This window comes from Yersinia sp. 2540 StPb PI (genome assembly GCF_052217165.1).
GTDB lineage: Bacteria > Pseudomonadota > Gammaproteobacteria > Enterobacterales > Enterobacteriaceae > Yersinia > Yersinia enterocolitica_E.
Window position 1 is genome coordinate 4612651 of sequence record NZ_JAZGQC010000001.1, and the last position, 115343, is coordinate 4727993.

The window sequence follows — 115343 nt, forward strand, 5'->3', positions numbered from 1 at the left end:
TTCGTGCCCATTCACGGTTAAGCACCTGAGTGCAAAACTCTGCAAATGTAACAATGAGCTAATGTCATCCTCTGCCATCTTCATCATTGCATATCAAATAAGCTGCGCGCGCAGTTTATACCTATAACGCGAGCAAAATGCAAAATGAAAATAGCGCGTAACTGTATCAAGCGGTAAATAAATCAAGTGACAACCAAAGCGAGAAATATCTTGATGCAAAAAGGGCTGGCATTAAGAGTAAAAGCTGACCTAAAATAGACGTCCAGATGTTAATACATCCAAACATTTTAATTGCTACAATGCTAAGTATGTGACAAATCATGCAAGGCTTCTAAATTTATATGCCCAAAAAACTTGGCGTTACGGGTCGGCAGCAGACGAATCAGCCCGATGAGCTTACTCAAATGAGTGGTTCGGGAGACTGCGTGCAGCTAACAACCTGGCAGCTTCAAGTACAAATGGGATCGACTGCTAAAGGCTTTGCCTAAAGAAGCGTTGCAAAACATCAATGCATCAGCATACCTAACTAAACGTAGGTTTCTGTTGTCTGGCACCCAACGCTATGCAGTGACTTTTCACTTGTATTCAAGGTAAAGAAAATAATGGCTAAACACTTATTTACGTCGGAATCTGTCTCTGAAGGGCATCCAGACAAAATCGCTGATCAGATTTCAGATGCGGTACTGGACGCAATTCTTGAGCAAGACCCAAAAGCGCGTGTTGCCTGCGAGACCTATGTCAAAACGGGTATGGTATTAGTTGGCGGTGAAGTTACCACTAACGCATGGGTAGATATCGAAGAGATCACCCGTAAAACCGTGCGCGAAATCGGTTATGTTAATTCTGAGATGGGGTTTGATGCTAACTCTTGCGCCGTTTTAAGTGCGATTGGGAAGCAATCACCTGATATTAATCAGGGGGTTGACCGTTCAGACCCCTTAGAACAAGGCGCGGGTGACCAGGGTCTGATGTTCGGCTATGCCACTAACGAAACCGACGTTTTAATGCCTGCACCTATTACCTATGCACACCGTTTGGTAAAGCGTCAGGCTGAAGTGCGTAAAAATGGCACCTTGCCATGGCTGCGCCCGGATGCAAAAAGCCAGATTACCTTCCAGTATGATAACGGCAAGATTGTCGGTATTGATGCGGTTGTTCTGTCGACGCAGCATTCAGAAGATATCAGTCTGAAAGATTTACAAGAAGCGGTGATGGAAGAGATTATCAAGCCGGTTCTACCTGTTGAGTGGCTCACCGCAGCCACCAAATATCATATCAACCCAACAGGCCGTTTCGTTATCGGTGGCCCAATGGGCGACTGTGGTCTGACGGGACGTAAAATCATTGTTGATACCTACGGCGGCATGGCTCGTCATGGTGGCGGTGCATTCTCCGGTAAAGATCCATCCAAGGTTGACCGCTCAGCAGCATATGCTGCCCGTTATGTAGCGAAAAATATTGTTGCGGCTGGCCTGGCTGACCGTTGCGAGATTCAGGTTTCATACGCCATTGGTGTGGCAGAGCCTACTTCCATCATGGTGGAAACATTCGGCACGGGTAAGGTCTCTGAGGATCAATTGATTACCTTGGTACGTGAATTCTTCGAACTGCGCCCTTATGGCCTGATTCAGATGCTGGATCTGCTGCATCCGATCTATCAAGCAACCGCAGCTTATGGTCACTTTGGTCGTGAAGAATTCCCTTGGGAAAAAACCGACAAAGCCGCTTTGTTGCGTGATGCTGCAGGCTTGAAATAAGCTTCAACCGTTAAGCGCTGAACAGCAAAAACCCCGCCTGGCGGGGTTTTTTATATCTAACGAACACGCTCTAGTAGGCTAAATATTGCCATTCCCGCCACCATCGCGGCGACAAAAACACCCCCTTTGAACATCCCTGCGCCCAGCAATACCAGTGCCGGCCCAGGGCATATCCCCGCTAATCCCCAACCGACGCCAAACAACAGGCTACCGCCAATTAACCGCCGATCAATACGATTAGAGACTGGCAATTGCAAGGGTTGCCCCAGCAAACTGACTTTACGTTTTTTGGCCCAGGTAAAACCGAGTAGCGCGATAGCCACTGCGGCTGCCATCACCAATGCCAATGACGGGTCCCATAAGCCGCTAATGTCGAGAAAACCTAAGACCTTGGCAGGGTTGGCCATACCTGCAACTATCAGGCCCAAACCAAATATCAGCCCGGCCAACAGCGAGAAAAATAGATTCATATTCTGTTCCTAAGCAAATAGATGGCGAACCAGCCCCACAGTGATAAAGCCGGTAAACATAAAGCTCAATGTCGCCACCAGTGAACGTGGCGAGAAACGAGCTAGCCCACAGACGCCATGCCCACTGGTACATCCGGCACCATAGCGTGTCCCAATTCCTACCAACAATCCGGCTAAAATCAGAGTGGGCAAACCTGCATCAATTTGGATAGCCGGTAACGCGGTAAACAGCGAATAAACCAAAGGTGAAATAACCAAACCAATGATGAATGCCATACGCCAGCCGCGATCCCCTGTTTTTGGCGAAAGTAAGCCCCCCAAAATGCCACTAATACCAGCAATCCGGCCAGTGGCTAACAATAGAAGCGTTACAGCAACGCCCAATACTGCCCCTCCGGCCAGTGCACTGTAAGGGGTAAAGTTAATCCAATCGATAGTCATATTGCCCCCTGCTCTTGTGGGCAATAAAGCTGATAGAGCAGCTCCAGCAGTGCCAAAACTTTACTATCGGCGATTGAGTAAAATATCCGCTTACCGTCGCGGCGAGTGTTCACTAGCCCATCACTACGCAGCACACCAAGCTGTTGTGATAACGTTGGTTGATGAATCCCCAATGCGGCTTCTAATTCACCTACTGCTTTTTCTCCCTGGCTCAATTGACACAGTAAGAGCAAACGATCCTCATTTGACAGCACCCGTAATACATCACCAGCCGCTGCTGCCGCTTGCCTCATAAGATCCATGTTGATCGTTTGATGGTTATTCATAAGCCCTTCGGATAACTAGATTTCATTATGCATTTTTATATTATATGTTTTTATATAATAATATACTCAAAATAGTCCTGCCTACTGGCTTGCATCTGCTTATCGACCGTTTTATTCTTCGGCGATATGAGTACACAACGAATCCCAATCGCGTTACAGCAAGCCGTTATGCGCTGCCTGCGCCACAAATTGCAGTTAGCGAATCTACATCTTGGCACCGCCTACTCGGAGCCGAAAATCAATTATCATCAACGCGGCACTAGCGCGGGTAGTGCCTATCTGCAATCCTTCGAAATTCGTCTTAACCCTGTATTGTTACTGGAAAATCAGCAGGACTTTATCGAGGAAGTGGTGCCGCACGAACTGGCTCACTTGCTGGTTTATCGCCAATTTGGCCGGGTTGCTCCCCATGGTAAAGAGTGGCGCTGGATGATGGAGCAGGTATTGCAAGTCCCCGCCAGCCGCACTCACCAGTTTGAGGTCGCCTCGGTGCGCAGTAAGACCTTCAATTATCAGTGCAAATGCCAGCAACATGCTTTAACCATTCGCCGCCACAATAAAGTACAGCGCGGCGAGAGCGAATATCGCTGCCGCCACTGTGGTGAAAAGCTGCAATTTAGCGCGCTAAAAAGCTGTTAGGAATTGGTGTTACTTGTTATAAAACAGCATGTTAATTTGCTATCCATCAGTATTATCTATAACCTGCCTGCTTTTCATCATCGGGCTGTTTTGAGATATGTTACGCAATATTCTATTCTTGCTGGTTTTATCCTCCTCGTTGCTTCCTCTGGTCAGTCACAGCCAAAGCATTAATAACTTTTCTCAGGCCAAAGCGGTCGCTGTAAAAATTAATCAGGGTGCACCCGGCAGTTTTTACTGCGGATGCAAAATTGATTGGCAAGGTAAGAAAGGTATTCCTGACCTGAAAAGTTGCGGCTATCAACCAAGAAAAAACGCCCAGCGAGCAGCAAGGATTGAGTGGGAGCATGTAGTTCCGGCTTGGCAATTTGGCCACCAGCGCCAATGCTGGCAACAAGGTGGCCGCAAAAACTGCACTAAAGATCCCATCTATCGCCAAATAGAAACTGATCTGCATAATCTGTAACCGGCTATTGGCGAAGTGAATGGTGACCGCAATAACTTCATGTATTCCCAATGGAATGGCAGCCAGGGCCAATACGGTCAATGTGATATGAAAATTGATTTTAAAAATAAACTGGCAGAGCCGCCAGTGCGTGCTCGCGGAGCAATTGCCCGCACCTATTTTTATATGCGCGATCAATATCAACTGCGGCTTTCCAGCCAACAAAACAAGCTGTTTGAGGTCTGGAACCGCCAGTACCCTGTCACCAACTGGGAATGCCAGCGTGATGAGCGGATAGCGAAAGCTCAGGGTAATCATAACCCTTATGTACAACGGGCTTGCCAGCAGCAAAAAGGCTAATCTAGTATATGGGCTGATACTTCCCTGCCTCTGGTCTCCTTAGGCACTTATTTATTTCGCGTGGCACCACTCGCTGCGCGGTATGTTTTCGTTTCAGGACTTAGAGCAACCCATGCGCATACCCCGCATTTATCATCCACAGCCTTTGCAGGCGAATACCGAACTGGCGTTGAGCGATGAGGCAGCCAATCATGTAGGCCGCGTGCTCCGTATGGTTGAGGGGCAAAGCCTGCAACTATTTGATGGTAGCAATCAGGTCTTCGCTGCCGAAATTGTCCGCTCAGATAAAAAGAATCTGCGGGTTCGGCTTGGTGAAGGGCAATTGGAAGACCGTGAATCACCACTGAGCTTACATTTGGGTCAGGTGATCTCCCGGGGCGAGAAAATGGAATTTACCGTGCAGAAATCGATTGAGCTGGGTGTCAATGTGATTACCCCGCTGTTTTCTGAACGTTGTGGGGTTAAGCTCGATGGCGAGCGTTTAGTGAAGAAACTCCAGCAGTGGCAGAAAATTGCTATCGCTGCCTGCGAGCAGTGTGGCCGCAATAGGATCCCGGAAATCCGCAACGCCATGCAACTATCAGACTGGTGTGCTGAGCAGGATGATAGCCTGAAACTGAATCTACATCCGCGCGCCAGTAATAGCATCAATACCCTTCCCCCGACGCTCAATAAAGTGCGTTTGTTGATTGGCCCGGAGGGCGGCCTCTCTGCCGATGAAATTGCCATGACCTCGCGCCTTGGATTTACTGATATCCTGCTAGGTCCACGAGTTCTACGTACCGAAACTACAGCTCTTACCGCAATCACTGCTTTACAGGTGCGGTTTGGTGATCTGGGATAAAATTCGTTCCCATTAGGAGAGAAGAATGATCAAGCTCGGCATCGTAATGGACCCAATCTCGTCCATTAATATCAAGAAAGACTCCAGCTTTGCCATGCTATTGGAAGCACAGCGCCGTGGTTGGGAACTGCATTACATGGAGATGGGCGACCTGTACTTACAGGGTGGTGAAGGCCGAGCCAGTACCCGTCTACTCAGCGTAAAACAGGATAAAGAGAGTTGGTTCAGTTTCGGCGCTGAACAGGATATCCCCCTGCACGACCTTGATGTCATCCTGATGCGCAAAGATCCGCCGTTTGATACTGAATTCATCTACGCCACCTATATTCTGGAGCGCGCAGAAGATAAGGGCACACTGGTAGTGAACAAGCCGCAGAGCCTGCGTGACTGTAATGAGAAGCTGTTTACCGCCTGGTTCCCTGAATTAACGCCGGATACTCTGGTCAGCCGCAATAAAGACCGCATTCGTAAATTCCATCAAAAACACGGTGATATCATTCTGAAACCGCTGGATGGTATGGGGGGGACCTCAATCTTCCGTGTGAAACAAGATGATCCTAACTTGTCGGTGATTATTGAAACTCTGACCGAATTGGGCAGCCGATTCTGCATGGCACAGAACTTCCTGCCAGCCATCAAAGAAGGCGATAAACGGGTCTTGGTGGTTGACGGCGAGCCGGTGCCTTACTGCCTGGCACGTATCCCGGCGCAAGGTGAAACCCGGGGTAATCTGGCAGCCGGCGGCCGAGGCGAAGCCCGTCCACTCAGTGAGAGCGACTGGGCGATTGCCCGCGCTGTCGCACCGGTACTGAAGCAGAAAGGCTTAATTTTCGTCGGGTTAGATATTATCGGCGATCGTCTGACTGAAATTAATGTCACCAGTCCGACCTGCATCCGTGAAATTGAAGCTGCCTTCCCGGATGTGTCCATTACCAAAATGCTGATGGATGCAATTGAAGCGCGGTTAGCTAATAAATAAACTCGATACCCTCCCCAAAGTCATTGGAGTTGCAGGTAGGCGATAAGAGAGTAACAAATCGGTCGGGAACCGATTTGAACAGCATTTATGCAAGCCCGCAGGGTGAGCCTCAAGGATGAGGCTCATTAATCCCGATGAGCTTACGCAGTCAAGTGATTCGGGTGCATGAACGTAGCCAACACCCCTGCGGCTTCAAGGACTAAGGGTCCCCCCAAAGTCATTGGAGTTGCAGGTAGGCGGCAAGAGAGTAACAAATCGGTCGGGAACCGATTTGAACAGCATTTATGCAAGCCCGCAGGGTGAGCCTCAAGGATGAGGCTCATTAATCCCGATGAGCTTACTCAAGTAAGTGATTCGGGTGCATGAACGTAGCCAACACCCCTGCGGCTTCAAGGACGAAGGGTCCCCCCAAAGTCATTGGAGTTGCAGGTAGGCGGCAAGAGAGTAACAAATCGGTCGGGAACCGATTTGAACAGCATTTATGCAAGCCCGCAGGGTGAGCCTCAAGGATGAGGCTCATTAATCCCGATGAGCTTACGCAGTCAAGTGATTCGGGTGCATGAACGTAGCCAACACCCCTGCGGCTTCAAGGACGAAGGGGATCCGTGACTTTATTGGCATTTATCCGCATACTGACAAAAGTTCACCCCTTAACTCAGCGAATCCCCTATATAACATAATGAATTTACAGCATCATTTTCTTATCGCTATGCCTTCACTTCAGGACCCCCTATTTATGCGCTCGGTTATTTACATCTGCGAGCATAACCAAGAGGGCGCAATGGGCTTAGTGATAAACAAACCTATGGAACAGTTCACGGTAGAAACTGTGCTGGAAAAACTGAAAATCAGCCCTTCACCACGGGATCCGGCGATACGTCTGGATAAACCGGTATTAACCGGTGGGCCACTGGCAGAGGATCGGGGATTTATCCTACATTCACCACGGGAAGGATTCGGCTCCAGTATTCCTATCTCAGCCGATACGATGATAACCACCTCCAAAGATGTACTGGAGACCCTAGGGACGCCAGAACAACCTAAAAATCTACTGGTGGCATTGGGTTATGCAGGCTGGCAAAAAGGGCAACTAGAGCAGGAATTGCTGGATAACACCTGGTTGACGATTGAGGCTGATACTAACATTCTGTTCCACACGCCAATTGCAGAACGTTGGCAAGCTGCGGCCAACAAGTTGGGTATCAATATCTTTAATATTGCTCCGCAAGCAGGACACGCCTAATGGCTAATCGCACGATTGTTGCCTTTGATTTTGGGACTAAAAGTATCGGCGTAGCTATTGGCCAAGAAGTGACCGGCACTGCCCGCGCGCTAACGTCATTTAAAGCGCAGGATGGCACGCCAGACTGGCAGAAAGTCGAAAAACTGCTGAAAGAGTGGCAACCTGATTTAGTGGTTGTCGGGCTGCCGCTGAATATGGATGGCACCGAGCAACCCCTAACTACCCGCGCGCGCAGGTTTGCCAACCGCTTACATGGCCGCTTTGGTGTACAAATAGCCTTACAGGATGAACGCCTCAGCACCGTAGAAGCCCGCGCCAACTTATTTGACAGTGGCGGCTACCGTGCTTTGGATAAAGGCAGTGTCGATGCGGCATCTGCGGTCATTATTCTGGAAAGTTGGTTTGATGAACAGGCTGGCTGAATAGGTTTTTATTCAGCTTCAGATACGGTTACCCAGATTATGTTTCCACCGTCTGGTTTGGCAATCCCCCGCATATCGTGACACCTGTACCCACAGGATTGTATACTGAACCTATGCCAATCAGCGGCTCAAATATTGCACACCCCATGCGGGTGTTTTTTACATTTATTGAGGTTTTCTCATGACTAAAGTGACTGTTGCTGCGACTCAAATGGCTTGCTCTTGGGACCTGCCTAAGAACATTGAAAATGCCGAGAAACTGGTACGTCAAGCGCATGCCAAAGGTGCACAGATTATCCTGATTCAGGAGCTGTTTGCCGCACCTTATTTCTGTATTGATCAAAGCCCGGAACACTATGCACTGGCCCAAGAGCTGGATAGTAGCCCGTTAATTAAGCACTTCGCCAAGCTGGCAGCCGAGCTGGAAGTGGTGTTACCGCTGAGCTTCTTTGAGAAAGCCAACAATGCTTATTATAACTCGCTGGTTATGATTGATGCTGATGGCTCGGTGTTAGATGTATACCGTAAGACCCATATTCCTAACGGCCCGGCTTATCAGGAAAAACAATTCTTTATTCCAGGCGATACCGGTTTTAAAGTCTGGCAAACCCGTTATGCCAAAGTAGGCGTTGGCATCTGTTGGGATCAGTGGTTCCCGGAAACGGCCCGTAGTCTGGCACTGCTTGGTGCGGAAATCATCTTCTACCCGACCGCGATTGGTTCTGAACCGGCCTATCCTGAAATCGATAGCCAACCACACTGGACCCGCGTACAGCAGGGCCACGCCGCTGCAAACCTGGTGCCCGTAATTGCATCTAACCGTATCGGTACCGAGAAAAGTAAATTTATAGCGGGCCTGGAAATGACCTTCTACGGATCCTCGTTCATTGCTGACCAGACTGGCGCTCTGCTGGCTCAGGCCAACAAAACGGATGAGGCTGTTTTGGTACATGAATTTGATTTACAAGAAATCGCTGCCCAGCGCGCTTCATGGGGCTTGTTCCGCGATCGCCGCCCAGAAATGTATCAAGCTTTAGCCACTTCTGACGGCAAGACCCGGAGATAATTTATGTCTGCACAAGATGAGATTTTACAAGCTTCAGCTTCACAAGCCCTGCCCGGCACACCGCAGCAGGATGGCTTCTTTATGCCTGCCGAGTGGGCAAAGCAGGATGCGGTCTGGATGCTGTGGCCATATCGTCAGGATAACTGGCGTGGCAAGGGGACTCCCGCTCAGCAGACGTTTGCCAAAGTCGCTGAGGCCATCAGCGGTACAACCCCCGTATTTATGGGCGTGCCAGCTGAATTTATGGCTCAGGCTAAAGCAACCCTACCTGCTAACGTAACATTGGTCGAAATGGCCAGTGATGATGCCTGGATGCGTGACACCGGCCCGACGATGGTGATTAACGGTAGCGGTGAACGCCGCGCTGTGGATTGGCAGTTCAACGCATGGGGCGGCCTTAACGGTGGCCTGTATGCCAACTGGCAACAAGATGAGAAAGTTGCCGTTCAAGTGAGTGACTTCCTGCATAACGCCCATTACAGCGCCCCACTGGTATTAGAAGGTGGTTCGATTCATACCGATGGTGAAGGCACTCTGCTAACCACCGCTGAATGTTTGCTGAATCCAAACCGCAATCCGCATCTGAATCAAGTGCAGATTGAACAGTTATTGCGTGAATACCTGGGTGTTACACACTTCATCTGGTTGCAAGATGGCGTCTATAACGATGAAACTGATGGTCATATCGACAATATGTGCTGTTTTGTTCGCCCGGGTGAAGTTGCCCTACATTGGACCGACGATCAACAGGATCCACAGTACGCACGATCAGTTGCTGCTTTTGATGTGTTATCCAATGCGGTTGATGCCAAAGGCCGCAAGCTAAAAATCTGGAAACTACCAGCTCCCGGCCCGCTGTATAACACCGAAGAAGAGACTTTCGATGTGCTATCCACCGATGCGGTTCCCCGTACCGCTGGTGAACGACTGGCTGGCTCTTACGTCAACTTTTTGATCAGTAACCAACAAATTATTTACCCGTTGTTAGATGATCGTACCGATGGCGTGGCGCAAGATCTGTTGCAGCAGATGTTCCCAGACTTTGTTATTACCGGTGTTCCCGCCCGCGAGATCCTGCTCGGTGGGGGGAATATTCACTGTATTACTCAGCAGATCCCGTCAGCATAATTACCCTTCTTACTTGGAGCCGTGGCAGTGTTAGCGGCTCTCATTCACCCGAATAACTTACTGTTGGTTAGCGGCGCTATGTTAATTGACTAACATTATGCTCTGCCAATATCCCCTGCTTCTCCCGCTGTACCATCCCTTGCTCAAAGGTTTGCATCCCCGATTGCGCACCAGCTTGTATCACATTCGGGAGCTGATAGGATTTACCTTCACGAATCAAATGGCTGACGGCAGTGGTTTGTATCAGAATTTCAAAAACGGCAATGCGCCCACCGGCTGTTTTATTACATAACTTTTGTGCGATAACCGCACGTAAGCTCGCTGCCAATTGTGCCTGAATAGTGGCTTTCTCTGCCGCAGGGAAAACATCAACCAGCCGATCAATTGCCTGTGTGGCTGTACGAGTATGTAGCGTAGCCAGCACCAAATGCCCCGTTTCAGCGGCAGTCAGAGCTAAACGAATCGTATCCAGATCACGTAACTCACCCAACAAAATGATATCGGGATCCTGACGCAATGCTCCAGTTAAGGCATGACTAAAAGATTGGGTATGGCTCCCCAGCTCCCGTTGCTGGATCAAACATGAAAGACTGCTATGAACAAACTCAATCGGATCTTCAAGCGTAATGATATGACGAGCCTGATGCTGATTGATGGCACTGATCATCGCGCTTAATGTCGTGGACTTACCACTGCCTGTCGCACCGGTAACCAGAATCAACCCATTATCTTGCTCAACGAGTTGGTGAATAATCGGTGGGACATTCAACTCCTCTAGTGATGGGCATGCCGCAGAGATAATACGAAAAGCTACCGATTGCCCCTGCTGTTGCTGAAAAATATTAGCCCGTAGCCGTTGTCCACTAATTGTCGTATAAGCACAATCCACCTGCCCCATTTCCCGCAATCGGCGATGCTGCGCCTCGCTTAATAAGTGCCGACTGAGCTTATTGAGCCAGTTGACACTCACCCGTGGCCAGTGAGTGAAGGTTTTCAGTACGCCATCAATACGTAATACCGGGTGATAACCGGTACAAAGGTGCAGATCCGATGCGTTATGATTTACACTAGCCGCCACCTTATTTGCGAAGTCCTGTTCATCAAAGCCATCATCGGTATGTTCGGGGCTTTCTAAGTCAATGCATTTAGCTGTGCCATCGCTAAATACAGGGTTATCCTGGTCTGTGTTTTTATCATCCAGACTGGTGAAATCCATATCAAACTCCTGGGTCCATATGAGCACAATTGAGCAGAATCTACAGGATGTCAGAGCGCGGATCGCAACAGTTGCACACAATTGCGCACGCTCTCCAGAAGAAGTGACATTGCTTGCAGTTAGTAAAACCAAACCTGTGAGCGCTATCGAAGAAGCCATCGTGGCAGGGCAATATGCTTTTGGTGAAAACTATGTGCAGGAAGGGGTAGATAAAATCCACTACTTTGCCAATAGCGCCGATCTTGAATGGCACTTTATTGGCCCGCTGCAATCCAATAAAAGCCGGTTAGTGGCAGAAAATTTTGCCTGGTGTCATACCGTTGATCGGCTGAAGATAGCGCAGCGCCTAAGCACTCAGCGCCCAGCTGCAATGCCCGCACTGAACGTACTGATTCAGGTCAATATCAGTGATGAACAAAGTAAATCCGGGATTGCCTTAACAGAGCTACCCGCATTAGCAGCCAGTATTAGTGAGCTGCCTAACCTGAATTTACGCGGATTGATGGCTATTCCGGCACCGGAAAGCGATTATCCGCGACAACTGGCGGTATTTGAGCAAATGCATCAGGCTTTCTTGACTTTAAAAGCCAGCTACCCTCAGATGGATACGCTTTCTATGGGCATGACAGATGATATGGCAGCCGCTATTAGTGCCGGAAGTACATTAGTGCGTATTGGTACCGCCATTTTTGGTACCCGCGCTTAACCCCCAGAGTCATTAGCGTCAGAGCCGCTAATGTTAATTAACACCTTCGGGCTGCGGCTTTAAGTACCAAGGGCATAGGAGAAATTGATGCAACATCGCAACATAACATTCATTGGCGCTGGCAATATGGCTCGCGCAATTATTGCAGGGTTGGTTGCCGGTGGTTATCCCGCTAAAATGATCAGCGTTTGCGCACCTTCAGCTAAAAATCGTGATGCTCTGGCCGCTGAATTTGGTGTCATCAGTAGTGATGATAATAACGCTCAAGCACAAAAGGCTGGGGTGATCGTCTTAGCGGTTAAACCTCAATTAATGGCCGATGTATGTCAGGCATTGCGAGATAATGTCGATTTCACCGGCAAACTGGTACTTTCCATTGCTGCGGGTATTCAGGTTGCACGTTTCTATGCGCTATTGGGGGATAAACTCAATTTGGTGCGTATTATGCCTAATACCCCATCTCTGGTGGGTAAAGGGATGAGCGGCCTATATGCACCAGAGCAGGTTTCACAGGACGATCGTAACTTTACCGCCTCGCTGATGAGCTCAGTAGGAAAAGTCTGTTGGGTGAATGATGAAAACGGCATCAACAACGTTATTGCCGCAGCAGGCAGTGCACCGGCCTATTTCTTCCTGTTTATGGAAGCAATGCAACAGGAAGCCGAACGGTTAGGTTTTGATAGTGAAACCGCACGCCTACTGGTGCAACAAGCCGCCTCTGGAGCGACTGCACTCGTGGAAGCTAATCCGCAATTGCCACTTTCGACACTACGTGAACAGGTGACCTCGAAAGGAGGGACGACGGCCGAGGCAATTAGGGTATTTAACGAGCAGCATTTACCAGAAACTGTTGCCAGCGCCATGCAAGCCGCTATCAAACGGGCGAAAGAAATGGAAAAGCTGTTCTAACTACGACAAAATTTACAAAATCCGACACTACCCTTATTGCTTTCTCGTTAAGATAGGGGCTTATAAAGTACGCTGATAGATTCTCTATTTGTGTATATCCAATATTAAGGATAAGGACTAAAGCAACTCATGCTAACGCTGACTTTTTTGGCCAAAACGGTCATTGACCTGTATGTGATGGTACTGCTGTTGCGTATCTGGATGCAGTGGGTTCACAGCGATTTCTACAACCCATTTTCACAATTTGTGGTGAAAATTACCCAGCCGATTATTGGTCCATTGCGTCGGATCATTCCTTCCATGGGGCCAATCGACAGCGCATCACTGCTGCTGGCATACCTGCTGATGACCATTAAGTTCCCACTGTTGCTGCTGATTGGTAGCGGTGCTATCTCACTCAACCCTTATAATCTGCTGTTTGGTGTTATTGCACTGTTTAAAGCTGCCGGTTACCTGATTTTCTGGGTAATGATTATCCGTGCATTGATGAGTTGGGTGAGTCAGGGCCGTAGTCCAATGGACTATCTGCTGTATCAGTTGACTGAGCCTTTAATGGCTCCGATTCGCCGCATCTTGCCTGCCATGGGCGGTATCGATTTTTCGGCGATGATCGTTATTCTTATCCTGTATCTGATCAACTTCTTAGGTATGGATATGTTAGGCGAGCTTTGGGTTATGCTGTGAGTGCAGTAACACCCTTGCTGGACGGGCTGGTTCTGAGGCTATATATTCAGCCCAAAGCCAGCCGTGATCAGATAGTCGGTTTACATGGCGATGAACTGAAAATCGCCATTACCGCCCCACCGGTAGATGGCCAAGCTAATACCCACTTGATCAAGTTTATCGCTAAACAATTTCGGGTAGCGAAAAGCCAGGTAGTTATCGAAAAAGGTGAACAGGGGCGGCACAAACAGATCAAAATTGTTAATCCGCAACAGATACCGCCAGAAGTTGCGGCACTGCTCGAGTGATAGAGACTTCCGCAAGAATAACTGTCAGCTCTAATAAAATTCAGGATCCCTCCATGCAAAAAATAGTATTAGCCACCGGTAACCCCGGCAAAGTGCGTGAGTTGGCAAATTTGCTGGCCGATTTTGGTTTGGATGTGGTCGCACAAACCGAACTAGGCGTAGAATCCGCCGATGAAACTGGCTTAACTTTTATCGAAAATGCCATATTAAAAGCGCGCCATGCCGCACAAATTACCGGTTTGCCTGCTATCGCCGATGACTCGGGCCTTGCTGTTGATGCGCTAGGTGGCGCACCAGGGATTTACTCCGCACGCTTCGCGGGTACTGATGCCAGTGATCAAGATAACCTCGAAAAACTGCTAGTGGCGTTGAAAGATACCCCTGATGCACAACGTGGTGCCCAATTCCACTGCGTGCTGGTCTATATGCGCCATGCTGAAGACCCAACACCTTTAGTGTTTCACGGCCAATGGCCGGGAGTGATTGCTCACCACCCCGTAGGGGAGGCAGGATTTGGCTATGACCCCATTTTTTATGTAAAAGAGTTGGGTAAAACCGCTGCAGAATTAACTCGTGAAGAAAAACACGCAGTATCACACCGTGGTCAGGCGCTGAAACTGATGCTGGATGCGCTGCGTAATGCTTAAGTTACCTCCGCTCAGTCTCTATATTCATATTCCCTGGTGTGTGCAGAAGTGCCCTTACTGTGACTTTAACTCTCATGCACTGAAAGGTGATGTTCCTCATCAGGAATATGTAGAGCACTTATTAGCGGATCTTGATGCCGACGTACCACTGGCCAGTGGTCGTGAAATTAGCACTATTTTTATTGGTGGTGGCACCCCGAGTTTACTCAGTGCCGCAGCGATGCAACAACTGCTTGATGGTGTGCGTGCCAGATTACCCCTTGCAGCCGGTGCTGAAATCACCATGGAAGCAAACCCAGGCGCTGTCGAAGCTGACCGCTTCAGCGGCTATCAACGCGCCGGTATTAACCGTATCTCCATCGGCGTACAAAGCTTTAGCGCACAGAAATTAACGCGTCTTGGGCGGATTCATGGGCCAGATGAAGCTAAACGAGCCGCAGAGCTGGCAACCTCACTGAATTTACGTAGCTTTAATCTGGATTTAATGCACGGCTTGCCTGATCAAACACTGGAAGAGGCGCTGGATGATTTGCGCCAAGCTATCGCACTGGATCCGCCACATTTATCTTGGTATCAACTGACGATTGAGCCTAATACTGGTTTCAGTTCACGCCCGCCGGTTTTGCCCGATGACGATGCACTGTGGGATATTTTCCAGCAAGGACATCAATTACTTACTGCTGCCGGATATCAGCAGTATGAAACCTCGGCCTATGCCAAGCCGGGCTACCAATGCCAACATAACCTCAATTACTGGCGCTTTGGTGATTATCTGGGAATTGGCTGCGGGGCGCACGGTAAAGTCACGTTTAGCGATGGCCGCATCCTACGGACGATAAAGACCAAACATCCCCGTGGCTTCATGCAGGGTAAATATCTGGATAAACAGTATGAAGTGGAAACGGCTGACCGGCCTTTTGAGTTCTTTATGAACCGTTTCCGGTTATTAGAAGCCGCACCACGGGCAGATTTCTACCACTTCACTGGTCTGGCTGAAAGCACTATTCGCCCACAGTTAGACGAGGCATTGGCCAAAGGGTATTTAATCGAAACAGAGGAGTACTGGCAGATTACCGAGAAAGGAAAATTATTCCTTAATTCACTGCTAGAACTGTTTTTGTAAATCTAATGCGTAAAAAAGCAGGTTCAGGCGAAGCCCACAGCCTAAACCTGCTTTAGCTAACCCCCAATGGATTGAATATCAAGGGGATTTAGTTCAGCGACTTAAGTAAATCCTTACGCTGCTGCTCCAGTGTCGTCACCCGCCCACAGACTTCATGGCCAAACTGCTGGAACTCCTGTTCCTGATTATTCCATTCGTTCTGAATAGCCTGTTGTAACCCACCCAAATTGCCCATAATGGCTTGCAACGGATTATTACCGCCACTACCACTAGTCGCCTGCTTAACCCCCATCTCGTTCAAGCTATCTTGCAACACACCGCCCATACTTTGCTGTACCAACTGGCGACCATCTTTTTCTACCTGATCGATGGCCTGATGATGGAAGGTTAAACCATCGCTACGTTTCTCAATGATACGGTTCATCTGTTGCTTTAGTTGATCATTCAATGTGGTGAGCCGGTTGCGCACATTACTGCTGCTCCCCAGTTGTTGAACAATCACTTTATCCAAAGAAACTCGTGCTTTTTCAAGATGCTGTTGCGCGCCCTGATCTATCCACGGCAAATCTTTGCGCAACGCAGTCTGGTAGCGGAACGCCTGTTGGCGCTGCGCGTCGGTCAGCGTCAGTGTTTTACCATTACGGGTAACATCGCCATCAGGCGAAATCTGCAAATTACCGCTGGCTCCCACTATCTGCACAGATTGCGGGCTGATAATCACATCATCCTGCGGTTTTACACTGCACTGATATTCAGCTTGCACCTGTCCGGCAGTCAGCATCAATACCGTCAGGGCTGCCGTTCGTAATGCTTTCATTTTATGTAACATAAGACTCCTGAAGCGCTGTTTTAAAAAATGGAGCGGCCAATCCGCTGTGCCAATAGCTCTAAGGCAGCAGTTCCGGCAAGAGAGTTCCCCGCATGGTCCAATTCTGGTGACCACACCGCAATACACAACTCATCCGGCACAATGGCGATAATGCCACCACCTACCCCAGATTTGCCCGGCATACCAACGCGGAAGGCAAATTCACCCGCCCCATCGTACATGCCACTGGTAATCATCAAGGCATTAATTTGCCGCGCCTGTATCGGCGTAATCAGCGGGCTATGCCTACCAATACTGCGCCCCTGATTCGCCAGATAGACAAAACAGCGAGCCAGTTCGACACAGCTCATGCGCAGGGCGCAGTAGTGGAAATAGGTCTGCAGTACCGTCAGCACATCGTTATCAAAATTATCAAAAGACTTCATCAGATATGCGATAGCCGCGTTACGATCTGAATGTTCAAACTCAGAACGAGCCACTCGAGGATCGTAGCTGATGCTATCATCGCTCACGAGCTGGCGCACCACTTCCAACATCCGCTGTTTCGGCGCACTCAAGCGGCTTTGTAACATATCGCATACCACCAGCGCCCCTGGATTAATAAAAGGATTGCGTGGTTTACCTTTCTCTAATTCTAGCTGAACCAGTGAGTTAAAGGGCTGGCCGGAGGGCTCTTTGCCTACCCGCTGCCACACCTCTTGCTCGCCGTAACGGGATAATGCCAGAGTCAGACTTAACACTTTCGAAATTGATTGGATAGAGAAGCGTTCATCAGCATCTCCGGCTTGAAAAATCTCGCCATCCAGCGTACACACAGCAATGCCCAGCTTATCTGCCGCGACCTCCGCTAATGCGGGAATATAATCAGCAACCTTCCCCTGACCAATCAGCGGGCGAACCTGCTGTAAGATATCTGCCAGTAAGGTATTATTTAAGATTGTTGCTACCTCTAAAATTTTTGCCAAAAAAATGCTCCCAATAGAACTTAGTAACAGCTTCCACTAGCCATGCCTGATAAAAACAAAGGCGCCTGCTTAGGCGCCCTTATTAATTATCTGCCGTTAAACCGGAAGATCAATCCCACCAGATATCAAATAACTCACTGGTTTCTACATTTTTCAACTTGCGAGCTTCCAGCCATTTAGTAACCAATGCACGGTGCTCATCAGTGCAATGACCGATCTCTTGCAGGCAAATCAAACCTTCCCACTGCAAGTAGCCACTACCATCAAATGCCAGACCATTGGCTTCAATGACTTCATCGATAAAAGCATCGACAGTTTCATCAATTACATCAACACCAGTCCCTTCAGGGAAGGTCCACTGTACGGAGAAACCCAATTCCTGAAACTCGTCGATATGCATCTTCTTGCGTAAACGACGACTACGATTGTTAGCCATTATTCTTTCCTCTCAAACATCAGATCCCAAACGCCATGTCCCAGACGCTGGCCACGTAATTCAAATTTTGTCAGCGGACGCGAGTCCGGACGAGGAACATAATCATTTTGTTCTGAAAGGTTGCGGTATCCGTTTACACCTGACATCACTTCCAGCATATGTTCCGCATAATGTTGCCAGTCGGTCGCCATATGGAACACGCCACCCACTTTTAATTTACTTCTCACCAATTCAACAAAAGGCGTCTGGACGATACGACGCTTATTATGGCGCGCTTTGTGCCATGGGTCAGGGAAGAATAGCTGTACCATATCCAGTGAAGCATCTGGAATCATATTTTCCAGCACTTCAACCGCGTCATGACACATAATCCGCAAGTTGCTTAGTCCCGCCTCGTGAGCAGCCCCCAAACAAGCACCAACCCCCGGAGAATGCACTTCTATCCCCAGAAAATTCTGCTGCGGATTACTGGCAGCCATGGTCACCAGTGAAGTCCCCATGCCGAAACCGATTTCCAGTACCACCGGAGCTTCGCGGCCAAACAAGGCGTTTACATCAACCGGCGTTGCTTGATATTCCACGCCCATCACCGGCCAGTAGCTATCTAGCGCCAGTTGTTGACCTTTGGTCAGCCGCCCCTGACGACGGACAAAACTACGAATACGGCGCATGGCTCGGCCGTTTTCATCAAATTCCGGGGATATGACGTCATTTATCATGGTACTTTCTGTCTGTTGATTGCGTATGTGAACGCGCATTATGCAAAGATACGGTAGTTTATCAACTCTGGGCGCCATAAGTACAAAATTAAGCAGTAAATAACGTAGATATAACCAAAGTGGCCGATTAAAGTCAGTGATTCGGGTGCGTGAGTGCGGCTAACACAGTTGTCGCTTCAAGTACGAAGGGGGTTTACAGGGTGAGAACTCTATGCTGCAATCCAGCTCTAATTTATTACCTGCCGGATATTGATACCAACTTATGATGCAAGCGCAACAGTTCGCGCACGAGGTACTTGAGTGGTACCAACGCTTTGGTCGCAAAACCTTGCCGTGGCAATTGGATAAAACACCTTATCAGGTATGGTTGTCAGAAGTGATGTTGCAACAGACTCAGGTTGCGACCGTCATTCCCTATTTCCAACGTTTTATGTTGCGCTTCCCTGATATCAGTGCGTTGGCTGCGGCACCGTTGGATGAAGTTCTGCATTTATGGACCGGGCTGGGTTACTACGCCCGTGCCAGAAATCTGCATAAAGCCGCCCAAACAGTTGTTGAACGCCATCAAGGCGAGTTCCCTACTACTTTTGACGAGATTCTCGCACTGCCGGGGATTGGGCGCTCAACTGCGGGCGCTATTTTGTCGCTCTCATTAGGGAAACATTTTCCTATTTTAGATGGTAACGTCAAACGAGTGCTGGCCCGTTGTTACGCTGTTGAAGGATGGCCCGGTAAAAAGGAAGTCGAAGGCCGCCTGTGGCAAATCAGTGAAGATGTTACGCCAGCCAAAGGCGTAGGTCAGTTTAATCAGGCGATGATGGATTTAGGTGCCACGGTGTGCACCCGTTCTAAGCCCAAGTGTGAGCTTTGCCCACTGAATACCGGTTGTATGGCTTATGCTAATCACAGTTGGGCGCGCTACCCCGGTAAAAAACCCAAACAGACGTTACCGGAAAAAACAGCTTACTTTTTGTTGATGCAAAACGGATCGCAGGTATGGCTCGAACAGCGCCCGCCAGTAGGTCTATGGGGTGGTCTATTTTGCTTCCCGCAATTTTCTGAACCAGCCGAACTGGAGCGTTGGTTGCAGCAACAAAGTATTGCCAGCAGCAGTTTGCAGCAGTTAACTGCTTTTCGTCATACCTTCAGCCACTTCCATCTGGATATTGTCCCCATGTGGCTGAATACGGCGTCATCCCGTGGATGCATGGATGATGGTGCAGGTCTCTGGTATAACTTAGCTCAACCACCCGCGGTAGGATTGGCGGCCCCAGTTGAACGCCTATTACATCAGTTGGCAAAACAGCCGAGTGACCAACATAGCTAACCCCCTGCAACGTCAAGTATGAAGGGAATAGCGCCATAGAAGAGGATTTAGCATGAGCAGAACAATTTTTTGCACATTTTTAAAACATGATGCTGAGGGGCAAGATTTTCAGCTCTATCCAGGTGAGATTGGCAAACGTATCTATAACGAAATATCAAAAGAAGCTTGGTCACAATGGATAACCAAGCAAACCATGCTGATTAACGAGAAAAAACTGAGCATGATGAATGTGGAAGACCGCAAACTGTTAGAGCAGGAGATGGTTAACTTTCTGTTCGAAGGGCAGGATGTTCATATTGAAGGTTATACTCCACCGAGTAAGTAACCACACGGGGTCTGCGCTGGCCCCGTTGTTATTCCTCATCAAGATATGGCTTGTAAGATGAAGAAAATTTTAGCTTTGCTGATAATTGCACCATTGTTAGTGTCTTGCTCAGGCAATAAGAATCAAACAGAAAACGAAGCCTATGTCAAAGATACCAACGGTTTTGAGATTTTAATGGGCCAATTTGCCCATAACATTGAAAATATTTGGGGATTAAAAGAAGTCTTAATCGCGGGTCCAAAAGATTACGTTAAGTATACGGATCAATATCAAACCCGCAGCCATATCAACTTCGATGCCGGTACGATTACGGTTGAAACCATTGCCACGACAGATCCGGCGGCTCACTTGCGTCAGGCGATTATTACCACACTATTAATGGGTGATGATCCTGGCTCTATCGACCTCTATTCGGATGTTAACGATATTCAGATCAGTAAAGAGCCCTTCCTCTATGGGCAGGTGCTAGATAACAATGGCCAGCCGATCCGTTGGGAATGGCGCGCGGCCCATTTTGCTGATTATCTGCTACAAACCAGAATGCAAAAACGCACTTCCGGCCTGCATGTTATCTGGTCGGTCACCTTGCAATTGGTTCCTAACCATCTGGATCAACGTGCCCATAAATACCTGCCACTGGTGCGCCAGTCAGCGGAGCGTTATGGCGTCGAAGAGTCATTGATCCTGGCAATTATGCAAACAGAATCTAGCTTCAACCCATATGCGGTCAGTGGCTCTGATGCGTTGGGTCTGATGCAAGTTGTGCAGCATACTGCCGGGCGAGATGTGTTCAAAATGAAGGGCAAAAGTGGCCAGCCAAGCCGTAGCTATCTGTTTGATCCAGAAAATAATATTGATGCCGGTACGGCATATCTGTCAATTCTGCAAAATACCTATCTAGGCGGAATTCAGAATGCCACCTCACGGCGTTATGCTGTTATTACCTCTTATAACGGCGGAGCAGGTAGCGTATTGCGGGTATTCTCCAGCGATAAGAACCAGGCTGTTAATATTATCAACAATATGGCTCCTGGTGATGTATTCCAAACGCTGACCACTAAACACCCTTCAGGCGAATCTCGCCGTTATCTGGTGAAAGTGAACAGCGCGCAGAAGAGTTATCGCCGCCACTAGTTTTGTTTAATAGCGGATTTTATAGCCAAAGAAATTGGCGTTGCAGGTGGCTAATCCCCCCTGCAACGCCAACGAAGGGAAACTGAAATGGCAGGCTCCACCCACAGTGTCATTTTTATGTCTAAAGTGTGATCGCCTGACAAAAGTGCACATTTGAATAACAACCATTCTCAATAAAATGTTTATAGTATGGCTAATCATCCTATCCCTACTATCGGCAGATTGAACAAATGGACTTTGGACTTACCCTGTTTGAAATGGTGGTAATCTTCTCCACTATGGTCATCGCTTATATCATCTTTGGTATTACAGGATTTGGTTCTGCATTAATTGCCAGTCCGATATTAGCGCTATTTATTCCTGTCGCTAAGATTGTCCCATTATTGGCAATTGTCGATATGTTTGCAGCCATTACCAATGTAGCTCGCCATAGCCGTCATGCCGACCTTGCTGAACTTAAGCGATTAGTCCCACTAATGATTATTGGTAGTCTGATCGGCGCGACGTTACTGCTACGTACTCGCCCTGATATTTTGCTACTGGCGCTCGGCATATTTGTCATTTTATATGCCATTTACGCCCTTAGCCGGCGTAAACCACAAGGGCAATTCAAACCTGTTGCCGCCATTCCTTTTGGCTTGATTGGCGGTATCTTCAGTGCGCTATTTGGCAGCGGCGGGTTTATCTATGCTATTTATTTATCCGGCAGAATAGCCAGCAAAGATAATTTGCGGATTACCCAGACCACGCTTATCGGCCTGAGTACCCTCACGCGAGTTATTTTGTTTACGCTGGCAGGGGTCTACATGGACCTATCTATTTTATGGATGGTACTACTGTTGGTACCGGGGATGTTAGTTGGTTTGGTTATCGCCAATAAAATCAGTTTAGGGATAAGTCGCGACCAGCTTATCCGATTAATAAATATCTTATTGCTGATTTCCGGCACAGTTTTAGTCGCACGCTATTTAGGTTATTGATGAGCCTAATTTGTAATAACTTGTTGATAGACAGCCGATGCTCTCATTGGCTGTCTATCAGTACTTCAGTTTACGGCGTAATGACATAACCAAAGATACGCCGCCACTCTACATCACCTTTTTCGATATAAACGCCCTGCAATTCAGGCGAGAAGCCGGGCAATAAATTAATCCCCTCTTCCAACGCCAGGAAATAACGCTGTACCGCCCCGCCCCACATTTCACCTGGCACCACGCACAATACGCCAGGTGGATAAGGGAGTGCGCCTTCAGCAGCAATGCGCCCTTCAGCCTCGGCAATAGGGATTAGCTCGATATTATCGCGAATAAACTGGATATTGGCATCTTGCGGGTTCATTAATACCGGCGGTAAGCTGGCTTTGCGGAACATATCCTTTTGCAGTTGTTTAACATCATAGCTGACATAGAGATCATGCATTTCTTGGCATAACTGGCGTAGAGTATAGCCGCGATAGCGCTCTTCATTCTTACGGTATATCGTCGGTAATACATCACACAATAAAGCATCTTGCTCCACGTAGCGCTCAAACTGAGCCAGCATATCAACCAGATGTGCCATTTTTGCTGGATTTTCTGCCGGTGTTAGCAGGAACAAAATTGAATTCAGATCGCATTTTTCCGGCACAATGCCATTTTCACGCAAGAAGGTAGCCAGTATCGCTGCCGGAACACCAAATTGGGTATATTGGCCGCTGTTAGCATCAATACCCGGTGTCGTCAGTAATAACTTACAAGGATCAACCAGATATTGGTCTTGGTTATACCCTTCAAAGCCATGCCAACGTTCATTAGGCACAAAATTAAAGAAACGTGTGTCATTAGCAATAACGTCCGTATCGTAATCTTGCCAATTTTTACCACCGACAGTGGGAGGAATAAATGGCCGCAACATTGAGCAGCGTTCTAATAATAGTTTACGCGTATCGATGCCCAACTTGACACAATCCATCCACATGCGGCGGCCACTGTCACCAGAATGAATTTTGGCGTTAATATCCAGTGCAGCAAATAATGGGTAGAACGGGCTGGTTGAGGCATGCAACATAAATGCATTATTAAAACGTTTATGATTACAGTGCCGTTTTTGCCCTTTGATATGATTATCTTTTTTATGTACCTGCGAGGTTTGGGAGAAACCAGCCTGCTGCTTGTGCACTGACTGAGTCACAATAATCCCAGGGTCATTTTCATTTAAATCCAGCAATAGCGGTGAGAAATCCTTCATCATCGGAATAAACTGTTCGTAACCTACCCACGCAGAATCAAACAGAATGTAATCACACAAATGACCAATAGTATCAACCACCTGACGTGCGTTATACACCGTGCCATCGTAGGTACCCAACTGAATGATCGCCAATCTGAATGGCCGCGCCTCTTCTGCTCTTTCTGGCGCAACGTCCCGCAATTGCTGGCGTAAATAACGCTCGTCGAAACAATGAGCATCAATACCACCAATAAAACCGAACGGGTTGCGGGCCGTTTCCAAATAGATTGGTGTCGCCCCAGCCTGAATCAGCGCACCATGATGGTTGGATTTATGGTTATTACGATCGAACAATACCAAATCACCACGGGTCAATAAGGCATTAGTCACGACCTTATTCGCAGCCGATGTACCATTCAAAACAAAATAGGTTTTATCCGCATTGAAGACCTTAGCTGCATATTTTTGTGCATCTTTAGCTGCACCTTCATGGATCAGCAAGTCACCCAGTTTGACGTCTGCGTTGCACATATCTGAACGGAAAATGGTCTCGCCATAAAATTCAAAAAACTGGCGACCGGCAGGATGCTTACGGAAAAACTCGCCACCCTGATGGCCTGGGCAAGCAAAAGTTGAATTATTCATCTCGACATATTTTTTCAATGTTGAGAAAAATGGCGGTAATAGATTTTTTTGATATTCACTGGCGGCAGCCTCTACCTGAGCATTGTAAAAAGCTTTGTTTGCTTCGCCGAGCGTAATAATCCCCTTAATCAGAGGCAAATAATCGGCAGAAACCGTCTGTTGTGCCGTGACAGCAACAAAAGTAGGAATAGCAAAACCCAGATCATGCAACTTTGACAATATACCGGCATTGGCATCTTCAACCGACATCACCACAGCGGCAACATCAGTAAAATCAGTTTGATTGAGGTATACCATTCCCCGCTGGCTTTCTATATAAGAAGCCAAACGAGCACTTGTTGCTATTTTTAATAGTGTCATGTCACTTACTCTCAAACGGTCAGGTATGAGGCTGCCATTTTGGCATGTATATGACATCGCATAAGGTGAAGATTTTATGCAATGCCGGCAAATTGATATCTATTACGCACACGATCACTCGCTCAAATAGAAGCTAGAATAGTGAGTTAACTGGTCTTCGCATCGACCAATAGACATCAGTAAAATCAGAGATCCAGCTCTATTTTTAATAATGCCTAACAGTGAGCGACAGATAGCCTTACCGCATGGAAGTAACAAGGAACTTAACAGCAGATAAACAGGAGAAATAGCATGAGAAGCGCTCATTATGCATTGAATAGTCTACTACTGTCATAACCGCCTCCTGCTTACTTAATCGAAATGATATGGATTAGAGGGATGAATAGTAACGCTAAATTTTCGCAATAATTGCATGTTTTGCCGGCAGGTTCAACCTTGTAGGCCAATAAAAATGCACTTTTAGTGAATATCTAAGCCATTGTTATTTAACACACTAAAAAATAAAAAATCTATAAATCAAGTAGATGAAATATGTAGATACACCATAAAAATTAACTTCCCAACAGTTTTCTCGCTATTTTTGCATGAAAAGAGAGCAACCGATCGCCTTTATAAGAGAAACTCATTGACGACTTGCCGCCAATACGGTTTAATGCGCCCCGTTGCCCGGATAGCTCAGTCGGTAGAGCAGGGGATTGAAAATCCCCGTGTCCTTGGTTCGATTCCGAGTCCGGGCACCACCTTATTATCAATGGACGTCAACCGACGTCTATTTTTGCATTTAAAATCCTGCTGTTACTGCTATCATCTCCCTTCTTCATATCAACTGAATTCAACCTGATTCTACCTACATCAAGTTACACCTGTGGGCACAAATGCGGGTACAGTCCAGTTCGATAATTATTATACCCACAAAATCTATTCCGGAGGCCATCCATGGCACTCACCGATGTGAAAGTGCGGTCAGCAAAAACCGAAGATAAACCTTACAAACTGACTGACAGCGATGGCATGCATTTGCTGGTTCATCCCAATGGGTCAAAATATTGGCGGCTACGTTATCGCTACCTCGGCAAAGAAAATACCCTGGCATTGGGCGTCTACCCTGCCCTATCACTTTCAGAAGCGCGGGCTAAACGCGACGCCGCACGCAAATTGATTGCCGAGGGCTCCGACCCCAGTGAGGTCAAGCGTGCGAAAAAGGCTTTACCCGATGCCACTCAAACATTCGAAGTTATTGCCCGGCGCTGGCATGCTGCTAATAAGCAATGGTCTGAGCAACACAGCGCAAAGGTGCTCAAAAATCTGGAAATGTATCTGTTTCCTGTGAACGGTACTCGCGATATCGCTTCACTCAGGACACCCGACCTGCTCATCCCTATTCGGGTAGCCGAAAATGCAGGATTTCTTGAAGTGTCTGCCCGTCTACTGCAACGCACCACCGCCATCATGCGTTATGCCGTCCAGTGTGGGATCATCGATTACAACCCAGCTCAGGACATGGTTGGCGCTCTTACCACGGTTAAACGCGTTCACCGGCCTGCCCTCGAACTCAATCGCATCCCTGAGTTACTATCACGTATTGAGGGTTATAAGGGCCAACCTCTTACTCGCCTGGCCGTGATGCTTAATCTGTTCGTTTTTATTCGTTCCAGTGAACTTCGTTATGCACGCTGGAGTGAAATCGATACAGAAAGAGCACTTTGGACCATCCCGGCTGAAAGAGAACCTATCCCCGGAGTTAAATTCTCACACCGAGGTTCAAAGATGCGCACCACGCATCTGGTCCCACTCAGCCAACAATCGTTAGCTATGCTGGAAGAGCTTCGCCTTTCTGGTGGTGAGAGTGGTCTGATATTTCCCGGTGATCATGATCCTCGTAAGCCCATCAGTGAAAACACCATCAACAAGGCATTACGTTTGATGGGGTATGAGACCAAGACGGAAGTGTGTGGCCATGGTTTCCGAGCGATGGCGTGCAGCGCATTGATTGAGTCTGGTTTATGGTCACGGGATGCGGTGGAGCGGCAAATGAGCCATCAGGAACGTAATGGTGTTCGGGCAGCATACATTCACAAAGCCGAGTTTCTGGATGAGCGCAGACTGATGTTGCAATGGTGGGCAGATTTTCTGGATACGAACAGAGAGATTGCAGTGAGTCCATTTGATTTTGCAAAACAGTATGTCCCACAGTAATAGCGCATGCCTTGCTCCCTGCTTGCTCAAGTATCTTATGACATAAAAGCCAACCGTCCCCTATTTATTGCATAATATCTGAATAGTAATAGATAAGGATTTAATCTGAGTCTAGGCAGGATATGTCTAGACTCAGTTATAAAATGGCAATTCATTTTTTGTTTATATTAGTACTAATCTAATTATTTCCTCATAGGTACAATTCAATTCACAATTTGTAGAAAGTTAAATATCGCTAATATGTATTCGGTAGTATCATATCCTTATAAGGACAGAGGCTTTTATGTAATTCATCTTCCATTGGGATTTTCTTGCTGGTACCAGCACACTGGATGATACCCATCGATATATAGGCATACTGTCAAAAAAACTAACCTACTGGAATAAATAGAGATTATGGACGTAGAGAATTCACTTTTTCAAGGCCGCTTATCCTTAGAAGAAAAGCTTGAGCGGGCACGCACAGAGTTATTGGATCTTTCTGCACGAAATAAATTGCTAAATATTCCTCGGTCCAAGACAGCAAAAAGCATAGATATTATTGATGAACGCTCTGAACAGATTTATCGCCTTCTATTACAAGAAGGGAAAGCATTTACTTTCTTACCAGGGCGTAGTGGAAAAGTAAATGGGGAAACTGAGGCGTTTCCCGAGGACGAATATACTGACTCAGATTTACAGCAACCAGAAGACGATGAGTCAGATGAGCTGCGTGCAGGGCACATCGATACGAAATTTCAAACACGTATGACCCCGAAAGGTTTACAAACACGTTTATTAGACCTCTACCACGACTCACGGACATTAGAAGAAGAGCAAGGGGTTAATATTCTGTTTTTAGCACTAGGCTCATTAAAATGGGTGGATCCAAAAAATAAAGAAAACATCCGTTTTGCTCCATTAGTACTGTTGCCGGTGACACTAGAACGCGGTACTGCTGGAGAGCGATTTAAACTAAGGGCTAGGCAAGAGGAACTTCTGCCAAATCTATCGCTTGAGTCTTATTTGGACAAAGTCCATCAGCTTAAATTACCGACTTTTGATATGGGAGATGACTTCGATATTGTCGGTTATATGAATGCCATTGCTAAAGCGGTTGAAACCAAAACTGATTGGGCGGTACAAGCAAACGATATAACACTTGGTTTTTTCTCTTTTGCTAAATTTTTGATGTATCGTGACCTCGCTCCTGAGAGTTGGCCAAGTGATAGCAAGATCACTGAACAGCCCATTGTTCGTGCATTGTTGTCTGACGGTTTCGAAACTTATGATACGTTGATTTCTGATGATGCTTCTATCGACCTGCACATACAGCCAAAAGAAATGCTGCATATTGTCGATAGTGATAGCTCCCAGACACTGGCTGTTCACGATGTGCGCAAGGGTCGAAATATTGTTATTCAAGGCCCCCCTGGTACAGGGAAATCGCAGACAATTGCAAACGTAATTGCATCTGCAATTGCAGATGGTAAAACCGTTCTTTTTGTTGCCGAAAAAATGGCGGCGCTGGATGTAGTCAAACGACGTTTAGACCACGCGGGTGTTGGTGATGCTTGTTTAGAATTACACAGTAACAAAGCCAATAAGCGCGCTTTGCTGGATGAATTAAAACGGGTGTGGGAACTGGGTTCCCCCCGAGGTGAATTTCCAGATATTTTACTGGAGAACCTGACTGCTTCACGAGATGTTTTAAATGAACATGCTCGCCGTCTGCACGAGCAATATAATCCATCTGAGCTAACACCTTATCAGGTTATGGGGCAACTCGTTCGCCTGCGTAGGGCAGGTCAGCAACCGGTTGATATATCACTTGTCGGGGCATTGAATTGGTCGAGCAACAACTATAATAAGCGCCTTGAACTCGTGACCGAATTAACCCAACGTATCCATGATATTGGCGTGCCAGATCAACACCCTTGGTATGGCGTAGGTCGTGAAGAGATTCTTCCTATCGAAGTCGAACGCCTGATCCCACGATTAAGTCAGCAAAAACAACATGTAGAAGCCTTACAATCTGAATTAAAGAGTTTGGCGGAAACATTAGAGATATCACCAGAGCCGCAAACATTCAGTGAATTAAACCGTCTTAAAACCGTTGCTGAAATCGTAGCGGGTGCACCATCATTATCACAAAATGCACTTACCTCCCCAGTATGGAGTTCAGACATTCAAGCGGTGCAAGAACTTATTTCTTACGGGCTACAATTTCAGCATGATGCTGCAAAGCTTGCCGATGCGATAACTCTTAAAGCTATAGATATACCATTAGATTCTTTAGATGAGGCTCTATCCAAGCTTCCACAAGATTTTTCATACTCCGGATTTAAAGCTGCAACGGTATTGAAAGATTTGCTCCCAAGATTGGAAACTGAAGTAAGTCGCCTTCAGAAAGAGTTAGGTACCAAAGGTGTTTACCAAACCTTTAATGATATATCACGATTAATAGCCTTGGCTGACCGGGTAGCAGATGCGCCAGAAGCCAGTTCGGATGCGTTTATTGCATCTGTCTGGGATCATGGGGTTGAGCAAGCATCAGAGCTCGTTGATGCAATTGCTACCCTAGAATTGATAAGAGCAACATTGGATACAGAGTTGCTTGATATCGCTTGGGATACAGATGTAAAAGCGGCAAGAATAGTATTAGCGTCTCAAACCGGACCATTGCGTTTTCTCAGTGGAAAATGGCGCAACGCCAGAGCACTGGGGCGTTCAATTATAAAAAACCCTAAACTCCCAATATCAGACCTGGTAAAGCTGCTCGATGACCTTTTGAAAGGGCAAGCGGCACTCAGTAAAATCAAAGAAGGCAATAACTTTGGTCAATCTGCTTTTGGGGCTGACTGGAGAGGCGATCGCAGTAAAAGTGAGCCACTGAGAGCACTTGTCGAATGGATGAGAACATTAAGAGGGTTCGGGGCAGAGCCGCGTGTATTAGTAAGCCAGTTAGCTGATCGTAATGTCGTCAAGGCCAGAGCGACACAAGTCAATAATTTGATAGTCGAAGTTGAATCAGCATTGAACCAACTCTGGGATGCTTACTCTTTAAGAGTAAGCGATTACTTCAACGATGAATTATCGGTGGAACGGGTCCCCTTGCAAAGAATAGAAGAGCAAGTGGATCATCTCATCTGGATCAATGGGCTATCTCATCAGGTGTTGCAGTACCCTCCTCAGCGTATTGATGAGCATAGTCAACTCATCATGCGAATTATTGAATTACAAGCACTAGCCCTGAAAATTTCTAACTATGACCAACTAGGTCGACAAGCTTTCGATAATGTTTGGCAAGGCGTTAATTCCAACTGGGACGAATGTGAGCAAATAGCAACGTGGATCCAACAATATTCACAGTATCGTTTTCTGGCTGCAACGCTTTTCAATGAGCGTTATATGCTCATTGAATCGGTGGAACACCTGTTGAATGAAAGTGAGTCAATTTTAACAGATATTGAAAAAATATCTGATGAACTACAGGCTAAACTAGAAATACTATTCAAATCGCCTTCTTCTGAGCTTCTGAGCATACAAAACCTATATGAAACACTTCATTCGTGGCTTGTTCATTCAGAGCAGTTATCCAAGTGGGTCGCCTATCAGCACCGCGCAACCAACGCCCGAAACTCAGGATTAGGAGAGTTAGTTGATCGGTTATCCAGTGGTCAGCTTTCTTTAGCAGAGGCGCTACCCACCATGGAACGTGCCTATTATGAAACTATTTTGGCTTATATGGTTGAACAGGCACCTGAACTGGCTCGTTTTGATGGGGAACTTCATTCCCGATTAGCGATGGATTTCTCAACACTCGACCGGCAACGTATTAAAGCAGCCAGTATCGAAGTCGTTCGAGCCCATCATCGGCGGATCCCATCCAAAGAAGGGGGTGCAGGGCCCGTTGGGATTTTAAGGGGAGAAATGGCTCGCAAACGCGGACACATGCCAATACGGCAATTGATGCAAAAAGCAGGTTCTGCGATACAAGCACTTAAACCCGTTATGATGATGAGCCCATTATCCGTAGCACAATTCCTTGTTCCGGGCAGGCAAACCTTCGACTTATTAGTCATGGATGAGGCGAGTCAAATCCAACCTGTTGATGCCATTGGTGCTATTGCTCGTTGTAAGCAAGTCGTTGTGGTTGGCGACGAGCGGCAATTACCGCCTACAAAATTCTTTGCAAAAATGACTGAGTCTAATCCTGATGACAGCGATGAAACGACTCAAGTCTCAGATATTGAAAGCATACTGGGTCTTTTCGTGGCACGAGGATTACCTCAGCGCATGTTGCGTTGGCATTACCGTAGCCGTCACCAATCATTAATTGCTGTATCAAATAGTCAGTTTTACGAGAATAAATTATTTATTGTGCCGAGTCCTTACACTCAAGAAGCCGGGATGGGATTACAGTTTTATCATATTCCTGAGGGTATTTTTGAATCTGGTGGAGCGGGAACTAATATCATTGAAGCTAAACATGTTGCGAAGGCTATCTTACAACATGCAAAAAATAGCCCTGAGTTATCCTTAGGTGTAGCCACATTTTCCGTTTCTCAGCGTAAAGCCATTCAGGATGAACTAGAAATTATCCGCCGCTTAAATCCTGATCTAGAGAGTTTTTTCTATTCCCATCCGAGCGAACCTTTCTTTGTTAAGAACCTAGAAAACGTTCAGGGTGATGAGCGTGATGTCATCATGATTTCCGTGGGATATGCCAAAAATGCTCAAGGGTATATGGCTATGCGTTTCGGTCCATTAGGGGCAGAGGGAGGGGAACGGCGTTTGAATGTCTTGATTAGTCGAGCTAAACGACGCTGCGAGGTCTATGCCTCAATAACAGATGAAGATATCGACCTTGAGCGGGCAAAAGGTAAAGGGGTTTTTGCCTTTAAATTATTCTTACAGTATGCGCGTACAGGGCGGCTTTCAGTGGCTCAACCAGGGCTGAGGGAAATGGACAGTGTCTTTGAAGAACAAGTTGCTGATGCTTTGCAATCTGCTGGATATCAAGTACATCCACAAGTCGGTATTGCTGGCTTTTATATAGACCTAGGTATTGCAGATCCCGATATGCCAGGGCGATACCTCATTGGCATTGAATGTGATGGCAAATCCTACCATTCTTCACGTTCAGCCCGGGAACGTGATCGCTTACGCCAGGCTGTGCTTGAAGATCACGGGTGGATTATCCATCGCATATGGAGTACTGATTGGTTCCAAAGGCCGGATGAGCAGCTACAAAAAACACTTAATGCTATTGAATCAGCAAAAATAGAGTTAGCGACCAGACTTGAACAAGGCGAAAAGGCGCGGCGGGCTGTTCCAGTAGAAATTATTACTGTTGACCGTGGTCCGATTACAGAAATTGGTCTTGTTGATGTCGATTCATCGACTCTAAGTTTCAAGGAATATATTGAAGCTAGCCCGATGAGGCATTCAGCCTATGAGTTACATGATACTCCAGTAGGTCTTTTGGCAGACTTAGTCGAGCAAATTGTGGCTATAGAGTCCCCTGTTCATTTCAGTGAAGTGGTGACTCGGTTAAGGACAACATGGGGCTTACAGCGTTCTGGTGCACGTATTGAAGCTGCTGTTGATCAGGCGGTATCAGTCGCCTGCTCTAAAGGAAATGTTGTTAGTGAGGATTCTTTCCTTTCTATCCCTGGTTCGTCACCAGTACTGCGCAATCGTCAAGGTGTGCAGTCCGCGGGGATACGCAAACCCGAAATGATAGCACCACAAGAAATCGCATCTGGAATCCGTCAAATTATAAAAAATAATTTGGGGGCTACAGACGATGAATTAGTGATAACCGTTTCACGGATGCTAGGGTTTAAATCGACAAGTAATACACTCAGAAAAGTGATCAGCGATATCATCGAAAAACTCGTTGAAAATGGAACGCTATACCGAGATCAAATGATGATTGTAGAAAGTTCCAGTAACAAAGAAGCTGTACGAAGCTAAGCAAACATGGGCTTTATTGTTGTCTAAGCCCATATTCGCTAGGTTTTCTGTACTTAAATTATGATGAAATGTAGTCGCTCAGGCCTGAACTGACGGCTACCGATTATTTATACCGGCATCTGTCAGATTTAATCTGGTTCATATTCTTATCTGCTTGGCTCGTTTACCATCAAGTAACGTATCCATTGGCGCTCGTCTGCAACACATATTATCGCCTTTACCTTCCAGACGATTAATCGAACGCACTTGAAGGGCAGAGGTTGTCTGCTTTCCAATCGACTATCTTGGCACTTAAATCCATATCCCTTACCGACACGCTATCTCCTGAATATTCTGAACCAATAACGACAATATCGTAATCATGATTTGCTTGAGGAACGAAAGTATATGTGTCAGATCGTTGAGTATTTTGATGGTAGCCTGCTTCCGTCCAGTAATGAATTACCCTCACCAACTGCCCTGGCTTGATAGTAAACTCATTTATAAAAGCCCCTTTATTGTAAGATGACTCTGGCATTCCTATTTTTTTATTACCAGTAACAGGAATTCCCATTACAGCTAGACCAGACGTAATTCGTCGCTCTAAAACTTTTTTATAGCAACCACTCGTTTGCTTCTCGAAGAACTGCAGAGCAGTATTACCATCAGATGAACTACGAATCCGTGCTGCATCCGAACCTTTATAGTCTTCTAGCGAAGGTCTAAAACCTGCCGTACACCCACTTAACAATGTCGCCATAATCCCAGTAACAATCAGTTTTCCATACATTATTTATTCTCGATACTTATATTAGTGGATCAACGGAAATGAAGTCTACAAGCATTAGGTTTGAAGTGAAATACAGAATTGGGCTACCTGATAAGAGAAGCTCCGTGAATATACCCGGGTTTTGTAAACACTTTTTTGCCTCATAATGGAGGCTCAATGAAGGAGTGTTTATGTCAGTCAGAAATTTCACTGAAGAATTCAAAATTGGAGCCGTAAAACAAATTAACGAGCAGGGATAACCGGGCCCGATTAACGGTACGGATTATCCGACTTTATCTTGCACTTAGCATTACTGCTGCTGAGTCGGCTTATTACTGTTACAACCTGTGCTATTACATTCGCGCTCCACGCTTTTCAGGAAGTTGGATCCTGCATGGTTCTGTTTGAGCAGGAGAGGTACAGTCGTGAAGCGTCGCTACATTCGCTATCCCGATGTTGTAGTCCCTGGATCTGCGATTGCTTCAGTGTCTGTTTTTGCTGTTGATTTAGCAACCCCATCACTTCCTTATATTCAAAATTGAGTTCTTGATCCAACTGGACCATTTCCAGTGATGCGCAGTAGGTTTTGTCATAGGCATTACGTGGGTTATCACAGCCCCCAGCCATTACGCCAACTGATACCAACAGCAGTGAACATCCCAAGACTGTTTCTCTAATCACTTTGCACTTCTCCCTATTATAGATTGATCCGAAGACATCTTGAGCCAATGCCTCATTTTTGAATAGTCTGACAGACAATAATCAGTGATTGGAAAATTCATTCGATGACATAAATAAACGACACAGAAAAAGTAATATTCCCCAGCCAGTATAAAAAACAAATCTTTTGGTGATGCAGTACAGTGTGCAAGTTGTACATATAGGTAAAGAAAGGAAAATTGCAAATTCAACTTTTTGTTCTAAGTGTTTACGACTAATTAATTGGTTAGAGGGATGATAATACTACGGCAAACTCACTTTGACGTAAGAGATCGGTTCTGCCTGACACAAAGTAAAAGGGGTTTCCTTGAAGGGAAACAGTTCGTTCAGACGGTCTTCTGGACCTGCGGACTATGTTGACCACTTTGCCGTCACTGTTCAGTTATCTTGCGCCTTCTGCTTGAGTTGTCGGTGCTTTAATCTTTCTTTCGATTTTTCAATCGCTAATTTTGTGCGATTTGGAAACAACACAGTCATCTCTGAAGGGAACAAGTGCAGGTTCTTCTCCAACAAGCGCCACTAGCCATCAGTCCAGCGATGCACAGGTGTCTCACGCACTTTGAGTTTCGTGTATTTCAGACACAGTTGGCTTGCCTTTATTTTGATCGACTCGACACTTCTACGAGGCAGATCTTGCACCACTTGGGTGCCTATCTTGAGGTAATACCGTATCAAAATACGGACTTCATTTTCCTGCCAGTTTCGGAGACTTTTGACCCCCATTTTTTTGCCATAGCAAAGATGGTTTTCCGCGTTCTCCCCGACAATACCTGACCGACAGAGGTTATTCTCTCTATTCAGGTGGCCAAATTCAGTATTCCACTACACTACAGTTAATACGGTATTTTGAATCGTGCTACTTACTGGTAGGCTAATCCCAGTTAAAACTAAAGTGGAAGATCGAATTCCACGATTCTATTCCTTAATTTTCAAAGTTAAAGCGAAAATAAAATGATAGTAAACAGCATGATATATCGTACAGGATCTCATGGTGAAAGTATAAATGTCGACGATATCAGTGAAGTAATACATGAAAAGGATTCTTTTATCTGGCTCGGGTTGTGGCAGCCAGAACCCTCCTTTATGTATAAAGTACAAGAGGAGTTTAGCCTCCATGAACTAGCAATAGAAGATGCCTTGAACGCACATCAACGACCGAAAATAGAACGTTACGGTGAATCTTTGTTCATTGTGGTAAAAACCGTACGCAGAGCACAGGAGAACACCGAGTTTGGCGAGACTCATTTTTTTATCGGTCGAAATTTTCTGATTTCCATTCGCCATGGTAAGTCAGATAGCTATGCTCATATCAGAGAGCGTGCGTCTGAAAACTCCGCTATGCTGGGTTACGGGCCGGGGTATCCTCTCTACTGCATACTGGATTTTATTGTCGATGGTTATTCAGAACTCACTGTATGTCTCAGCGAAAAAATTAGCGAAATGGAAGATGCAATGTTCCAAAGTGAGTTTGATCGTAACGCTGTCCAAATGGTATACACCATGCGCCATCAACTTCTTGAGCTACGTAATGCGGCTGCGCCTGTCGAGGATATCTGCACGCAACTCATCAGACTTCACACAGAAATAATCCCAAAACCACTACAGGCTTATATCCGTGATGTCCAGGATCATGCCCGTCACGTTGTTACCGATGCAGATGATATGCGGGAGATGTTGACCAGCGCCATGCACGTTAACCTTGCTCTGGTCACAGTTCAACAAAACGAAGTGGTGAAAAAACTCGCTGGATGGGGAGCCGTGCTGGCCATTCCTACTGTAATCTTCAGCTTGTACGGAATGAACTTTGACTTTATGCCAGAACTGCATGCTCGGTTTAGTTATCCTGTAGTGCTTGCTACCACGCTGGGTTCGTGTGTCTTACTGTGGAATAAACTTAAGCGCTCAGGATGGCTGTAATGATAATGTTTTTCTAAAGCCTCTGTGACTAGGTTTAGGGTTTTGAGAGCCAATGGAACGAAAACGTACTATAAGGGCTTCCCCGAACAGTCAACACCAGTTTAATTTTTTCTGTCTGACTACCACTGATAGTAAAAGGATAAGACTGCGGTACTATAAACAGTCATGATGAATTGTCATCGATTCGGACCCTGATGAAAGACGCTCGTGAGGTTCTCGTTCGCTAAGCGGATACAGATATCCAGTACGTTTTGCAGATATTCCTCACGGGGTCAAACCCTTTAACATCAACTCTTGCAGCCAAAAAAGGTGTTGGTCTTCAGATAATGCGTTTCAGCTATCTGATGATGAGTACAGCTTAAAGTCATCACCATAATTCAATGATACCCAGCATAGTCGGGCGTTTTTTGCAGCAATAGCGACGGCTGCAGGCCAGTAACCCCGGCGATTGATCAGTGAACATACCGACCGACTGAAGGGGTCCTGTTTATGCTCCACGCCAATCATTACAGAGCGAGCCCCCTGAACCAGTAAAGTGCGCAAATAAGCGTCACCCGCTTTTGTTATTTTCCCCAGCAGGGCCTTTCCTCCACTGCTGTACTGTGATGGCGTCAGACCCAGCCACGCTGCAAGCTGGCGGCCGTTCTTAAAATCATGTCCATTACCAATACTGGCGATCAACGCACTTGCTGTCCTAGGACCAACTCCCCTGAGTTTCATGATGTTTTTGCTGCGGCTGTCTCGGGCGGCTATTCTGGTCAGGATACGATCATACTCAGCGATTTTTAGCTCAATACTGTCAATATGACTGAGCAGGTCATCAACGCACTGACTGACCCAGCCAGGCAAATTTTCGAGGTGTTCTCTGGCCAGTCTCCGCAGTTGTTCTGTACTCTGCGGGGCAATCAGGCCAAATTCAGATACCAAGTCAGGAAGCCGGTTATATGATGCGGTGCGTTCTTCAATAAAATCCTGGCGGGTACGATGCAGGCATTGCATGAACTCCTGTTCTTCATCTTTTACCGGCACAAAACGCATGTGGGGCCGTCGGACAGCGTCGCAAATTGCCAGCGCATCAGCAGCGTCATTTTTACCAGTTTTACCTGCCAGCCGGTATGGCGAAACGAATTTCGGGGCCATCAATTTAACGTCGTGACCATACTGCTTGAAAAGCCTTGCCCAGTAATGAGCGCCTGAACAGGCTTCCATCCCAATAACGCAGGGTGGCAATGAGTTCGGGCAGCGCTGCCGGTCTACTTTGGGTTTAACGAGAACAGCATTGCCATTTTTATCAACGCCATGAACGGCAAAAACATTTTTTGCGAGGTCGATCCCAACAGTTACAACGGCCATGGTTATTCCCCTGTAATATTTTGGTTACTCCCCATAATGTCACGGAAGATGGTTACAGTAACCACATCGAGGGGAAGTCCCTTTCATTCGGTAAGCTAATTCATTCTCTAGCATTACACGAGGTCACTTGGATCTCGTGTAGGGCACACCAGCCAGTTTTCAGTCGAAGACCCACTTATCGATATGGCCTTTATCACCACGTTTACCGGAATGACAGATAAGTGGTTTTACAAAAGTATTCAGGATGGGGACTTTCCTAAATCCATCAAACACGGGCGCAGCTACCGTTGGTTTAAAAGCGAAGTGGAAACCTGGATACAGCAGCGTATTACACAATCCCGCTTATAACCTGCCATCCGCTTAACGCCAATCTGCCCGTACAGGGACGGAGTACACTTGTTATGTGCAAGTGCTGTCGTCTGGCTATCTCGTAGACATACTGAGAATAAGAAATTTTTTGTAGCAATACGGCCTGAAAGGGAGAGTGAGAACTAATGGCCTACAGGTAAAGAACTAAAAGGTCATCAGATGATGACATTAATCAGCAATGCCCTGCTTTTGTTGTTGAATATCTTGTTCGATACCATCTCGTACATCTTGTGGGATTTTCAGTGCATCACCTAATGCGGCGAGGTAGCTGCGCTCCATAAAATGGTCCACATCAATAACGGCACAACTGAGAAAATAGAGCTCCAGCGCTTCTTCTTCATTTTGTATTTCACGGGCCAATAATTGAGGATCTAACGGTCTATCAATCGCTTATTGCACCAGACGTTCGCCTTGTTCACCGATACCCGCTTCCTGCATATTTTGTTCAATAATGCGTCGCTCTTTCGCATCAATGTGCCCATCACTTTTGGCAGCAAATACCAGTGCCATAACCAATCGCTGCACACGCTGGTCTACAGGGGCTGCTTGCTGACCATACTGTGAACCATCTTGAGGATTCTGACGGATCCTATCTTTATATTTATTCCATAACACGGTACTGAGTACCGCGCCGCCACCGGCAAGTAACGCACTGCTACCGTATTTGCTCAACAGTTTGCGTGATGATTTACTTCCAACCAGTAAGCCAGCAAGGCCGCCTAAGGCGCCGGGCACTAACATATTACTCAGGCTAGAACCGCCTTCGTTACTCTTTTTCGTTACCTGTCCAAGCATAGATTGTAATTGTTGTATCAAGTTATTCATAATCGCCATCAGATAGAGTGGAATAAATACTTCGAGCATAAAGCAACGAATGTCAAGATGTGTATGGGGAGGTAAAAACAGGGTTCGATACACCAGCAGCGGCATGTCAGCCAGTGCTGCAAACTACTATAACGCTGAGGTCACGTTTTCCAGCGCAATGCAGTTTATGCTGATGACCAGTACTTGTTGATTGCCGCGCAGTCGCACCAGAACTTCCGTCAGGGGGGTACCGCTCATCCCTGGCTTCTACGGCCCGGCTTCCAGCCAGGCGTGTCGGCACATCAGGCTATTGTGTGTCCAGGATAATCAGGGTTAATACCGGTTTTTATATCGCTCCTGACTGCGGTAACGATTACGGACTTCTCGCCGCCGCTCTTTTGGTGTTCCCTATGATTTCAGTAAACACTGTTCACGTCGCCGAACAATCTGTTCCCATTCAGTATCATCAGGGCAGTGTTCCATGACAGCAAGCCACTGTGTCGCAGCCCTGCGCCAGAATCCGACCAGTTCTAAATCGGTCGCTTTTTGTATTAACGTTTCAATACTCACTGCACTCTTTAATTCAACCAACCGCCATCACTCCACGCTGTACTGTGTATCACTTCCCCTAAACCCTAAAATTTGACAGTAAAAAACCCGATATTGGCTTTTTCTGCAAGAGAACGAAACCATTGCGCATAAAAACATATCACTTACCTTGTCTGTGACGGATGATAACTATACTGAGTTGATCAGATTAAGTGATCAATATCGACTGATTGATCTGCATAATCGATTTCACAGACTCATTTTCTGACCGTATTCTTACGGGTGCTAACACGGGGAAAGGTGAGCCCTGCGCAGACAGGGCCATACTCAAACAGGATATTCTGTTTGTACTCATTACATGTTGGCGAATGTATTTCTCAACGTTAATGGGGGCTCAGTTGCATAAGTTTGCCACTCACATCTCTTTGTGGATTCACTGTAATACACAATGACGTTACCTATCGATAAATCATTTTTACGTTATTAGGGGTTAACTGATTCACGGTGATAATAGATAAGCCTCTTGTGATCCTACTTGGTTCTAAAATACCCCCAATACACATCACATTTCTGAAAAAAATATTTGTAGGCATATTCCTACAATAATTTCCATAAACTCTCAGTTTAATTTTTATGATGTTTATTAATACCTTTTTTCGTAGAGGGTTATCTTTTTTTGCAAGAAATGTCTTATGCATTAGTGTGATGATCTGTTTTTTATGAATATTTAAAATTTACTTTTTGTTACATTTAATTTATTGGTGTTAGATGGCTATCTATGTTGGTCCTTGACGACAGGCAGCTGGAAAATTTAATGTGTGTCTGTGACGTGAATCTATTACTCAGGCACCTCACTGTTCCAGATAGCTGGGGGCTGTCGTGAGCGAGTAACGTACGCTAACTGAACTCTTCATCGGAAGCAGTTCAACCGAACGTCAGTCCCCTAGTTCAAACAAAAGGCCCCCCTTATTTGGAGTTTTTACATATTGCTATCCTTTATTGTACCACTGGTCTTCGCACCCCTAAATATGCCAGATTGGCAACGAATCAAATCATTTTAAATACTTATAACTTTAAAAAATGGGCTGTTTTAAAATCCCAGGAAGAATTCATTAGCTTATGAGTGACTTTTGAAAATACCATGCAGACATTCAACTGAGCCTGACTATTTGCAAGAATAGCTTTACCTTCATCAGTTAATGGGGAAACGCTTGGATCTGTGGGCTTGTCAGCGGTGATATCAGGTACATCCAATTTCACGAAAAAATTAATCATGTTTTTCGAAGTATGCGGGTTTAGATGTGAAACTGTACGCCTCCCCTTTTGCATCCGACTTGTGGCATCTTTGATGAGTGCATCAAAATTTTGTTTCTGTACACCTGAATTAGCCTTCCATGTACCTTCCAGAATCGAAGAGGCAGCTCTTGAGCTATTAATTGCAATCTTATTATCAGTCATTTGAATCACCAGAGTTCAGTGCATGTCCTTTTCAACGTGATTTTAACGCATAAATAAAAGTATGTAACTTATTAAGTCATTGTTGTCATTAAACAGTCTGTCCACTGGATAACGCTTATGAGCAGCGTGTAGTGCAGGGTCAGGTATTGGCGTTAACCGGTCAAGCGGTCGCCAGTGGTTATACGACTGCACAAGAGCAGTTCGAACAGCTCTTTGCTGCAGGCATTCAGTACAGTAAGGGGTTTAATTTTGCCGTCGGCACCCATCTCAGTGCTGAGCAGATGGCGGCATTGCCCAGTATATAGTGCTGATAGAAAACTGCGAAGTTGCCGGGCAAACCGTTCTGGTACTAGTGGTCTACCGACAGGCAAAAAAAAGTCTTAACGTGAGGAAAGCTCCTTAGGCAAAATACGCCATTAAGGTGCTTTTATCTGCCTGTTAGATCAGCAAAGAACTCTGTTTGGATTATTGATAATTTGTGCTGACTCATCTTTGTTCTCACATCGTTGCTACTCTGGGGAACAATCAGAATTGACCGTCAGCTAAGAGCGCAGGCTGTGTGAAAACGTTTTGGGTCACAGATACTGTCAAAAATAGAGCTGAAAACCATACCCATGCGTAAAATTTAGATCTAACTAACAAGTTGATAAATTTCATATTTTTTAGGCCCGCGCACTTCAGTTTTTGTCAGGGTTTTCACAAACTGAGCCAAAAGCGGACATCTCGGTATTCTAATCTGTAAAGGTCAGGTCGCAACGAGGGTATTACTAACAACACTCGGGGAGCAGATCAATAACCCCTCTCGTGCAACCTACCTCATCCATAGCAGGCATAACTCCTTTCAGGACAGCCAGGAAGGAGTTATGCCCAGCCACTGACAGTATCGTGCCCATGTTTGCGATTTTGATCATCATTTGAACACAGGTCACCAATACTATGAATAAATCTGCTAATCTTCTTAACTCGCCAACAGGATATGGTTAATGTTCAATAATCTTGATGTTTGCCAAGCAGTGCTTAATGCCTTGCCCGATGCAGTCTTTCTGAAAGACAAATATTTCCGGCTGGTTTTTTTAAACCATAAAGCATGTGAGTTGTTCGGTAAATCATCCGACTTATTGATCGGTAAAAAGGCGCTGGAACGTCTGGATTTGCCACTTGCATCTCGTATCCTGGACCAGGAAAAAAATGTACTGAACACGGGAGAACCATTGGAATTTGAGGAACAAGTACCCGGTCAGGACAACCAGACCATAACCATGGTGATAAGGGTATCCCGACTCATTCTGAACGCTGAAGCCTATCTGCTTATCACGCTGAATGACATTTCTATACTTCGGCAGGCTGAAGCCCACACACGTTATCTGGCTTACCACGATCCTCTAACCGGTTTATATAATCGTGCTGCATTCTATGAGAGGTTACAGAATGTGGTGCGCCCTCTTATAAAACCGGAACAACCTAGTGGTGTGTTGATGTTGTTCGATATGGATGGGTTTAAAAATGTCAATGACACCTGGGGTCACCAGGCCGGCGATCTTGTGTTGTGTGAGTTTGCACGGCAACTTTCCCATTCCACGCCGGAGGAATGCATTATTGCCCGCCTTGGTGGCGATGAGTTTGCAGTATTAATAGAACATCCTCTTCCGCCAGAAGAGGCTGAATCACTGTGTCAGAGGATTGTCCTGAGCACTCGTGCCCCTTTCATCCTCAAGGGTGCAAAACCATATGTTACCGTTTCAGCTGGTATAACCATTATCATGCCATCAGATATCACGGGAGGGGAGTGCCTGAGAAAAGCTGACACAGCCCTATATGAAGCAAAACGTATGGGTAAAAACAGGTATTGTATTTATTCTCAGCTTCTGGACGAAGGCTTGGCAAGAAAACGAAAAATGAAAAAAGCCCTAGCAATGGCTCTGCTCAGCGGACAAGGGCTTGAGTGCGCATATCAACCTTTTATTCGGGCGCAAGACGGCGAAATTGTAGGAGTCGAAGCACTGGCCCGCTGGGACGATCCGGATTTGGGTTCGATTCCCCCGATTCAGTTTATCCCTCTGGCGGAAGAGTGCGGGCTGATTGTGCCACTGGGCAAGTTTATCCTGAGAAGGGCTTGCCAGGAAATGCGGCCCTGGGATAACTTGTCGCTTTCTGTGAATATTTCGCCTGTACAACTTTGTGAAAGTGACTTTGCCAGTATGATCCTGCAACTGTTGGCGAAGGAAGATTTTCCGCCTCACCGGCTGGAGCTGGAGCTGACAGAGACTGCAATTATGCATTCTGATACTCACAGTAAAGAGCAGTTAAGTATTCTGCGTCAGCATGGGATAAGAATTGCGCTGGATGACTTTGGTACCGGTTATTCCAGCCTTACTTTGTTAAAGGACATCATGGTCGACAGCGTCAAGATTGATCAATCATTTGTACAATTCGTGACGCAACTGAAGGACACAGCAGCAATCGTTACCGCAGTTTCCCGTCTGGGAAACCAGTTGGGGCTACAGGTCATTGCTGAAGGTGTCGAGACCGGTGAACAGCGACAGTTTCTGATTGATGCAGGTTGCTCACAGTTACAGGGATATCTTTTTTCAAAGCCATTAACAAAAGAAAAACTGGCACAGTTAATCGCAACTGCCGATAAAAATTCCACAGATCTAACAATCTGACAGATTTGGACGTTTTCGGCTATTTGGACATCTGCTTTTCATTCATAGCCGTCCGAAGCATTTCTCGCGGCCACATTTATACCAGAAGCGTACACTTCAAACACTACCGAATTTTAATCAATGGGGAGCGTTTCACGCACCCAGCGCTGTAACACACTACATGCAAACTTCAGATAAAAACCACTAAAGAAAAGGCAGATCCCCTATGCGAACCCCTGATTATCCTTCTAGAGACGCTGAAAAATGGGCACAAGTCGATACCTGGTTTGCTGAAAAACTCGCCCCAGAAGGACCGGATTTGAAATGCACTCTCGCCAATAACGCCGCTCATGAGTTACCCGCACACGATATCTCTGCCTTACAGGGTAAAATGCTGGAGCTTTTAATCAAAATAATACGTGCTACTCGCGTTCTTGAAATAGGAACTCTCGGAGGTTACAGCACTATCTGGATGGCTCAAGCTTTACCGCAATACGGGCGCGTGACAACCATAGAATTTAATGAGCATCATGCAAAAATTGCCCGCCAAAATATAGATAATGCAGGATTGACTGAACGGGTTGAGCTGCATATTGGTGCCGCCCTTGATGTGTTACCGATGCTCAAAGCACCCTATGACCTTATTTTTATTGATGCCGATAAAGTTAATAACCCACGCTATCTGGAGTGGGCAATACAATTGTCCAGGGAAGGTACTGTGATCCTAGGGGATAATGTCGTCCGTGGCGGTGGTGTGATTGATTCTGATAGTAACGATCCTAATGTGCAGGGACTGCGAGACTTTATTCAGATGACTTCAGAAGACGAACGACTTGAAGCTACAGCAATACAAACTGTCGGTGAGAAAGGGTGGGATGGCTTTATCATAGCTATAGTTAAAGCCATATAGCTATCAATCTCATTCAATCAGAATAAAGCCGCCGTCAGGTGGTTTTTTTACACCGTTTTTCGAGATTCAATAAAATACATAACTCCCCGCGGATTAACGCATTTTTATATAAACATCTTTCGCCGTTTTAATCACCAAATGAGGCTGCATTTTCTTACAGCGATAACTGCATACAAAGTCTATATCACGCCCTGAGACATCGGGCAACTTTGAGCGAGGAACGGACATTCATGATATTTTTCCGCGTCTGTAAACAATGGGCTGGGGGGAGCCCATTAATGGCTCGCAGATGCCTTTAAACTAATGCTGATTCAGAGCACCTCATGTAATTACGAAGCACGTGTTCCATTCATGATGATATTTCTTCTGAAGTTATCCACTACTATCTGAGCCGTTTTACTGGTCATGTATGTCTCCTCAACGGGGATTCTATCGGGATTTGGATGGCGACTTAACTGCGAAGGAAAGCCAGCAAATCATTGTTGAGCCGTTCCTTGTGGGTATCTGTAATACCGTGAGGAGCCCCGTGATAAATCACCAGTTCAGCATGTGGAATAAGCCTAGATGAGGATCGGGCAGCAGCGTCGATTGGGACTATTTGGTCATCATCGCCGTGTAAAATCAGCGTAGGAAGAGAGAATTTCTTAAGGTCCTCGGTAAAGTCTGTTTCGGAGAACGCTTTGATGCAGTCATAAGTGTTTTTGTGTCCGCCCATCATGCCCTGCACCCAGAAGGCATAGATTACCCCCTGGGATGGGATGGCACCGGGACGGTTATATCCAAAGAAGGGTCCGCTGGCGACGTCAATGTAAAGCTGCGAGCGGTCAGCAACAGAAGCTGCACGGATCCCATCAAAAACTGACAGTGGCAGACCACCTGGATTTGACTCAGTCTGCACCATGAGCGGAGGAACCGCCGAGATCAACCCCGCTTTGGCTAACCGGGCAGTCCCGTGGCGACCAATATATCGTGCCACTTCGCCGCCCCCCGCGGAGAAACCGAACAGGGAGGCCCCTTCTATATCCAGATAATCCAGTAATTCTGCCAAATCGTCAGCATAAGTATCCATTTCATTCCCGTTCCAGGGTTGGCTGGAGCGACCGTGCCCCCGGCGGTCATGGGCTATGACCCGGTAGCCATTGTTTGCCAGGAAGAACATTTGCGCTTCCCAGCTATCGGAGCTCAGAGGCCAGCCATGACTAAGAACCACCACCGGGCCTGTGCCCCAGTCTTTATAATAGATCTCAGTCTTGTCCCGAGTAGTAAATGTGCTCATAGATTTCGCTCTCTGTTAAAAATAGCAATGACATTGCCATTTTTTAGTCACAAGAAGGTCGTCGCCAGAGCATCAGAATAGAGAGGCTGGCGAAAGTGTTTCGGTTGTTAAAGGTTTGAGGAGCGTTGACCTTACCCTTTGCTCATGACTGTGTCAGGTGCAGTCAGATTTGAATGCACACCCGCTCCGCCTGAACGTCAATTTCAAAAGTATAGACAGGGCACCTCACGGCTGCTAATTATTTTTTAATCAACTTCATTTTCAAAACAGTTTGTATAAGGTCATGTTGAACGGAGCCAAGTCACGCCTCTTCTCTTCCAGTTCGAGTCTAATCTGAACTGTCCCCGTATGGGATATGGAGAATGGTGAGTTGCACTCTATGAGCTACACTCTATTGAAATTAAAAAGCGCAAATGCAATTGCCTGGTTTCGAAAGTTTTCGGCTGATGGCTACCGTTTTCACGGATGTTGAGTCTAATTCTGAGTATGATCATACAGCGACCTGAGTTGTCGGCGTCTCCCTCATATTCTGATAATCATTTTAACTCTCCGGAAAACTGTCTTTAAGAGGTGAAGCCATGCGTTACCGCATCTTTGGAAATACAGGTCTTAGACTCTCAACACTCGCCCTCGGCACGGGTAATTTCGGCAACGGCTGGGGTTATGGTGCGGATATGCACTCAGCCTGCGTAATCTTGAGGAGATGATGGCAGAGCGAGGCGTTATTGTTGACCATTCCACGTTACACCGCTGGGTTATCCGTCTGGTACCCTTACTGGATAAGGTATTTCGACGACATAAACGCTCAATAGGTCGTCGGTGGCGAATGGATGAAACTTACATCAAAATCAAAGGTCAGTGGAAATATCGCTACCGCGCGGTGGATACTTCAAGCCAGACTATCGACTTCCTGCTGGCCGCCAAACGTAATGCAGCAGCTGCATTACGCTTCTTTCGCAAAGCCATTCGACACCACGATGAACCTGAGACAGTGACCCTTGATAAAAGTGGCGCCAACAACTGTTACATCTTTAGCAAGGTGCGGCTAAATCTGACAGTCAACTAAGAGCGAAAAACGGACTTATCGACTAGCGATTCATCTTATACGCCGGAACGGCCGTCGTAGCGCATCCGCTGATAAACCCTGTTACAAGCCCGAAAAGGAATAGCGGATGGTGGTAATACAGTTCACCTTCAACGATGTATAAATGCCATACTAAAGCCCCCCGCGAGTTTCATGCTCATTGAGTGAAGGAGTGAGCTGCATTGAATGGCATCCCCCCACGACTCGGAAAGTTATCTCATCCGCCTGAGCGATAAGAAACGCCCTGTCACGGCTCTTGTCATACTTTCCACAACAGTTGTCTGTCTATTGTTATTGGCATTCGGCTGGGCATTTATTGCAGCATCCCGCACAGCACAACTGGGCGATGCTGAAGTGGCCAACACCAATATTGCTCGCATGATCGCTGTTCAGGTGGAATCTACCCTCAAAACCGCGAGTGTCACTTTGTCTGACCTTTCGGAACGTCTTGAAGTCGACGGCATGGGCTCGCACGAGTTGCACCGGTTGGAGACTCACTTGATTGAAATAGACAAGGCCAGCCCCGAACTACACGGACTATTCGTATATGGAGCGGACGGGGCCTGGCTGGCGACGTCACTAAGTCGTCCGGTTAAAGGAAATAACTCGGATCGGGAATACTTTTCGTACCACCGCGCTAATCGTAATCTCGCAGTTCATATAGGACCGCCAATAATTAGTAGGTCCACCGGGGTTTGGATTATTCCCGTGTCGCGGCGGATTAACCTGCCTGACGGGAGCTTCGGCGGTATTGTTCTCGTCACGCTTAAAATTAATTTTTTTGAACGCATTTTTGACGAAATTGATATTGGTAAAACCGGCACAGTGTTGCTCGCACTTAGCGATGGAACGTTGGTTTACCGGCGGCCCTTTGAAGAACGGCTGGTCGGGACTGATATTTCGAAAGGCCCAGTCATGCAGGCCTTATCCACGCATTACGCCGGCTCCTCAATCCTGGTCTCAAAGATCGACCGGATCGAACGACTGTACAGTTACCGGCACGTGGACGGCTACCCATTTGTCGTTGCTGTCGGGCGTACGAAAACAGAATTATTAAGGCAATGGCAGCGCTCGAGCTTTCTTCTTGGGGGCGCCGTATTAGTGATCTGCTCTTTGTTCGGATTGCTCGCATCAAAGCTGGTCAGGCAAATAAGTATCCGCGACAACCTTGATAAAAGGCTGCGTGCCCGTTCAAATGATCTGGAACAGAACAACATCGGTCTGCAGATACTGGCGAACACGGATAAGCTTACTAACATCGCTAATCGACTCATGTTCGATGAAATTTTTGATCAGGAATTCAAGCGTGCGCAACGCGGCTATGACTGCCTCTCGCTGATCTTGCTGGATGTAGACTTTTTCAAAAAGTTCAACGACCGCTATGGGCATGTGGCCGGCGACGCTGTTCTTCGCTCCATTGGCCGGATAATGACCGAACAGGTGACCCGAGCCGGCGACCTGGCCGCACGCTACGGTGGTGAAGAGTTCGTTGTTATCTTGCCGAGCACCGGCAGAAACGGTGCAATCGCGGTTGCTGAACGCATTCGTGAGGGGATCCTCGCGTTGTCAATTGCCCATTTGGATACTCCATGGGGTAAGGTCAGCGCAAGTTTCGGCGTTACGACTGTTTACCCAAGCCAGCAGAGAGGTTTACTGCCATCGGATGTTGTCATTCGCGCCGATCAGCAGCTCTATGAGGCAAAGCGTACCGGGCGAAATAGAGTGTGTTCCGAACCTGCAGTGTAACAAAACTGTGTAGGTTCTTCTTATCTTCAGAGGCTGCAATGTTAAAAGTAATTGCCGAAGACTTTATAAAACCTGATTGTGTTGAGAAGGTTATGGCTTTGTACCGTGAGCTAGTATCGGCCACAAAAAAGGAACCTCTTTGCATCGCTTATGATCTGTATATCGATGAAAAGGATCCGGGGCATTTCATTTTTATAGAGGAATGGCCGGATCGTACAGCGCTCGAATTACATTGTGAAGGTGAGCATTTCAGACGGCTTGTGCCATTGATTGACCAACATAAGCGCAAAGATGCTCAATACATTCTGATGAATAGTTTTGTAACCACGCACAGCTTGTAAAAACTCATATTGTCAATGGTTTATGTCGAATGTTTTTACACACGTGTAGTTAAACTATGGTCATGCATCCGTCCCAGCTTTTTGATGTGAGGTTATGTCCGCTTTTGGCTGTGAGTTCAACCGATGGATGCAACACACTGATTGAACCGCTCTGCGGGTGATTCATAGTCTAGCGTTTTTCTCGGCCTTTCATTTAGCTGTCTGGCAACACTGTTAAGTCTTTGCTGGCTGTGAACCGATAAGTCAGTTCCTTTTGGAAAATATTGTCTGAGCAGCCTGTTCGTATTTTCATTTGAGCCACGTTGCCAGGGAGATTGAGGATCACAGAAATAAATCTGAATGTCTGTCGCTACAGTAAACCGAGTGTGGCTTGTCATTTCAGCGCCTCGATCCCATGTTAGTGTTTTATAAAGCTCAACAGGTAATTCCCGGGCTTGTTTGATGAGTGCAGATATAACAGTTATGGTTTTGTTGTCCCTGATTTTGGCCAGCATAACAAAGCGGGAATGGCGTTCAACGAGGGTGACGATATAGGAGTTTTTCGAGCCCTGGATCAGATCACCTTCCCAGTGACCTGGTATGGCTCTGTCTGCGGCTTCGGGTGGCCTTTCGCTGATAGGTATCGCATTCGGGATTGACCCTAATCCTTTCCCTTTAAGTGATGACGTTCTGGATCTACGCACTGCTCTTCCGCTTCTGAGGCATTGCTGCAGTTCTTTTTTTAATGCTCCCCGGGTTTGTATAAAAAGCGTTTTATAAATCGTTTCGTGTGACACATGCATTTCCTGATTATCCGGATAACAGCGTTTTAGCCAACCGGCGATTTGTTCCGGCGACCAGTCCTGATGCATCTTCTCTGCAATGATTTTACACAATGTGGGGCTTTCAATTAGCTTGCAAGGTTTTGGTCTCAGAGCACGTTCCCACGCAGCCGTATCCTCTTTTGCTGCACGGTATTGTTTTGCACCTCAGTGCCTCTTGATCTCGCGGCTAATCGTTGAGGGGGCTCTTGATAATTTGTCAGCGATGTCCCTGATGCTACGTTTTGCTACCAGCCCTCTGGATATCTCCTCTCTTTCATCAAGCGAAAGCGCTAACCGGTGCCGCTTTCGGACAGGGGGACGGTATCCACCAGTCTGATGGATAGTGGGCATGATCGAAGAATGGTATCTGTCGAACATTCTGGCGATATCATGCAGGGAATCCCCTTGCTTATATCTGTCCCAGATAATCGCTTTCTGTTCTGGCGTGTAGTTAATTCGAGTTCTTCGTTTCATGGCAACGTCCCCCCTTGATTAAGGATAGCGTTGCATCGACCCGTTGAACTCACAGCACAAAGCAGTCCTGAAGCCCAGTTGCTGGCAGCTTCGTGCCAGATATAGTCATTCGAACCCTGAGAGTTACACTTTTTAAGTGATTCAGGGTATGCGCTTACTGGTTACGAATATTGAGCGAGAATCACGTGATGATCGCCGCTTTTCTTTCGAGCCAGTAGGTGCTCCACGTTCGCTAACGAATACTCAGGGCATGCAGACAAACTGCTGACTATATTTCTTTCGAAGCGCGTGGAATGCATACCAATCCCCGGTCAAAAGGAGTTGGTTATGACTGCGATAGATCAGTTTGCTGCTCATGTTGGTCTGGACTCTTTCCCGCTGCGGTAGGGCAACGGATAGTTAGCCAGCGGGTGTGAAAGGTTCATATTATGCGTGCCTTCAATTTCAGCGATCACTGTTTGATAACCGAAAATCCACCGATCGCTCAGGGATTTGGCTCTGGTATGAGCAATATGAGTAATCAGACTTTCCATCGCTGATCGGCTTTGCCAGTAATAATTATTAATGATTCGCCCACTCGTGGCATCGGTATAGCTTTCCATACCAATAAAACCGGGAATACTAGTGGTGTAATCCTCTATTCCCTTGTCCAGAATATAAAACTCATCGTCATACTCTTTTTTTTCAAAAATAAAGCTGCTTAAAAATAGAGACATTTTTCCCCACCCAGGCATCTGCCATAAACATAAACATAAACATAAACATAAACATAAACATAAACATAAACATAAACATAAACATCAGAGCAGTCTTTCCAAGGCGAATAGACTGCCAGACAGGATTAAATAATTTATTATTAGGTCCCTTGATCAATAAGTTTCTGCTGGATTTCTGCTCCCGGCATCATATCTTGCAGTCCCTTAATCAGCATTTCTCCGGCTTCGTGTAAGGCTGTCAGGGGCATCTCGGGCAAACTTTCCAAGATAAACCACATCTGCTGGTTTTCAACACTGAGACGGGTTCTTACTCCTTGCCGCCAGTTCCAGCGTCGGCATGTAACGCCAATATCATCTCGCCAAACTACTTCGCCAGGTTCGGGTGATTCGTAAGCCGGTTGGCCTTCTTTCACTGTATCAAACAGCTCACTGCCATTGGCTATGGTCAACTGTGGGGGGCCAACATAGGCGGCTAGATTTTCCCCCCCCACAGGAATTGCATAACGTAGGCTGACCGCATTGTAGAGGTCAACCACAGGATCAATTCCAGGCATATCCCCATCCCGCAGTACTCTTTTACGGAGCGCTTGTGCAGAGCAAGGGGTACGCTTGGGTTTTGCCCCAAAGTGTTTGAAGACTTCCGCCCAGGCAGTCAGATGGGACTCGGCCCATTCAGGTGATCCTGAAGTAACCACCTTACAGGCTTGTTTCAACGCATTCTCACCCACCTCAGGGTGTATTACCGGGGCAGCCTTGACGAAAATGCTGAGAGCCCGGAATCCCGGCGCGATATTGTCAATATTAGTATTAATTGACGGAGTAACAGAAGACATTGGATAATCCCATAATGACTAATTCATTACATGATATCGACCAGTGACCAATAAAGTCAATAAAACGACCGCTGCAGGTGCTGACATCCTTTCAGTCAGCGAAGCAGTATCCGGACGGATCAAAGCCTTCCGTAAGCAAAAAAAACTCTCACTGGATGAGCTTTCCCGACGCGCCAGTGTCAGCAAGGGCATGTTGGTAGAAATAGAAAAGGGAGCTGCTAACCCTAGCATAGCTATTTTGTGCAAGCTCGCCGCTGCCATGGGGCTTTCCGTAGCCGATATAGTCGATGTGGCCAGTAAGCCCCCGGTGCATATTATTAATGAGGACGATATTCCCGTTCTATGGCAAGGTGAAAAGAGCGGGAGTGCCCGGCTACTGGCCGGCACCAGTGGTCCAGATATGGTTGAACTCTGGCGCTGGCATATGTATCCCGGGGAGCAATTCTCATCACCTGGTCATCCTGTCGGCACATGTGAACTGCTCCATGTGGAAAAAGGGACGCTCCAGCTTTCTATCGACAATACAACGTTGAACGTCCCTGCTGGTTGTTCAGCTGTAGCCAGAACGGATTCCCCGCACCAATATGCCAACAGCAGTCATGACGAGCTTGTCTTTACTATGGCCGTTGCAGAATTACACTCCTAAACACCAAGCTGGTGCCAATATTTATGGATACTAAAATGATTGACTCATGCAATTGGTATAAAGAAAACTATCTGATCAGTACCGACCCCTCTCTGCTGGATATTGATGCCATTCACCACGCTTTATTTCGATCAACTTGGGCTCAAGGTATTGATAGAGAGACCGTCAAACTATCGGTGAATAACAGCTTGTGTTTTGGCCTCTATGCTCAGGAAATCCAAATTGGTTTTGCCCGATTAGTGACCGATTATGCTACTTTCGCATATCTCTGTGATGTTTATATTATCGATGGTTATCAACAGAGTGGGCTAGGTTTGTGGTTGATCGAATGTGTGAATGCGCATCCATTGATTCCACGTCTTCGAAGGATCATGTTGGTAACCGATACAGCAGCATGGTTATATCCAAAGGTGGGCTACGTGGCTGTAAACCGTCCAGATTTTGTGTGGCAAATAGTTAAGCCTGATATTTATCTTCAGCGCTGAGTCAATGCAATATTTATTATCTGCAATAACTTGCGCCTTAAAATTACTAATATTTTTCTCAAACCAGAGAAATCACAGAATACATTGATATCTCTGTGTGGTTGCAGTCATGAATGGTTTTCAGGCATAACGTCCGTTCATCGCTCATAGCCGCAATTGGGCGTAGCAGTGGGCAGCTTTGTGCCCAGGCTGTGTAAAAACTCAGTTTTTGCAGTTTCTGAGTACGATCCCTCAGTCAGGGATGTATTCGCTGTGATTTGTATGTAGAGGTAGAACGAGGCTTTTGTGGCTTGATATGACGTGCTAATGGCTTGTTATTAGGGGGTAAAGCGGCCACTCCCGCTAGTTGCATTGTTCTCGCAACTTAATGGCCAATCCTTCGGTACCCCAGATGGACATCATCCTTTTCAGGTTATAAGCCAGCACATGCAGACTGATTTCTGTGCTAACGTTTTTAAACCGTTGCGTCAGGAAGTGAGTCGCTCCCATCCACATTTTAATTGTCCCGAACGGATGCTCTACCGTTTGCTTTCGCACGACAGCTGTTTGTGGCGATGCGTTAAGCCTGGCTTGCATGTCTTCCATTTCTGCTTCATGAACCCAGCGCCTTATACGTCTCGGATCGCGTTTTGATGTGGTGCACCTTGACCGCTGACTGCAATCGCGACAAGCGATATTGTTAAAGTACATTTGCTGCTCTAAACCATCCTCAACCACCGTAAACCTGTTCTGAAGCTCGCTACCCATCGGACAAATATAAATATCTTTTTCCTGGTCATATTTGAACAATGAACGATTGAAAAGACCTTTACGGTCAGCGCCTGAGGTACCTGCGGCCCAGTTCGACACACCAACATAACGAACCAGCCCTTGCCGTGTGAGATCGTCAAGCGCGCGCAGCGTTTCCTCAACGGGCGTGACAGGATCGCTTGCATGAATCTGGTACAAATCAATATGATCGACCTGAAGTCTTTCCAGGCTCCTCTGCACCGAATCCATAATATGCCCACGTGATGCTCCCTGCGCGTTAGGCCCGGAGCCCATAACCCCACCTGTTTTCGTGGCAAGAACAATGTCGCTGCGTGCAACACCGAGCTCTTTTAGCGCGATCCCTGTAATACGCTCAGACTGGCCGAAGGAATAAATATCGGCGGTATCGATAAAGTTAACCCCGCCGGCGAGCGCTCGCGCGAAAAGCTGATTTGCTTCGTCCTGTTCTACTGCGCCTATGGAGGACCACATGCCAGCATCCGTGTTGCCGCCCAATGTCATTGTGCCGAGACACAATTCTGAAACAAACAAGCCTGTACGCCCAAGTTGCTTATATTTCATTTGATTTACCTTTCCTCCTCACCCGTGACGCCATGTGCTGATTCAGGATATGCACATGAGGTAGTTCAATGACGCTATGGATTCATTGGGTGAAACTGTGCGGCAATATTTGCAACTCGTGCGCCATAAAGGCGTGCCGTTTCGAGATCGCCTGATGACATTTCTTCAGGCGAAGCATCGGCGGGAGTTTGTGCCATTGGACCAATATTTGAGCCCATCCGATTCAGATCATCACGCAATGAGGCCTTGGTATTCGAGGACTTAATATCCATATTGACCCAGATACCGCCGTGCTGACCGGCCAGCAAAAAGAAATAGGCCAGCGTATTCAGCTTGTCACCATTAATGCTCGCGCTGTTAGTAAAGCCGCCGAAAATCTTGTTAACCCATTTGCCCTCAAACCAGGGTTTTGACGAGGCGTCGGCAAATTTTTTGAACTGCCAGCTCGGCCCACTCATGTAGGTTGGCGAACCGAACAGAATCACGTCTGCCGCGTTGAGCTTTGCCCATGCGTCTTCAGCAATGTTTCCTTCGGAGTCTATAGCGTGGCTTTACACACCTATGGCTCAGAGTGTGGAAATACGCGTCCCTTGAATACTCAGCGCAAAATCTGCACCAAATACTTTAGCCGGCGTCTGAAATCCAGGCTGGCTTGCTCCGTTAAGCACCCGTCTGGCGGCTTCGACCGCAGCGAGTGGCGTATAGGAATATCCGTTGACCGTTTCAATGACTGCATGATGAATGTCACCATCAACCCCGGTCATTTCAACCACTGCACGAGCGACATTACCTGCGCGCTCTTCCTGAGAGGGGCCATCAGGCAAGCGTGATAAATCTCCGGATGGAAAGGCATCGCCACTCACATGGACATACATTTCAATATTTGGAATGCCGGTTGAATGCCATGCAGTAACAAGATCACCGAAAGATAGTGGCGCACATTCTACTTTCCCTTCACCAAAATCAAAAAAGTCTGTTTTGGCATCGGTTTTCGTCGTCAGTTCACCATTGACCCTGGCAAGCAGACCCGCGCTGATAATCTCTCCCACACTGAAGGCCGAACCCCGTGACATTGAGCCTGCAACCTGCAGCGCAATTCTCAAGCGGATAGGCTCATGCACCTTTTCAGCTATCGTCACCGCGAGACAATCCGTTGGCACCACATCCCATCCCACACCCGGCAGTAACATGACCCTAGCCGTGGAGGCGAGATCATGCAGTGACTCCGCCAGCCGATAAACGTTGATTTCTGCAGTAATATCCAGGTAATGAACACTCTGAATAATGCAGGCTCGCATCAGTGATTCTGAGGTGTGAGCAAAAGGACCGGCGCAGTTCAATACAACCGTTATCCCGTCCAAATGACGAGGGAGAGCCTCGGTATCATCCAACGCAAAAGCATGGGCTCTTACGTTCAATGTTTTCGCCAGTTCATCCAGTTTTTCTTTATTTCTGCCGGCAATCACGACATTGAGACCCGCGTCTTTTGCCTGTTTGGCAATCATGCGTCCGGTATAACCGGTGGCACCGTAAATAAGTAATGTTTTCATGATGAGGTGTGCTGCCAACTTTTATAGACGAATTCCAGGGTGTAGCCGTCGGGATCGATAACGCCGGCAGCGTAATAACGGGGATCATAATAAAGACGTGCGCCCGGCGCACCGTTGTCAGCGGCTCCTGCACTCATTGCTGCGGTATAGGCTTTATCAACCCTTTCTTTGCTATTGGCGACAAAGCCGACGTGCGTGGCTCCGCCTGCAGCGTCCCCCTCCCGCAGCCAGAAAAATATCCGGCCGTTGGCACCAAAGCCTTTGAGGTCAGGATGCCCCGGCGGCCCATCATTTCCGTCATAGTCCAGGCGAACGGTGACGCCGAGAGGCGCCAGGGCTGCGGTGTAAAACGCAACGGAACGCCCAATTTCACTCACCGATAGAAAGATATGATCGATCATAAAGCCTCCTGTGATTATTAAATGTGATACCCGCCAGCTACTTCGATGGACTGAGCATTAACCCAACCATTTTCATCCGACACCAGACTCGCAATGGCCTTACCTACATCGTCAGGCTCCCCGACGCGCCCAAGCGCTGTTTGTGAAGCGAGTAAGGCTTCGAACTCATCATTCAGGCCGCCGCCCAAGCCGGTACGAATGGCGCCTGGAGAAATAGAGTTTGCACGGATACAACGTGGCCCAAACTCCTTGGCCATATAGCGTGTCAGTACCTCGAGCCCTCCTTTGAAAGCGGCATAAGGCGCCACGCCTGCCGTCGCGACGCGCGTCGTTGCGCTGGTCACATTCACGATGTGCCCCCCATCAGCAAGCACCGGCAAAAGAGCCTGTGTCAGGAAGAACGGGCCTTTAAGGTGAACATTGAACAGACTGTCGAACTCATTTTCTGTCACCGTTTCAATCGGGTTAAAAAGGCCGAAACCGGCATTGTTGATCAGTACATCAAAATCAGGACGTTGCCAGAAACGGTGTAGTAAATCTTCAAGGGTCTTCCTAAAGGTAAGGAAAGTTTCAGAGCGCGAAACGTCAAGCTGGACAGCGATAGCCTTACCGCCCGCAGCTGCGATTTGTTTGACAACCTTGTCAGCGGCTTCAGGATGATTATGGTAGGTGAGTACCACGCCCATACCGCGTGCGGCGCACTGGATCGCCGTACTGGCTCCGATACCACTGCTTCCACCTGTTACAAGAATAACTTTCATGATGTTTCCTTTCTCTGTGTTTGCGTTGGAGTAATAGTATGGTAAGGGTCAAACAGGGGCTTCCGTGTTACTACTCGATTCTTGCCTGTTTCTGCTTTATGCTCCCTTCAACGATGAGACCGAGGATGTAAGACATGATGATGCAATCCCAGCTTGATGAGCTCTGCGGTCTTACCGCACACGCCAGCAACTGGCGAACGGAGACGGGGATCCCACGCGTAGCGATGGTTCAGGGAAATATTCCGGCTTCGGCACTGGCTGCAGTTTATGAGCCAATGATCAATCTGATCCTAAGGGGAAGTAAGTCGATGACGGTGGGAGACAGGGTTTTCAACTATGACCCTGCCTCGTATTTTGTGATGTCGGTTGATTTGCCAGCGGTGGGTACAGTTTATCCGTCTGCGACAGGAGAACCGTATTTGGCGGTGAGTCTGACCCTGGAACCTCAACGTGTGGCTGCCATGCTGGACGATTTACCTCAATCAGCAATGAAAAACAGACCGGAAGGCGCGTTCTCTGTTGCCTCAGTGACATCCGAACTTCTTGATGCTTGGGTCAGAATGCTGCGTCTGATGAAGACCCCCGACGATATTTCCGCCCTCGCTCCCAATTATGAGCGCGAAATTCTGTATCACGTATTGAAAGGACCGCATGGCTGGATGCTGAGGGACATTGCCTCTCCGGGCACGATGTTGGCCCGAATCGGCAATGCCATTCGCTGGTTAAGACATAATTTTACAGAAGAGTTTGTCGTTGAATCATTGGCCGAACGGGAGGCGATGAGCGTATCGGCTTTTCATCGTCACTTTAAAGCTGTCACGGCCATGAGTCCTTTACAGTATCAAAAGCGCGTTAGGCTGCTTCATGCCAGAACGATGTTATTAGGCAGGCAACAAAGCGTGACGTTTGTTGCCCAGGAAGTGGGATACCGGAGTGTGCCCCAGTTTAACAGGGATTACGCCCGCATCTTTGGTCTGCCACCGCTGAAGGATGTTGCTCATCTGCGTAAGGTCATCAATGTGCGTGACAACCCCTAGCAAAGACGGCGGTTTATGAAAGGTGGCAGTGCCCCATATTTCTGCAGCTAATCCTCTTCACAGTAAAATCATTATGCCAGCAGAGCATTAACATCGTTTCAAGGGCACTTCCCATCTTACTTTTAGCTTTTCCCGAGCATCGCTTGGATCGGTTCCAAACCACCAACCGCCTCGATCGCGATCATTGGATCGGTGTAGTCACGCCACAGGAAAACTTTGCGATCTTTGATGTGTACAATCGACACATAAGAGTTGTTATACGGTTTGTTGGTCATCACAGCATGTCCATGCCCTTTGTATTCCATGACAACGACCTCGACATCGTCGCCTTTCTGGGAACGATGTACCTGGAGGTCACTCATAGAGTTCATCTGTAATACATCGCCATAGCCGCGAAAAGCTTCCATGAGTTCACCGGGGCCATGAAATACGGGCTTTGTTCCTGGCACAGGGAAAGGATTTTCCCATATTGCATCGTTGGCAAACCATTCAAAGAAGTGGTTTCCGTCTACGGAATCACCGATCACCTCTGCACACATGTTAAAAAGAGGATCGAGTGCTTTGTATACGGAATAGTCTGTAGTTGAGCTCATGTCTTACTTCCATAGTATAGTGAATGTTACAGAACACCCTAAACCTCATTGCGCATTAGGGCAATGAATATATATAGTGATCACTATGGATAAAAGTAAGTCTCACCCAAACCGCACCGGTCGGCCGCTCTCATTTGATCGCGGGGCTGCACTTAAGGTCGCGATGCACCTATTCTGGCAGCATGGCTTCGAGGCCACCTCAATAGCGGAGCTCACGCACGCTATGCGGATCACGCCGCCAAGTCTTTACGCAGCATTCGGTGACAAGCGTCGTTTGTTTATGGAAACAGTCGATCTGTATCTAGGCGGTGTTGATACTGTAACCAAAGGCATCGAGGCTGCAACCACTGCGCGGGATGCTGCCCGAGAGCTACTTACAGCCGCTGCGATTGGCCACACTGGCGAAGACACGCCACGAGGATGCCTGCTGGCAAGTGCGATCGTCAGTAGTTCAACCCGTGCTGACGATATCCGCGAAGAGCTGGCGGATATTCGACGACATATTGAAGCGGCGCTGCGGTCACGAATTGAGCGCGATATTCGCGCCGGTATACTCCCGGCGAATGCCGATGCCGACATGCTTGCGGGGCATGTATTTGCCGTCATTCAGGGTATGTCGACACTCGCGAAGGACGGTGCCAATCGAGATAAGCTACTCCGAATTGTTCATGGCACCATGTTGGGGTGGCCGGATTCGAACTAAATGTTCCTATCCATAAATTCAGGAGGTAAATCGCCGTTTGCTGATAGGTGCTGTCTTGGTAAGCGCCGTACAAGAAGATCCAATATCCGCATTGTCGGGTTCAATGGCTTTGATCTTTTCGGGATAGCGTAGCATCAGCTCTAACGCTAACTCAGCATCCTGCTGTTCATCCTTCGCACCACTTAGCCAAAAGGTCTGCCGATAGCGGGCTAGTGACAACGCGTGTACTGGAAAAACAGTGACAAATGGGTACTTCTGGAGAGCATACACTACCGGGCCTTTCTTCAGCTCAAGGGTGATCGCGATCCTGCCTTTCACCTTCTGCTGCAACTCGCTGAGCCAGATATCAAGCGCTTCCGGAGTATGTTCAACCACATAGAATATACGCTCACCGTTTTTAAACTGAACGCAGACATCGTGCTTTTTATCCGCCCAGTCCAGACCAACATGAGCAGCAAACTGATCTATCGCAATCATAACCAACTCATCTTTACCGGGGATTGGTATGCATTCCACGCTCTTCGAAAGAAATATAGTCAGCAGTTTGTCTGCATGCCCTGAGTATTCGTTAGCGAACGTGGAGCACTTACTGGCTCGAAAGCAAAGCGGCAATCATCAAATCACATGATTCTGGCACAATATTCGTAACCAGTAAGCGCATACCCTGAATCACTTAGAAATGTAACTCTCAGGGTTCGAATGACTATATCTGGCACGAAGCCGACAGTGTGAAGGGCAATCACATCCGCTATAAGCGAATAACCGGCCGCAATGGTCAGCGCAAACCGGTCGTGTTAAAGGAGGGCTTAATCACGGGTGTACCCGCTCACTGGTTCATGGCACGGCTTCTGGCACCGGGCTTGAAAGCATGCTTTTTCCCGCAATAAGCGATGATAAACGCAACAGCCATAAAGGCCATGAGCGCCCAGGGAAATGATACCACACCGGCATTATTCAGAAGCAGGCCGCCGACGCCGCCGCCGCTGGCGATAGCCAGATTCCATGCAGTGGTCACCATCGCCTGAACGACATCGACATTATCGCCTGCCGCATCAGCCGCCGCCGTCTGCATTTGGGTTGACGCGCCACCGAATGACCCTCCCCACACGATGACGGCCAGGAATACAACGACTTGCTCCCGCATGCCCGAGACCAGTACCACAGATACAGTAGCCAGTGCCGCAAGGCTGAGCAGAACAAGATTACGCAGGTGGCGATCAATCAGCGTTCCGGTAATCCAGATGCCGACAAGCGCAGCAAGCCCAAAGACTAGCAAGATGAGTCCGACGTGCGCGGTCAGGCCCGACAACTCCAGGAACGGGCCGATAAACGTATAAAGAATGTTGTGTGCCGTCATCCAGAGAAAGATGACAGCAAGAACCGGACGTACTCCGGGCATCAGAAAAACCTTCCACACGGGCAGACGCCGGACAGCCACCGGTCCCGGCAGGTCAGGAACCGCAACCAGCGTCCAGATAAACAGAATGACCGCCAGTGCAGCCATAAGCCCAAACGGCACTCTCCATCCCATCATGCCGCCCAGCCACGCACCCGCAGGAGTCCCCAGTGACAGGGCAATCGGTATTCCGACCATGGCAACAGCCAGAGCGCGGCCCTGCAAATCAGCCGAAACGAGGCGGCGCGCATAGCCGGCCAGTATTCCCCATGCAAGTCCGGCAGCCACGCCAGACATAAACCGGGCCGTCAGCGTCAGCCCGTAGCTGGCTGAGAAGGTGGTAATGGTGTTGAAAATCAGGAAGGTCCCGACAGCCAGTAACAACACTTTTTTACGGCGCCATCCGCTGGTCAGCACCGTTAACGGGATCGCCGCAAGCAGCGAACCAAGTGCATAGACGCTCACCAACTGACCCGCCATCACCTGAGAAACGCCAAGGCCCTCTCCAATTTCCGGAAGCAGACCCGCCGGAAGGGTCTCGGTCAGGATAGCAATAAAGCCGGTCATGGCAAACGCCAGCAGGGAGGCCAGTGGCAGCCGCCGTTCTTTTGTAGTTTCATGGGGTTCTGTATTGGCGTGCACGGTGAGTCCTTTTTGAGGTAACTAAAAATAGCGGGAACCGTTCTCGGAATTAGTTTCCGAACTGATATATATACTGATTGGTATATATGTCAAAGGCTATAGGCCAACCTGCAGGTTGTCAAGTACATATGTATCGATTAGTATTTATCTCTACTTTGCAAAATCAGGAAGCGGTATGGCTCAGATGGGACGTCCACGTTCATTCGACCGGGACGAGGCAATTCGTCAGGCGATGTACCTTTTTTGGCAGCACGGCTATGAATCCACCTCGCTCGCCCTGCTCAAAGAGAACCTCGGTAACGGTATCACCGCACCCAGCTTTTATGCTGCTTTTGGTTCAAAAGAGGCGCTGTTTGAAGAGGTTGTCGATTGCTACGCGGCGACTTACGGTCAGGTTAACGAGTGTCTGTGGGACGACACGCTCAAGCCGCGTGAGGCTGCTGAACTGGCGTTGCGCCGTTCAGCAGAAATGCAGACAGAACAGGGGCATCCCAGCGGCTGCCTTATCGCGTTATCCGTTAATACCTGTTCGCCCGGGCACGAGCACATCCGCAAGATTCTGGCAGCGCGACGCACACGCACAAGGGAGGGATTTCTGCGATGTGTTATGAGGGCAAAAGACGCGGGTGAACTGGCTGCCGGCACCGACGCACGAGCGCTGGCCATGTATTTTCACAGCTTTGAAATCGGCCTCTCAACTGAAGCGCGTGATGGTGCAACCGGCGAAGAACTCAATGCCTCTGTATCGTTCGCGATGAAAGCTTGGGATTCAAATTCCCTGCATCCTTTTGATTAAAAAACGTAACGTTATCAATGTCTTTTTTTGGCTACTGGTTCAACCGATGGATGCAACACACTGATTGAACCGCTCTGCGGGTAATTCATAGTCTAGCGTTTTTCTCGGCCTTTCGTTGAGCTGTCTGGCAACAATTGTTTGCTTATATCGCATGGTCCTGCAGGTAAGCACATGTTCGACGGTGAGGAGAGTTCAGTCGCAGGGAATATCGACTTATTTTCATATAAAAGTTTCGTCCATCGTTATACGAAAAATGGCGCTTGGCGGGTCGCCGTACATACATGAAGTTGAGTATAAAAATTTGCGGAAGGTGAGTAAGTTATGGGCTGTATAACTAACGCTATCACGCAAAAGGCGTGCTACGATTCTCTACAATTTGATGATCTAAATTCCCTCGTTCTTATGTATTCTTTATGGTTGTTATAATAAGCACTGGCCACAAATTAATGAAGGTGTCGATAATACAGCCTAATTCAATAAGTGTTGCGCCTTCACGGGCGCGTACCGACATTCCCTGAAGAATGCAGGACAGATACTGGGCAACTCTGGCAACATCAGTATCAGAAGGTAACTCTTGGTGTTGTTGACACTTTTCCAGAAAATCTCTCAACATAACTTCTTGCGTATGGTGTTGCCCGAGCAGCATACGCGCTACATCTCCTGATGATTCAGCCAATGCCATAGAGTTGCAGATAACAAAGCAACCTGCAGGTTTATTTCTGTCCGTAAAACAGGCTGCTACAGAGCGAAAATAGTTTTCAATCCGCTGGGCAACTCCCCCTTCTGTGCATTCCAGAGCTTCTTTGCGATGCATATCGAAATTCTCAATATACCTTTCCATTGCTGCGCGAAAAAGGCCTTCTTTGTTGCCAAATTCGGCATATAGCGTGGGTGCTTTTGCTCCTGTTACCTTAACCAGGTCTGATAGCGATGTTCCTTCATAACCGTGAGCCCAAAACAGCACCATGGCTTTATCAAGTACGCTTTCGCGATCAAAAATTTTAGGTCTGCCTCTGCCCCGCGTTTTTTTGTCAAAATTAACCATTGTGGCGTTCATCTCTTTTCCTTTTTTTCTTATCATTAATTAAATTAACAATCGATATAAAAATCTGCAAGCTTTATCGCGGCTGTTTTGAAGAAAATCAAAGTAGGGCCGGACAAAGATTTCATTTTTAATAGATGTACCGACGTGCACCTGATGAGATTTTTTATAAATATCTTTACATTTCAAATGAATATCTAATTTATTAATGATTAATAATAAAAACGTTGACGAAACCATCCCTACCGCGTACCATTTAATTATCGAACGTTAATTAAATAACTTCGCAAACCTTTTTACTACTGGAACTAATTGAGATATTTATTATGAAAAATGTAAAAGCCATCATTGTTGCTACTGTTTTTGCCTCTATAACTTCTGGCGCTTTTGCTGCTAATCTGGTGAATATTGAGCCAGAAAATCTGGAGAAAATTGGTGTAGTCTCTGCCGGTAATGCAAATAGTTTATCTTCTTTGGAAGAACAACTGAAAGAGAAGGCTGATGCTGCGGGCGCTGCCTCTTATCGTATTACCTCCACATCGGGTCAGAATAAGCTTCATGGTACTGCCGTTATTTATAAATAAAATTTAATTTTCTCAATATATTAAAAAACCGTCTTATAATGAACTGACCCCATAAAGTTGGACGGTTTACATCAGGCGGCTATTTGGGCCTGGGTTCGGTACTCTACCGGACTCAGGCCTTTCAGTTTCTGTTTTATTCTTTCATGGTTGTAATAGTAGATATATTCGTCGATTGCCGTTCGTAGCTCATTTATATTGCTACTCACCCAGATACAGACACTCCGATTTCAGCGTGCCAAAGAAGCTTTCTATCACCGCATTGTCATAGCAGTTTCCCTTTCGTGACATGCTCTGCTTCAGCCCTGCTTCCTCAAGCCGCTTCTGATAATGTACCATCTGATACTGCCAGCCCTGATCTGAATGCAGCAGCGGATATTCGCCTTCACTCAGTACCAACAGGGCCTTAGACAGCATATCGTTCACCATCGACAGATGAGGGCGATGGGCCATTTGATACGCCACGATTTCACCGTTATACAGGTCAAGTACCGGAGATAAATACAGTTTCTCCCCGGCAATTTTAAATTCCGTCACGTCCGTTACCCACTTCTGGTTGGGTTCGTCAGCACTGAACTGACGGTTCAGTACATTTCCCGCAGCTTTGCCGTATCGTCCCTGGTAAGAGTTGTACTTTTGCTATAGTGACAAGTCCGTCACCGATAAGGGAAGGCACAGACCATATAGTTGCAGCATAACGCCAACTAAAGCCTGCCCCTATCGTGCCCAGGACCATCCCAAAATAGCCCACGGGTAAATCGAGGTAATAGCGGCTATTATTCAGATACTTTTTATTCATTTTATTTAATTTATAAAATTAATTTTAACTTGATGAGGATTTTATGGGATTTGTCTTTCGAAAACAACGGCACATACGAAGGACGGCACTTATTGATGAGAAAACATCATGAGCTGGGATCAGCTTATATGATAGCCAGGAAGCACAGTCCCCTTTCGACCCGTTTCTAATTTAGGAAAACCTCAATTTTCTTATCAAAACTTTACGCAATTTAAAGATGACGATCTCCCGAGGGTGAGTTCCAAAAAAATGAATTTCAGGCAGGATGAGCGCCCCCCTCCCAAGTCATCCTGTCGCTCCCATCGACCAGCCGTTCTGCTAACCCATCGTCGGCAGTACTTTTACTGACAGGGTACAGGCAATCTGTTGGCAAAAATTCATTTAAAGTCAGAGTTAGAAAACATCCCTATTTATAGAGGTAGACAAACACTTTAATAATAGATAATCTACCTACTAGTTGGTTTGTAAATTGCCAACAGTTATTTTAATGCTTACTCAATAGATCATTGGAGCCGAGATGCCTACTACAACTGCAGTTAAACCATTTGCCGCGGCAGATGCTATCCAGAACACCCGTGAAGCCGTTCGCAATCAACCTGGTTTGGGTAATCTGACGATCCAAATGAAAGCCCGCTCTAACGGTAGGGTCTCTGTCCGTGTTGAGACCGGGGCGACAATTCAGGATGGAAATGTAGATAACAGTCGTGTTGGAAAGTTTTCCAACATTGGTGATGAACCCGAAGCCCTGATGGGTACCGATTCGGGTATGGGCCCGACAGAATATATCCTCCAGGCATTGGCCGGTTGTTACACTGCCACACTTACCATTTTGGCGGCCGAAAAAGGAATTGACCTTGACGGTATTGAATTAGATTTGAATTTCGATATTAACCTCAATGGTTTCCTCGGACTAGACAGTACTGTGCGTAAAGGTGCGAAATCAATCCGTGTGGATGTGCATCTTGCCAGTAAATCTGCCAGCCGCGAAGAGTTAGAAGCACTGGTCAGTGAAATGCAAAAAAGTTCTCCAATCCATGACACACTGGCAAATCCGGTAGAAATGATTACACGTTTAGTCTGATCACTTTGTCGGTAGAGAAAATAAGCAAACTGCCACCTTATAAAAGGTGGTTTTTTGTTTGAAGCATAACAAGTAGGGTGAAGCAAACAACTTAGCTGAAGGGTAACAAGCCCCCCATTCTAATCTTCTGACAGGTAGTATGGTGTGATTTCAACCTCTTTGTTTATTGCGCCTAATGAAATCAATCCTATTACGGTTGATTAACGTACAAATTGAGGATTGACAAAAAACGACATGATCAAAGATTTTGCCCATTAAAAGTAATAGAACTTGCCCCATCAAATAGGGAGCTATACAATCTACCTACTAGTAGATTACAAGGGTAATTATGACAACGATGACGCGAGAACGACTTCTCAGTGAAGCAGAACATCTGATGCGAGAGAAAGGCTATTCTGCCTTCAGTTATGCTGACCTCTCAAAGATAGTCGGTATTGCCAAAGCCAGTATCCATCACCATTTCCCGACAAAAGATAGTTTGGGTGAGCAGGTGGTCATTCAGGCGTTATCCGACACTCAAAAATTATTTGAGCAGATTGAGGCGACGGAAAAGACAGCAGAGAAAAGAATTGCTGCTTATATCGATCTCTTTGCCCAAAGCCACCGGGCTTCGCTTTTACCTCTTTGCTGCGCACTATCGGCAGAGACGGCCAATCTTCCGGCCAATGTGACCAAACAGACGTCACTCTATTTTGATATGCAGATAGCGTGGCTGACTAAGGTCGTGCAAGGTGGAATAGCGTCGGGGGAATTTATGTCACATATCATGCCAACGGACATGGCTTTGATGATAATTAACATCTGTGAAGGTGCCAGTGTTGTGGCCAGAGCAACCGCCAGGCCCGAAGTTTTTAACAGCAGTCTTAAATACATAAAGTTGTTACTCAATACAAATCAATCAGGAGATTAGCCCGATGTTGGACTGGAATAATTATCGTACAGATGTAATGCAACGCTTAGGTGAGCTGGGCAAACTGACACCGGAAACGATGAAAGGCGTGGTTGCGCTGGGTAATGCAGGCAATAAAACTGACCTCCTTGGCGCTAAAGTACGTGAACTTATCGCATTGGCCTGTGCCGTGACCACACGTTGTGATGGGTGTATTGCGTTTCACGCCGATGCAGCGGTTAAAGCCGGTGCAACAGATGCCGAAATTGCCGAAGCATTGGGTGTTGCGATAAATCTTAATGCAGGGGCTGCCGTTATCTATTCAGCACGTACCTTAGATGCAGTGAGCAAGTTCCGAGATTAATCACTCAGTACTCGAATTTAAAAAGGGCATTACTGCCCTTTTTTTATGTCTGTCACTGCCTGAGCATAAACGGAACCGGATTTAACACCTGCAATACGTTTTACCAGTTGCCCCTCATGAAATATTAGGACAGACGGAAGCCCCCAAATTGCATACTTTGTTGTCAGCACTGGCGCCTGATCAACATTCACCTTACCCACCTGAATATTATCATCAAGTTGATTTGCAAAAAGACTGAACATTTCTTCACTCGCCTGACACGGTGGGCACCAGAGCGCAGAAAAACGCACCACTGACACCCCTTCGTATTGCTCGATATCTCGAAAATTATCTTCGTTGTAAGAAATTAATTCACGCATGATGATGACCTCTCTGAGGGGGATGATATTGCCAATGGCATATTAGCTCACTTTCTTACCGACCTTCTGTAGGGCAGAAGAAAGAAGACAAATTCATTGCTTCTGTTGACCAACCAACTAGAAGGTTGGTATAGTGCCACCTATACGATATTTAAGCAAATGCAACACAATTACATTCGGTCATTAAACCTGCCGAACGTCGAAACTCCCCCTCGGGAGACACACTATTTTGCCCTTGAGAGGTACACAATGAGTAAGCTGTTCACCCCCTACAATCTGTCTGGTATGTCGTTAAAAAACCGTGTAGTTATGGCACCAATGACCCGTACCCGTACAATGAATGATGTGCCGGATGCCGTTGTGGCTTTGTATTACGCACAGCGCGCTTCCGCGGGCCTTCTCATCACCGAAGGTATGCCAGTCTCTGAAGAGGGTCGCGGCTATTTATACACTCCAGGGGTCTACAATCACGAGCACGTTCAGGGCTGGCGTAAGGTAACGGATGCGGTTCATGCAAAAGGAGGTCGTATTTTTGCCCAGCTCTGGCATGTGGGCCGGATGTCTCATGTTTCCCTTCAGCCGAACAACATCGCACCGGTTTCCTCAGGCTCGGTACAGGCGATCAACACAACCGTTTTTGCGCTCACTGAGTCGGGTGAACCTGGGCCAGTAGTCCCAAGCCAGCCACGAGCCCTTGAAACTCATGAGATCAGACGCATCACTGCTGACTTTGTTTACTCAGCTCGCCTGGCGATGGAAGCTGGCTTTGACGGCGTGGAAATCATGGCGGCAAATGGTTTTATTTTCGACCAATTCCTCAGCAGTGCACTGAATACACGCACTGATGAATACGGCGGCTCTATTGAAAATCGTCAACGCTTCTTGCTGGAAACTATTGACGCCGTTTCAGCTGCTGTAGGTAGCAGTCACGTTGCCGTACGCCTGTCACCATTTGGTCGTATTTATGATCTCGCGCCTTATGAAGACGAAGAGCAAATTTGGTCGAGTATCACCGCTGAGCTGGGGCAACGAGAGTTGGCTTATGTTCACCTCTATTATCAGCCGATATATACAAAAGCCCCACTTCCTGAGGGATTCCGTCGCATTTTCCGTAACACGTTTAAAGGTACCATTATCGCCGCTGGCGGTTTTACCCGCGACATCGCTGAAAATGCACTTGATTCTGATGAACTTGATCTGGTTGCCTTTGGTGTGCCTTACATTGCTAACCCAGATTTGGTCGAAAGAATGCAGCATGGCTGGCCACTGGCCGAAAGTGACCGTTCAACTTACTACGGCGTGAGCGGCTCTCCGGAAAAAGGCTACACCGATTATCCGGCCTGGCAGGCTGACTAATTACGTTGCAGGAATTGTTATCTGTGATGGGAACATTCCTCTTTACGGTCTTTAAGGAATCAATATGAAAATTCTCAAACCTAGACTCACCATCGATATCTGGTCAGATTTAGTCTGCCCATGGTGCTGGATTGCAAAAAAAAGATTTGAACAAGGTTTGGCCTTATTCGAATTCCGCGACCAAGTGGAAATTCGCCATCATAGCTTTCGGTTAGCTGGAGGCAGTCAGACCCTGCCATTCAGAGATGCCATTCGTCAAAAACTCGGCAACCAGCACTCCGCGGATTCGATGATGAGTCAGGTAGAGACAGCGGGTAAATCGGAAGGTCTCGTGTACAACTTCAGCACCATGTTGTTTGGCGATACCGAAGATGCTCATACCCTGTTGACCGCAGCACGGGAGGTGGGGATTGGCGATGCGGTAGAAGAGCGGCTTTATCGCGGTAGCATCACTGAAGGTCGATCAATTTTTGATCGACAAGAGCTTGTCGCTCTCGCGGTTGAAGCTGGTATGGCAAAAACCGAGGCGGAAGTTGCTTTTGAGAATGATGCCTTTCGGGTCTCTGTGGCAAAAGATGAAGCCCACGCCCGCTCAATCGGCGTCAGTGGTGTTCCCATCTTTGTGATGAATGAGAAATATGGTATCAGCGGTGCACAGAGTGCAGACAGTTTTTTGAATGCACTGCGTCAGGTCTGGGAAGAGCAGCAAACTGATCTGTCCGACACCACAAGCCAGACTTGTGGAACCGGTGGCTGCAGCATTTGAACCATCAACTGCCGGTATCCGCAATACCGGCTCTACTCACCTGTAAAAGTATGGAGTCCGAACATGAGTGAATATTTCAAAGGTAAAAAGCTGCTTGTTGTCGGCGGCACCAGTGGTATGGGGTTGGCTGTAGCACGTAGGGTATTGGAAGCGGGCGGCAGTGTTGTACTGACGGGGAATAAAAAAGACAAAGCTGAAGCCGTGCAAAAAGAATTGAGCACATTGGGTTCTGTGTCGGTTATTGCCGCAAACTTGATGACACAAGAAGGCATGGAAACCATCCGGCAGGAAATCAATGCAAACCACCGGGACATCAGTTTAATGGTGAATGCAGCCGGTATTTTTATACCTAAAGGGTTCACCGAGCACAGCTTTGATGACTATGACATGTATCTTTCACTGAACCGCGCAACATTTTTCATCACTCAAGATGTGGTGAAGAACATGTTAGCTGCAAAGCTGAAAGGATCTATCGTGAATGTGGGATCGATTGGTGCGCAGGCTGCGTTGGCTGACTCTCCATCATCAGCATACTCGATGGCTAAAGCAGGTTTACACGCTCTGACACGTAATCTTGCAATTGAGCTCGCCAAGACAGGTATCCGAGTTAACGCCGTGTCACCAGGTATCGTGCATACCCCAATTTACGAAGGTTTCATGGACAAGGCGGACATTGCCGATGCAATGAAATCGTTGAATGATTTCCATCCACTGGGTCGAGTTGGAACGGTGGAGGACGTGGCGAATACCATCTTATTCCTGCTGTCTGATAAGACCGCGTGGGTTACGGGCGCTATCTGGGATGTGGATGGCGGTATCATGGCAGTAAAAAGATAACGTTATCATCATTCCCAAAGCCGCCGTATATCCCGGCGGCTTTCACTCTATGTTGTCATCACTTCATTTACCAAAGTGGACTTCAGGCGTTGCACTAAATGACTTTGAAGTTGTCCCTGCAAAAACGGACACGATTAATTAAACACTGTATTTTTTGTCGACATTATTGTGCTGGCAGTCATTAGTTATCAACCCACACCACCGCACAAACCTGATGGTCAGTCAGCACTGCGTCTCCTCGCACCCACCAGCATTGCAGCCCAAAACACGCCGCCGAACAGTGACAACGTGATACCGACCAGAACGGCCAGGTAAACACCGTCAGAGGGCAACTGAAAGGCGCTCATCAAACCGCCAAAAACCGCCACCCCAAGGGCCGAACCTGTTTGTCTGCTCGCGTTGAGTACTCCAGCCCCGATGCCCGCTTGTTCCTGCGTCACTTTACTCATGAGTTCGGCGGTGGCTACCGGCGTAATAATGCCCGCCGCCAGACCGAGCGCCGGAAAAAATAGCGCAATACGCCAGTAGGGAACATCGTCTCCCAAATCAAACAGGCCGGCAAACCCTGCGGCGTATAAAATACAGCACCCTGATATCAGCCAAAGCGGGCCAAAAACTTTATTCAGTCTCCCTGAGATAAAACTGCCCATTGTCACCATCACAGTTAAAGGCAGAAAGGCCATTCCTGTGTCAAAAGGCGACCACCCACGGATCTGCTGAAAATACATACTTAGCAGGAAAAACAGACCATAAAAAACTAGCGCAGACATGAGCGACACAACGACAGATGCTGAAAATAGAGGAAGGCGGAACAGGGCCAAAGGCAGCATAGGATGCGTATGTGCCCGTTCAGTCAGAATAAAGCCTGCCCATGAGCATAACGCGACGAACACGCCAAAGCGTATCCCGTTATCCTGCCATCCCAGTTGGGGAACCTGAATCAGTACGGCCATTGAACTGCTCAGCGCGATAATAACCCACAGTTGTCCCATTAAATCCAATGCTCTTTTCAGCTGTACGGCGGGTGGCGCAGTGATCCGCATCGTCAGTACTATTCCTGACAACGCCACCGGCACATTCAGCAGGAAAATACTCCGCCAACCCAGTAATTGAATAATGATCCCCCCCAACAACGGCCCCGCGGCCATCGCCAGTCCCCCGCATCCTGCCCAGACGGCAATGGCTTTAGCCCGTTGATGTGTTTGGGGAAAAGCTTCATTGATTAACGACAACGAGGAGGGGACAAGGAGTGAGGCACCGACTCCCTGCAATACTCTGGACACTATAAGCACCGGCAGCGTTGAAGACAGTCCGCACAGCAGAGAAGCGACGGCAAATAAGAGCAGACCGGCGATATAAATATTTTTGGCCCCAAGCTTGTCACCCAGCGCCCCTCCACTGAGAAGCAGGGCCGCGAAGGTCAATGTATAGGCATTCACTGTCCATTGCAGGCCGGTTATTGTCGTATGCAGACTGAGGGAGATAGATGAAAGCGCCACATTCACGATGCTGGTATCAAGTATTACGATGATGTAACTCAGACTTGTGGCGAGCAGAACCCGCCGCTGACGGGGGGAAAGGTTTTTCATGTAAAGGCATCATGTGGTAATAAGGATAATGGACTATACCTTTATGCTCACTCACCATGATTCGACCCGCATCGAAGTGTACAATTCTCCCTCTAGTGTTTCTCACCATGGTGCCGAAAAAAATGAATCAATTTAAAATCTCAGTGGTGGCTCACCTCATTGCAGAACCGGTCCGGTCGGTGATGTTGATCATGTTGTCAGGGGGCGAAGCGTTCTCTGCCGGTGCATTGGCAGAGGCGACGGGAGTCACGGCACAAACCGCGAGTTTTCACCTGGCAAAGTTACGAGATGGCGGGTTGGTCAGCGTTGAGTCGGTTGGCCGCTACCGCTATTTCCGTTTAGCCGGGCCCCACATTGCGCATCTGCTTGAGAGTCTGGCGTCAGTAGGGCCGGTGACATCTGCCTGGCTGACCACCCCGAGCCCAGCGGCGAAAGATTTGCGTTTTGCCCGCTGCTGTTACGATCATCTGGCGGGGAAAATCGGTGTTGCGATTACGCAGGGGATGCTCAATCGCGGTCTGATTATGGCGCGAGAAAGTGCGGAATACGTCCTGACAGACGCTGGTTTCCGGTGGTTTAAAGAAGAGGGAATGGAGCTGGCAGACAGAGGCTCAGAAAAGGGAAACAGTATTCGTGTATGCCTCGATTGGACAGAAAGGCAATACCATATTGCCGGTTCTTTAGGCGCACAAATGATGCACGTATTCATTGAGAGGAAGTGGGTCTCACGTCAGGCGGGTTCGCGAGCCATAAAGGTCACCGTCATAGGTTGGGAGGCATTTGAAAAGCACTTCGGCATTGGTCAGCAGAATGGAAATATCACTCTGGAGCTGAATGTACCTTACTGACAACATCGACAAAATGATGCCACCACTTTGTCGATGTTATATTTCGTCCCAGAAAGTTATTAACGTATTGACCGTGATGACCACGCATCACACGTTTACCGTTGGGTATTGTATCCGTTCCTATTCTCGGGCACGCTGAAATATAAGAATATATCTTTATTGATACGCAAAATGTAGAGAAACACGTCACCGCGGACAAGACCTTTATCAATTCAGTCGCCCTCTTCAATCCCCCTAAATATTTCTGGATTTACCGAGTAAATCTCTTAGTTGGCTGATCTGATGAACTGAAAGCCAGGCGAAGAACATGAGCCTTAATGTCTACAGGCCATGCTGCAATACAGTGTTCAAGTTTGGTTCGATCGTCTGCGAAGAGCGCGCGTATTCCCTCCTCATAGCCAGGCAAGTCTCCGGCGATCTGATAAGCAGCCTCATGGGCTGCCCGTCTTTGTTCACGTGCCCCTTCCTAGTGCATGGCTTCGTCTGCCGGGTCGGGTGCTCGGTGAGCAATTCACGTTGCGTGGCTGGTCTTAAAAATGACCGGTGATACATTTATGCTTAGTACTGTGCTCGCCCTCGTTGGAGTGCCACGGGCACTTTTCATGCTAATTGGCGGCGCGCTGGTTGATCACTATTCGCCGAAACGTGTGGTGATATTGACGAAGTATATCAATATGCTTCTACTAGGTTCACTCGCATTTTTGGTGTTGAGTCATAATCTGAGCATCAGGATGATTGATGGACTGTCGCTGGCGATTAGAGTGGTGACTGCGTTCAGTATCCCTTCCGGATCTGCAATATTGCCGCATGTTGTCAAGATTGAACAGTTACACAGTGCCACTAGCATGATGCTGGGTCTACAGCAGGTGACAATGTTCACCGGACCATTACTGGCGGATCTGCTTATTACGTTGTTTAGCGAGAAAAACTCAGGCGTCGCTTTTGATTCTAATGGGTTAGGTGTGCTGTTTATGTTAGATACACTCAGTTTTGCTATTTCGGCATGGATGTTCGCGAATAAAGGCGTAATTAGGATTCCTTACGCCTAATGCAGTGGCAAAATTCAGTATTCCACTTCACCCATTTGAAATAGATATACCCGCCGAGCATTGATATGACCACATCATGCCTCGAGAAAACCGTAACCGACCAGGTGTTCAGGCATTGACCGAATGGGTAACAAGTGTGTTTGAAGAGGGGGAAATACATACGCGCATTCAGAGATGTAAATATAAGGTTTTATATAAGTAAAACTACATTGTGTTATGACGGCACATGCCAGAGTTGAAAAAGGACAGTAATGCCCTTTTATTTTTAAACGCGATAAATATTAAACTTTCAGTTGCTTAATCGCATCCCGTGTATATCAGAATAAACCACCGCCGCACCAATATTAAGGTTGACTGCCACGGCTACTCCAGCATGCTGATTCAACTCAGTTGAGTTTCATTGATAATTTCCATTAGAAAATCTGCAACAACCCTGACACGTGACGATGCAACCAGATCAGGATGGCTGACTAACCAAATATCTTCAGAAAATACCTTTTCTGTTGGTATGACTTTAACTAGATCATGGTGTTGCGATGCGATAAAACAAGACAGTACTGCCAAACCAAGATTGGCTTTTACGGCGGAAATCTGTGATACGACACTGGTTGTTACCAACGTGGAGGGAGTGTTTGGGTAGGTTTCATTAAGCCATTTGGAAGAGGGCAAGTGACTATAAGATGTGTCCCACGTGATAAAACCTCTTCCCTCCAGAGGATGGCTTTCGGGGGCTGGATACTGCTGGAGATAAGTTTCAGTGCCATATACCGCCGATGCCATGCTGCCCACTTTCCTTATTTTCAGCGAATCTTGTTCCGGGCGTATAAGCCGAAGCGCGAGATCGGCATCATTGCGTGACATTGAAACAGTATTCACGCCCGTAATAATTTCCAACAAGATATCGGGAAAGCGGGCGGTAAAACGGGGCAATGCCGGAATAATCAGGTGGCTTGCCAACGTTACTGCCGTTGCTAAGCGGACTTTCCCTGCCGGCCGGAGGTCTAATCCAGAGATGCCACTTTCAAGGGACAAAATTTTCCCTTCCACCTCCTCAGCATATTGAAGAACTTTTTGCCCTGCATCGGTCAAAAAATATCCGGTTTGATGATGGATAAAAAGACGAGTTTGCAGGCTGATTTCCAGTGCCCCAATTCTTCTTGATACGGTTGACTGGCTGACTTTTAGCTTGGTAGCTGTTCTGGTCAAGCTGTGTGTTCTGGCGACAGCGAGAAAGAAGCGTAAATCGTTCCAGTCCATATTTATTTTTACCTTTTCTATTTTCTATTTATGGAAAATAATTTTCCTATATTAACCGTACTTTTCTGATTTTGACATTCATATACTTAAATGAATCTATATCAACTGGTGATTTCACCGATCACCTATTCTTGACAGGAGCTACTTATGGAACTTGATAGTCGTACAGCATTAAATCTGAGCGCTACCGAGGTAGTACACGCTTATTTTTCTGCGTTTTCTCAAGGAAATATTAATGATGTCGTTGCTTTACTGGATGATAACGTTGTCTGGCATATCGATGGCAATCAGAACGTCTCTACCGTTGGACTATTGCAAGGGCCAGCACGGGTCAAACGCTGGCTAGAGAATTTCCCCAAGAATTTTAAGCCTCAGGCATTTTCCATTACGGATGTTATCGAGCATAACGGCAGTGTTCTGGCGCTGGGGAAATTTCGTCATACTGTTTTAAGTACGGGGAATACCGTCGGTAGTGAGATGGTAATTCATTTTAAAGTATCTAAATCGAAAATTACCCGCTATCAGATATTTGAAGATTCAGCGCTACTGAGCCGGGCTTTTGAACCCACGGATGAGTGGCAGGTGCAACAGATAAAAATCAATGGCACTCTTTATCGCTATTGGGATTATGGCGAAGGCCCGACGCTTATTTTTGCCCATGGACTATTTGTTAATCATGATATTTTTACTGCTCAATTTAGTGCTCTGAGTAAGTCGTATCGCTGCATTGTCTTGGACATGCCGGGTCATGGACAAAGCGGATACAATCCAGATGGATGGACACTTGACAGTATCAGCCAGGATTTGGTGTTGATGATTAAGGAACTCTCGCTGGGAGACGTCACGTTTATTGGACAAAGCCAGGGTGGAATGGTTGGTATCAGGCTTGCCGCTCTTTATCCGGAAATAATCTCCAAATTGGTGCTTATCGGCACCTCTGCCAGAGAAGAGTTCCCTGAACGGTTGGATAACTGGCGTAGGCAGCGCGAGATTTTACTTAATGGTTCTGAACGAGAACGTGAAGCGATATTTTCTGCTATTCAGCGCCATATTAATGGCAAAGAGTGGTTATTAAAAAATCATGCTGAGGTCATCCACGAAAGGGCAATTATGCTGGCTCATAATCGATCAGGGTTGGTGCTTGCTCTAGATGCTGCCGTTTTTACCCGGGGTGATGTGCGGGAATTGCTTGCCTGTATCATGGTACCAACGCTGATTATTTGCGGCGAAAGCGATACTGCAACGCCCGTGGCTCTTAGCCATGAAATGGCTGCCGCGATTCCAAAAGCATTACTGCTCACCTTAGCCAACGTAGGTCATCATCCGACGATTGAAGCTGCTCAGGTTGTGACCCATGCGATTACTGAATTTTTAGGTTCTGAATGAAATACTCAGTACTAACCGTACAAATTCTTGTGAATATGATGCTCATTAACCAACAATGGGATGTCAGCGAGGCTTTAGGTTCACTCGTACGATAAACAACGTTAAGAAATTAACAGACTGAAATATCAAAACATATGAGACTCATTTTTGGGGTTTAATAGAGGACTTCAAAAATCGAATTTTATCCTTTGGGTATCTTTAGACGGTTTACCGCACTTTTAACCCCAGTGGCCCTCTACGCGAAATCCTCATAGCCTCTATGATATCCGATTTTTGATAGTACCGATGGTTCACCCTATTTTCATGTGATATTGGGTCATCCACCATTTTAATTTGAATAGTTTCAGTGTATAAAACTGGGTTTTTATACAGATTTAGGGCGAAAAATGATGCTGGAAAAAGGTATTCAGGAACTGGTGCAGGACTTTATCGCCCAGGGGCGTCCCTCGATCAGGGATCTCCATATTACTGACCGACGGGCTAACTATGTTGCCAGTACAGTTTTGGCCGGGGAAACGGAAACGCGTGTTCAGATAGAAGATATAACGCTTGAAGGATCCCGCTTTCGGGTCGTTTCACCCCTGAATACTGCGGGTAGTCTTCCCACACTTATCTACTATCACGGCGGCTGTTTCGTTAGTGGCGGCTTTTCCACTCATGATAAGCAGCTACGTCAGCTTGCTTATTACGGCAACTGCCGGGTGATTGCCATCGAGTACCGCCTTGCCCCCGAGCATATTTTTCCAGCCGCACATGATGACGCCGAAAAAGGGGCAAACCTTATCTGGCAATACGCAGACAAACTCGGTGTTGATCGTTCGTGTATTACCCTTTCCGGCGATAGTGCAGGTGGCCATCTGGCTTTTGTCACCGCTCTGCGGCTGAAAGCCGCGGTCCAATGGCAGCCACGCCAGCTTATCCTTATTTACCCGATGCTTGACGCGACAATTCATTTTGAAAGCTATACCCGCAATGGGTTGGATTATGTGATAACTCGCGATACTTTGCTGACCGGGTATGATATGTATCTGTCGCATACTGAACGTTTGCATCCTGAGGCCAGCCCACTGTGGCGGGACGATTTTAAAGGCTTACCGCCAGTGCATATCATTACCGCTGAGTACGATCCGTTATGTGATGAAGGTGAAGCTTTGTATCAGCGACTGACAGAACAAGGAGTCATCTGCACCTGCCAACGCTGGTCCGGAGTGATACACGGTTTCCTCCAACTTGGTGGTATCAGTCAGGCAGCGTGTGATGCGTTGAGATACGTAGCTTGGCGTAGTAATTCTGTCAGCCAGTAAACTAGTAAGGGTTATTAATGACTTTGTAGACGGTGTAACGAGCTATATTTAGCTTCCTAATTATCCTGGCGCGCCAATTATACTGAGAATAAAAACATGTTATTAAAAACAGTATTGACAGGGTATGAAAAATCCGTAAATTAGCTTTCAACAGCGGAGACATGAGTGTCTACCTGTTAATTTTAAAAGTGTTGAATAATTTATTTTATGTTATTATTTTTAATAGATATTAAAGTATGTATACAAAAACGCGATGATGTAAGGCTCTGTTACATAAGTTATTTAATGTCGCGGCAATGTTAGAGAACATGGTTAAAATATTGCGACAATAGTAAAGCCACGCATCAAAGAGTCTATATCGCGAAGGGGAGATGTACTTGTTTAACCTAGCCTGACTTAGTGTTCTAGAAACTAACAGGTAGTTTAAAACCGGAAGAATATAGGAGTTGTAGTCAAATTTTATCACCTAATATTATCTGTAAAAACTTGTGCATTTAAAGTAGTACCCAAAGCAGTACGAAGTCACTAAGTATATTAATGTCAAATTTCAAGTATGCAGTACCTTAAAAGCCCTAACTATACTCGTTAGGGCTTTTATCGTTTATAGGCTAAATATAAAAAACGAGAAGGCTAGTGCCCACCGGATGTGGCATCAACACCAAGTAAAACACCTCAATAACATGATTAAATGCGACCACGGCAAGCTGAAACGGATAATTAATCCAATGTTAGGCTTCGATTCATGAAGGCGAATTACTAACTAATCAAGGGGGTAGAGGTGATTCGAGTGTTGCATAAAGGTCAGGCTAAGACTTGGTATTATGGTTATCCCCTGTGCGAAGAGCGTCGGATGAATTACGTTTCAAGTCTTTAAAACTTTTAGCTTGAGGGCAACTTTACCCTAAGCGGCTATTGGCAACAGTGACAATATTTTTACTGACGGCTGTTCAGGTGGACTGCGTCGATAATGACCCTGGTGAGGCGCTGACGCAGTACCTGAACTCACCATGCCTAACGAGGGCACAGCAGAGTATGATTACTTAGAATGCATACCGCACACCCAGCATCACGTCATTCGACGTCACCGAGACTTGCGCTGTTTCACGATTTCCCCGGCGAGTCGTATAACCTGTTTCAACATCTCCGGCATCGAGGTAACGGTAACTGAGGTCCATACTCATGTTCTCCATTATAGTCCAATTAACCCCCACCCCCACCGCCCAGGCGAAGTTGGTAGTACTCCCGGAGTGGTTACCACTTCTTACCGAACCATCAACGATGCCTGTACTAATTTGGGTATCGGTACTTACGGTGTATTGATCCAAAGACAGACGACTGAAACCCACACCGGCAGAAACCCACGGCGTGAACGCTGTGCTGTTATGCATATCCCAATAGGCATTCATCAACACAGTCTGAAGTTGAACGTCCAGGCTGTTTTCTGTTTTACCTTCATAGCCAGGATAGCCAAACGGGCCTTCGTCATACGCCATGTTGTTATTGGAGTTTGCTTTCCCGTAACCGGTGTATTCCAGTTCTAGCCGCATCGGCAGACTGAACTGCGGATGAAAATCGTAACCTGCCGCCAGAGAGCCCGCAAAGTTACTGTCACGTTTACTGCCAAAATCATCAGAAACCCTGTCTGATGCATAGCTCAGGGACTGATTGCTGAGACTCGTTATCCCCACGCCCACCTTACCCGAGAGGTAGACCCCATTTTCAGAGGCAGCCAATGCAGAGGCCGACACCAGTACCAGTAAACCCGACAACAACGTTTTATTGAATATCATGACATTTCCTTGTGAGTAGAGTCATGGACAGTGATAACACCTCAGGGTCCAGGCTCTGACTACAGAGCTATTGTCACAACGACAGGCATAAACGCTTAAAGAATCGACTGTCCTTGTTACCCATCACGTTATCGCCACACCCCTTAATTGATAGAATATAACGATCAATAATATACTATCGATCGTTAACACCGATCAATTGAAAATGTAAATATCAAAAAAAACATGCTGGTGTAGGAAAGCTCACCACTGTCATACAAGGTTGCAGGGCATGTTCTCGCCCATCAGTGAAAACGCTATTTTTTCTGTTGGCGAAGGGGAATTGATTCTAACGATAAGCAACCTGTCGGGTGTCGTAAGGGGTATTCGTCGCTTTAGCCCTCACAGCGGTTGCCGAGGATGCAGGGTGAGTCCTGTCGATGAATGACCATGGTTAGCACCATGCCATCGGTGAAAGATGTGTGACTCACAGTGGTGGGTGCGTTTGAGTACGCACCCGCATTTTCCACTGAGCCACGAAGATAACACGGTGTGAACAAAGGTTGGCGATCATGCAAAAAACTATTTAGCCCACACAGGATATGGGTAAGGTTTTCCAACCATACGGTAATGACAGCAGAGTCTGAAGTGATACCACATTAGTTATCCTTAACGTAAAGTGGCTTATATTATTGTTAACTAAAAAGTTTTATACATCCTTAACCACCGCAAGTTGCGGAAGGATCCGTTTTACTTTGGCAGGGGGTACAACTCAATCGGTATTGGCGCCTTCTGGTCATATTTCAGTATCTGTTACTCACTTTACCGGCGACGGGCTACCACCGGAAGTCTGCTGATAAACCGCCTCCATCTGTTTCGCGTCTGGATGACTGACGATATTCACCCATGCGGGCCGTAGACACAGGAGAAGCCAGTTGCAGCATCCCGTAGGGCAGTATACTGCAGGTCAAACACCTTCGGATGGGTTCGATCTATCAGGAAGAACTTCATTCCGGCTAGCTCACCAGCCGGGCATACATCGTTCCACGCTTCACTCACCAGAGAAGCCTCCAATTATTCTTCAGCGGAACAAGCAGCCGTAGATGATGACACGTGGCAAGGTTAAACAGCAGCATCCGACACGGTAAGGCACCGTCAGTTTCCCACATCCATCGAAGTAGGCAGTGAGGGTTTCCTGCTGCGATACGCGTCTGTGCATGGTCACCGAAACGGCACCAGCCGTGGGTAGTGATCAATTTCTGCCCAGAGTATAGGGTTGATTCGCTGCGCATTTGTCAGTTTTTTATTAAGTCATTCCATGGGAAACCTCTGCCTGAGTTGAGAATAGCACCAGTCAAAAGAAGGGGACGCTAAGTAATTAAATCGAGATGTAGGGATGAGTACCGGCCCATCTCACAGAGCCGGTCGTTATGGTAACGTCTCAGTACTGGCTGCAACCAAATGAGCGTTCTGCGCTGCTGTAGTGTTTGGTACGATGCTTTGCCATGTAGCTCAAACGGAAAGTCAGTGCATCCAGTTTATCCATGAACTCCGGCTTATTGAGCTCCAGGAAAGCCAGAGGATTATCAACAAAGTGCACCAGCGTCAGATATTCAGGCCAGTCACGCTTCTTCATTGCACTTAGCCAGGCGTTCTGAACAAGAGAGGCCAGACCTTTCCCCTGCTCGCCGTAGCTTCCCAGAGCATTGAACGTGTCTGTGTTGACGAAGAGGGCCATGTGATAATGCTTCTTGCCACCCAGTTCTGGTTGCTCCAGCACCCAGACGTAGCGAACTGAAGAGCGATGGCAGCGTTTACCTTCCCGGGCTTTTCTTTGCCGGTAAGCGACTATCTGAGCTTTCAACGATTCGATAAAACGGGACATCAGCCCTTGGCTTAAGTCAGCATCACTGACAATACTGTCACCCACATCCTCGTCTTCCGGTAAGTGTAAATCCACCCTGATAACCGTGGTTTGTGGATGGTCCTGCAGTGCGTTACAGAGTACCCCTTCGATACGCTGTAGATATTTCCCGTTGAAAGGTTCATGGCGTTGATCCACTACCATTGGGTGGATGATGTCATCGAACAAAAACATAATAGTTTCCTCCACCTGTAGGGAAACAGCAGGCATAGTGCTGCCTTCCTGAAACACAGACAGGCATAGTGATTGGGAGATTCAGGGAGTAACGTTGATAGGGATACTGATTACAGGCGTTGTTTGTTGTTCAGCATATGGATCAGATGATTACAGCCTTATGCTCATTTAGGTATTTATTTAAGCATCTGTATAATATGAATATTCATAGATTATTAGGCGCATACTTAACAGGCATATATTACCTATCCGACATAAGTACCGTTCAGAGGAACCTTTTAGCACAAGGCTTAACTGATTGTTTTAATGACAATAATTACTCCGAAGTTAGCTGTTCCATAAAATATGTGTTTACCTTGGAATGGCGATGTATCCCGTCAGCATTTCGAGTGGCTTAAATCAGCGGTTCGAGTACAGTGCGATACGCAAAGCAGACGTATTCATCCATCATGCTGGTGAGCCTGTGGTTCTCAGTCTGCCGGTCATTAACCCAGTTATTGACCTCCTCGCCTGATTTTAACTTCAGATTTTCAATCCAGTCAGCAAGACTATTTCCCAGCATCAAATCGTACCAGCACAGCCAGACAAGCTTTAGACGGAGCTCAGTTCCGCTGAACTGTTGAAACAGGCTGGTGAGTTTATTCGCCAGTGAACGTTGTTTTAAGCGGACACATTCAGAAAGCAGGACACCTTCCAGCATCGGATGATGGACGAGCAAATGCTCCTGCGTACATAAACTGACGCTCAGGTCGTCCTCAAGGGATAAGGATGCTGTCGATGCTTTACCGTAAATGATTCGGTGCAGGCATTGCGGAACAATCGCAATAACTGGGTCTTTCCCAGGAAATTGCAGACATCCTACTGTCAGGGTATGGGTGTAATAAATATTCTGATGGCACATACCCTGGCAAACGGCCAGTTTTGTAAAACCCATCAGCCAGGTTTGGTAATATTTATGGAGCTCTTCGTAACGGGGTTTATAGTCTTTCATTCAATAATCCTTGGGGCCAAAGGGTATGCAGCCAGAAGCCGCCGATAGCATCGGACAGTGACTCTGACTGTCAGGGAATAGGGTTAATGGGGCTGTACGGTGTGGGACGAAAAGGAACGGATGCGCTGATGCACGATAACACACTGTATAAAATAGGCTTTATTTGCGCCTCTACAGGCTCCTGCTACGTGATTAAGGGAAAACCCATGCGTGTATGCCAGCAAGCGCCTACGGTCCTCTGACGGGTCAGTCCCCCACTGATGTTCCGCTGTGAGGACGTGGTCGCGCGGCACGGTTATAACCTTCAGTCAGCATTGTCAGGCCCTGGTAGGCTTTCTGCTTCGCTGCCAGCCATTGACTCAGTGTGTCAGGAAGCCGTAAGTGCAGCGTATACCACTCACTCATCTCCGACCCTATAACCAGTTCACACCAGAACAGCAGTGTCAGGGCCTGCTGAATAGTCGGGGCATGCAACCGGAACATCATCTGTAACTGCTCCGCCAGCGTTCCTTTCTCCAAACGATAACATTCGTTGAGTAGCACACCGGAGAGTAGGGGCCAATAGGTCTGTTTGGTTATCTTAGGGACAACGGCACACGCGTCTACGCCAGGTGAGTGCGTTATCTGAAGCAGGCACTGCGGAATAACTATAATGGTGCCCTCGGGGGTGAGGCAGGATGTCATCGCCAGCCGGTGCCATTGCGTGAGCTCCTGCTGACACAGACAGTGCCAAAGGCTGATGCGGGTGAAGTCATCAAGCCAGGTTTGATAATGGTGAGTATCGGAGACGTGTTTTGCATGTTGGGTCCTTGAATGTCAGATTTTAGGTAGCCGTAACCCTCCGCATTGAGCGGATAGTGAAAATACGGCTTTGAATGGGGTCACTGGGTGGAGTAGGGCTTACCGGCGGGACTGCGTTATGCGCTCCTGAAGCCAGGCTTCGACTTCGCTTTTCAGCCAGCGAGAGCTACGGCCCAGTTTGATAGGTTTGGGGAACGTGCCGTCGCTGATGAGCTTGTAGAACCATTTATCGGTTAAACCGGTCAGTTGAGTGATGAATGCCATATTGACGAATTGATCTTCGAGTAGGGTAGGTTTAGTCATCATGATTTGATTCTCCGGTTGTTGTTAAGAGCGCCGGAATCGGAGTGATTTTCGTACTTTGTCCGCTCTGGCATAACAACCGGTGTTTCTGTAAAAAATGAGGAGCTCGGTTCGCTTACCTCAGTTTGTCACTTTTAAATCTGTCCTTATCGAGCGCATGAGTGCTGGAGTCTGATTAGGACACAGTACTTTCAGTCCCAGGAATTAAAGCAGGAAAATTACCGATATTTTTTACAAGTATGTTGATGGGGGTAAGTATCTACTAACAATAAAATAATTTATTGAAAATCATCTCTAAGATATGGGTCATTATTAATTATGATAAACTCAAAAATAACTTGCAGGGGTGCTGTATAAATTAGACTCGTCTACTTACATCGACTCAGGATTAGCTCGTGGGGATAATATATGGGTTGGAAAGGTTATTGTATTTATGAACTCTATAGCTTAGATGTGGAAATTAACGAAGGGTACTGAATAATTTAGTCCTTGGGCTTCATGGAGGAGTTCACCATGATGTTGATTCTTTTAATTTTATTAGGGACGTTTTCTTGTTGTTTTTTTATGATATTTAAATTGTATTGTAGGTATCGGTAAGATAATGCTGGGTTTCGGAGTGGATGAAATTAGTGGTAGGTGTTTTATCAAAAAAATAAAATTGAAAGGCAAAGGTAATTTCATGAGTTTTTTAAAAAATTACCCATTATGTGAAATAATTTAAGGTTAGAGAGGGTTTCTTTCTTTACATGCTGGGAAGTTAGATGTTAGTTGTTTTTATACAAAATAGGTCATCAGTTATGATTCGATAGTCACAAAATTCTACGGACCATCTTGAGTGCCAGTAATTGATGGGTGTCAGTATTTTCAGGTAGTAACAGTGGAGAAGTTTAATAGTCTGGTTTTTCAATAAATGGTGGAATTTAAGTCTGTTGGTATGAAATAAAAACTCTGAGTGTTCCAGTACCATAAAATTATATTTTAAGCAGCAAGTTGCATTCCTCTCAATAGATTAAAGAAATTGCTATCATCTGATAATACATGAGTGTGACGGAAGCAATGGTATAAAAATAATCAGTGGTTTCTTTACCTCCTTATGTCGCCTGTTTTGTTACATTAATCTCTAGCTGAGCATCGGATTACATGCTAAAAAATGCCTCCTTACTTGCAAAAATAGACCGCCTAGACAGAGTTTACATTAAGATATTGACACGAGAATATCTACGCAAGAAACTACGTTAATGTCTACGTAGAGTGAATGGTTATTTTGATGGTAAAAATTATACATTGCATGTATGAGAAGCGGCTTTCATTAATGGTTTTATATCTGGTTGGAAAGAGCGTTCCCTTATCAGAGAATGATTTGGATATATTAATTAGTAAAGTTATGAATGGTGATTCAGTGGAGGGGAACTTACTTAATTTAGTCAATGATAAAGGAGGTTTGACAAACAATTTACCTGAGAAACAACTGGAGTTTTTTAAAATCCAGGCAAAAGATACATTGATACCTGAAGGTGAGCTTGCGTGGTTTAACAACCCTAGAGCGTTATCTTATGTTTTCGATATGCTTCATTTTGAATATCGGATTCTTTATAACAAAGAGGTTAATTTCTTTGACGTTGTGCTGCCGGTTGGCGTTTTTAAGGAAAATGAAGATCGGATTATTCACGAAGCTGCTTTAAGGTTAATTGATAGGCTATGTGCAGCATCAAATAAACAACATATTCAATTATTACTTAATGAGCGAAAGCAAGTATGGGAAAGAATTCAAAGCAAATTCAAAAATCCATTTTGGTTTCCATCTGACAGATATAGCTCGCATTATGATTCTGATTATCGATGGCTGTTATCATATTTTGAAAAAATTAAAATCACGGAAAAAAGTGTTGATATTTATAAGAAAAACCTCCCGCACCTAGTAATATTTTCATTGTTTGATCGGTGGGTTTCCAAACATACTGATTCTGAGGTTGAGCTGTTTATCATTAAACTCAAGAAGGCATGGGGGCAAAAAAAATTTAGAGATGGTGTTAAAGATAAAAAGGTATTGAACACTTACATTGGCAAGGAGAGTAAAAAACAACTGGATTATCTTGTAAGAAAAAACAAAAGAAAAATAAATGAAGAGTTAGAGGTTCTCATCCATGATGCTTACATGAAAGCAATCATTAAATATTAACTGGCTATATTTAAAAGAATCTCAGATAGATATTATCCCCATGACCATTTCCCTTAAGCCCGCCAGAGTCTTTATGATTCTGGCGGGCTTTCTTTTTGTTGTCTGAGGTAATTTCATGAATAAAGGTGAAGGCATTCATCGGATGGCGCAGTCTGTTAGTGCACTGCCGGATGCAGTTAAAGCGCACATCTTATTACACGTTTGCAGGCTTGGTGATTATGAGCCGGTGATTGGTCTTATGGGAAAAACAGGCTCCGGAAAATCATCATTGTGTAATGCTCTTTTTGCGAGTGACATTACGCCAGTCAATGATGTTATAGCCTGTACTCGTGAACCACTCCGTTTTCGCCTACGTATGGGGCGGCATAGTATGGTGCTAGTTGACCTACCTGGCGTAGGTGAAAGCGCTGCGCGCGACCATGAGTATGCAGCATTGTATCAGCGCCTTTTACCGCGCATGAATCTTATACTCTGGGTAATCAAAGCTGATGACCGGGCTTTGTCGGTCGATGAACAATTTTACCGAGATGTCATCGGTGCTCATCGCGACAAGGTGTTATTTGTCGTCAACCAGGCTGATAAACTTGAGCCTTGCCATGAATGGGATAACGCAAGTCAAACACTATCCCCTCTTCAGAAAGTCAACCTCAGCCATAAATTACGCGATATCCGCTCTCAGTTTTCGCCTAACAATCCAGTCTGTGCAATTTCCGCGAAGCATGGATGGGGGCTAAGTCAAATGGTGGATAACCTGATGCGAGCTTTGCCCGCGAAAGCCAGTAGTCCTTTTCAAACCCAACTAAACGATAACCTCAGAAGCCATTCTGTCAAAGAGAGTGCGCGCGCAGACTTTGGCAAATCTGTAGGGGGTGTGCTTGATAAAGCGGCCATGCTGCCATTTATACCTGAAACTGTCAGAGCACTTATTCTCGGTGTGCGTGACTCGGTGGTTTCAGTCGCCCGAGCCATATGGGACTTTTTCTTCTGAATTAACAATACCTCTCATCTCCCAATTTCAAAGGCCTGTTGCTCACGTAGCAGGCTTTTTTTATTTCATTTTGAATGACAACGAAGGAGTACTTATGGCCCGTTTATCTTCCCGCTTTGGCTCTGCCAACATAATTCGCCGTGACCGTCCCTTAACTCGCGATGAATTATTTAGCGCCGTTCCCAGCGTATTCAGCGAGGAAAAACATGCATCACGCAGTAACCGTTATACCTATATCCCTACAATTACCCTCCTCGACAACTTGCAGAAAGAAGGTTTTCAGCCGTTCTTTGCCTGTCAGACAAGGGTTCGTGATCCCGAGAAGCGCGAGCATACCAAGCACATGCTGCGCCTGCGCCGCGAGGGGCAGATAACGGGTAAACAGGTTCCCGAAATCATTCTTCTGAATTCGCACGATGGTTCAAGCAGTTACCAAATGCTACCAGGGTTATTCCGCTTTGTCTGCCAGAACGGGCTGGTGTGCGGCGAAACGTTTGGTGAGGTGCGTGTACCGCACAAAGGCGACGTCGTTGGAAAGGTCATCGAAGGCGCGTATGAGGTGCTGGGTATATTTGATCGTGTTGAAGAAAAACGTGAGGTCATGCAGTCATTAATGTTACCTCCACCAGCGCAACACGCGTTGGCAACAGCTGCCATCACTTACCGTTTTGGAGAGGAGCACCAGCCGGTGACTGCAGCCCAGGCTCTATCTCCCCGTCGATGGGAGGATAAGTCTGATGACCTTTGGACGACTTATCAGCGGATCCAGGAGAACTTAATCAAAGGCGGTCTTAACGGGCGAAATGTAAAAGGTAAACCAGCCCGCACTCGTGCTGTTAACGGTATTGATGGGGATGTGAAGCTGAATAGAGCGCTTTGGGTGATGGCGGAGACCATGCTGGAACATACGCAAGGTCGTTTACCGATTTAAGTATTTGATGCCCTGGACACACCCTGTCCGATATGGGTAACGATAATCCCGCAGATGACCACGAGGAACCCGCTACCAACTCGCCCTGTATCTGGGTTCCCGTAGAAATAAAAATATTTTCCGTTGTGTCCATATCCTGTCCGCCCCCCTAGTTAAAATAATCACACAATTTATCAGCCAGTTAACTTTCTACGGAGACCATGCAATGCCACAGCCTGAACGTCGCTATGATCGGCTGGCCGTGAGGTTGTCACTGATTATCAGCCGTCTGCTAAACGGTGAAACACTGAGCGTGCGCATACTGGCGGTAGAGTTCGGAGTATCGGTACGTACACTCCGCCGGGATTTTCGGGAGCGACTGATTTACCTGGATTTAGAATATAAAAATGGTCTGTGTCGCCTGGTGCCAGGGAGCCACACTTCCTCAGGCGAACGTGACGTACTCCACTTCGCCCGCCAAACGGGCGTCTCGGTGGTCTTCCCGGTACTTGATAGCCGTTTAGTCAATATGCTGATGAACAGCCGCGATGACTCGCCATGCATTATTTACCAAACCCCGTTACGAAGTGTTGCCGCCCCCTCTGAAAGTTTTCATCTGTTAACACGAGCGATAACAGAGCGGTTGCTGGTGACGCTTTTTAGCGGCGGACGGCAGTATGAACGTCTGGCCCCTTATCGCCTTATTTGTCTGGACGGTATTTGGTATCTGGTTTGTGAGTATCGCGGATATCTGAACGTATTCCTGGCTATTGAAATTACCGAGGTCAAGCTTCTTAAAGAGTCATTCTCCCGCCGAGATGATCTGAGCCGCCTCACTGCCGGTAATGACTTTATTACCGCACTCCCACATTTCCGTTTCATCCATGACGTTTTAAAGGAATTCAATAGCCAAAAATTGGCTTAAAGGTTAATGCGTTATCCCATTATTTCATTTATACCAGACAACATATCCATTCGCAGGAGTGACAGATGAACACAACATTGAATAAGAAATTGATAGTACTCGGGAGCCTGCTTTTAGCATTTAACACGCAGGCTTACAACGTCGTGGGGTCGGTAAAAGCCTGGTCGGATATGAGGCAAAGTGGATGGAAATCGGCAGATGGGTTTACCGATGAGCAATTAGGCATGCCACTTTATAAAGCTAGTGTCATTGAGAACTATCCCTGGACGGATCACTTTTTCATCAGAACGGGATGGCAGGGAAACTTTTTCCTGGCGGACAAGAGAAGCAAGACCATTAAATTAGTTAAGGCCCCCAACGATAAACCCGCTGATTTGACCGTAGTATATCAGGGAGAAGATACGGGGAAAGGATGCTATTTCAGCATCGTCGACTCACAATCCGGGCAGAATCTTTCGAGGGAGTATAACGAGCAGGTTGCGCCAAAAATTTTAACGACGATTGCCGATAAGTGCATCAATAAAAAGCAACTGGCTGAGATCAAAGCCAAAGAATCATCTGACGACAGGCTGCTTAAACAATGGGTAGCGAAAGAGACGCTCAATGAGCTATGCCGAAAGAAAGGGAATTGCTGACGCCATCTCGACTATCGAGTGCTTTCAAAATCAGGATTGTAGAAAATAAGGACGAATAGATGATAATGCGCCAATATGTTTTATCGGCATCACTTTGCTTACTCGCATCTCCTGCTCTGGCTATCCCCAATATGTGGAGTAGTGGCTTCGGGCAGGGCAATGCGGAATACACCATCACCAGCACGGATAATGTGGCCTTCACGATCAACTGCACCGGCAATCCCGACAAGGATGGAATACTTGAGCATGGTGTAGCCGTTACGTTAGCCAATGGCACGACTGTATATCCTGGGGATCAAAATCCTAATATTGTTGTTGTAATGAGTGACCAACAGTATTGGATCCCTGCCTCTCTCGGGTGGCGAAATGCCGATAATGCATGGGTATCGTTCATTGGAGATATTGCGAAGGCTCAGAGTTTCGATGTTTACATCAATGATAAGAAGGTGAGCAGTTATCAGGTCAGCTTGAAAAATGCCCAAAAGGTACTTCCACAAGAGGGTGAATGCACCGAAATTTATTACCGATAAAGAACGCCGAATTATCAATCCATTCTTTTATTGAACCCCTGTCGCATATGCGACAGGGGTTTTTCATTTTAAGGACCCGCTATGTACGAAATTGCACTGACTAGAACGTTCACCGCATCAGAAGAAAATATTATTCAGCAGGCCATGAATTGATGTCTGACATTCCTGCTGGGGCACGACTGGCTGACAGCTACCCAGAGTCACTGGAGAATGAACCCGGTTGCCGGTCAATATCAGACGATGACCTGTGCGCTTTTTGCCATCATCTGGCATATCGCCCCGGTGAAACCAGCCTGTGCCAGTTGATGTCCGAGGACAATGACTGGCCTGCCTGCTTTGACGCTGATGGTTACGCACAGTCCTGCACCCAACTGCAACTGATTTTTACCGCTCCCCAGCCAGCACACGGCTGATAATTAATCGTACCTAAACGCACTCCCCGGTAAGTACTTACTCACTTTTATCACCCCCCACAAACAGGTTCCCCCGGTTTTCCGGTGGGGCCTGTTTTGTTATTAACCGATTATGGTACAAGGATTTTTCTCATGAACAGCCCCCTCAATACAGAAACAAACCCACTCACAGCCACCCGGATTTCTGATGCGCAACGCATCCATTTCTGGCCAAAACACTTTGGTCAGGTACCCAAATGGGCGTTGATTGAACCACAGGCTTTTCGTTGGCTGGACCGGTTGTGTGACGACTACCACGGCGACTTTTGGGACTTCTACACCTTACCCAACGGCGGGGCATTTATGGTGCCGGGTACGGAGCAAGACTACGCGTTGTTTAACGAACTCAATGGCAACGGGGCCACCGTCAGTCGTGAAGCTGCGGGTATTACCGCCTGCCTGATGGCTTACAGTCACTATGCCTGCCGTACTGAAAATGAGCTTATGACCGAACACTTTTACCGATTGCGCGAATATGCCTTACAACACCCTGAAAGCCTGGCTATTTTTGACTTGATTGACTGACGAACAGGAGTTTCCCCATGCCACATCAGCCTATGCGTGCTTCACTCCCCACTTTGCCTTTTGCCCAGCAACAGATTATCAGCCAGGCACTGGCGATACTGGAAACCCAACTCCGACACCGGCCCTACACCTTGACATCACCCGAGGCAGTGAAAGCCTGGCTGCAACTCCATCTTCGCCCTCAGGGGCGGGAGTGTTTTATGGTGCTCTTTTTGGACAACCGGCACCGCTTGATGGCCAGTGAAACCGTTTCTGTCGGCACCTTTAATTCCACCACAGTTTACCCCCGCGAAATCGTTATTCGGGCACTGCACCACCGCTGTGCTGCCGTTGTCATCGCCCACAATCATCCGGCCGGAGATCCCACACCGAGCCAGGCTGACCGCACATTGACTGCCCGACTGGTTAATGCGTTGAACATGGTCGACATTCGCGTACTGGACCACCTGATTATCGGTGAGAGCGAGCCGGTTTCGTTAGCCGAGTTGGGGTGGCTGCCATGTTAGCGACTATCCAACAAACCAACATCCTGACCCTTCGCGGTCTGCAATGCAGCACGGCACATATCACCGAGGGCGACAATGCGCTGCTGTACCGGATATCCCATTGTCAGGTGGCATTCGGCGATGGCGAATGGATCCATTTTACCGGCACAGGCTATTTGCTGCGTCTGGATGCCTGGAACCATCCGGTATTGCGGCTCAGGCAGTTGGGCCTCTCCAAAGCCTGCCGCCGTCTGGTCACCACATTAATGAAACGCCATGGGCTAACCTATCTACATATTGATGCCTTGGGTGATGTGTTGCCCGGTTTCGTCACATTCAACTGGTGATACCACCGCTCGTCTCCTGGCGTAATCCCTTATTATCCATATTGAGAACACCCCCATGAAACCACGACCCACCCCACCGGGCGCATTGCCCGTGTCTGCGATTTATCAACAACTGCTCGCTTTCCTGCTGGAGCATCACTACGGCCTGAGCCTCAACGATACGCCTTATCACGATGAACAGGTGATTGCACAACAGATAGAACAAGAGATTTCCGTTGGTGACACCGTCAATACCCTGGTTGAGAAATATGCCTTAGTGCGTATTGGTCGTACCGGGTTCAGTGCATTGGCACAAGACCCGATGTTGAGCAAAGGTGATATCGTGCGAGCTCGCCAGGCCGCAGGTCTGTGGCGTGCACATTTTCCGCCAACGTTGCTGTACCCAACCGAGTCCCTCAATCCTATTCAACCACAGAGATAGTTAACATGGATAACAACATTACTACTTCCCCAACATGGGGCCTGAAACGTGATATTACGCCGCGGTTGGGAGCCAGACTGGTGCAGGAAGGAACACACCTGCACTTTCTGAGCGACAGAGCCCACATTGTCGGCACCTTTTCCCTTGAAGCCACTCAGGCTCTTGATGCAGCGTTTCCCACACTGATAACCAAACTGGAATCGCAGTTGCTGTCCGGGGCGCTGGATCCACGCCGTCAGCAAGGCATTACCGTTCGGCATGGAGAATTTGTCTGTGAAGCGGATACGCTGGGCAGTCACGGTTACCTCTATATCGCTGTGTATCAGAAACTGGCTTGAACAGCAGATTCTGGCACCTAAAACATCCCTCTTCCTCGACGCCAACAACAATAGTTGGCGTTTTGCTTTTATGGAGTCCCCACCATGTCTACTTCACTCAACGCAGTTATCGACGAGCCGCAGGTTCTAACCGGCCACACCGATGTGATTTGCTCCACCAGCATTGAACGTATCATCACCGTGCGTAACACCGCGCTGGTGCAGATTGACGCGCTTATCCACCAGCTTGAGGATATCTCGGCCATCACCAACAGCATTGGCGGTGGAATGGCAAAGGACTGGGCCATGCGACAAGATTTCCGCTGCGGCAGCTGGCTCATGGAGAAAACAGAAGCGGGCATGAAAGCGATTACCCGCAATCTCGATCGCAGTATATGGCAAGATTTGATGTTGAAATCGGGGATGCTGAGCCTGATGGATGCCCAAGCCCGTGACCAGTGGTACAGGAACCTTGAGGGGGATAATATTCCTGCCATCAGCGAAGCCAACATACTCAGTACCTTTGAGCAACTCCACCAGCAGAAGGACGAGGTATTTGAACGCGGGGTCATCAATTTATTCAAAGGATTATCCTGGCACTATAAAACTAACAGTCCATGCCAATTTGGCAAAAAAATAATCATGAGCAATTTGGTCAGTTGCAACCAATGGGGCTTTACCCTGAACCACGGTTACCGGCGAGACCAGTTGGCGGATTTGGAACGAATGTTGTACTTACTGGACAGTAAGGCTATTCCGGATAATCGGGGAGATGTGACAACTCGGCTTTATGCGCATATCAGTGCCAATCCACATATAGCGAAAGTTTATGAAGACGATTACTTTTCGATAAAATACTTCATGAAGGGATCAGCGCACTTGGTCTTTAAACGATCAGACTTAGTGAATAATATGAATGATATTGTGGCGAAGCACTATCCAGAGATGCTGGCAACTCGCGTGTAAGTATTGCACCTAACATGCTACTGTCATCAAGTCATATCGCTGTTTGGTTACTACAACTGTTCTCCCATACTAGCCTGTGCAAAAGCCACAAAAGTTAGCGAGGGTACAAATGTGGGCACAAAAATAATCGAATTATATAAAATAGTTATATTACATAAAGATAACATCAAAGGGCGATTCCGAGTCCGCACCACTATTTAAGCTTGTTTGTTACTGCGGCTGAACATCAGTCTTAACAAGCAGGTGATTAGACAGGAATACGATACCTCGTAATTTCGTCACATGGATTGTAAAAATAGTTAGCAATCAATTAGCTCACTTGTTAAATTAAGTGGGCTTTGTTACGTGTTATGGTTACCACAGAGCTTCCTCTCGTGTCAAACCAGCAAGGCTAATTGAGCCCTTGCCTCAAGCTGTTACATAGGTACCCCATCAAAGCGACCCACTCACTTTTAGAGATCTTCCGATATACAGATTATGTCCCTGAGAAGATCACGATGCGCAAGATCCGATTCACTAAGCACCAAATCATCGCCGTTCTAAAATCTGTCGAAGATGGCCGGATCGAGTGTCATAAGGCCGCTATCTCTTGAGCCAGCTATTACAACAGGAAGGTAAAGTAGGCGGTATGGAAACCACTGATATCAAAAAGATCAAAGATCTTGAGGACGAGAATCGTCGTCTGAAGCAGAGGTTTGCCGATCTGAGTCTGGAATGCCGAGCGCTGAAAGACGTCATAGAAAAAAAGCTTTAAAACCAGTGAGCTAAGTGTGAGTTTAGTCCAACGAATAGCCAGATTAGATTTGTAGGCATTATAACAGAATCAACATATCGGGATAATAACATTAGAAATATACCTGACGAATATTAATCGTTTCAGTAAAACTGTAAGCACAGTCTTTGATATAAAAAATAAGTTATTTAATGTTAATATTAATTACCTTAATAAAGAAAAATTATGCGACCATTCAGATTACTTATAAAAAGGCTATTGAAAACATATAAATTTCCGCAGAAAAAATAGATTAGGCTATCTTTCTGAACGTCCAGACAATGTCTTCCTGTTACATCAACAAAACCAACCTGCTGCAAAAAATTTCAAGAGAAATAAATAGATTTTATAATAAGCATATTGGTATCCAGTAAAAATATGCGAGAAAGGATAAAATATCGGGAACGTAGGTATACCGTATACAAGTAATACAACTGTGTCTCTCAAAAGACGGTATTGACCACAAAAATCTGGAATTGACTAAAGCCTATACTCGAATATTGGTGTTCGACGTGGCACCCACAACTGGGTACAGCATCTCGATGCGCTGGCAATGTTACTATACTGATAATGCCAAGCCATCCAAATCTCCAATACCTTTTCAAAAAAAGTAAGTTGCTATTTAAATCGGGAATTTTTTCCATTTATTATATAGTTCAACTAAGCTAGTCGTTTGATACTTCTTAAGTATATTAATTTTATGAGAGCTTATTGTTTTCGCACTAATACTCAACAAATCCGAAATATCTTTAGTGGCCATACCAAACATTAAAAGTGTTAATATTTGTTTTTCTCGCCCAGTTAATTTTAATGATTTATTTTTACGGGATGAAAATGCATTAGAAATTTCATTCAAAGAAGTCATAAGGCGATAAAAACACTGGTTTATTGTTGACTCTATCTCCATAACCGGAGCTGCTTTACAAAGATGTATTAAGTCCATATCCTTAAAACAGAAGTAATTTTCTGATAACTCACTTTCTTTAGAGTAAAAAATAATATTTATTTTCTTTGTTTTTCTTTTAATCTTATTTAATATATAATATTGATTAAACACTGGTATATTATCAGTATCAAAAATAATAACCGGGTTGACAGACGTTAATATTTTATGCTCAAACTCTGGCAATGAGGTACACATCTTAATAACCGCACTGACTCTATCGGACCGATGAATGATTACAGGCTCTATAATCGTTTTTAAACCAAATCGGATTAAATCACTATCGCTGAATATAATAACATCTCTCATAAATCACCTTTTACATTTAGATTATCTAACGATTAATCGAATAAACAAACAGTTAAACGCAAATCAAATATCTGGTGTGGATCAAAGAGTATGCGTTGAGACCGTCCCGGGTCTCTTTATCCATCCTGGTTTAATAGTGGTTAATCGTAAAAATAGTTTTCTATCCGTCCAACAAAAAAATAATAGTTACACTCATGATATATTAAGCAGTATGTATATTAAGTTTGACACAGACTATTAGTGAATTTCTTTTCAGATGTCAATACTTAAAATAGCTGACTATATTGTCATTTTTATCTTAACTGGTTGCGATTGAGTTCAAGTTAACCACTTCCCCCTAATGATTTTAGGAGGGAAATATGATTTCAACTAATAATAATTAATGGTAAACGTTACAGCGGCATTAGCCTTTCCCGGTGTTACCGTCGAATTAGTTTGTATATAACGAGCGACCAGTGGAAACTTAGCGGTAGTTGCCGTATCATTTTCCATTGTTTTGGTCGTCAAAGATGATAAGTTTATTGGTACTGGAGAGGGATCGCTTATCTGGCCTCTTGCTAACTGGATACCAATACCTGTTGCGCTGGTAGACCCTGTGCTCAGGCCAATAATACCGCTTGCGCTATTAATAATAGACGTATTTGGCGTTAAGAGTAGAGAAAGCGTATTTTTGGTCGGCGTTCCTGTTCCTGAAGTGCCATCGTCCGAATAAAATACATCTGTTCCACTACGAAACCGCCCATAAAACCTTGGACAATTGGTGAGGTTGATCGACGCATCTTTCCACGAAGTCGATGTGCCAATCCCGGTAAAGGTTCTGTTTACATCAAATGTACCCATTTGGACATTAACATCTGGAGTAGTACAGGTCTGAGAAACAACGACGAGCGTACCGGTATAGCAGGTACGGACGATCTCAACGGTATCCCCTGCCTGACCAAATGATTGTACGGTGCAAGGCAGGTCGCTCCCCCTAATAACACCTCCTGCCGTAAGTGGCCCTGTTTTCAAGAACGACATCCCAAGGGCAAATGAACCTGCAGCTATAGAACATGTAGATACGTTTGTACATACGGTTGAAGCCTGACTAGCCGGAAACATTGAGTTGCTTGCTCGGTTAACTGATATACCAACAGCTAAACCAGGGACTCCACTTTCATAAAGCTTACCCGCCCAATTACCTGTATTCCACAACGCCAGAGGGAGAGGTCTGCTGGAAAACTCAGAAATCTGATAAAACTGACCTGGTGAGCTACACGTAATTTTAGGTATAGGAAACGTAGGTTGATAGTATTGCGTGTAAGCAAAAGTACCATCTGCATTATCAGCGCCAATGTTCGTGATCACCCCAACTAATGGCATGGAAACATTAACAACCTGCTTGAGTGCACTGTCTGGTGCAAACGCACAGGCTGCCATTACGCTTTTCATCAGTATCAAGGGGATTAATGCTGATAAAATCATGATAAATCTTATAGAAAATCTCATTTCTCGTTTCTCCCGTTGTACTGGTCAATGCAATGCTTGATTAGCTACTGCCAGTATTAATCTGTACTTGAGCCACTTTTCTTTCTATCGGCCAGGAAGTATTCCCTAGAGAACAGACAGAGCTAACCTGCTGTATCTGAATCTGTTTTGGTCCTTTGATTACAAACATCAGTAGTTCCACCTAACCCCATATAAAACACACACATCGGCACTAAAGGTAACAGGCTCACCTTTTACTAAAGTTGAGGTACCTTGTTGGGTGTTGTATTTCACCAATGCGCTAGCATTAAGGGTAATATTCTTACTGGTTGACCTCAGCTCCACGCCATAAGAGGTCCCTTTCGTATCAGACTTCATCCATCTGATACGGCACCACTGTATAACCCCGTATCACTCACTTTTTATGGTCGTGGCCCGACGCTCATCAACCTGACCCTGAGGCACACAGGTCGAGGTAAACCGCATCATCGCGCTGGCTTTACCGTTGGCTAATTGCGGCGGCAGAATATAGTTCAGGTAACATTGCTGGCCGGTACCTTCACCCCAACTGACTTGCAAACGGCCACGCTCCTCGCTCACCCGCGCATAAATCTGACCCCCCTGACCGACAGAACCCACTACCTGGCCTTTGGTGTCTAATACTTGCGACCCAAACGGCACCGGCTCGCCATCTGACTGGGTGGCATTGACCAATATCGGATAGCCCTTGGTACTTTTATATTTCACCATCACCACCGCTCCGGCATTCGGCGCCACTTTCTGACTGGTGGATTCCAGCTCCACGTCATAAGAGGTCCCCTTCGGATCGATGGTTATCTCATTCATCTGATAGGCACTCAGGTACGGCACCACGGCATAACCCCGGGAGTCAATTTTCACGCCGGAGTAACCGGACACTTCGGCCCCTTCAGCGCCCTTCGCTTCCACCACCGCAAAGGTCTCACTGCTGTACGGCGTTAATGTCACGCCGCCGGGGTGGGCAATCATGCTGCCTGAAATGCCGACCGAGCCACTCTGATAGTCGCGACCGCCACCGTAAGACGCCATACTGGTGGCTTTAGAACCGCGGTACTGACCATTGACACTGCCACTGGCCCCCGACCCGCCGTTGCTGTTCATGGCGGTCGCCCCATAACTGAACTGGCTTTGCTCGCCGGCACTGCCTGAAACCGATGCCTGTTCGCCCCAGTTGCCCTGACCATTGCGGTTCATTTCCAGTCGCATTTGCGGCACGTTCTGCTGGTCATTACGCCCTAATGGGAAACTCATACTGACCAGATAAGTATTTTGCATCTCGCCAAACCCGGAGCGGCTGCGGTTCACGCTGACGCCGTAGGTCATGCTTTTATAGTTGTTGCTGTAACCCACCTGATACTGCTGGTCACTGCCACCTTTATTCCAGTAATCCTGCAAAGAACCACTGATATACATCTGGCCCCAGCCGTCCGGTAATCCCTGATTGGCGGTCACGGTTAAGCGGTTTTTTGCCCGGTAGATACTGTTGGCGTCATAGCCCTGACGTTCAGCATCAAGGGTTTGCATCGCCGTGGCGAAATCGAGATAGCCCTGAGTCGAAAAGCGGTGCGCCGCCACACTCAGGTTACTGTTGGTTTCAGCAATCACCTTGCTGTAACTGACCTGATAGCTCTGGCCACTTTCATTGCCGTTACGCAGGCGGGTATTGGCCTGGGTCACGTCGACCGCCACCGCCCCAATCGGGGTACTGAACGCAGTCCCGACCTGCACGGCATAATAGTCTTCACTGGCCTGCGCCCCGGTATAACCGGTAATGCTGTTGTTCAGACCACGCTGATAGGTTCCCTGATAAAGACCCGGGGTAAAGGAGAGCGAATCATTGCGCACTTTACCCACCGTCAGGCTGTAGCGCTGCGAACCGGGGCGCAGCAATTGCGCCACTGCCGCAAACGGCACCTGGAAGTTCTGTGTGCTGCCGTCGGCTTCACGCACCGTGACATCCAGATTGCCGCCGTAGCCGGTCGGATAGAGGTCATCAATGATAAATTCGCCCGGCGAAACCGTGGTTTCATATAACACCTGACCACTCTGGCGCACGGTCACCAGCGCATTGGTGCGGGCAATCCCGCGCACTTCCGGCGCATAACCACGCAGGGACTCTGGCAACATGCGGTCATCGGTGCTGAATTGTGCCCCGGTAAAAGGCACGGTATCGAATAACTGCCCGGTGGTATTGGATTGCCCCAGCAACACCCGGCCCAGCGCAGCCGGGACATCCCGCTGCACATAACTGTTAATACTGGTGTATTTGCTGTCACCGTCTTCTTGCCAGTTATACGAGCCGTTATGACGGAAATACCATGAGCCGAGGTTTAGCCCGGTGTTAATCCCGGCAAAAGCCGAGTTAAATGTCTGTCCGTTGGCGGAGGAGCTGTAGCCATTGAGTGAATAGCCCAACATCCCTGACGTCACGCCGCTGTCCCACAAGGCCGGATTGACGGTGCCACGGGCGGTACGGAGTAACAATGCCTGGGGAATAGCGATATCCAGCCGTTGTTCGCCGCTGTCAAAGGCCACCTGGGCATCGGGGATCAGCGACGCCAGATCAACACAGCCGTCCTCTTTTTTCAGCGGGGCCAGTGATTCAGGCGGCAATGCTTCTGTCTTGAGATTAAGACTGGCAATGACCGACGAGGATAAGCAGGCATGGACACTTTTATCGTCGCGGGCCTTAAACTCCACATTCTCATTGCCAATCAGGGTATTGTTTAAATAAATGTCAGCCCGGTAAGTGCCGGGTAACACGCTGCCCCCTTTCGAGAAGCGGCTTAAATCAATGCCGGAACCACCGTGTTCGGTATTGAGAAAGATACTGTCAAACTCGGCCGACTGGGAATGACCAGTCTGAGGGGATGCGTTGGCCTCAACGCTCTCAACAGCCAAAACAGCCGGCGATAAAAAAGCAGCAATAAGGGCAGCCGCCACGGGCGTTAAACGACCACTACGGGCAGACAATTCTGCAGAGAATGTGATTGCAGGGTGTTTCATTATTCAATTATTCCGTAGTGTACAGACGTATTCCGCCCCCACGAAATAAATGTGGTCATCAGCGGACGCTATGTAGGGCTGTTATTGATAAATTAAATTAAGGTTTAATGGGCTGACTCAGTTTATTGAGTGCGCCATAATCATTAATAAATTCAAAATCAACGTTATTGCCGCCGGTATTTCCCGGTAACGAAAAGGTCAGCGAATTATTAGGGCTAATCATTTGGCCTTCAACCGGCGCTGTTTTACTGCCCGTTATCCCCACCGTGACCAACGAAACATGAAACGGTGTCGGATTGGTGGCTTTAAGTCCGCCGGGGACTTTGGTCCAGACTAAAGATTGTGCGGCATCATTGGGATTACCGACCAAACCGGTGGGACGGAAGAACAATTTAATACGGGAACGGTAGGCCATCTGTAAATAGTTCTGGCTGCTACCCGCATCCGCTTTAGCCGGTATCTCTAAGACATTTAACCAAAAAACAGATTCTTTATCTTTTGGTAAAGCCGCACCGGTATAACTGATGCGCAGTGTCTGACTTTTATTCGGCTCAACCCGGTTAATCGGTGGTGTCAGTACAAAAGGCACTTTTAACGTTTCCGGGCGGGCATTCACATCCCCGTTATCAATCCAGCTTTGTAATACCACCGGGCCGGTGCCGGTGTTATTCACCTTTACCGTCACTTCTTTTTGTTTTTCCGGATAAATTACCCGGGTGCCGGTAATAACCACACTGGCCTGAACAGAGCGTCCGACAAATAGAATCAAGAACAAGGCTGAGAAGACAGTTAATAAAAAACGGTTAGTGCTGTTCATAACAACCTCGACACTTAATGAATGTGTGCATGCTTTAATTTTAGTGCTTATCGTCAAAAAGGGCAGATATCTGCCCTTTTATATTTCTGTGTTACTCGTTAATACTTATTTGTATTGAATAGAGTAAACCACGTTGCTGACAACAGTACCGGCAGTGGTTGCGCCATCAGCATAATATTGAACCGCATACGGCAGTGTTGCAGAACCTGTAGCAGCATCAATATAAGTGGTGCTGGTCGTCTGGTTGCTGTTACCGGCTTTAATTGGCGCCATGGCGTTAGAACCGTCCATCAGTTCCAGGCTAACCTGACCAGCAGTACCGCTTACGTTTTTCAGGTGACCGGTAACCACATCAACACTTGGGCCTGCTTCAAAGAAAGCCGAAACTGTTTTCAGGGTGCCAGCACAGTTGCTCAGTGCCATGTTAAAGCCTGTGCTACCAGCAACTTGAGTCGCTGCAGTCAGTTGGTTAGTACCGACAGTTGGCAGTACCACAGTTGCGTCTGCACCCTGGCCGTCGACGGATACGTCACAAGTAGATGCTGTCAGTTCACCGTTAAAAGTGATGGTACCGGTAGAAGCGGCTTGAGCAGCGTTAACACCCGCGAATGCAGCAACGATTGAGGCAATAATAGCTAACTTTTTCATTTAAATTTCCAATTAGTAATAGATGTATGAGTTAAATAACTCGGTACTGTTGTGTGTTAATTCGATTGTGGTTATTCCACAAGAATCCATTAGATATCTATTTATCGCTGCTGGACAATAAGACCAGTTGATGAGTTCTTTTAACAATCCAATAAATGTCGAAACTCAATGTGTGTGCTTGGTAGCGAAAACGATACTTTAAATATCTTTTAATAGTAGGAGTAAAGCGGGTTTCTAATATTCACAATGTCCGTACTGTATATAAAGCATTTTAGAAACTTGAAATGTCCTTATCGCTGTACTCTCTTGCTATGGATTGAAGTATACGCGATCGATTCATCTAGTAAACACCGATATCACAGATCAATGGTCTGCAATCAAGGTAAATTACTAGCATTATATTCCGTTGTTGATCTAGAACAAGGATTTTTAGATCGTCATTATCTTAAAAAGTAACCGTTAATATTGATTTAGATCATTTTAGCAGCTTATTATGTTTTTAATTTAAAGAATAAAATAATCTATTTCACCACAGCAACGAAAATAATCTTGCTATCCAGGTAATTAAACCTACACATATAAAATAAAATTCCTACTTTTTTGTAGGAATGTGATTATATATTGAGCCTTTTTAATGTATGGTCACCCTATATACTCACCTTGTTTTTCAGTAAAAAATAATATAATGCATTGTTTTTTAATTAAAAAATAAATATTCAAGTGTTTTAATAACGATTAAGGAACATTGAAAAGTAAAGCGCAGAGATAAAACCATGCTTAATCGCTAAATCCACTGACTTATCTGAGTTATTAAACTTAAAAAAACAATATATATAAAATAAAAATCCTAAAAAAATAAAATATTTGAAATTAAAATCTGGTAAAACAGGCTTGATTTTCAAAAAAAACGGCACTTAGATGATAATAATTATCATCCATAATATAAAATCAAACGATATAGATAATGAGGAGCAAAGGCTGGGATATAAAATGTGGGCGAAGACTTGAATAACAATAAACATATAAAAACTACTGCTTACATATGGAAATACTTTTCATCCAAGCGCTCTAAATAAACCATTGAATATGATTCAACGATGTGAGTATTTACTGCTAATTAAAAATGAATAATTGTCTGAAGTTTATATATTCATTAACGAGTTACAGTAAAAGTCAGACTTTTGCACCACAGAATAGCTCATTAAATGTACTATTAGTGCTTCTTTTATGAGCTTTAATGTGTAGAATGCCGCTCTCCAGAAGGATTTTAGTCAATGCGTTAACCAAGGAAAGCCATTCACCTCATATTTTAGATACCCTTATGTTTAAGACTATAACCCCCGTTATGATTGCGATTGTCTCTTTATTTACATTTCCCGCGCTTGCCGAACCCTCAGGGAAATTGGTGAGCTCATCATCCTTACAAAATGCGTCAATCCAGTCGGCGTCTGGGCGTCATGAGACACAAAAACTCAAAAAAATCCTGACCCATTATGACGAGTGGGAAGGTGTCAGTTACAAGCTTGGCGGGAACACACGTAAAGGTATCGATTGTTCTGCTTATATGCAGCGCATTTTTGAAGATGAGTTTTCCCTGAGTTTGCCAAGAAGTGCCCAGGAACAAATGAAACAAGGATCTCGGATCACCAAGGAAGCTTTAGATACAGGCGATCTGGTTTTTTTCAAAACCTCACGACAAACACGACACGTGGGTGTTTACATCGGGGAGGGCAAATTTATCCATGCCTCGAGCAGCGTGGGTGTGACCATCTCAAAGCTTGATAATAAATACTGGGGAGCGCGGTATGAGCAAGCACGGCGTATTAATCATACGGAAGCATAAACTCACTACCAACGTATTCGGCCACTGAGGCTGTTCATTTTTGGATTTCTCCATCTCCATATCGAGTGATTACCTTCGATTCCTTCTGGAGTCTAAAACTTTCGAATGGCCGTTATTAACGGTCCGTAAAGATAAAATGTAGGTCAATGGGATCATGGGGATTTAAAACGCAGGCTAATGCAAGAGACTCAGAGAGACTGTATAGCCAGGGTCTCTGATAGAGGCTGTGGCATCAAGCATAAAATCAATGCGTAATGCTGATATTTTTGGCTATCACTGAGTCCGTCACATATTGGTCATTCGAGATACACGAATAATGATGAAAAGATGTTTTATGGTGTTCCCCGCTATCCTGTCATTGAATTCCTGTAACGATAAGGTCAGTGTGGATACCATTCGCGCGATGACTGCCTCCCCGAATGACTCCCGTCTCATGGGGAAGTACTGGATACCCGCACACTGGCGCGCAGAACGGATGGCAGTGTGCAAGTGATCTATCAGTGCTATATGCCTGTGGCCTGGTTCCAAACGATGTTCGCGCAGCAATTGGAAAGAACAAGGGCGGCGAACGCTTGCTGACACAGTGACCAGAAATAAAGTACTGAAAGCAACTGCGCGGGAGAAGAAAAAGCGGGAACCGCTATTGCTTGCAGAAGCCAACGCATTGTTTGAGCAACTTCAGGTCCGTGGCGACCTGGACCACTATAAATCACTGGTCAAATATGCTTCGATGGGTAATCAGAGTCTGGGAACAGTGAAGGCCTTCTTTGACAGCGAGAATGGGCAGGCGTGGCTGGATACGTATCCCAGGGCCGAGGTGGCGCTGGGCCACCACTGCCACGGAACACAGCTCCCGCGACATCATCCAATGGGTTGCTCAGTTCAGCACCGAGATTGCTGCTATCTCCGCGAGCTTTCCACCACCACAGTTGATAACAACTCGCGTCAGGTCACGACTCATGTCAGGTACTTCAGTCTTTACCGAATGGGGTGTAATCATTTGCGATACCATCGCGTCGGCGGGCGGCGGAACGACCTTCAGTTCCATCATTACGATAGCTGGATTGAGACCAGCCCCGCCACGCTCAAGCATGACCTCATATCCACCGGTAGAAGTTTCAACCTCGCCTGACACTATAAGCCTGGGCGGCTGCGCATATACAGATGCCTTCCACTCGCCGGATGACTGGATCCGGCATCCCGCCGGTATTTCAGCCGCGACTGTCACAGCCGATGGTATATTCTGTTCAATCGCCGTGGTCGGCAAGACTGCCTGCTCGCGGGATTGTACATTTCCAACCGCAGCAGTGCTGGCACCGGAATTCTGGTTACAGGCAACCAGCATCAAGGATGCCGCCAGCGCGCTAACGCGTAATAATGCAGACTTGTCCAACATAGTCGATGTCTCCCGTGCAATCGCGAGTGATTAATTTTGCAAACATATCATGATCGAACCAGATTTATTGCAAAAAAATGGCTTTGTAATGAAAACTTAGGCTATTCATCTATTATTCAGTGATCCCCATGAAACTCGCTACAGACATGTATCCCCCAAATGGGGAGTTGCGTCCAGATGGGGAAAAATTGCTTGGCTGGGTCTGATTGTGGGTTTATATCACATTGATAACTCATCAGTCTGGGACGTGTAAAAGTCATGTCCCACTAACCGAACCTTCAAAAAGGGATAATCTCGTGACCAAAAGCATTAGGCTCACTGTCGCAATAACACTGCTTACTGCGACACTGCCCATATTAGCTAAAATGCCAGAAAACTTTGTCTATACCAGCTCTGGCGACCTCGAAACGGCATCAGTCATTATCGCGCGTAGCGACATTGGCGGTGCACAGATCGTTTACAATTGGCGCTCACTCGAACCTGAGAAGAACAAATACAACTTCTCGCAAATTGAGAAGGACTTGGCTCGTCTTAAGGTAGCCAATAAAAAACTTTTCATCCAGATCCAGGATCGGTTTTTCGAACAGAATGCCAGGTACGTTCCTGATTATCTGATGAATGATGCCAGGTACGGTGGGGGGATATCGCCACAATTTGACAATCCTGGCGAAGGAAAGCCGAGTGGTTCGGGTTGGGTGGCACAGCAATGGGATCCTGCTGTGCGCCAACGTTATCAGGCTCTGTTGGCAGCGATTGCAGAGCGTTTCGATGGTCGAGTCTATGGTGTGAACCTACCCGAAACAGCCATTGATCTTGACGAGAAAAAGCTACCCAAGGGATTTTCCTGCGATAACTATTTTGCAGGCGAAATGGAAAATCTCACCTTTGCGCGAAAGGTGTTCACCAAATCCCATGTGGTGCAATATGTCAATTTCTGGCCGTGCGAATGGAACAACGACCACAATTACATGGGCCGGCTGTTTGAGTTCGCGAGTGCCAATAATATTGGACTTGGCGGCCCAGATATTGTTCCCAACCGCAAAGCGCAAATGAAGAACTCATATCCGTTCTTCAACAAATACAAAAGTAAGCTAGCACTCATTGCCATGGCAGTGCAGGAGCCGACGTTGACCTACAAGAACCCCAATACGGGTAAGCCATTTAGCAAGGATGAGTTTGTACAATTTGCCGACGATTATCTTGGCGCAGATATCATCTTCTGGAGCACTACATCTCCCTGGCTGACTAAGAAATAGGTATCAATCGCCAGAGACAGAAAGCCTCACTGTGAGATCATGTATAGGTTCTTTTTCCGGATAAAATCGCGCCAGCCGTCGGACAACAGCACTGATAACCCGCGTAAGTAATGGTGCGGACTGGTTCGAATGCTGGCGCATTTACACAGCGAAAATTTCTGGGGTTCCAGCTTAGGCCCCTCTTCGGGAACTGATTGCAACATTCAGTGGGTTCAGTATGAAAGCACCAAGGTATAAATTTAAAACCCATTTTCAGCCCTAAAAATGCCCCAAATATTTAGGGCATTGAGTTCAGTCCGCTGCGGGTTTTCTTTGTTAGCTAAACGCGTTGCCCACGCATTCAGGTCACGAGCTGGCATCCGGTTCATTACCAACTGATAGGATGATGCGAACTCTTACAAATATAGTCATACAGGCGTTGAGTATCTTCCAATGAACAAAGGCGCGTGCCAAGATTAAGTGTTGCCGCGCTACCTGCGGCAACACCAAAACGTACAATCTCAAACAGGTCTGCACCCTTTGCCAGTTTCAGTGTCATTGCGCCAACCATACTGTCCCCTGCCCCAACGGTACTCATCTTCTTCACCGGCGGGGGAACGATTTGTACCCAGTTATCACGATCGACTGCTAATGCTCCCTGTGGCCCAAGCGACACCACGACTCGCTCGGCAGCGCCACGATTAACCAATTCCTTAGCAGCATGGCGTACATCATCAGGGTGCTTCAACTCCCGCCCTATAAGGGCCGATAGCTCATTCTGATTAGGTTTTACCAAAGCAAGCCCCCCCAAATCTAAGCTCGCTTTTAATGCATCGCCAGAGCTATCAATGATGCACTGCAATCCCATAGCTTTAGCCTGCTGAATCAGGTGAACTAATTTTTCAATACCCGTACCTGGCGGCAAACTACCGCTAATAACCAAAATCGATCCTGAAGGGATGTTTTGCACTTGTAGTACCAGTAGATCAAACTCAGCATCACTCAATCGCGCCCCTGGCATAACAAAACGATACTGTTCACCACTGTTGTCTACGTGGACATGCATGTTCTGCCGTGTCCAATCCTGCGTTTTCAGCGTTTTCGTCTCAATACCTTCCCGATCAAGCAATTCTTTCAAGTGCTCCCCTGTAGGGCCAGCAATAGGAAAAATTGCATGAGCTTGACCACCAAGATAAACAACAGCACGAGCGACATTAATACCGCCACCACCCGGCTCAAAAATAGGTGCCGTGCAACGTAGTTTTCCTTCAGGGTAGATTTTGGGCGTCGTTGTTGCGCTGTCTAGCGAAGGGGATAATGTTAAAGTGAAAATCTGAGTCATGATAATACAACCTTCCTTTTTGGTTTTTATTTCGCAGATTCGGCAAATAAAAATAGAAATTGTGTATTGGTGATGGACTTAGAACGGCCACATTAGCGACCCAAAAGCTCGATGAATTTTTGCACCCACCAACAGAACGTTAGCTTTTCTTTTCAAAAAACAGTGTCACTTTGGCGACTTCAACACCAAATTTGCGCAGTGATGTCTGGTTGAACAAATGGGTATCATCCTGGCGATACAGCCAGTCATCAAAGTGCAGTTTTATGCTGCCGTTCTCTGTTTTCACGTCCATATCATAACGCCAGTTGAAAGCATTACCTGCGGTATAACCATGGGCCACGCCAATGATATCCCCTGCCGTCCCCTGATAGCTGCCATCCGCGTTTCTGATGATGCGCCAGATACGGGTCTGGTGTTCGCCATCAGCAAAAACAAACTTCTCGTTGAGCGTCAGGGTATTGCCGACAACATCTCCCTGGATAACCACCTCAAAACGGCGAGTCTGTTTATTCTGATAATTCTGCAACATTCCCCAGGCGCGGGTTTCGCCGCTGAAGTAGCCGAACAAATCGAAACTAGGTTTATTGTTTTGATAGTCATTGATATCTGCACTGCATCCAGCCAGTACAAACAGGAAAACCAGTAACAGGCTTTTGATATTCATCAGATACCTCCAGTCAATTGTTGCCGTAAGTCAGGATATTGTGTCGTCGGTGACAACCAGATAGCGAGAAATGCATCTCGGAAAGCACGGTCGAAACGATCACCAATCGGCTTAATATATGGATTAGATGGCGCACGATAATAAAATTGTCCGCCAGTATTATCACCCACGAAAGTGAGTTGGCTGCCAGAGGTTACTGCCGGCCAGATAGTCGCTATCTGCTTGAGCCAACGCTGCTGCTGTGCTGCAGACACGCTGATTTTCATGGCTTGCCATTGTTCTTGTGTCGCGTTCACCAGCTCTTCTTGGGTGATAGAACGCTGATAGTTAATACTGAGTGCCTGCGGCCATCCCCCTTCCTCATAGCGTCCGCTCGGTGTGCGCAATACTGAAAAATAAATATCAAAGGGCCCCCAACGTAGCGTGGCACTGCCTACCGTCGGCCACGTGGTCCAATCGCTGGCCTGTGCCATCTGAGTACTCAGACAAAGAAGAAAAGTTAACAGCATCTTCATTCAATTCTCCTGCGTAGTATTGGCCAACTGACAACTGGCAGATAAATAGCCCACCCTAAAGATAGGGTGAGGATCATCATTTCAGGTGCGATTTGTGGAGTCATCGCATTCAATTTCCAGCCGATAACATAGGCTAGTGGGCCGGTAAGCGCACCTAACAACACCACTGTTTTCACCGTCGGGATAATCCGTCTCAGTAGCCAATAAAACCAGCTAGTGAAAGTAAGCCACAATGCGCACATCCATATGGGAACACCGCCCCCTCCAGCAAATTTAAAGATATCGAGATAGCACCAAAACGCATCCATGGTAATACCCAGTAGCGCCGCTAACAGGACCCATATACGCTGTTGCCGCGGGGTAAATATCAGTGCCAGCGCAGCGCCCAGAAGTAGAAAAAGCATTACTTGTTCACGCCAAATAATGGCCAGCGTCCAATAGGCATCAAAACCGAGCGTGGTTAGCCAAAATCCGGTGCCCAATCTCATCGACGCTCAGCACTCAGTTGTACGGTACTGATGGATCGCGCCAGAAAACCAGCTTCGCAATAGCACAGGTAAAATCGCCACTGGCGCTGAAAACGTTCGTCAAATCCCTGATTGTGTAATAAAGGCCAATTCTGCTCAAAACGCTCACGCCATTGTTGCAGCGTGCGGGCATAGTCACGGCCAATATCGAACAGGTCACACATCACCAGATCGCTATGGCGTGTGAGGGTATCGCACAGCGCGGTTATCGATGGCAAGAAGCCCCCGGGGAAGACGTAACGCTGGATAAAATCCACATTGCTGCTGTATTGCTGATAACGCTGGTCGGTAATGGTGATCGCCTGTAACACCATTTTGCCTTTAGGTTTCAGTAGCTGCTGGCAACGTTTGATAAATAGAGGCAGAAAACGTTTGCCTACGGCTTCGATCATTTCGACCGAGACCAGTTTGTCATATTGCCCCGTCAACTCACGGTAATCCTCAAACAACAGAGTAACGCGATCCTCTAATCCAGCTTGCTTAATACGCTGTTGGGCATAAACGTACTGTTCCTGCGAGATAGTCGTGGTGGTGACGCGACAGCCATACTCACGCGCGGCAAATTCCGCCAGCGCTCCCCACCCAGTACCGATCTCCAACAGATGATCTTGCGGTTGCAAATCTAACTGTTGGCACAAGCGACGCATTTTAGCCTGTTGCGCCTGTTCCAATGTCATCTCCGTTTCGCTGTACAACGCACTGGAATAAAGCATTTCACTGTCGAGAAACTGCTGATAGAAGCTGTTACCCAGATCGTAATGTGCGGCAATATTACGCCGTGCCTGCCGCCTACTATTATCACGTAGCAGGTGCACCAGCCGATGCCAAGGGGCGGTCAGCCAACTTAAACGGGCCTCCATCTTATCGACCAACTGCATGTTACTGGCCAGCAACTGAAGCAGGCGAGTTAGATCAGGACTGCTCCAATAACCGTCAATGTAGCTTTCTCCACCAGCAATGCTGCCACCCAACAGTATTCGGCGGTAAACACGGGGATCATAAACCTCAATTTCAGCCTGTAGCGGGGCTTGGGTATCACCAAACTGGATTTCACCGACACCGGCTTCACGCAGCAATAATCCGCCCCCTTGCAACTGCTGTAGCAAGGTAAAAATAATGCGACGAGCACCTTTATTGTGACCCGAAAAAGGGGTGCTATCGGCGAGGGTGTATTCTGAGGAACTCATCGTTCATCCTTGCCGCCGGCGGCGGGGTGAGGGTAAATGGGGGTACGTTTCAGCCATAATTTCAGTGCTTGCCAGTAAATGGCGGTGGCAGTTTTCAGTGTCATTAGAGGCAGAAGCCATAACTGTCGGCGCAACGTTGCCCGCGTTAGAGGGTGTCGATAAAGCAGTAATGTGGCGTCAAATTCGCGGCTGACACGGTGATTTTCGATATGAATGCGCAGTCGCTGTGCGGGGGCGGAGAGCCGCCAGTGGTAGGTCATGTCCATCGGGTTAAACGGTGATACATGAAAAACTTTATCTATGGTTGAGGTACCTTCTGGATTTACGGCATAGGTATGGCGTTCATTCCACGGGGTATTACGAACTTCGGCCAACAACCAACACAGTTTGTCATCATCGTTATACAAATAGTAAAAGTTGACGGGATTGAAGTAACATCCCAGATAGCGCAACTGGCACAACAGCATCACGCGGCCATTCAACTTTTCGCCGGTCAATTGTGCAATGCGTTGCTGCGCTTTGTGTTTAATATCGCCACCACCCAGATAATCGCCACGATAAAACGACGCTGGGGCAAAGCGTTCCAACGCAATACCCAGCGCGGGCAATTGTGTCAGTTCATCAAGATCAATCAATGGCATGAAGATTTGGTAATCAAAGCTGTGTTGGACCGGGCTGAAGCGACGATGGCGCACATGTCCTACATAAAGGGCGCTATTCATGCGGCGTTCTCCTGCAACAAAACCTGCGTGACGTCCAGCGCACTGCGTACCCCATCCTCGTGGAATCCGTTATACCAGTAAGCGCCGCAGAACCAGGTATTGTGCTGCCCGTTTATCAGCGAACGCTGCTGTTGTGCCAGTACAGTAGTCTGATTGAATACCGGGTGGTGATAACTAAACTGGCGCAGAATAAGCGCCGGTTCAATCGGTTGCTGTGGGTTGAGTGTGATACAAAAGGTCTGTGGCGCATCCAAGCCTTGCAGAATATTCATGTTGTAAGTCACGCTGGCGAGTTGGTTCTCTGCATGCTCGTCGCTGGCAGGTAAGCGATAATTCCAACTGGCCCAGGCACGGCGCTGGCGTGGTAGCACACGAATATCGGTATGCAGGATGACTTCATTCGCTTGATAGCCCAACTGAGCTAAAACACGTTGCTCCTGCGGGCTGGCATCGGCCAGAAGACGCAGTGCCTGATCGGCATGGCAGGCAAAAATCACCTGATCAAAATGTTGTTGCCCCAAGGCGCTATGAAGTATCACCCCTTGTGGTTGGCGTTCAACCCGCAGGACTGGCATATTCAGGTGCAATGTCAGGTTGTCTGCCATTATGGCCAACATGCGGCGCACATATTCACGCGAGCCGCCTGGCACTACAAACCATTGTGGGCGGTTGGTGATGTCTAACAGACCGTGGTGATCGAAAAAGCGCAAAAACAGTGCTAATGGAAACTGGCGCATATCAGTCATTGAAGAAGACCAGATAGCGGCCCCCATCGGTAACAAATAATGCTGGGCAAAATAGGGGGAAAAACCTTCCTGTTGCAGAAAATCGTCCACCGTTTGAGCCGTAATACCGCCATTCGCCAGGTTTTTCTTACATTGGCGATTGAAACGCATAATCTCTGCCAGTAGGCGATAAAAGCGTGGATTCAGCAGGTTACGGCGTTGGGCAAACAGAGTATTGAGCGTATGGCCGTTGTACTCCAGTCCACTGCGTGGATGCGTAACCGAGAAGCTCATCTCCGTGGCTTGGCCACTGATGCCCAATTCAGCCAACAGAGCAATAAATTGCGGATAGGTCCGCTCGTTATAGATGATAAATCCGGTATCGATAGCGTAGCTGCGCCCTTCCAGCGTGACGTCCACGGTCGCGGTATGCCCACCGGGATAATCATTGGCTTCAAACAGTGTAACCTGATGTTTTTTAGCTAACTTCCATGCACAGGTTAAACCGGAAATCCCGCTGCCGATAATGGCGATTCTCATTGGATTACCTCACCAAACGCTTGGCAAGCCAGCGTTGTAGAGCTTGTGGAAGTAGAGCTGTTAGTCGTAACAGCGCGGCGAACAGTGGGGGAAAAGCAATTTCAGCGGCCCCTTTTGCCAGGCCACGGCGAATATAGTGCGAAGCCTGCTTAGGGGTGATTATCATCGGCATGGCAAAATCGTTGCGGTCAGTCAGCGGTGTGGCAACAAAACCGGGTAATATCAGCGAAACATTAATACCGGATTTTGCCAAATCCACGGCCAGGCTGCGGGCAAAATAGGCAAGTGCCGCTTTTGAGGCACCATAAGCTTCTGCGCGCGACATGGGGATGATGCTGGCTGTTGACCCCACCAATGCGATCCTGCTCCCGGACGACAGTTGTGGTAACAGGGCATCTAAGCAATTGATCGGACCAAGAAAATTAGTATTAAGCACCCGTGCAACCCGTTCAGCCTCTACGACACCGTTATTAAGGTATTCACAGGTTCCAGCACACAAAATAACCAGATCGGCCGGACATTGCGCCAACGCGCTACGCGTAGCAGACAAATCGGTTATGTCGAAATGACGCGCCGTAATTGCCGAATCATGCGCGCCAAGTGCCATCAACCGGGTTTCATCACGTCCACAGGCGGTCACCTGCCAGCCCTCGGCGGCATAATCGAGCGCCAATTGCTGCCCAATACCGGAACTGGCTCCGGTGATCACCACGTGTTTCATGCTTGCAGCCTCTTCTTCAATTTGACAACAATCCCGCCGAGCAGCGGTATATGTTCATACAGCATGGCACCCAGATCGTAGTAATCACGCTGATAGATGACCCGTTGTTCAGCAAAGCGTAACTGGCTGATACCCTCTAAACTGAGCAAGCTGCCACGGCGCAGACGGGGATGGGCATAAGTCATATGCCAGCACACAGAGGCTTGTTGGTCATGGTGCTGAATGTCAGTGAGGGTAAAGCTACAAGTGCTTAAGTTACTGAGCAGCGATTGAAAATAAGCTTCAAGTGAACTCAATCCCTGATGTTCTCCGACGGGATCGATAAAGTGGATATCGCGATGATAAACATCAGATAGCTCGACCAGACGTGCTGTATCCAGCGTGGTATAGAATTGTGAAAAACGTGCCAGCAGTGCTTCAGCGTTACTCATGGCAGTGCTCCGAAGCAAGGATTAGCAGAGCATGGTTATCGATAAGCGTAATATTCAAGCCAGCATCGCACCAAGCTGCTAATTGCCGCCGCTTGGCAGTATTGAGTACGCCATCGGTGCAGAGAAAGTAGCGTTCGGCCTTAAACATAGCCAATTGCGGAGATTCCAGCGATCCCGGCAAAATATCGATATGCATATTGTTTTTCGCCAGAACGATGGCGGCCATCCACAGCTCGGTAGGATCGGTGTTTCCCCATCCCAGTAGTAATACATTCTCGCCTGGCTTCTTGCGTGCACCCAGCATACAAAAAGTCGCGTATTCAATGATCACGCCATCCAGCAAACGACTCAGCATATGCAGCAATTGATGGTCATTCTTAAGCTGTGAACGTAATGGTCTTAGCACATATTCAATCAGAGCCTGAGGTGGATATTCACGCCCTAATTCAAAGATACGGCTACGGAGTTTATGCGGTGCGGGAGCCTGAATCAGCGCCAGTAACTGTTGTTGCAGTGTTACCCAGTTAGTGCTGTCGTCAGGTGCTGTGCCACCGTCGAGTAAAGGTTTGATCTGGCTAACCGGGACGCCGCGTTCTATCCAGCGCACAATAGTGCGGATACGGACAATATCGTCGTCATTGAACTGCCGATGGCCACCTTCAGTACGTTGTGGTTTTAACAAGCCATAACGCCGTTGCCAGGCACGCAGTGTTACTGGATTAATACCACAAAGTTGCGCCACCTCACTGATACTGTATGTCGCCATGCCATTTACCTTGCCTAAAACGCCTATAGATTAACCATAGCGGGTTAATACAAACTTGTACAAGAAAATAATAATTGTACAAGTTTGAGCAAGGAACGAAGAAAGGGATTACGGTGGTGAAATTAGGCTGATGCAGCTTTCTACATGTTAAGCCAATCCGCAGCAGAGGAAGATGTATCTGTTACCCAATAGCTCTTTTAACTAGCTGAAATGAAACGTTCTATTGTCAGATCTACCCTATTCTGATTTCAGCTTGTGACTGAACCAAATAGCATGCCAACCCCCGATGATACCCCCATCGCAAGCGCACTCCAGAAGGTAATTCGAATAATACCTGGCCATATTGGCGCTCCGCCTGCTTTCGCGGCAATCCCCCCCAAAATAGCCAGAGAAGCCAATGCTGACAGGCTAATGGCTGGAATTGCCCAGTCAGCCGTGACAATAAACGCCACCAACAAGGGCAGTATTGCGCCCGCTGAGAAGCTCATCGCAGAAGCCCAGGCCGCTTGTAATGGGCGAGCGGTGGTGATTTCAGATATCCCCAATTCATCACGGGCGTGAGCACCTAACGCATCATGGCTCATCAGTTTTTCAGCCACTTGCTTGGCCAGTGCTACATCAAGGCCGCGATGGACATAAATCGAGGTTAACTCACGATATTCACCTTGAAAATCGGCGTTCAGTTCTGCTTGCTCTTCCGCCAATGCGGCCTTTTCTGTATCTGACTGAGAAGATACCGAGACATATTCCCCTGTTGCCATCGACATCGCACCTGCAACCAGACCTGCAATGCCGGTCAAAAGAATACTTTGATGTGTGGCATTGGCTGACGCGACACCCAATAACAAACTTGCGGTAGAGACAATCCCATCATTAGCGCCAAGAACTGCGGCCCGCAGCCAGCCTATCTTTTCGATACTATGCCGTTCTCTGTGCATCGTGGCGCTACCTTTTAGAGTGAAACTTCAGAGTTTATCAAGTCGCTGTTGAATGTCCTGATGACGGCCTTTATCTGCCAATTCTCGGCCTAAACGTGCTGGGGCCGCCAGTGCTTTTTGTTAATAGACTTTTGCATCCGCTTTACGCCCTTGCTCCAACAGGAAATCACCATAGAAATAGTTGGGATCTATGCCGTTTGGATTCACCTGTAACGCTTTTTTAGCTACAGTTCGGCTTGTTTTTTATCGCCAAAACCAATAGGCCAGCCAGGAACCTGATAATAGAGGGTTCCGAGGCTGGTATAAGCAGAGCCATCCAACGCATTAGCATCAAGTTTTATTGCCAGTTCCAGCTTAACTTTCGCGTCCTTAACCAAATCCAATGCTCCCAGCCCCCCCTTCTCTCCTGCCCAACTGCTTTTAACGATAGCAGACCAAATTAATAGATCAGCACGTGACCCGTTGGCTGAACTGGCCTTATCTGCAATCGTACTGAGTTTTTCCAAACAGGACTCTTTCTGTTTTGCCACCACCGGATATTGGCAAACAGCCCATTGATTTTGGATATCCAACCCGCACGCGCAGGGCCAATCAAAGCATCCGCACCGCTACTATCCAGTAGCCAATTCTGCTGTTCATTACTGAAAAAAACCGGTACCGGTATCATAACAATATTGGCTAATGCGCAAGCCAAATCGATAATGGCCCAGTCAATGCCGTTATCCAGCAAGAGTGCCAGTCGCGCTATTTTCTGGT

107 protein-coding genes, 1 tRNA gene and 12 pseudogenes (1 of these 120 running past the window's edge) are annotated in these 115343 nt (G+C 47.0%); 63 read left to right on the top strand and 57 right to left on the bottom strand.

Going from position 1 to position 115343, the window contains the following annotated elements; all coding sequences use genetic code 11:
- Positions 1–602 precede the first annotated feature (602 nt).
- A complete protein-coding gene (gene metK, locus V1956_RS21615) occupies positions 603–1757 on the top strand; it encodes a methionine adenosyltransferase (protein WP_372560638.1) in 1155 nt (384 codons plus the stop codon).
- A gap of 56 nt (positions 1758–1813) precedes the next feature.
- Here the strand turns inward: metK and V1956_RS21620 are convergent, their stop codons facing one another.
- The 3 genes from V1956_RS21620 to V1956_RS21630 are packed head-to-tail and all read right to left on the bottom strand — an operon-like array spanning position 1814 to position 2994.
- The gene (locus V1956_RS21620; RefSeq protein ID WP_442825651.1) at positions 1814–2227 is read right to left on the bottom strand and encodes a DUF6691 family protein; all 414 of its coding nucleotides are present in this window, start codon (positions 2225–2227) and stop codon (positions 1814–1816) included.
- A 9-nt stretch (positions 2228–2236) separates the two neighbouring features.
- Positions 2237–2668 (bottom strand): YeeE/YedE family protein, encoded by a 432-nt coding sequence (locus V1956_RS21625; RefSeq protein WP_372560636.1) that lies wholly within the window; start codon positions 2666–2668, stop codon positions 2237–2239.
- Positions 2665–2994 (bottom strand): metalloregulator ArsR/SmtB family transcription factor, encoded by a 330-nt coding sequence (locus tag V1956_RS21630; protein ID WP_442825652.1) that lies wholly within the window; start codon positions 2992–2994, stop codon positions 2665–2667. The genes V1956_RS21625 and V1956_RS21630 overlap by 4 nt, the downstream gene beginning before the upstream one ends.
- Positions 2995–3120: 126 nt before the next feature.
- Here V1956_RS21630 and V1956_RS21635 point away from each other — a divergent pair, with 126 nt between their 5' ends.
- The 8 genes and pseudogenes from V1956_RS21635 (at position 3121) to aguA (ending at position 10120) form a co-directional block, all read left to right on the top strand.
- A complete protein-coding gene (locus V1956_RS21635) occupies positions 3121–3633 on the top strand; it encodes a SprT family zinc-dependent metalloprotease (RefSeq protein WP_420074718.1) in 513 nt (170 codons plus the stop codon).
- A 97-nt stretch (positions 3634–3730) separates the two neighbouring features.
- Positions 3731–4438 (top strand): annotated as a pseudogene (gene endA, locus V1956_RS21640) (deoxyribonuclease I).
- Between the two features lie 112 nt (positions 4439–4550).
- On the top strand, positions 4551–5282 hold the full coding sequence (gene rsmE, locus V1956_RS21645; RefSeq protein ID WP_372560632.1) for a 16S rRNA (uracil(1498)-N(3))-methyltransferase: 732 nt from the start codon (positions 4551–4553) through the stop codon (positions 5280–5282).
- A gap of 25 nt (positions 5283–5307) precedes the next feature.
- Complete coding sequence (gene gshB, locus V1956_RS21650) at positions 5308–6261, top strand: glutathione synthase (RefSeq protein WP_372560631.1); 954 nt, start codon at positions 5308–5310, stop codon at positions 6259–6261.
- Between the two features lie 679 nt (positions 6262–6940).
- Positions 6941–7504 (top strand): YqgE/AlgH family protein, encoded by a 564-nt coding sequence (locus V1956_RS21655; RefSeq protein ID WP_083162695.1) that lies wholly within the window; start codon positions 6941–6943, stop codon positions 7502–7504.
- Entirely contained in the window at positions 7504–7926 is a 423-nt protein-coding gene (gene ruvX, locus V1956_RS21660; protein WP_083162693.1) for a Holliday junction resolvase RuvX, read from the top strand. Before V1956_RS21655 ends, ruvX begins: the two co-directional genes overlap by 1 nt.
- A gap of 181 nt (positions 7927–8107) precedes the next feature.
- Positions 8108–8992 carry an N-carbamoylputrescine amidase gene (gene aguB / locus V1956_RS21665; protein WP_083162691.1) on the top strand — a complete coding sequence of 295 codons (885 nt, stop codon included), beginning with the start codon at positions 8108–8110 and terminating at the stop codon, positions 8990–8992.
- A gap of 3 nt (positions 8993–8995) precedes the next feature.
- Positions 8996–10120, top strand: coding sequence for an agmatine deiminase (gene aguA / locus V1956_RS21670; RefSeq protein WP_442825653.1), 1125 nt, complete (start codon positions 8996–8998; stop codon positions 10118–10120).
- Between the two features lie 76 nt (positions 10121–10196).
- Here the strand turns inward: aguA and V1956_RS21675 are convergent, their stop codons facing one another.
- Positions 10197–11336, bottom strand: coding sequence for a type IV pilus twitching motility protein PilT (locus tag V1956_RS21675; protein WP_420074720.1), 1140 nt, complete (start codon positions 11334–11336; stop codon positions 10197–10199).
- Positions 11337–11355: 19 nt separating this feature from the next.
- Between V1956_RS21675 and V1956_RS21680 the strand changes: the two genes are divergently transcribed.
- The 6 genes from V1956_RS21680 to hemW all read left to right on the top strand — a co-directional run bounded on the left by V1956_RS21680 (position 11356) and on the right by hemW (position 15692).
- Positions 11356–12042: a YggS family pyridoxal phosphate-dependent enzyme gene (locus V1956_RS21680; protein ID WP_372560628.1), complete on the top strand. Its 687-nt coding sequence runs from the start codon at positions 11356–11358 to the stop codon at positions 12040–12042.
- A gap of 87 nt (positions 12043–12129) precedes the next feature.
- Positions 12130–12951 (top strand): pyrroline-5-carboxylate reductase, encoded by an 822-nt coding sequence (gene proC / locus V1956_RS21685; RefSeq protein ID WP_372560627.1) that lies wholly within the window; start codon positions 12130–12132, stop codon positions 12949–12951.
- A gap of 129 nt (positions 12952–13080) precedes the next feature.
- Positions 13081–13635: a YggT family protein gene (locus V1956_RS21690; protein ID WP_083162683.1), complete on the top strand. Its 555-nt coding sequence runs from the start codon at positions 13081–13083 to the stop codon at positions 13633–13635.
- The gene (gene yggU / locus V1956_RS21695) at positions 13632–13922 is read left to right on the top strand and encodes a DUF167 family protein YggU (RefSeq protein WP_083164094.1); all 291 of its coding nucleotides are present in this window, start codon (positions 13632–13634) and stop codon (positions 13920–13922) included. Before V1956_RS21690 ends, yggU begins: the two co-directional genes overlap by 4 nt.
- A gap of 53 nt (positions 13923–13975) precedes the next feature.
- Positions 13976–14569 (top strand): XTP/dITP diphosphatase, encoded by a 594-nt coding sequence (locus tag V1956_RS21700; RefSeq protein WP_372560625.1) that lies wholly within the window; start codon positions 13976–13978, stop codon positions 14567–14569.
- Positions 14562–15692, top strand: a complete 1131-nt coding sequence (hemW, locus tag V1956_RS21705) for a radical SAM family heme chaperone HemW (RefSeq protein ID WP_372560624.1) — start codon at positions 14562–14564, stop codon at positions 15690–15692. The genes V1956_RS21700 and hemW overlap by 8 nt, the downstream gene beginning before the upstream one ends.
- A gap of 88 nt (positions 15693–15780) precedes the next feature.
- Here the strand turns inward: hemW and V1956_RS21710 are convergent, their stop codons facing one another.
- From V1956_RS21710 to trmB, 4 genes are all read right to left on the bottom strand, one after another.
- A complete protein-coding gene (locus V1956_RS21710; protein ID WP_420071521.1) occupies positions 15781–16521 on the bottom strand; it encodes a DUF2884 domain-containing protein in 741 nt (246 codons plus the stop codon).
- A gap of 20 nt (positions 16522–16541) precedes the next feature.
- The gene (gene glsB / locus V1956_RS21715) at positions 16542–17486 is read right to left on the bottom strand and encodes a glutaminase B (protein ID WP_442825654.1); all 945 of its coding nucleotides are present in this window, start codon (positions 17484–17486) and stop codon (positions 16542–16544) included.
- Positions 17487–17595: 109 nt separating this feature from the next.
- Positions 17596–17922, bottom strand: a complete 327-nt coding sequence (locus V1956_RS21720) for a YggL family protein (protein ID WP_372560621.1) — start codon at positions 17920–17922, stop codon at positions 17596–17598.
- Positions 17922–18641, bottom strand: coding sequence for a tRNA (guanosine(46)-N7)-methyltransferase TrmB (trmB, locus tag V1956_RS21725; protein ID WP_372560620.1), 720 nt, complete (start codon positions 18639–18641; stop codon positions 17922–17924). The genes V1956_RS21720 and trmB overlap by 1 nt, the downstream gene beginning before the upstream one ends.
- A 262-nt stretch (positions 18642–18903) precedes the next feature.
- On the opposite strand from trmB, the gene mutY reads away from it, so the two are divergent.
- The 4 genes from mutY (at position 18904) to V1956_RS21745 (ending at position 22407) form a co-directional block, all read left to right on the top strand.
- Positions 18904–19968, top strand: coding sequence for an A/G-specific adenine glycosylase (gene mutY, locus V1956_RS21730; RefSeq protein ID WP_420071520.1), 1065 nt, complete (start codon positions 18904–18906; stop codon positions 19966–19968).
- Positions 19969–20020: 52 nt separating this feature from the next.
- A complete protein-coding gene (locus V1956_RS21735; protein ID WP_083162670.1) occupies positions 20021–20293 on the top strand; it encodes an oxidative damage protection protein in 273 nt (90 codons plus the stop codon).
- Positions 20294–20350: 57 nt separating this feature from the next.
- Entirely contained in the window at positions 20351–21427 is a 1077-nt protein-coding gene (gene mltC / locus V1956_RS21740) for a membrane-bound lytic murein transglycosylase MltC (protein WP_372560618.1), read from the top strand.
- A gap of 230 nt (positions 21428–21657) precedes the next feature.
- Positions 21658–22407: a sulfite exporter TauE/SafE family protein gene (locus tag V1956_RS21745; protein WP_083162668.1), complete on the top strand. Its 750-nt coding sequence runs from the start codon at positions 21658–21660 to the stop codon at positions 22405–22407.
- A gap of 70 nt (positions 22408–22477) precedes the next feature.
- Here the strand turns inward: V1956_RS21745 and speF are convergent, their stop codons facing one another.
- Positions 22478–24640 carry an ornithine decarboxylase SpeF gene (gene speF, locus V1956_RS21750; protein ID WP_372560617.1) on the bottom strand — a complete coding sequence of 721 codons (2163 nt, stop codon included), beginning with the start codon at positions 24638–24640 and terminating at the stop codon, positions 22478–22480.
- A 664-nt stretch (positions 24641–25304) separates the two neighbouring features.
- Between speF and V1956_RS21755 the strand changes: the two genes are divergently transcribed.
- The 3 genes from V1956_RS21755 to V1956_RS21765 all read left to right on the top strand — a co-directional run bounded on the left by V1956_RS21755 (position 25305) and on the right by V1956_RS21765 (position 32797).
- Positions 25305–25380, top strand: a tRNA-Phe gene (locus V1956_RS21755).
- 196 nt (positions 25381–25576) lie between these two features.
- Entirely contained in the window at positions 25577–26836 is a 1260-nt protein-coding gene (locus tag V1956_RS21760; protein ID WP_012104652.1) for a tyrosine-type recombinase/integrase, read from the top strand.
- A 396-nt stretch (positions 26837–27232) separates the two neighbouring features.
- Complete coding sequence (locus V1956_RS21765; protein WP_442825655.1) at positions 27233–32797, top strand: DUF3320 domain-containing protein; 5565 nt, start codon at positions 27233–27235, stop codon at positions 32795–32797.
- Positions 32798–33029: 232 nt separating this feature from the next.
- Here the strand turns inward: V1956_RS21765 and V1956_RS21770 are convergent, their stop codons facing one another.
- Entirely contained in the window at positions 33030–33566 is a 537-nt protein-coding gene (locus V1956_RS21770; protein ID WP_442825656.1) for a hypothetical protein, read from the bottom strand.
- A 354-nt stretch (positions 33567–33920) separates the two neighbouring features.
- The gene (locus V1956_RS21775) at positions 33921–34226 is read right to left on the bottom strand and encodes a lysozyme inhibitor LprI family protein (protein WP_442825657.1); all 306 of its coding nucleotides are present in this window, start codon (positions 34224–34226) and stop codon (positions 33921–33923) included.
- A 990-nt stretch (positions 34227–35216) separates the two neighbouring features.
- Here V1956_RS21775 and V1956_RS21780 point away from each other — a divergent pair.
- Entirely contained in the window at positions 35217–36182 is a 966-nt protein-coding gene (locus V1956_RS21780; RefSeq protein ID WP_442825658.1) for a magnesium and cobalt transport protein CorA, read from the top strand.
- Between the two features lie 333 nt (positions 36183–36515).
- On the opposite strand, the gene V1956_RS21785 is transcribed toward V1956_RS21780, so the two are convergent.
- Positions 36516–37535, bottom strand: coding sequence for an IS110 family transposase (locus V1956_RS21785; RefSeq protein ID WP_442825659.1), 1020 nt, complete (start codon positions 37533–37535; stop codon positions 36516–36518).
- A 183-nt stretch (positions 37536–37718) separates the two neighbouring features.
- On the opposite strand from V1956_RS21785, the gene V1956_RS21790 reads away from it, so the two are divergent.
- A complete protein-coding gene (locus V1956_RS21790; protein ID WP_442825660.1) occupies positions 37719–37883 on the top strand; it encodes a helix-turn-helix transcriptional regulator in 165 nt (54 codons plus the stop codon).
- 189 nt (positions 37884–38072) lie between these two features.
- On the opposite strand, the pseudogene V1956_RS21795 reads toward V1956_RS21790, so the two are convergent.
- The 3 genes and pseudogenes from V1956_RS21795 to V1956_RS21805 form a co-directional block, all read right to left on the bottom strand.
- A pseudogene (locus tag V1956_RS21795) lies at positions 38073–38729 on the bottom strand (tellurite resistance TerB family protein).
- Between the two features lie 387 nt (positions 38730–39116).
- The gene (locus V1956_RS21800; RefSeq protein ID WP_442825838.1) at positions 39117–39278 is read right to left on the bottom strand and encodes a PerC family transcriptional regulator; all 162 of its coding nucleotides are present in this window, start codon (positions 39276–39278) and stop codon (positions 39117–39119) included.
- A 1044-nt stretch (positions 39279–40322) separates the two neighbouring features.
- Positions 40323–40715 (bottom strand): hypothetical protein, encoded by a 393-nt coding sequence (locus tag V1956_RS21805; protein WP_442825661.1) that lies wholly within the window; start codon positions 40713–40715, stop codon positions 40323–40325.
- A gap of 107 nt (positions 40716–40822) precedes the next feature.
- Here V1956_RS21805 and V1956_RS21810 point away from each other — a divergent pair.
- The 3 genes and pseudogenes from V1956_RS21810 to V1956_RS21820 all read left to right on the top strand — a co-directional run.
- A pseudogene (locus tag V1956_RS21810) lies at positions 40823–41076 on the top strand (hypothetical protein); the annotation flags it as partial.
- Positions 41077–41698: 622 nt separating this feature from the next.
- On the top strand, positions 41699–43381 hold the full coding sequence (locus V1956_RS21815; RefSeq protein WP_442825662.1) for an EAL domain-containing protein: 1683 nt from the start codon (positions 41699–41701) through the stop codon (positions 43379–43381).
- Positions 43382–43586: 205 nt separating this feature from the next.
- Positions 43587–44270 (top strand): O-methyltransferase, encoded by a 684-nt coding sequence (locus V1956_RS21820; protein WP_442825663.1) that lies wholly within the window; start codon positions 43587–43589, stop codon positions 44268–44270.
- 451 nt (positions 44271–44721) lie between these two features.
- Here the strand turns inward: V1956_RS21820 and V1956_RS21825 are convergent, their stop codons facing one another.
- Entirely contained in the window at positions 44722–45546 is an 825-nt protein-coding gene (locus V1956_RS21825) for an alpha/beta fold hydrolase (protein ID WP_442825664.1), read from the bottom strand.
- Positions 45547–46210: 664 nt separating this feature from the next.
- On the opposite strand from V1956_RS21825, the pseudogene V1956_RS21830 reads away from it, so the two are divergent.
- The 3 genes and pseudogenes from V1956_RS21830 to V1956_RS21840 all read left to right on the top strand — a co-directional run.
- Positions 46211–46564, top strand: a pseudogene (locus V1956_RS21830) (IS6 family transposase); the annotation flags it as partial.
- Between the two features lie 252 nt (positions 46565–46816).
- On the top strand, positions 46817–48376 hold the full coding sequence (locus V1956_RS21835; RefSeq protein WP_442825665.1) for a sensor domain-containing diguanylate cyclase: 1560 nt from the start codon (positions 46817–46819) through the stop codon (positions 48374–48376).
- A gap of 38 nt (positions 48377–48414) precedes the next feature.
- A complete protein-coding gene (locus tag V1956_RS21840) occupies positions 48415–48717 on the top strand; it encodes a putative quinol monooxygenase (protein WP_442825666.1) in 303 nt (100 codons plus the stop codon).
- A gap of 116 nt (positions 48718–48833) precedes the next feature.
- On the opposite strand, the pseudogene V1956_RS21845 reads toward V1956_RS21840, so the two are convergent.
- From V1956_RS21845 to V1956_RS21855, 3 genes and pseudogenes are all read right to left on the bottom strand, one after another.
- Positions 48834–49994, bottom strand: a pseudogene (locus V1956_RS21845) (IS30 family transposase).
- A 353-nt stretch (positions 49995–50347) separates the two neighbouring features.
- The gene (locus V1956_RS21850; RefSeq protein ID WP_442825667.1) at positions 50348–50710 is read right to left on the bottom strand and encodes an antibiotic biosynthesis monooxygenase family protein; all 363 of its coding nucleotides are present in this window, start codon (positions 50708–50710) and stop codon (positions 50348–50350) included.
- Between the two features lie 140 nt (positions 50711–50850).
- Complete coding sequence (locus V1956_RS21855; protein WP_442825668.1) at positions 50851–51543, bottom strand: B3/B4 domain-containing protein; 693 nt, start codon at positions 51541–51543, stop codon at positions 50851–50853.
- A gap of 43 nt (positions 51544–51586) precedes the next feature.
- On the opposite strand from V1956_RS21855, the gene V1956_RS21860 reads away from it, so the two are divergent.
- Positions 51587–52189 carry a helix-turn-helix domain-containing protein gene (locus V1956_RS21860; protein ID WP_442825669.1) on the top strand — a complete coding sequence of 201 codons (603 nt, stop codon included), beginning with the start codon at positions 51587–51589 and terminating at the stop codon, positions 52187–52189.
- Between the two features lie 35 nt (positions 52190–52224).
- Positions 52225–52674, top strand: coding sequence for a GNAT family N-acetyltransferase (locus tag V1956_RS21865; RefSeq protein ID WP_442825670.1), 450 nt, complete (start codon positions 52225–52227; stop codon positions 52672–52674).
- A gap of 342 nt (positions 52675–53016) precedes the next feature.
- Here the strand turns inward: V1956_RS21865 and V1956_RS21870 are convergent, their stop codons facing one another.
- The 5 genes and pseudogenes from V1956_RS21870 to V1956_RS21890 all read right to left on the bottom strand — a co-directional run bounded on the left by V1956_RS21870 (position 53017) and on the right by V1956_RS21890 (position 56718).
- Positions 53017–54006 carry an aldo/keto reductase gene (locus V1956_RS21870; RefSeq protein ID WP_442825671.1) on the bottom strand — a complete coding sequence of 330 codons (990 nt, stop codon included), beginning with the start codon at positions 54004–54006 and terminating at the stop codon, positions 53017–53019.
- A 74-nt stretch (positions 54007–54080) separates the two neighbouring features.
- Positions 54081–54551 (bottom strand): annotated as a pseudogene (locus V1956_RS21875) (flavodoxin family protein); the annotation flags it as partial.
- 21 nt (positions 54552–54572) lie between these two features.
- The gene (locus tag V1956_RS21880; RefSeq protein WP_442825672.1) at positions 54573–55556 is read right to left on the bottom strand and encodes a saccharopine dehydrogenase family protein; all 984 of its coding nucleotides are present in this window, start codon (positions 55554–55556) and stop codon (positions 54573–54575) included.
- The gene (locus V1956_RS21885) at positions 55553–55957 is read right to left on the bottom strand and encodes a VOC family protein (RefSeq protein ID WP_442825673.1); all 405 of its coding nucleotides are present in this window, start codon (positions 55955–55957) and stop codon (positions 55553–55555) included. The genes V1956_RS21880 and V1956_RS21885 overlap by 4 nt, the downstream gene beginning before the upstream one ends.
- 17 nt (positions 55958–55974) lie before the next feature.
- Positions 55975–56718, bottom strand: a complete 744-nt coding sequence (locus tag V1956_RS21890; RefSeq protein WP_442825674.1) for an SDR family NAD(P)-dependent oxidoreductase — start codon at positions 56716–56718, stop codon at positions 55975–55977.
- Positions 56719–56852: 134 nt separating this feature from the next.
- Between V1956_RS21890 and V1956_RS21895 the strand changes: the two genes are divergently transcribed.
- A complete protein-coding gene (locus V1956_RS21895; protein WP_442825675.1) occupies positions 56853–57755 on the top strand; it encodes an AraC family transcriptional regulator N-terminal domain-containing protein in 903 nt (300 codons plus the stop codon).
- A gap of 122 nt (positions 57756–57877) precedes the next feature.
- On the opposite strand, the gene V1956_RS21900 is transcribed toward V1956_RS21895, so the two are convergent.
- Positions 57878–58348 carry a nuclear transport factor 2 family protein gene (locus V1956_RS21900; RefSeq protein WP_442825676.1) on the bottom strand — a complete coding sequence of 157 codons (471 nt, stop codon included), beginning with the start codon at positions 58346–58348 and terminating at the stop codon, positions 57878–57880.
- A 163-nt stretch (positions 58349–58511) separates the two neighbouring features.
- On the opposite strand from V1956_RS21900, the gene V1956_RS21905 reads away from it, so the two are divergent.
- Positions 58512–59051 carry a TetR/AcrR family transcriptional regulator gene (locus tag V1956_RS21905; RefSeq protein WP_442825839.1) on the top strand — a complete coding sequence of 180 codons (540 nt, stop codon included), beginning with the start codon at positions 58512–58514 and terminating at the stop codon, positions 59049–59051.
- An 81-nt stretch (positions 59052–59132) separates the two neighbouring features.
- Here the strand turns inward: V1956_RS21905 and V1956_RS21910 are convergent.
- Together V1956_RS21910 and V1956_RS21915 are read right to left on the bottom strand one after the other, a co-directional pair.
- A pseudogene (locus tag V1956_RS21910) lies at positions 59133–59528 on the bottom strand (IS110 family transposase); the annotation flags it as partial.
- Between the two features lie 349 nt (positions 59529–59877).
- Complete coding sequence (locus V1956_RS21915; protein WP_442825677.1) at positions 59878–61089, bottom strand: MFS transporter; 1212 nt, start codon at positions 61087–61089, stop codon at positions 59878–59880.
- A gap of 175 nt (positions 61090–61264) precedes the next feature.
- Here V1956_RS21915 and V1956_RS21920 point away from each other — a divergent pair, with 175 nt between their 5' ends.
- Entirely contained in the window at positions 61265–61885 is a 621-nt protein-coding gene (locus tag V1956_RS21920; protein ID WP_442825678.1) for a TetR/AcrR family transcriptional regulator, read from the top strand.
- Positions 61886–62285: 400 nt separating this feature from the next.
- Here V1956_RS21920 and V1956_RS21925 read toward each other — a convergent pair whose 3' ends face one another.
- Positions 62286–62942, bottom strand: coding sequence for a TetR/AcrR family transcriptional regulator (locus V1956_RS21925; RefSeq protein ID WP_442825679.1), 657 nt, complete (start codon positions 62940–62942; stop codon positions 62286–62288).
- Positions 62943–63253: 311 nt separating this feature from the next.
- On the opposite strand from V1956_RS21925, the gene bhsA reads away from it, so the two are divergent.
- Positions 63254–63511: a multiple stress resistance protein BhsA gene (bhsA, locus tag V1956_RS21930; protein WP_442825680.1), complete on the top strand. Its 258-nt coding sequence runs from the start codon at positions 63254–63256 to the stop codon at positions 63509–63511.
- A gap of 71 nt (positions 63512–63582) precedes the next feature.
- On the opposite strand, the pseudogene V1956_RS21935 reads toward bhsA, so the two are convergent.
- Positions 63583–64147: pseudogene (locus V1956_RS21935) on the bottom strand (IS3 family transposase); the annotation flags it as partial.
- Positions 64146–64307, bottom strand: a pseudogene (locus tag V1956_RS21940) (dicarboxylate transporter/tellurite-resistance protein TehA); the annotation flags it as partial. The pseudogenes V1956_RS21935 and V1956_RS21940, both read right to left, overlap by 2 nt.
- Positions 64308–64824: 517 nt before the next feature.
- On the opposite strand from V1956_RS21940, the gene V1956_RS21945 reads away from it, so the two are divergent.
- From V1956_RS21945 to V1956_RS21955, 3 genes are all read left to right on the top strand, one after another.
- Positions 64825–65388: an OsmC family protein gene (locus V1956_RS21945; protein ID WP_442825681.1), complete on the top strand. Its 564-nt coding sequence runs from the start codon at positions 64825–64827 to the stop codon at positions 65386–65388.
- A gap of 328 nt (positions 65389–65716) precedes the next feature.
- A complete protein-coding gene (locus tag V1956_RS21950; RefSeq protein ID WP_408579798.1) occupies positions 65717–66298 on the top strand; it encodes a TetR/AcrR family transcriptional regulator in 582 nt (193 codons plus the stop codon).
- A 4-nt stretch (positions 66299–66302) separates the two neighbouring features.
- Positions 66303–66641 carry a carboxymuconolactone decarboxylase family protein gene (locus V1956_RS21955; RefSeq protein ID WP_408579799.1) on the top strand — a complete coding sequence of 113 codons (339 nt, stop codon included), beginning with the start codon at positions 66303–66305 and terminating at the stop codon, positions 66639–66641.
- A 29-nt stretch (positions 66642–66670) separates the two neighbouring features.
- Here V1956_RS21955 and V1956_RS21960 read toward each other — a convergent pair whose 3' ends face one another.
- Positions 66671–67000 carry a thioredoxin family protein gene (locus V1956_RS21960; protein ID WP_442825682.1) on the bottom strand — a complete coding sequence of 110 codons (330 nt, stop codon included), beginning with the start codon at positions 66998–67000 and terminating at the stop codon, positions 66671–66673.
- 249 nt (positions 67001–67249) lie between these two features.
- Here V1956_RS21960 and V1956_RS21965 point away from each other — a divergent pair, with 249 nt between their 5' ends.
- From V1956_RS21965 to V1956_RS21975, 3 genes are all read left to right on the top strand, one after another.
- The gene (locus V1956_RS21965; protein WP_442825683.1) at positions 67250–68356 is read left to right on the top strand and encodes an alkene reductase; all 1107 of its coding nucleotides are present in this window, start codon (positions 67250–67252) and stop codon (positions 68354–68356) included.
- Between the two features lie 64 nt (positions 68357–68420).
- Positions 68421–69122, top strand: a complete 702-nt coding sequence (locus V1956_RS21970) for a DsbA family oxidoreductase (protein WP_442825684.1) — start codon at positions 68421–68423, stop codon at positions 69120–69122.
- Between the two features lie 63 nt (positions 69123–69185).
- Complete coding sequence (locus tag V1956_RS21975) at positions 69186–69959, top strand: SDR family NAD(P)-dependent oxidoreductase (protein WP_442825685.1); 774 nt, start codon at positions 69186–69188, stop codon at positions 69957–69959.
- 218 nt (positions 69960–70177) lie between these two features.
- On the opposite strand, the gene V1956_RS21980 is transcribed toward V1956_RS21975, so the two are convergent.
- The gene (locus V1956_RS21980; RefSeq protein WP_442825686.1) at positions 70178–71548 is read right to left on the bottom strand and encodes an MFS transporter; all 1371 of its coding nucleotides are present in this window, start codon (positions 71546–71548) and stop codon (positions 70178–70180) included.
- Positions 71549–71670: 122 nt separating this feature from the next.
- Here V1956_RS21980 and V1956_RS21985 point away from each other — a divergent pair, with 122 nt between their 5' ends.
- Entirely contained in the window at positions 71671–72396 is a 726-nt protein-coding gene (locus V1956_RS21985; RefSeq protein WP_442825687.1) for an ArsR/SmtB family transcription factor, read from the top strand.
- 250 nt (positions 72397–72646) lie between these two features.
- On the opposite strand, the pseudogene V1956_RS21990 reads toward V1956_RS21985, so the two are convergent.
- Positions 72647–72844 (bottom strand): annotated as a pseudogene (locus V1956_RS21990) (DUF2239 family protein); the annotation flags it as partial.
- Positions 72845–72920: 76 nt separating this feature from the next.
- On the opposite strand from V1956_RS21990, the gene V1956_RS21995 reads away from it, so the two are divergent.
- Positions 72921–73445, top strand: coding sequence for a hypothetical protein (locus V1956_RS21995; RefSeq protein WP_442825840.1), 525 nt, complete (start codon positions 72921–72923; stop codon positions 73443–73445).
- 381 nt (positions 73446–73826) lie between these two features.
- Here V1956_RS21995 and V1956_RS22000 read toward each other — a convergent pair whose 3' ends face one another.
- Positions 73827–74702 carry a LysR family transcriptional regulator gene (locus V1956_RS22000; protein WP_442825688.1) on the bottom strand — a complete coding sequence of 292 codons (876 nt, stop codon included), beginning with the start codon at positions 74700–74702 and terminating at the stop codon, positions 73827–73829.
- A 147-nt stretch (positions 74703–74849) separates the two neighbouring features.
- Between V1956_RS22000 and V1956_RS22005 the strand changes: the two genes are divergently transcribed.
- Positions 74850–76088, top strand: coding sequence for an alpha/beta fold hydrolase (locus V1956_RS22005; RefSeq protein WP_442825689.1), 1239 nt, complete (start codon positions 74850–74852; stop codon positions 76086–76088).
- 386 nt (positions 76089–76474) lie between these two features.
- Complete coding sequence (locus V1956_RS22010) at positions 76475–77392, top strand: alpha/beta hydrolase (protein ID WP_442825690.1); 918 nt, start codon at positions 76475–76477, stop codon at positions 77390–77392.
- A gap of 1040 nt (positions 77393–78432) precedes the next feature.
- Here V1956_RS22010 and V1956_RS22015 read toward each other — a convergent pair.
- From V1956_RS22015 to V1956_RS22035, 5 genes are all read right to left on the bottom strand, one after another.
- Positions 78433–79182, bottom strand: a complete 750-nt coding sequence (locus V1956_RS22015) for an outer membrane protein (RefSeq protein WP_442825691.1) — start codon at positions 79180–79182, stop codon at positions 78433–78435.
- A gap of 1420 nt (positions 79183–80602) precedes the next feature.
- A complete protein-coding gene (locus V1956_RS22020) occupies positions 80603–81259 on the bottom strand; it encodes an inovirus Gp2 family protein (protein ID WP_442825692.1) in 657 nt (218 codons plus the stop codon).
- Positions 81260–81653: 394 nt separating this feature from the next.
- Complete coding sequence (locus V1956_RS22025; RefSeq protein ID WP_420075351.1) at positions 81654–82250, bottom strand: hypothetical protein; 597 nt, start codon at positions 82248–82250, stop codon at positions 81654–81656.
- A 246-nt stretch (positions 82251–82496) separates the two neighbouring features.
- Entirely contained in the window at positions 82497–82934 is a 438-nt protein-coding gene (locus V1956_RS22030) for a secretoglobin family protein (RefSeq protein ID WP_442825693.1), read from the bottom strand.
- Between the two features lie 216 nt (positions 82935–83150).
- Entirely contained in the window at positions 83151–83357 is a 207-nt protein-coding gene (locus tag V1956_RS22035) for a helix-turn-helix transcriptional regulator (RefSeq protein ID WP_271311736.1), read from the bottom strand.
- A gap of 1264 nt (positions 83358–84621) precedes the next feature.
- On the opposite strand from V1956_RS22035, the gene V1956_RS22040 reads away from it, so the two are divergent.
- The 14 genes and pseudogenes from V1956_RS22040 to V1956_RS22105 form a co-directional block, all read left to right on the top strand.
- Positions 84622–85533, top strand: coding sequence for a hypothetical protein (locus V1956_RS22040; RefSeq protein WP_442825694.1), 912 nt, complete (start codon positions 84622–84624; stop codon positions 85531–85533).
- A 115-nt stretch (positions 85534–85648) separates the two neighbouring features.
- Complete coding sequence (locus V1956_RS22045) at positions 85649–86521, top strand: GTPase family protein (RefSeq protein ID WP_442825695.1); 873 nt, start codon at positions 85649–85651, stop codon at positions 86519–86521.
- Positions 86522–86615: 94 nt separating this feature from the next.
- Positions 86616–87452: a DUF932 domain-containing protein gene (locus V1956_RS22050; protein ID WP_408561170.1), complete on the top strand. Its 837-nt coding sequence runs from the start codon at positions 86616–86618 to the stop codon at positions 87450–87452.
- Between the two features lie 205 nt (positions 87453–87657).
- A complete protein-coding gene (locus tag V1956_RS22055) occupies positions 87658–88356 on the top strand; it encodes a helix-turn-helix transcriptional regulator (protein ID WP_219651528.1) in 699 nt (232 codons plus the stop codon).
- A 65-nt stretch (positions 88357–88421) separates the two neighbouring features.
- The gene (locus V1956_RS22060) at positions 88422–88991 is read left to right on the top strand and encodes a hypothetical protein (protein WP_372568814.1); all 570 of its coding nucleotides are present in this window, start codon (positions 88422–88424) and stop codon (positions 88989–88991) included.
- A 65-nt stretch (positions 88992–89056) separates the two neighbouring features.
- Entirely contained in the window at positions 89057–89521 is a 465-nt protein-coding gene (locus V1956_RS22065; protein ID WP_167311689.1) for a hypothetical protein, read from the top strand.
- 152 nt (positions 89522–89673) lie between these two features.
- Complete coding sequence (locus V1956_RS22070; RefSeq protein ID WP_042569334.1) at positions 89674–89934, top strand: hypothetical protein; 261 nt, start codon at positions 89674–89676, stop codon at positions 89932–89934.
- Between the two features lie 132 nt (positions 89935–90066).
- Positions 90067–90498, top strand: a complete 432-nt coding sequence (locus V1956_RS22075; RefSeq protein ID WP_271311731.1) for an antirestriction protein — start codon at positions 90067–90069, stop codon at positions 90496–90498.
- Positions 90499–90530: 32 nt separating this feature from the next.
- Positions 90531–91004, top strand: coding sequence for a RadC family protein (gene radC / locus V1956_RS22080; RefSeq protein ID WP_042570110.1), 474 nt, complete (start codon positions 90531–90533; stop codon positions 91002–91004).
- A 29-nt stretch (positions 91005–91033) separates the two neighbouring features.
- A pseudogene (locus V1956_RS22085) lies at positions 91034–91330 on the top strand (DUF5983 family protein); the annotation flags it as partial.
- Positions 91331–91385: 55 nt separating this feature from the next.
- Positions 91386–91751, top strand: a complete 366-nt coding sequence (locus tag V1956_RS22090) for a TA system toxin CbtA family protein (protein ID WP_372568816.1) — start codon at positions 91386–91388, stop codon at positions 91749–91751.
- A gap of 5 nt (positions 91752–91756) precedes the next feature.
- Positions 91757–92089, top strand: coding sequence for a type IV toxin-antitoxin system YeeU family antitoxin (locus V1956_RS22095; RefSeq protein ID WP_174634602.1), 333 nt, complete (start codon positions 91757–91759; stop codon positions 92087–92089).
- 84 nt (positions 92090–92173) lie between these two features.
- Complete coding sequence (locus tag V1956_RS22100; RefSeq protein ID WP_442825696.1) at positions 92174–93034, top strand: DUF4942 domain-containing protein; 861 nt, start codon at positions 92174–92176, stop codon at positions 93032–93034.
- A 497-nt stretch (positions 93035–93531) separates the two neighbouring features.
- A pseudogene (locus V1956_RS22105) lies at positions 93532–93782 on the top strand (transposase); the annotation flags it as partial.
- A gap of 646 nt (positions 93783–94428) precedes the next feature.
- Here V1956_RS22105 and V1956_RS22110 read toward each other — a convergent pair.
- From V1956_RS22110 to V1956_RS22130, 5 genes are all read right to left on the bottom strand, one after another.
- Entirely contained in the window at positions 94429–95058 is a 630-nt protein-coding gene (locus tag V1956_RS22110) for a LuxR C-terminal-related transcriptional regulator (protein ID WP_442825697.1), read from the bottom strand.
- A 369-nt stretch (positions 95059–95427) separates the two neighbouring features.
- Positions 95428–96522 carry a fimbrial protein gene (locus tag V1956_RS22115; RefSeq protein WP_442825698.1) on the bottom strand — a complete coding sequence of 365 codons (1095 nt, stop codon included), beginning with the start codon at positions 96520–96522 and terminating at the stop codon, positions 95428–95430.
- A gap of 414 nt (positions 96523–96936) precedes the next feature.
- A complete protein-coding gene (locus tag V1956_RS22120; RefSeq protein WP_442825699.1) occupies positions 96937–99570 on the bottom strand; it encodes a fimbria/pilus outer membrane usher protein in 2634 nt (877 codons plus the stop codon).
- A 97-nt stretch (positions 99571–99667) separates the two neighbouring features.
- The gene (locus V1956_RS22125) at positions 99668–100387 is read right to left on the bottom strand and encodes a fimbrial biogenesis chaperone (protein ID WP_442825700.1); all 720 of its coding nucleotides are present in this window, start codon (positions 100385–100387) and stop codon (positions 99668–99670) included.
- A 105-nt stretch (positions 100388–100492) separates the two neighbouring features.
- On the bottom strand, positions 100493–101035 hold the full coding sequence (locus V1956_RS22130; RefSeq protein WP_442825701.1) for a fimbrial protein: 543 nt from the start codon (positions 101033–101035) through the stop codon (positions 100493–100495).
- Between the two features lie 1246 nt (positions 101036–102281).
- On the opposite strand from V1956_RS22130, the gene V1956_RS22135 reads away from it, so the two are divergent.
- From V1956_RS22135 to V1956_RS22145, 3 genes are all read left to right on the top strand, one after another.
- Positions 102282–102878, top strand: a complete 597-nt coding sequence (locus V1956_RS22135; protein WP_372560615.1) for an NlpC/P60 family protein — start codon at positions 102282–102284, stop codon at positions 102876–102878.
- Positions 102879–103837: 959 nt separating this feature from the next.
- Positions 103838–104308: a hypothetical protein gene (locus V1956_RS22140; protein WP_372560614.1), complete on the top strand. Its 471-nt coding sequence runs from the start codon at positions 103838–103840 to the stop codon at positions 104306–104308.
- Between the two features lie 331 nt (positions 104309–104639).
- Entirely contained in the window at positions 104640–105530 is an 891-nt protein-coding gene (locus tag V1956_RS22145) for a hypothetical protein (protein WP_442825841.1), read from the top strand.
- A 367-nt stretch (positions 105531–105897) separates the two neighbouring features.
- Here V1956_RS22145 and pfkB read toward each other — a convergent pair whose 3' ends face one another.
- From pfkB to V1956_RS22210, 13 genes are all read right to left on the bottom strand, one after another.
- Positions 105898–106851, bottom strand: a complete 954-nt coding sequence (gene pfkB / locus V1956_RS22150) for a 6-phosphofructokinase II (protein WP_083162632.1) — start codon at positions 106849–106851, stop codon at positions 105898–105900.
- A gap of 139 nt (positions 106852–106990) precedes the next feature.
- Positions 106991–107515: a DUF3833 domain-containing protein gene (locus tag V1956_RS22155; protein ID WP_372560613.1), complete on the bottom strand. Its 525-nt coding sequence runs from the start codon at positions 107513–107515 to the stop codon at positions 106991–106993.
- Entirely contained in the window at positions 107515–108030 is a 516-nt protein-coding gene (locus V1956_RS22160; protein WP_372560612.1) for a hypothetical protein, read from the bottom strand. The genes V1956_RS22155 and V1956_RS22160 overlap by 1 nt, the downstream gene beginning before the upstream one ends.
- On the bottom strand, positions 108027–108518 hold the full coding sequence (locus V1956_RS22165) for a DUF2878 domain-containing protein (RefSeq protein ID WP_083162628.1): 492 nt from the start codon (positions 108516–108518) through the stop codon (positions 108027–108029). Before V1956_RS22165 ends, V1956_RS22160 begins: the two co-directional genes overlap by 4 nt.
- A complete protein-coding gene (locus V1956_RS22170; RefSeq protein WP_372560610.1) occupies positions 108515–109744 on the bottom strand; it encodes a class I SAM-dependent methyltransferase in 1230 nt (409 codons plus the stop codon). Before V1956_RS22170 ends, V1956_RS22165 begins: the two co-directional genes overlap by 4 nt.
- On the bottom strand, positions 109741–110466 hold the full coding sequence (locus V1956_RS22175; RefSeq protein ID WP_083162624.1) for a DUF1365 domain-containing protein: 726 nt from the start codon (positions 110464–110466) through the stop codon (positions 109741–109743). The genes V1956_RS22170 and V1956_RS22175 overlap by 4 nt, the downstream gene beginning before the upstream one ends.
- A complete protein-coding gene (locus V1956_RS22180) occupies positions 110463–111731 on the bottom strand; it encodes an NAD(P)/FAD-dependent oxidoreductase (RefSeq protein ID WP_442825702.1) in 1269 nt (422 codons plus the stop codon). Before V1956_RS22180 ends, V1956_RS22175 begins: the two co-directional genes overlap by 4 nt.
- Positions 111732–111735: 4 nt before the next feature.
- The gene (locus tag V1956_RS22185) at positions 111736–112452 is read right to left on the bottom strand and encodes an SDR family NAD(P)-dependent oxidoreductase (protein WP_372560608.1); all 717 of its coding nucleotides are present in this window, start codon (positions 112450–112452) and stop codon (positions 111736–111738) included.
- Positions 112449–112883, bottom strand: a complete 435-nt coding sequence (locus V1956_RS22190; RefSeq protein WP_372560607.1) for a nuclear transport factor 2 family protein — start codon at positions 112881–112883, stop codon at positions 112449–112451. Before V1956_RS22190 ends, V1956_RS22185 begins: the two co-directional genes overlap by 4 nt.
- Positions 112876–113649, bottom strand: a complete 774-nt coding sequence (locus V1956_RS22195) for a MerR family transcriptional regulator (protein WP_372560606.1) — start codon at positions 113647–113649, stop codon at positions 112876–112878. Before V1956_RS22195 ends, V1956_RS22190 begins: the two co-directional genes overlap by 8 nt.
- Positions 113650–113897: 248 nt before the next feature.
- Positions 113898–114587 (bottom strand): VIT1/CCC1 transporter family protein, encoded by a 690-nt coding sequence (locus tag V1956_RS22200; RefSeq protein ID WP_083162615.1) that lies wholly within the window; start codon positions 114585–114587, stop codon positions 113898–113900.
- 224 nt (positions 114588–114811) lie between these two features.
- A complete protein-coding gene (locus tag V1956_RS22205; protein WP_442825703.1) occupies positions 114812–115093 on the bottom strand; it encodes a hypothetical protein in 282 nt (93 codons plus the stop codon).
- Positions 115027–115343, bottom strand: partial view of a thermostable hemolysin gene (locus tag V1956_RS22210; RefSeq protein WP_442825704.1) — the end only. 574 nt of this gene lie beyond the right edge of the window; 317 of the gene's 891 nt are visible here — the last part of the coding sequence; the start codon falls outside the window, past its right edge; it ends in the stop codon at positions 115027–115029. The genes V1956_RS22205 and V1956_RS22210 overlap by 67 nt, the downstream gene beginning before the upstream one ends.

Coding starts and splice junctions, on each gene's coding strand:
- V1956_RS21895 (WP_442825675.1), top strand. CDS start 56,853: ATGATGATGCAATCCCAGCTTGATGAGCTCTGCGGTCTTACCGCACAC.
- V1956_RS22195 (WP_372560606.1), bottom strand. CDS start 113,649: ATGGCGACATACAGTATCAGTGAGGTGGCGCAACTTTGTGGTATTAAT.
- proC (WP_372560627.1), top strand. CDS start 12,130: ATGCAACATCGCAACATAACATTCATTGGCGCTGGCAATATGGCTCGC.
- V1956_RS21680 (WP_372560628.1), top strand. CDS start 11,356: ATGAGCACAATTGAGCAGAATCTACAGGATGTCAGAGCGCGGATCGCA.
- V1956_RS21690 (WP_083162683.1), top strand. CDS start 13,081: ATGCTAACGCTGACTTTTTTGGCCAAAACGGTCATTGACCTGTATGTG.
- V1956_RS22160 (WP_372560612.1), bottom strand. CDS start 108,030: ATGAAGATGCTGTTAACTTTTCTTCTTTGTCTGAGTACTCAGATGGCA.
- V1956_RS21965 (WP_442825683.1), top strand. CDS start 67,250: ATGAGTAAGCTGTTCACCCCCTACAATCTGTCTGGTATGTCGTTAAAA.
- V1956_RS22200 (WP_083162615.1), bottom strand. CDS start 114,587: ATGCACAGAGAACGGCATAGTATCGAAAAGATAGGCTGGCTGCGGGCC.
- V1956_RS21620 (WP_442825651.1), bottom strand. CDS start 2,227: ATGAATCTATTTTTCTCGCTGTTGGCCGGGCTGATATTTGGTTTGGGC.
- V1956_RS22010 (WP_442825690.1), top strand. CDS start 76,475: ATGATGCTGGAAAAAGGTATTCAGGAACTGGTGCAGGACTTTATCGCC.
- V1956_RS22165 (WP_083162628.1), bottom strand. CDS start 108,518: ATGAGATTGGGCACCGGATTTTGGCTAACCACGCTCGGTTTTGATGCC.
- aguB (WP_083162691.1), top strand. CDS start 8,108: ATGACTAAAGTGACTGTTGCTGCGACTCAAATGGCTTGCTCTTGGGAC.
- aguA (WP_442825653.1), top strand. CDS start 8,996: ATGTCTGCACAAGATGAGATTTTACAAGCTTCAGCTTCACAAGCCCTG.
- V1956_RS22075 (WP_271311731.1), top strand. CDS start 90,067: ATGAACAGCCCCCTCAATACAGAAACAAACCCACTCACAGCCACCCGG.
- V1956_RS22180 (WP_442825702.1), bottom strand. CDS start 111,731: ATGAGAATCGCCATTATCGGCAGCGGGATTTCCGGTTTAACCTGTGCA.
- V1956_RS21635 (WP_420074718.1), top strand. CDS start 3,121: ATGAGTACACAACGAATCCCAATCGCGTTACAGCAAGCCGTTATGCGC.
- V1956_RS21675 (WP_420074720.1), bottom strand. CDS start 11,336: ATGGATTTCACCAGTCTGGATGATAAAAACACAGACCAGGATAACCCT.
- V1956_RS22005 (WP_442825689.1), top strand. CDS start 74,850: ATGGAACTTGATAGTCGTACAGCATTAAATCTGAGCGCTACCGAGGTA.
- V1956_RS21825 (WP_442825664.1), bottom strand. CDS start 45,546: ATGAGCACATTTACTACTCGGGACAAGACTGAGATCTATTATAAAGAC.
- V1956_RS22120 (WP_442825699.1), bottom strand. CDS start 99,570: ATGAAACACCCTGCAATCACATTCTCTGCAGAATTGTCTGCCCGTAGT.
- V1956_RS22020 (WP_442825692.1), bottom strand. CDS start 81,259: ATGTTTTTGTTCGATGACATCATCCACCCAATGGTAGTGGATCAACGC.
- hemW (WP_372560624.1), top strand. CDS start 14,562: ATGCTTAAGTTACCTCCGCTCAGTCTCTATATTCATATTCCCTGGTGT.
- V1956_RS22045 (WP_442825695.1), top strand. CDS start 85,649: ATGAATAAAGGTGAAGGCATTCATCGGATGGCGCAGTCTGTTAGTGCA.
- speF (WP_372560617.1), bottom strand. CDS start 24,640: ATGACACTATTAAAAATAGCAACAAGTGCTCGTTTGGCTTCTTATATA.
- V1956_RS22155 (WP_372560613.1), bottom strand. CDS start 107,515: ATGAATATCAAAAGCCTGTTACTGGTTTTCCTGTTTGTACTGGCTGGA.
- V1956_RS21710 (WP_420071521.1), bottom strand. CDS start 16,521: ATGTTACATAAAATGAAAGCATTACGAACGGCAGCCCTGACGGTATTG.
- V1956_RS21655 (WP_083162695.1), top strand. CDS start 6,941: ATGAATTTACAGCATCATTTTCTTATCGCTATGCCTTCACTTCAGGAC.
- V1956_RS21780 (WP_442825658.1), top strand. CDS start 35,217: ATGATAGTAAACAGCATGATATATCGTACAGGATCTCATGGTGAAAGT.
- V1956_RS21700 (WP_372560625.1), top strand. CDS start 13,976: ATGCAAAAAATAGTATTAGCCACCGGTAACCCCGGCAAAGTGCGTGAG.
- V1956_RS21630 (WP_442825652.1), bottom strand. CDS start 2,994: ATGAATAACCATCAAACGATCAACATGGATCTTATGAGGCAAGCGGCA.
- V1956_RS22185 (WP_372560608.1), bottom strand. CDS start 112,452: ATGAAACACGTGGTGATCACCGGAGCCAGTTCCGGTATTGGGCAGCAA.
- V1956_RS21760 (WP_012104652.1), top strand. CDS start 25,577: ATGGCACTCACCGATGTGAAAGTGCGGTCAGCAAAAACCGAAGATAAA.
- V1956_RS21815 (WP_442825662.1), top strand. CDS start 41,699: ATGTTCAATAATCTTGATGTTTGCCAAGCAGTGCTTAATGCCTTGCCC.
- V1956_RS22050 (WP_408561170.1), top strand. CDS start 86,616: ATGGCCCGTTTATCTTCCCGCTTTGGCTCTGCCAACATAATTCGCCGT.
- gshB (WP_372560631.1), top strand. CDS start 5,308: ATGATCAAGCTCGGCATCGTAATGGACCCAATCTCGTCCATTAATATC.
- V1956_RS21745 (WP_083162668.1), top strand. CDS start 21,658: ATGGACTTTGGACTTACCCTGTTTGAAATGGTGGTAATCTTCTCCACT.
- V1956_RS22025 (WP_420075351.1), bottom strand. CDS start 82,250: ATGAAAGACTATAAACCCCGTTACGAAGAGCTCCATAAATATTACCAA.
- V1956_RS21870 (WP_442825671.1), bottom strand. CDS start 54,006: ATGAAATATAAGCAACTTGGGCGTACAGGCTTGTTTGTTTCAGAATTG.
- V1956_RS21820 (WP_442825663.1), top strand. CDS start 43,587: ATGCGAACCCCTGATTATCCTTCTAGAGACGCTGAAAAATGGGCACAA.
- V1956_RS21735 (WP_083162670.1), top strand. CDS start 20,021: ATGAGCAGAACAATTTTTTGCACATTTTTAAAACATGATGCTGAGGGG.
- V1956_RS22175 (WP_083162624.1), bottom strand. CDS start 110,466: ATGAATAGCGCCCTTTATGTAGGACATGTGCGCCATCGTCGCTTCAGC.
- V1956_RS21720 (WP_372560621.1), bottom strand. CDS start 17,922: ATGGCTAACAATCGTAGTCGTCGTTTACGCAAGAAGATGCATATCGAC.
- V1956_RS21925 (WP_442825679.1), bottom strand. CDS start 62,942: ATGAACGCCACAATGGTTAATTTTGACAAAAAAACGCGGGGCAGAGGC.
- V1956_RS22015 (WP_442825691.1), bottom strand. CDS start 79,182: ATGATATTCAATAAAACGTTGTTGTCGGGTTTACTGGTACTGGTGTCG.
- V1956_RS21885 (WP_442825673.1), bottom strand. CDS start 55,957: ATGATCGATCATATCTTTCTATCGGTGAGTGAAATTGGGCGTTCCGTT.
- V1956_RS21865 (WP_442825670.1), top strand. CDS start 52,225: ATGATTGACTCATGCAATTGGTATAAAGAAAACTATCTGATCAGTACC.
- V1956_RS22190 (WP_372560607.1), bottom strand. CDS start 112,883: ATGAGTAACGCTGAAGCACTGCTGGCACGTTTTTCACAATTCTATACC.
- V1956_RS22130 (WP_442825701.1), bottom strand. CDS start 101,035: ATGAAAAAGTTAGCTATTATTGCCTCAATCGTTGCTGCATTCGCGGGT.
- trmB (WP_372560620.1), bottom strand. CDS start 18,641: ATGATAAATGACGTCATATCCCCGGAATTTGATGAAAACGGCCGAGCC.
- mltC (WP_372560618.1), top strand. CDS start 20,351: ATGAAGAAAATTTTAGCTTTGCTGATAATTGCACCATTGTTAGTGTCT.
- V1956_RS22060 (WP_372568814.1), top strand. CDS start 88,422: ATGAACACAACATTGAATAAGAAATTGATAGTACTCGGGAGCCTGCTT.
- V1956_RS22030 (WP_442825693.1), bottom strand. CDS start 82,934: ATGACATCCTGCCTCACCCCCGAGGGCACCATTATAGTTATTCCGCAG.
- V1956_RS21905 (WP_442825839.1), top strand. CDS start 58,512: ATGCACCTATTCTGGCAGCATGGCTTCGAGGCCACCTCAATAGCGGAG.
- V1956_RS21765 (WP_442825655.1), top strand. CDS start 27,233: ATGGACGTAGAGAATTCACTTTTTCAAGGCCGCTTATCCTTAGAAGAA.
- mutY (WP_420071520.1), top strand. CDS start 18,904: ATGATGCAAGCGCAACAGTTCGCGCACGAGGTACTTGAGTGGTACCAA.
- V1956_RS22110 (WP_442825697.1), bottom strand. CDS start 95,058: ATGAGAGATGTTATTATATTCAGCGATAGTGATTTAATCCGATTTGGT.
- V1956_RS21955 (WP_408579799.1), top strand. CDS start 66,303: ATGTTGGACTGGAATAATTATCGTACAGATGTAATGCAACGCTTAGGT.
- pfkB (WP_083162632.1), bottom strand. CDS start 106,851: ATGACTCAGATTTTCACTTTAACATTATCCCCTTCGCTAGACAGCGCA.
- V1956_RS21975 (WP_442825685.1), top strand. CDS start 69,186: ATGAGTGAATATTTCAAAGGTAAAAAGCTGCTTGTTGTCGGCGGCACC.
- V1956_RS22065 (WP_167311689.1), top strand. CDS start 89,057: ATGCGCCAATATGTTTTATCGGCATCACTTTGCTTACTCGCATCTCCT.
- bhsA (WP_442825680.1), top strand. CDS start 63,254: ATGAAAAATGTAAAAGCCATCATTGTTGCTACTGTTTTTGCCTCTATA.
- V1956_RS22135 (WP_372560615.1), top strand. CDS start 102,282: ATGCCGCTCTCCAGAAGGATTTTAGTCAATGCGTTAACCAAGGAAAGC.
- V1956_RS21960 (WP_442825682.1), bottom strand. CDS start 67,000: ATGCGTGAATTAATTTCTTACAACGAAGATAATTTTCGAGATATCGAG.
- V1956_RS21790 (WP_442825660.1), top strand. CDS start 37,719: ATGGCCTTTATCACCACGTTTACCGGAATGACAGATAAGTGGTTTTAC.
- V1956_RS21850 (WP_442825667.1), bottom strand. CDS start 50,710: ATGTCTCTATTTTTAAGCAGCTTTATTTTTGAAAAAAAAGAGTATGAC.
- V1956_RS21805 (WP_442825661.1), bottom strand. CDS start 40,715: ATGACTGATAATAAGATTGCAATTAATAGCTCAAGAGCTGCCTCTTCG.
- V1956_RS22170 (WP_372560610.1), bottom strand. CDS start 109,744: ATGAGTTCCTCAGAATACACCCTCGCCGATAGCACCCCTTTTTCGGGT.
- V1956_RS22100 (WP_442825696.1), top strand. CDS start 92,174: ATGTCTACTTCACTCAACGCAGTTATCGACGAGCCGCAGGTTCTAACC.
- radC (WP_042570110.1), top strand. CDS start 90,531: ATGCGTGCTTCACTCCCCACTTTGCCTTTTGCCCAGCAACAGATTATC.
- V1956_RS21840 (WP_442825666.1), top strand. CDS start 48,415: ATGTTAAAAGTAATTGCCGAAGACTTTATAAAACCTGATTGTGTTGAG.
- V1956_RS21880 (WP_442825672.1), bottom strand. CDS start 55,556: ATGAAAACATTACTTATTTACGGTGCCACCGGTTATACCGGACGCATG.
- V1956_RS22140 (WP_372560614.1), top strand. CDS start 103,838: ATGTCAGGTACTTCAGTCTTTACCGAATGGGGTGTAATCATTTGCGAT.
- V1956_RS21945 (WP_442825681.1), top strand. CDS start 64,825: ATGCCTACTACAACTGCAGTTAAACCATTTGCCGCGGCAGATGCTATC.
- V1956_RS22115 (WP_442825698.1), bottom strand. CDS start 96,522: ATGATTTTATCAGCATTAATCCCCTTGATACTGATGAAAAGCGTAATG.
- V1956_RS21855 (WP_442825668.1), bottom strand. CDS start 51,543: ATGTCTTCTGTTACTCCGTCAATTAATACTAATATTGACAATATCGCG.
- V1956_RS22095 (WP_174634602.1), top strand. CDS start 91,757: ATGGATAACAACATTACTACTTCCCCAACATGGGGCCTGAAACGTGAT.
- V1956_RS21920 (WP_442825678.1), top strand. CDS start 61,265: ATGGCTCAGATGGGACGTCCACGTTCATTCGACCGGGACGAGGCAATT.
- V1956_RS21770 (WP_442825656.1), bottom strand. CDS start 33,566: ATGTATGGAAAACTGATTGTTACTGGGATTATGGCGACATTGTTAAGT.
- V1956_RS21785 (WP_442825659.1), bottom strand. CDS start 37,535: ATGGCCGTTGTAACTGTTGGGATCGACCTCGCAAAAAATGTTTTTGCC.
- V1956_RS22055 (WP_219651528.1), top strand. CDS start 87,658: ATGCCACAGCCTGAACGTCGCTATGATCGGCTGGCCGTGAGGTTGTCA.
- ruvX (WP_083162693.1), top strand. CDS start 7,504: ATGGCTAATCGCACGATTGTTGCCTTTGATTTTGGGACTAAAAGTATC.
- rsmE (WP_372560632.1), top strand. CDS start 4,551: ATGCGCATACCCCGCATTTATCATCCACAGCCTTTGCAGGCGAATACC.
- V1956_RS21980 (WP_442825686.1), bottom strand. CDS start 71,548: ATGAAAAACCTTTCCCCCCGTCAGCGGCGGGTTCTGCTCGCCACAAGT.
- V1956_RS22070 (WP_042569334.1), top strand. CDS start 89,674: ATGTCTGACATTCCTGCTGGGGCACGACTGGCTGACAGCTACCCAGAG.
- V1956_RS22035 (WP_271311736.1), bottom strand. CDS start 83,357: ATGATGACTAAACCTACCCTACTCGAAGATCAATTCGTCAATATGGCA.
- V1956_RS22125 (WP_442825700.1), bottom strand. CDS start 100,387: ATGAACAGCACTAACCGTTTTTTATTAACTGTCTTCTCAGCCTTGTTC.
- V1956_RS21970 (WP_442825684.1), top strand. CDS start 68,421: ATGAAAATTCTCAAACCTAGACTCACCATCGATATCTGGTCAGATTTA.
- metK (WP_372560638.1), top strand. CDS start 603: ATGGCTAAACACTTATTTACGTCGGAATCTGTCTCTGAAGGGCATCCA.
- V1956_RS22040 (WP_442825694.1), top strand. CDS start 84,622: ATGGTAAAAATTATACATTGCATGTATGAGAAGCGGCTTTCATTAATG.
- V1956_RS21890 (WP_442825674.1), bottom strand. CDS start 56,718: ATGAAAGTTATTCTTGTAACAGGTGGAAGCAGTGGTATCGGAGCCAGT.
- V1956_RS21835 (WP_442825665.1), top strand. CDS start 46,817: ATGGCATCCCCCCACGACTCGGAAAGTTATCTCATCCGCCTGAGCGAT.
- V1956_RS22000 (WP_442825688.1), bottom strand. CDS start 74,702: ATGGACTGGAACGATTTACGCTTCTTTCTCGCTGTCGCCAGAACACAC.
- V1956_RS21625 (WP_372560636.1), bottom strand. CDS start 2,668: ATGACTATCGATTGGATTAACTTTACCCCTTACAGTGCACTGGCCGGA.
- V1956_RS21900 (WP_442825676.1), bottom strand. CDS start 58,348: ATGAGCTCAACTACAGACTATTCCGTATACAAAGCACTCGATCCTCTT.
- V1956_RS21985 (WP_442825687.1), top strand. CDS start 71,671: ATGAATCAATTTAAAATCTCAGTGGTGGCTCACCTCATTGCAGAACCG.
- V1956_RS22090 (WP_372568816.1), top strand. CDS start 91,386: ATGAAACCACGACCCACCCCACCGGGCGCATTGCCCGTGTCTGCGATT.
- V1956_RS22145 (WP_442825841.1), top strand. CDS start 104,640: ATGCCAGAAAACTTTGTCTATACCAGCTCTGGCGACCTCGAAACGGCA.
- V1956_RS21950 (WP_408579798.1), top strand. CDS start 65,717: ATGACAACGATGACGCGAGAACGACTTCTCAGTGAAGCAGAACATCTG.